Origin of the sequence: Nocardia sp. NPDC005746 (assembly GCF_040630785.1) — a bacterium.
Lineage (GTDB): Bacteria > Actinomycetota > Actinomycetes > Mycobacteriales > Mycobacteriaceae > Nocardia.
Genome location: NZ_JBEXYE010000025.1, coordinates 1 through 89719, shown reverse-complemented (window position 1 = coordinate 89719; position 89719 = coordinate 1). Strand labels below are relative to the sequence as shown.

The window sequence follows — 89719 nt, the reverse complement described above, 5'->3', positions numbered from 1 at the left end:
CACGGTCTCGTTGTCGGCGGCCAGTTCCGGCGGGGTCGCCACGGTCGCGGCGGTGCCGGACTCGGTGCAGCCGTAGCTGGTGGTCAGGCCCTGCAATGCGACGGGGAAGCGTTCACGCAGTCGCTGCACGAGCGATGGGGACGAAGGGGCGGAGTTGAGTGACAACGCCGCCAACGAGGACAGGTCATAGCGTGAAATGTCCACGCCCAGAATGCGACTGGCCAGCGTCGGTACGGCCGCCCAGTTGGTGACCTGCTCTGTCTCGACCAGCCGCAGCAGCGATTCGGCATCGTACTCGCCCGCGGTCGGGAAGATGATCGCGTCACCCGTGGTGAGGCGCGGGATCGCGATGTTATGCAGGCTGGCGATGTGGAACAGTGGCATGGTCGCCAGATGTCGGCGGCCGGCCGGGGAACCGTCCCAAGCCTGGCCGCGGAAGCCGGCGGCCAGCGCGTCGGTGAAGCGGTGGTAGTCGGCGACCGCGACGAGGTTGCGTTGGGTGTGCACCACGCCCTTGGGGCGGCCGGTGGTGCCGGAGGTGTAGAGGATGATCGCCGGATCGTCCTCGGCCACCTCGGCGGCCGGATTGCCTGGCTCGAATTCGGCGATCAGTGCGGGCAGGTCGACTTCCATGGTGAGCAAAGGGATTTCGGTGCCGGTCTCCGCCACGACCGCCGCGCGCTTGGCGTCGGCGATCACCACCTTCGGGGTGGAATGCGTTAAGCCGTACTCGATCTCGCGCGGCGCCCACCACGCGTTGTAGCCGACCGGGATCGCGCCCAACCGCTGGGCGGCCCAGAAGGTGACCACCCATTCGGGGGTGTTGGCGGCCAGGATGCCGATCCGGTCGCCCTTGCCGACGCCGTAGCGCTCGGCCAGCGCGGCGGCCAGCGCGCCGGCGGCGGCGTGGTGCTCGGCGAAGGTGTAGCGGGTGCGCGCGGACACGAGGTAGTCGAGTTCGCCGAGGTCACGGGAGGCCTCCAACAGCTCCAACAGTGATCCTCGGCGGTGCTTGAAGACCGGCTGCGGTGCACCCAGCACCTGCTCGACGGTTATTTCGAACGGACCTCCCGGGCCGGTCAGCTCTGCGGTCACCTGCGTGGCGAGCTTCTGGAGATCAACGGCGTTGGTCATGAATCAAATCCTCGAATCGGTAGTGCGTGCGTCATCCGAACGTCTTGTGGGGCACGCCGACGATCAGGCCACCGTCGATGACGTGCTCCGCGCCGGTCGTGTAGCTGGACTCGTCGCTCGCCAGGTACACGATGAGATTCGCGACCTCCTCGGCGGTGGCGGCACGGCCGAGCGGGATCTGCAGAAAGTCCTCGGGAATGCCCTCGGTCATCGGTGTGCGCACCATGCCGGGATGCACCGAATTGACGCGAATATTGTGCTGCGCCAGCTCCAGTGCGGCCGACTTGGTCAGACCGCGCACCGCGAACTTGGTGGCGGTGTAGCCGTGCAATCCGACGCTCCCACGCAGACCCTCCACCGAGGAAATGTTGATGATCGAACCGCCGCCGGCCGTCGTCATCGCCGTCGTCGCCGCCTGGATTCCGAAGAAGGTGCCGGTCAAGTTGATGTCGACGATCTGCCGCCAGGCCGCCGGGTCGAAGTCGGCAATGGTGTTGCCGTTGACGATTCCGGCATTGTTCACCAGGACGCTCAGCGAGCCGAACTCCTCGCCCGCCATGTCGACCGCCTGTTTCCACTGCTCGGCGTCGGTCACGTCGAGGTGAACGAAACGCGCCGCCGCACCCAACTCGGCCGCCAGCGCTTCACCTTCGGAATCCAGCAGATCGCCTATCACCACCCTGGCCCCGTGCTCGACCAGAGCACGCGCGTGCGCGGCGCCCATTCCGCGCGCGCCACCACTGATGAGGGCCACTTTGCCCGCCACACGCCTACTCATGCTCGATCCAGCCGTCGAGTGTTCTCTGTCATACGGGCAGTAAATCATGTCTTCAATCACTGTTTCAATCAGTGATTGAAATGATGATTGAAGCGTGGCCGATCCGACTACGCGGTCATGAGTCGACCGGTGCTGCGATCGCTGACCGCATGGGCGCGCGGGTCGCGACCGTGAAAATGTCCGAGCCGGGATGGGTGCGAGCGCCGCCGAACAGACTCGAGCGCAAGACATTTCACGATCTTCCGCGGGGGGCGACGGAATCGCGCGTACAGTAACTCGTTGATAGCTGTCTCGCGATGTCGACCGGAGGTGGATGCCTATGGGTTCGGCTCACGAGGGTCTGTCGCGTCGGGGGGTGCTGGCGGGTGGAGTGATGCTCGCGGCTGGGTCGTTGGCCGCGTGTTCGGACTCGTCTCGGTCGGAGGGGCAAACATCGACCCCGATCGCGTCGGCCTCGCCCGAGGCTCCGGCGCCGTCGACTCCCGCGGCGGCGTGGTCGCGACTGATGGCGGGAAACGGGCGCTGGGTCAAGGGCAATCTCGATCATCCCGACCGCGATCCGGATCGGCGAGAACTCCTTGCCATGAAGCAGAACCCGTACTGTGTCGTGTTGTCCTGCATCGATTCTCGGGTGCCCCCGGAACTGCTCTTCGATGTCGGTCTCGGCGATCTGTTCGTGCTGCGGACCGGTGCGCAGGTGATGGGGCCACTGGTGGAGGCGTCCGCCGAGTACGGGCCGCTCACCGGTGGCACGCCGTTGATCGTGGTGCTCGGGCACCAGCGGTGCGGTGCGGTCATCGCCGCGGAGGAGGCCTTGCGTACGGGCAAGGCGCTGCCGGGCAATCTGCAGGAGATAGCGCTCGCTTTGCGCCCGGCCTACGAGCAGGTGCGCGTCAGCGACCAGGATCGTCCCGATGCCATGGCGCGGGCCCAGGTGCGGCTGGTCGCTGATCGGTTGCGTGGCAACGCGGATCTGGCGCCGATGGTGGGAGAGGGCCGGATGGCGGTGGTGGGCGCCTACTACTCCCTCGATACCGGGGAGGTCGAGGTCCTGTCGGGCGCACCCTCCTGAGCGCATGCCGCGCGCGGGCTGGGCGGGTTCATGGGCACTGATCGTAGCCCTGGCCGCGCGAGATCAGAGCGATGGCGTCGCCCGCTCCGGCGGTGAAGCCGGCGTTCTCGTCCGGTGTCGCGGCCGCGGCGTCCGGGCTGGTGAGCCAGCTGGTCAGGAGTTCGTCGCCGGCCTGCTGCAACGACCATCGCGGGTCCCCGGCGTGGCTTCTGGCGGCCAGGGCGAGCACCGCGTGCATGCCGACGCATGCCGAGCGTCGTGCTCCAGCGGCGGCCGGGGACAGCGACGACCCCGGTGTGGTCGACAGGGGCTGGGTGGTCGTGGACACGATCGTGGTGCTCGGTTGGTCGGATGCGCTGCTGCTCGAGCCGCACCCGGTCAGAGCGAGTGCGGCGAGCACGGCCGTCACGCTCGCCGATATGGCTTTCACCGACATGATGTGTGGATCTCCCGCCGACTGCGAACGTGGTGTGTCCCATCATGATTCGGACGCGGGTTCCCGGGGCGGCTTTGGGGCGGTTCGGGGTCGGGCGCCGACACCAGGATGTGCTCGAGTTCAGGTCGGAGTGGCGGACCGGCGCGGGGCTATGCCCGCGATCGGGCGGATCGAGAGTGCTGCCCAGGGCAGTGGGATGGAGGCGAGCACCCGGCTCGACCACCGGAACCGGGTCGTGCCTAGGGTGAGCGAGGTACGGAGGGGGCAGGCGACCGTGTAGGAGGCTTGATGATTCCCGTTGCCGATACCGAGATTCTGATCCGGAGGCCGTGCGCGGAGGTCTTTCACGCGTTCGTCGATCCGGAGGTGACGTCCAGGTTCTGGTTCACGAAGAGCAGTGGGCCGGTGGTGGCGGGCGCGGAATTGACCTGGACCTGGGAGATGTACGGCGTCTCGAGTGAGGTGCGGGTGACCGAGGTGGTCGCGGATCAGCGGATCGTGTTCGATTGGAACGCAACCACGGTCGAGTTCGGGTTCGAGCCCTGGGGGGAGGGGATGACCCGGATGACGGTCAACGAGACCGGTGTGATGGGGACGGTCGAGGAGATGGTCGCTTACGCGGCGGACTCGACCGGGGGCTTCACCTGGATGTTGAGCGGGGCGAAAGCCTTGTTGGAGTTCGGGATCGAGCTGGGAACCGTCCGGGACGCGCATCCCGGAATGCTCCGGCCGGGCTGGTGATCCGAGGAGTGGATCACCGCCCGAGCGGGTGGAGCGAATCGAGTGGTCAGTACGCCGAGTCGACGTTGTCCATCGAGCCGTAGCGGGCTGCGGCGTAGTTGCAGGCCGCGGCGATGTTGGCGACCGGATCGTAGATGTCCCAGGAGGTGCCGTCGACGTGGTAGGCCTCGAAGGTCGGATCGATCACCTGGAGCAGGCCCTTGGACGGGATGCCCGCCGCGGCGTTGGAGTCCCAGAGGTTGATGGCGCCGGGGTCGCCGCCCGATTCGCGCATGACATTGCGGTGGATGCCCTCGTAGCTGCCGGGAATGCCGTGGGCGGCCATGATGCCCAGGGCTTCACGGATCCAGCCGTCGAGGTCGTTCGAGGCGGCGGTCGGCGTGATCTTCGTCGTGGCCGAGAGGTTGACGGCTGCGGGCAGGGTCCGCGCCGAAGCGTCCGGGACGAGTGCCGAGGCCTGGGCGGTTGCCACGATCGACAGCGATGCGGCGGCCAGGGCGCAAGCGGCGAGACGGCGGGCGGTCCGGGAAGGGGAACGGTGTCCGGTAGCCATGGTGGTTCTCCTGAGAATTTCGATGCCGTGCGGTCGCTCGGCGGTGAACACAGCGTCGGTCGGGGGAATACCTGCGCACGACGGTCGTTCTGCCGGGCATATACCTATTTCCGCCGCGCACGTGCGGGGGAGATAAGCTGATTGGTGCCCGCTGCTGGCGATTTGCGAGTTACCGATGGTCCAAGCCGATCCATTCGAAGTGCAGCGTGATGCCGGTTCCGACGTCGTCACGGAGCTGAGCGCTGCCGGATTCGAAGGCGCGCACGAGATCGGGCGCGGCGGACTCGGAATCGTCTACCGCTGCACGCAGGTCGCCGCCGAACGGGATGTGGCGGTCAAGGTTCTCACCGGTGACCTGGACGAGGACCGGGAACGGTTCTTCCGCGAGCAGCGCGCGCTGGGACGTCTCACCGGGCATCCGAACATCGTCAGCATGCTCGAGGTCGGCGAGACCGGCGGCGGCCGTCCCTACCTGGTCATGCCATATTTCCCGCGGGGATCGCTGGGCGAACGGCTCCACGTCGACGGCCCGCTGTCGCTGCCCGACGCCCTGCACATCGGGGTGCGGATCGCGGGGGCGCTCGAATCCGCGCATCGCGCCGGAGTCGTTCACCGCGATATCCGGCCCGCGAACATCCTGCTCACCGACTACGACGAGCCCGTGCTGACCGACTTCGGCATCGCCGACGTCGCCAATTCGCCGGACGTCACCGCGCCCGAAGTGCTCGACGGCCAGGCTCCCAGCCGCGGCTCGGACGTCTACGGACTGGGAGCCACCCTGCTCTGCGCGCTCACCCGCCGCGTCACCACCGAGCAGCCCGATGATGAGCACGCGACCCAGCCCGTGCGGATCGCCACCCCCGCGAATCCCGAACTCTGTGAGATCGGGATCCCCTGGGACGTCCGCGCGGTGCTCGAAGCGGCCATGTCGCGCGACCCGCGCGACCGTCCGACCGCGGCGGCCCTGGGCGACCAGCTGCGCCGGATACAGCTCGAACGCGGCTTCCCGGTCGACGACATGGCGGTGCGCGACGAGCCGGGCGCCGAATCCGAATCGCTCACAGGATCGGAAATGATCGCATCGCAGGGAGTTCCGCGTCTGCACAGTGACGGCTTGCACGACGGGACCGGCAATCTGCCGCTCGAACTGACCAGCTTCGTCGATCGCCGCACCCAGCTGTCGGAGGTCGTCAACCTGCTGGCCGGTTCCCGCCTGGTGACCCTGACCGGGATCGGCGGCGTCGGAAAGTCCAGGCTCGCACTGCGAGTCGCGCACAAGTCCCGGCAGAAGTTCCCGAACGGCGCGTGGCTGGTGGAGCTGGGGGAGTTGCACGACGACGCCCTGCTGCCCGATGTGGTGGCCGCCGTCCTCGGAATCCGAAGCCAGGGCGTCATATCCGTGCTCGACACCCTGGTGGAGGCGCTGGCGCCGCACGATCTGCTGCTGGTCCTCGACAATTGCGAGCATGTGATCGACGCGGCCGCCAAGCTGTCGGAGGCACTGCTGCGGGTCTGCCCGAACGTGCGCATCCTGGCCACCAGCCGTGAGGCCCTCGGCATCGGCGGTGAAGCCGTGTATCCGCTTCCGCCGCTGACCGTTCCCGAGTCGAGCAAGGAACGCGCGTCGGCGCACTCGCACGCCGTGGCGCTGTTCGTCGAGCGCGCCGCCGCGGCACTGCCGGGCTTCGAGATGACCGACGCGAATCAGCCCGCGATCGCCCAGATCTGTGCCCGCCTCGACGGCTTGCCGCTGGCGATCGAGCTGGCCGCCGCGCGCCTGCGCACCATGTCGGTCGAGCAGATCCGCACCCGCCTCAGCGACCGGTACGCCCTGCTGTCCCGCGGTGGCCGGGGAACCCCGAGGCGGCAGCAGACCCTGTGGTACTCCATCAACTGGAGTTACGACCTGTGCACCCCGGACGAGAAGCGGTTGTGGGCCTGCCTGTCGGTGTTCACCGGCGGCTTCGAACTCGACGCGGTCGAGCAGGTGTGTGCCGGTCACCTGCCCGAATACCAGGTTCTCGATACCCTGTCCGCGCTGGTCGACAAGTCCATCCTGGTCCGACAGGAAACCGACGGGGCGGTGCGCTTCCGGATGTTCGAGACCGTGCAGGAATTCGGGCGCGAGCAGGCCGAGGAATCCGGCCTGTACCCGGATCTGCATCGGCGCCACCGGGATTGGTGCGAGGGACTGGTCCGCGAGGCGAACGCCGAGATGATCGGCCCGCGTCAGCTCGACTGGGTCGCCCGGCTCGAACGGGAACTGCCGAATCTTCGAAAAGCCTTGGAGTACAGCCTGTCCGAGTCCACCGAAGGCGGGCTCGGGATGGTCACCGACCTGTACCTGTTCTGGGGTCTGCGTGGGCGGCTCCACGAAGGCTACCGCTGGTACGAGCGGGCCCTCGGCCACCCCGGCGGTCGCATCACCGATCGCGCCCGGGCACTGTTCGCCGCCGGCACGATCGTGGGTTTGACCGGTGACCTGGCGACCGCGAACAAACGATTCGACGAGCTCCGCATCCTCGCCGAACAGACCCCGGACCCGCTGGTCGCGGCCCTGGTCGACCACGTCGACGCCAATGCGGCGCTGGCCCGCGGCAATGTCGGCGAGTCCGACGCGGCCGCCCTGCTGACCGACGCGATCCGCAAGTACGAGGCATGCGGCGAACTCGGTATGCAAATCGACGCGCAACTGTCCCTCGGCTGGGCCTACGCCCTCGGCGGTGACGCCGCGCGGGCCGTCGCCTGCCACGAGAAGACGCTCGCCATGACGTCGAGCGCCGGCGAATCGATCTACCGGTCCTGGGCCTTGTTCGCCGCGGGCTTCGCGGTCTGGCGAGCCGGCGACGTCGACCGCGCCAAGCGTCTGCTGGAGGAGGGCGTCCGGCTGTCCGCCCTGATCACCGAGCCGCTGGTGGCCGCGGGCTGCCTGGAGACCCTGGCTTGGATCGCCGCCGATCGGAACGAGCCGCGCCGCGCGGCCGTCCTCATGGGCGCGGCCGACAAGCTGGGTCGTCTCGCCGGAACCGCGACCCTCATGGTCCGCGACCTGCTCACCTACCGCGCCGACTGCATGCGCGGCAGCCGCGAGGCGCTCGGCCCGCGCGCCTTCGACCGGGCCCGCCAGGAAGGCTCCGCCATGAGCCTCGACTCCGCCGTACGACTCGCGCTCGACGAACCGTCCCCGGCCGGCGAGACCGCCCCGCAGGTGCTGACCAAACGGGAACGCCAGGTCGCCGAGCTCGTCGCGGAAGGCCTGACGAACCGGGCGATCGCGTCCCGCCTGGTGATCTCCCAGCGCACCGCGCAGGGTCACGTCGAGCACATCCTGGTCAAACTGGGGTTCACCTCCCGCGCACAGATCGCCGCCTGGGTGGCGGAACAGTCCTGATCTCGTGGATGTCCGGAAATCCGGATACCGTGGTCTGGGTAAGACGCCTCGGAGTTTCACCCCGGAGTGACCGCCATGAGCGAGCCGAACGCGAACGCAACCGCGGTATTCGATCCGCTGGCCGATCGTGCCGCGAGTACTCTGCTGCGGCTCGTCGACGCGGTCGAGGAGTTCACGGCCGCATGGGAATCCGGTGGCCTGCCTCCCGATCTGGCGAAATTCGCGCTGACCGGTGACACCGCCCGCCGGGCCTCCCTGATCGCACTGGTCAAGGTGGATCTGAAATACCGATGGCTGCGCTACGAGCATCCGAAGCGGCTCGCCGAATATCGCGCCCGGTTTCCGGAACTGGCGTCGGGCCCGATGCCGCGGCAATTGCTCTACGAGGAGTTCCATATTCTGCGCCGCGCCGGCGTCCGGATCGATGTCGCCGAATACGCGCGGGACTATCCCGCGTACGCCGACCGGATCGACGCGATCCTGCGGCCGGACGACCCGTACGAGAGCACCCTCGTCGACCGGACCGGCCCGCCGGTCGCGGGTGAGGAACTCGAACCCGGCGACCGCATCGACGACTTCGATCTCCTACTGGAACTGGGCCGCGGCGCGTTCGCGAGAGTCTTTCTGGCACGGCAACTCTCGATGCAGCGACTCGTCGCGGTGAAGGTCTCCACCGACCACGGCACCGAACCGCAGACGCTGGCCCAGCTGGACCACGAATACATCGTGCGCGTCTACGACCAGCGGGTACTGCCGGACCGCGCGCTGAAACTCATGTATATGCAGTACCTGCCCGGCGGCACGCTGTCGGCGGTTCTGACCCGCGTTCGCGAGACCCCGCCGGAACAACGCGGCGGACAACTGCTGCTCGATGCCGCCGACGCGGCGCTGGAACAGAAGGGCGAGCTGCGAACCTCGGGCGCCCGGGTGCGCGACGAGATCGCCGCGTTGTCGTGGCCGGAGGTGGTGGCCTGGCTCGGCCGCAGGCTCGCCGAGGCCCTGGACTACGCCGAGGAGCGCGGTGTCCTGCATCGCGACCTCAAACCGGCGAATGTGCTGCTCACCGCCGATGGTGTCCCGAAACTGGCCGACTTCAATATCAGCGCCAGCGACCACGTCGCCGGCAGCAGCCCGGTCGCGTACTTCGGTGGTTCCCTGGCCTACATGTCGCCGGAGCATCTCGCGGCCAGCCACCCGGCTCTGTCCGGCACCGTCGAGAACCTGGACACGCGCAGCGACATCTATTCGCTGGGCATCGTGCTGTGGGAGCTGCTGACCGGGCGGCGGCCGTTTCCCACGCTCGAGGCGAAGGACTCACAGGCCGCGGTCGAGCAACTGCTCGAGGTGCGTCGCCGCTCGATCGCACCGGAATTCCTCGACGACCTCCCCGCGGACACTCCGCCCTCGCTGCGCCGCGTGCTGCTGACCTGCCTGGCGCCGGAACGGGAGGACCGCTGGGCCAATGGCGCGGAGTTGGCTCAGCAGTTCGAACTGTGCCTCGACCCCCGGGCCCGGGAGCTGGTGGACGCGCCACAGCGCCGGTGGCTGCCGACCGCACCACTGTGGGCGATCCCGATCCTCGCGCTGGCGATCGCCATACCGAACCTGATCGCGGTCGGATACAACTACTACTACAGCAGGACACTGATCGTCGGGAAGCTCACGCCGCAGGCCCGGCACACCTTCGAATACGTTGCGCTGGTGCTGTATCCGCTTGCCATCGTGGTCGCCGCGGTCCTGATTCTCTTCGCCGCGCGCCGCCTCGTCCTGGTTCTGGTCGGCCTGCGCATCGGCTGGGACTTCACCGATGAGACGCTCACCCGCGCCCGCATCGACGCGCTCCGGCTCGGCCCGCGGGTGGTGTGGATCGCCTTCGTGTTCTGGGTGCTCGGCGGAATCGTGTTCCCGGTCCTGCTGAACCTGATCGCCGGGGGCGTACCGTACGCCACCTACGTGCACTTCCTGCTGTCGGTCGTGGTGTGCGGCGCGATGGCCGTGTCGTATCCGTACTTCGGGCTCACCTGGTACGTGGTGCGGTGCCTGTACCCGGTGTTCCTGGAACACGGACGGTCCGACGCCGCCGATATCGACCACCTGCACCGGCTCGCCGGGCGCACCGGCTTCTATCTGACCGTGGCGGCCGCGGTGCCGCTGGTCGGCGTCACCGGGGTCACGTTCCTGCCCGGGGTGGATATCGAGTCCATCATCTGGGCGGTGCGGATCCTGTGCGTCGGCGGCATCCTCGGTTTCGTGCTCGCCTATCTGCTGTACGGCGTCATCGAGAAGGACCTCGAGGCGCTCGAACGGGTGGCGACGGCATCCGGTGTCGTCCTGACGACCCCGCACCTACCGAAACCCTTGCGTTCCAGCTCTGATCGGCGGTGATCGAACGACTCCGGGCCTCGCTATTCCTCAGAATCCCGTCCCGCGCAGGCACATGCGGTGGGAAGATGCGGACGTGGAGCAAACCGCCTCCGTGACAGTCGAGGTGCGCTCGTCCTCGACGCTGAAACCGCGTGATGCCTTCGAACAGTGGGAAGCACTGATGGCGGATGCCATCGTGCCCTCAGCGATATCGCCGCTACACGACGGGTGCTGGAACGGCAAGATCACCAGCACCCAGTTCGATCGAGTGTCGGTCGCGCTCATGCGAGCCAGCGCACAGCAGGTGAACCGGACGCAGCGGATGGTCTCGCGGTCGCAAGGGGAGTTCCTGCTCGCCAATATCGTGCTGGAAGGGACGAATTGGACAGAGCAGCAGGGGCGGACCGCGGAATCGGTGGCCGGGTCCATCGCCTTCTATGACAGCGCGCAGCCGCTGCTCAGCCGCACCACCGACAACGCGATGTCGACGCTGCTGCGCGCGCCGTTGCAGCCGGTGCTCGACTACGCCGGGCTGGCGCGCGACGAGTTGCCGTTCGCTGTGCCGATTCCCGCCGACGGGGCCATGGGCGTGGTCACCCGCTTCTTCCGCGACGTGGCCGAACTGACCAATGAGGAAGCCGAGCGCGCGAACCTCGCCTTCGACGGGCAAACCACCGGCATGCTGGCCTCGGCGCTGTTGCTCGCGGTCGGGAAAGCCTCACCGGCGCCCTCGGATTCGCTCTACACCCGCCAGCAGATGATGGCCTACCTACGAAAACGGTTCACCGATCCCGACCTCACCGTCGACGAGATCGCCAAGGCCTGCCTGGTGTCCCGGCGCACCCTGTTCCGCATGTGCGAAGGGCTCGGCGGCCCGGGCGCGCTGATTCGGCGCATGCGCATCGAGCACGCCCGGCGGCAGCTGCGGTCGGAGCCGACCCGTTCCCTCAACTCCATCGCAGCCGCCTCGGGTTTCGCCTCCGACCGGCACTTCTACCGCGCGTTCCAGCTCGAAACCGGTATGACGCCTGGCGAATTCCGCTCCCAGTACGCCTTCGACGCCTCCGGCGCCCGGCGCGAGAGCCGTCCGGCCGCGGACTAGGACAGCAGCTGCCCGTGTGCCAGCGCCTCGATCGGCGGGCTGGTGTAACGCGGTGCGCGGTAGTGGAAGTCGAAGTTCGCGCGCACGTACCGGCGGTAATCCTCCAGAGTGTGCAGGGTGTCGGTGCGGGCCTGCCCCGTGACGCCGAGCACGTCGAGTTCCTCGGCCAGTGCTTCCTCCATCCGGCCGATCCGTAGAATGCACTCGGTCAGCATCTCGTTGACCACGCGCAGGGCGTGAGTCCTGGTGCAGCCGAGGTGATATTCGGCCAGCAGCACCGCGTTGTAGGCGTAACCGACCGCCTCGTCCGCGGGCAGGGAATGCACGTCGTTGATCAACCCCATGTGCTCGGTGACCGCCGCGCGCAGGGTCTTCATGGCGGGCAGCTGCCGGACCGTGTCGGGTAGATCGATCCCGTAGGTGATCTCGCTCAGATCCAGCAGCATATAGATGGCGACCGAGATCTGCCGGTGGGTGCGGTATTCGTCGAGTTTCGGCAGGTCACGGGTGATGGTGCGGACGCTCTCGGTGTAGTAGCTCCACCACCACTCCACGATCTCGGCGCGCACCGCGCGTTGCCACTGCGGCGAGCGGCCGCGGCACAGTCTGCGCCACAGGTCCTGGAAGCCGGTCGCCAGCACACCGGATGGTGTGCCGTCGAGGTGAAAGCCCGTCTCCAGGCGTTGAATGGTGGCCAAACATCTTCGCGGGTCGGGCATTTCGATATCGAACTGGTCGTCCACGATAAACGCCCACGCCGTGAATTCGGCGAGCAGTGCGAGCGATTCGACGTCGGCGTCGGGGCACCACATCGAATACATCTCGACCGGGCGGGAACCCGCCACTCTGCGTCGGGACAACTCCTCGGGAACGAGATCCAGGTTGACCAGCCATTCCCACATCTTGGATTCGGCGGCTCTGGCTCTGGGATTGGTTCCTTCCGGCGGATACGGCATGTGGAAGTCGGGAAGGACGATTCGCTCGGAAACCATGGGGCACAGCTCCTTCGGTGAGCGCGAATCCGCGTGGCCTCATCCGCCGACCCTGGAGTGCGAGCCGGCTCCCCGCCATCCGATCACGCCCGATTCGTCTAGTATCGCCCACTTTCCCCTGGGGCACACCCCGATTGGGGGGGGGAATGGAAGAATCAGCACACCGGACGGTTCGCGCGTGGGAGAGGCGGCGATGGAGGAGTTCGATACCGAGGTGGCGGGGGACGGGCTTCCCAATGCGCCCACGTTCGGGTCGGTCTTACGACGGCTACGGGATGCGCGCGGCGTGTCGCGGGAGCGGCTGGCATTCAATTCGGGGGTCAGCGCCAGTTATGTGAATCACCTGGAGAAGGGCGAACGCGAGCGGCCCACCCGGGAAGTGGTGACGGCGTTGATGCGCTATCTCGATCGCCTGACGGCACTGGCCCCGGAGGAATTCCGGCAATTATCGGATCTGGCCGGACTCGGTCCCGTGGAGCAGCCCTCGACCGATGACCTGCGCGCCGATCTCGGGCGCGGAATTCCGCAGGCCCTGGCCTTGTACGAGCCGCACCTGGCCGCTTACGTCGACACCCGCCTGAACATCCTGATGTGGAACGACAGCTTCGCCGCGGGGTTCCCGGGACTGACCGAGGGCGGCAATCTGCTGCGCTGGATGCTCGATGATCCCCGCGCGCGGCACGCGCTGGTCGAATGGGAGCGGGAGCTCCGGATCTCGATCCAGTGGCTGCACGGCTATATCGCCCAGTACGGCGACACCGGCTGGTTCGACGACCTGTTGCAGGAGCTGGGCCGGTTCCCGCTGTTCCTGGAACTCTGGTCGGACACCACCGCCCGCTACGAGCGCGCCCGCCCGGTCATCTGGTTGCGCGACGGCGACGGTACGACGGTTCGGATCGTCGGGCAGCTGTTCACTGTCAACAGCACGGCCTATCCCGGGCGCATGCAGATCTTCATCGGGCTGCGGAGCCCGGGCGAGGGTCAGGCGTAGGACTCGCGGTGCCGGCAGTGGGATAGCAGGACCGATCCTCGTCCTGCTGCTCCTGGTCACGGCCGCACCGCGGCGCTGGATCGGGTTGCGGGAGAAGGTATTCCGCGCCTGGCGCGCCAGCCGGCCTGAAGGCCCGATCGGTCGTACCGGCCCGTGGCGGAGGGGATCGCGGGCCGGTACCGCACTGTCGTCACCGGAACGGCGGCGTCATCGCCGGTATGCCGGTACCGTCACCGGCCGAGGATCCGCCGAATCCAGCCGCCCTCGGCGGCCTGCTCGTGCCCCGCGCACCATTGATCGGCCGGAACCCGGGCGCGCACCTGGGCGATGTGCGCCCCGCATCCGGTCCAGGTGGTCTTGCCGCAGGTCCGGCACCGCGTCGCTCGACACATTCGAGAGTCCTCCGGGTTCTCAGGCGGGCGCTTCGCCGGATGCGATGGCGTCGGCGAATTCGCAGAACGCCTCGTAGGCGCGAGCGCCGTGGATCGTGGCCGGACCACCGTGCATCAGGAACGTCACGCCGATCGCCTCGGCGGCCTCCTGCTTGGTCGCCCCGGCCCGCGCGGCCGCCTGACCGTGCGAGGCGATGCACCCGTCGCAGCCCTCGACGACGCCGATGGCCAGCGCGATCAACTCCTTGGTCTTGCGATCCAGCGCGCCCGGCGCGAATGCCGCCTTGCTGAGCTCGCCGAAACCCTTGTACACCTCGGGAATCGCGCGCCGCAGCTCCCGGTGCAACGGCGACAGCTCGTTGAGCACGGCCTTTCCGTGCGGCGACGCCTGCGTGGTCTCGTGCGGTGCGGACATGCCTACTCCTTCGACTGCTTCATAGATACCCCACCGGGTATATCAACCACCGTAGCATACCCCAGGGGGTATCCTGGAGGGTGTGGTCACGGCCGGGCCCGGCAACACGAACCGGGCCGCGAACCCGATACCATCCACCCGAACCCATCCGATCGGCCCGAGGAGCACCCATGTGTCAACCGACCCCCTGCCAGACCTGCGGCAAGATCACCTGGGCAGGGTGTGGCGACCACATCGACCAGGTCAAGGCGGCCGTTCCGGCCGAGCAGTGGTGCGACGGCGAGCACGTCGCCAACTAGCCGGACGAGGGACTCTCACGAATCCGGTCGCCACGCGGCCGGCGCACAGGAAGGGTAGGAGCCATGCGGATCTACATCACCAGTGTTTTCGTGGACGACCAGCAGAAGGCGCTCGACTTCTACAGCGGGGTGCTCGGCTTCGAGAAGAAGCACGACATTCCGCTGGGCGCGGCCCGATGGCTGACCGTGGTGTCGCCGGAGGACCCGCAGGGGGCGGAATTGTTGCTCGAGCCCGACGGGCATCCGGCGGTGAAGCCGTACAAGGACGCGCTCGTCGGTGACGGAATTCCCGCGGCCTCCTTCCAGGTCGCGGATGTGCGGGCCGAATTCGAGCGATTGAGCGGGCTCGGGGTGAGGTTCACCCAGCAACCGGTGGAGGCGGGCCCGGTGACCACCGCGGTGTTCGACGACACCTGCGGCAATCTGATCCAGATCGTCACTCCGGCGTAGTCCGGACCTCGGCCGGGCCGAACAGGACGGCCTCCATGAGGCGAATCACCCACTGGCGCGGATAGATTCGCTCGTCGTCGCCGAAGACGCGGGCGTAGTCCACCACCAGGCCGAGGGCGGCGTGCACCAGGACGGCCGCCTCGGCGGGGGTGAGGCCGGGGCGGACGCGGGTGAGCAGGGCCGCCCATTCGGTGACCACCATGCGCTGCACCACGCGCAGGGTCGCGCGCTCGTCGTCGGGGACGTGGCCGAATTCGGCGAAGTACACGAAGAGCAGTTCGCGTTCGTCGAAGGCCCCGGCCACGTACATGTCGATGAGCTTGGCCAAAGCCTCCGCGGGGCCGGAGGATTCGGCCAGGGTGGGGGCGATGACGGCCGACATGCGGTCGGCGGCCCGGCGGAAGGCGGCCTCGAGCAGATCGCCCTTGCCGCGGTAGTAGCGGTAGACCGCGGAGGTGGAGGGCAGGCCCGCGGCGATCGCGATGTCCTCGACGCTGACATTCGGATAGCCGCGCTCGTAGAACAGCCGCACCGCCCGCGCCAGCAGTAGTTCATGTTTGAGCGAGAGCGGCGTCTCCACCGCGCGCGGGGCGGGGGGCGGCTGGGCGGGCTCGGGCAGGTCGGCGGCGATGATCGCCCAGCAGGCCGTATTCAGCAGGACGGCAAGGGTTTTGGAGGCGAGTACGACCCGGTGGTCGCCGAGGCAGCTCACCGTGCTGAAGACCCCGATGGCCCGCACCCGCAGTTCACGGGCGGACAGGCCGGGCCGGACCGCGTCGATGAGGGCGCTGAGGTCGGTGAGGGCGGTGCTGAAATGCTGGTCCACCGTGCGCTTGTCGGGGTCGTCGAGGTAGCGGTGCTCCCACCGGGCCAGCCCGACCGTCGTCCGGTTCACGATGGTCTCCGCGATGATGCCGTCGATCCCGTACCCGAGCCGCCGCCGCGCGGGCCAGCCCGCCGCCACCTCGGGCAGGCTCACCGCCGCCACCGTCACCTCGCCCAGCCGCAGCAGCTCACCCGCGAACAGCGCGTACTTGCTCGGATAGTGCCGGTACAGCGCGGTGGAGGTGATGCCGAGGCGGGCGGCGATGTCGTCCATGCTCACCCTGTGGTAGCCCTGCGCCGCGAATTCCGCGGCCGATACCGCCGCGATCTGGGCGCGCCGGTTCTTCGGCCGTCGCCGAACCGCCCGCGCACCCGGTTCGGGGGCGGGCGTCCTCGCCCGGTTCACGACTGCGGCTGTTGCGCCAGCGGCGAATTCACCTTGTTCACCAGCCACCGGTCGCCGGACCGTTGCAGCCGCATCACCATCGACAGCTGACCGGGGGCGGGCTTGCCCTGGGTGCCGAGGCTGGTGATGGTCTGGCCGATCACCACGATGGCCTCGGCGGAGTCGCGTTCGGTATTGCGGACCGCGCACTGCACGTCGGTGGCCTTGGACACGACCTGGCCCTGGGTGAGCACGTCGCGCAGATCCTTGCTGGTGGCGTCGAATTGCTTGCGCCACTCCCCGGTCGCGCCGTCGAGGACGCCGGTGAAGTAGGCGTCGAGGTTCTTGGCGTCGTAGGTGGCCAGTATCGGCGCGTACGCGCAGGCCGCGGCCCGGGCCTGTTCCTGGGCGGCGAGCAGATCCTTCTGTTCGGCATCGTGCCGGTAGAGCACGATGCTGGACCCGATCGACGCCGCCAGTGCGAACACCACCGCGGCGCAGGCGGCGATGCGGCCGCGCGGGCCCAGGGCGGGCAGCGAGGTCGTGCGCAGGCGTGACTTCCACGTGTGCCCGGTCGATTTCGGGGCGGCGGTGGCGGGTTCCGTGATCTCGACGGCCGCGGTGTCGGTCTTGTCGACATCGACGGGCGCGGCCGGGGTCGCCTCGGGGTCGGGGGTCTCGTCCGGGTGCTGCTCGATGATGTTGTCGCTCATGGGAAGTCTCCTAACGGGGGACAGGCTGGGACATTTCGTTGCCGGTGGCCCCCGGCGGTGTGGTGGCCCCGTTGTCGGGCACGTCGGGTCGCGGCGCGTTGGCCGACCCGCGGACCTGCAGGGCCGGATCGCTGGTGACGCAGTAGTTGTAGAGCCGCACCCGGTTGTCGGCCTGGATATCGGTCGGCACCACCGGGATGGTCTGGTAGTCGCAGCTGGGCCGGGGCCACGGATCGATCAGGGTGTTGTACGCGCCGTCGTGGGCGGGCACGCCGAGCGCCTGCGATCCGGCGCGCAGGGCGGGGAAGAGCGCGGCGATGGCGGGTGCGCGCAGCTTGGCGGCGCGGGTGACGGCCACGAAGTTGGTCACCAGATTCGTGATGGGGTCCTGGGTTTCGGAGATGAACCCGTTGAGGGTGGCCAGCTGGCCGGGCCCCTGCCGGAGCAGTGTGCGCAATTCCTGGTCGGCGGAGGCGAACTGGTCGAACAGCACGCTGCCCGCCTTGGTCAGGGTGCCCAGGTCGGGCTGCGCGTGCTGGGTGGTGCCCGCGATGACTTCGAGATTCTCGATCAGCTGCCGGGTCTGCGGCAGCAGGTCGGTGAGGCCCGCCATGGCCCGGCTCAGCCCGGAGATCATGTTGCGCAACCGATCCGGCCCGCCGGCGAGAGCTTTGTCCAGCTCGTCGACGATCACGGTGAGCCGATCCGGGTTCATGCCGCCGACCAGGTCCCCGAGATTGCTGAACACCGACTGGATCTGCACCGGCACGCTGGTGCGGGCCCGCTCGACGAGTGACCCGTCGTGCAGGTAGGGCCCGGTGTCGGAGTCGGGCCGGAAGTCGAGATACTGTTCCCCGGCCGCCGAGAGCCGCCCGACCGCCACGGTCCCGCCCAGCGGAATCCGGGCACTGTCGTCGATCTCGGCGACCGCGGCCACCCCGTCTCCGGCGACGCGCACGTCGCGGACCTTGCCGACCCGGCTGCCCCGGAACGTCACGTCATTGCCGGGCAGCAACCCGCCCGAGGACACCAGTTCCACGGTCACGTCGTAGGTGTGCGGAATCGGATCGAACCGCAGCACATAGCCGCCGATATAGCCCGACCCGAGGATCAGCACCACGATCAGACCGAGATTGGCGATGGCGATCCGGCGCTGTACCACCCAGTTCCACAGTGGCGGATTCATCGATCCCCTCCCTGTTCCGGCTGCGCGGGCTGGGTCTCGGGCTGACCCGGCTGCATGCCGGGCGGTCGCGGCGGGCTGGTGAGCCGCCCGAACACCTTCTCCAGTACCTGCGTCAGGCTGCCGATGAACTGCCCGGCGTCACCGAGTTCCGGCCACCGGCTACCGTGTGGATCGGTCAGCGCGCCGACGCTCAGGTACGACACCGTCGCCGCCACCGCGAGGGCGGGCCCGCGCAGGCTGGCCATCAGCGATGGATAGATGGCGTGCAGCCCGTCCAGTGTTCCGGTCAGCTGATCGCTCTGCGCGAAGCCGGACATCAGGGCCTGAATGCTGTTGAACAGCCCGACGAAATCGCCGCCGGTGGTGGTGGCGAAATCACCGAGAGCGTCGGTGGTGGTCGCTACCTTGGCCAGCAGGTCCACGATCTGCTGATTGTTCTCCGTCAGCAGCCCGATCAGCGCCGGGAAGGTGTCCGCGGCCGCGCCGAGTTGCTCCTTGCGCCGGGCCAACTCACCCGAGAGCGAGTTCATCCCGCCGAGGACGGAGTCGATATCGCCGGTGCGGGCGTTGAGCGCGCCGATGGCGGCGGTCATCTCGGTGATCAGATGCGAGAGTTCGGGCGCGCGTCCGCCGAACATGGAGTTCATCTCGCCGGTGATCTTGGCGGCCTGATTGATGCCGCCGCCGTTGAGCAGCAGCGAGATCGACATCATGAGCTGCTCCACCGAGGCGCCCGCCGCGGTGTGGTCGGTGCCGATGGTGTCGCCGTCGCGCAGTGGGTCTCCGGCGTCGGCGGCCGACGGCAGCGTCATGGCCACGAACATGTCGCCGAGCGGGGTGGCCTGGCGCAGTTCGACCGTCGTGCCGCGCGGCAGCCGGATGTCCTCGCGGATCAGCATGCGCACGTCGGCCAGGAAGTTGGTGGTCTCGATCTTCGTGACCACCCCGATATCGGTGCCGCCGATCTTGACGTGCGCGTGGTCGGGCAGGTTCAGCGCGTCGGCGAAGGACGCGTGCACGGTGTAACCGGGTGCGCCCAGACCGGGTTTGGGCATGGGGAGGCTGTCCACGGTGACCGCGCACCCGGTGGCGGTGAGCAGCGTGGCGGCGGTCAGGACACCGCCGAGAGCCGTTGTGCGTAGTGTCATTTCAGGTTCGTGATCCCCAGTAGTGCGGCGGTGATGCCGAAGTCGGGTCCGAAGTCGGCCACCTTGCCGGTGCGGCAGCCGTCCAGCCGCATCTGGATGCGCTCGCAGAAGGTCGACAGGATCTCGCCGTCGAGCACCGACTTGTCCAGCAGGCCGTGCAGCCGCAGCGCCTGATGTTCGGTGCTGGTGGCGTTGGCCAGGTTCTGGAACATGAGCGGTCCGACGTCCACGATCTCGGTGAGGCTGCGGGCATTGGCGCGCATCTGATCGGTGATGGCCACGAAGCGGGTCAGCGCCCCGGCCAGCTGATCCTTGTTCTGCCCCACCAGGGTCGCGGTATTGGTGACGAAGTCGTCGAGCTGGCGGAGCACCGCGTCGATGCCGGGGGCTTGCTCGCCCATCAGGTTCACCAGTTCGGTGAGCCGGCCGCTGAAGTCGCGCACCGTCTGATCGTTGGCGGCGATCACCTGGGTGATGTCATTGAGTTTGACGATGGTGTTGGAGATCTGGTCCTTGTTGGCGAAGGTCACTTCGAACGCGCCCGACAGCTGGTCCAGGGTCTGGCGCAGCTTGTCGCCATTGCCGTTGAGCAGCGGGAACAACACCCGGCTGGCCATCGGCCCGGTGGTGTTGTCACCTTTGAGCGCATCGCCGAGCTGGGAGAAGGTGGCCAGGATCCGATCCAGCTCGACCGGAACGCGGGTGCGCTGCAACGGAATATAGGCGCCGTCGGCAAGGGTCGGACCGTCACCGGTGTAGGCCGGAGCCAACTCCACGTGACGATTCGTGATCAACTGTGGATTCACCAGCGCCGCAATGGCATCCGCGGGAATCTTGACGTCCTCATCCAGCGACATGGTGACCTGGACGTAACTGCCCTTGGGCGTGACGGTTTCGACGGTCCCGATCGGAACCCCCAGCACCGCCACCTCATTGCCCGCGTACAGGCCCGCGACGCTCTCGAAATCCGCGGTGACCTTCATGCGCGCGCCCAGATACTCGGTGGGCAGCGAGCCGATCGAGTCGGGCAGCAGCCCGCACGCCGAGGTGAGCAGCAGCGCGCCGCACACCGCGGCCAGCCGGAATGGTCTGCGAAATTGCATCACTTGCACCCCTGCACGGCCTGCGCGAAGCACAACCAGTTGTCCGGGAACAGCCACGGCGCGTACACGTTTCCGTATGGCCCGTCGCCGAGCACATTGTTGAACTGCCGCAAGGTCACCGGCATGATCTGGTACAGCCGGGCCAGGTTGTCCTTGTTCTTGTCCAGGCCCTCCGACATGGTGTTCAGGTCGGTGATGAGCGGACCGAGTTGGTTGTTGTTCTCGAGCCCCATCTGCTGCAACAGCTTCGACAGCGAGGCCACATTGTCGAGCAGCTGCTCGAGCAGCGTGTGCCGCTTCTGGACCGCGCTGCCGATGGCCTCGCCGCGGGTCAGCAGCATGAGCACGCTGTTCTGGTTGTCCGAGGCCAGCTGCGAGACGGTGTCCATGCCCTTCAAGAGGGTGTCCACCTCGTCGCGGCGGTCATTGATCACCTTGGCGAGCGTGCCCACGCTGTCGAGCGCCTGCACGGTCAGCTCGGGGGAGTTGCCCATCTGCTGGTCCACCAGGTCCAGGGCATTGCGCAGCTTCTGCGGATCCAGCTTCTCGACGCGTTCGAAGGCGTTCTTGTACTGCGGATCCTGCACCACCTTGCCCAGGTTGTAGGGCACCGAGGTGTGGTCGAGCTTGATCCGGTCGCCGAGCAGGGTCCGTCCGCTGCCGGGGGTGAGCTCGACGTGCAGGCGGCCCAGGATGGTGGACATCTTGATGGCGGCGCGGGCATCGTCACCGAGCTTGATCTCGCGCCGCACCTTCATGTCCACCAGCACCTTGCCGTTGTCCAGCCTCACGGCGCCGACCTGACCGACCTCGATGCCGGAGACATCCACCGTCGCGCCCGGCCGCAACCCGGCGGCCTGGGCGAACTCGGCGTGAATGGTCTTGTCGCCCACGTGCGCCTGCTCGATCAGGGTGGACCCGGCCAGCAGCGCCACCACGAATCCCGACGCGAACAGACCCAGTCGCAGCGGCCGGTTGGCCAGGAAGCCCGGGTAGCGAAGCCGCCTCATCGGCACACCTCCGAATGTGATTGGCCGCCGATCTGGTTGAACAGGCCCGGTGGCAGCAGCACGCCCCACAAGGAGACGTCCAGGCTGCACAGGTACGCGTTGCCGTAGGCGCCGTAGCTGCTGAACCGCGCGACACCATTGAGGACGTCGGGCAGCTCGACGGCCGCTTTGTCCAGCGACGCGCCATTGAGCAGGAGCAACGCGACACCGGCACTGGCGTCGGTCTGCGCGCGGGCCGCGCCGGGCTTCACCTGGGCCAGGATGCCCACCAGTGAATCCGTCGCCGTCGCAACGCGTTCCACGGACGATTTCAGCGTGCCGCCCTGCGCGTACAGCGCATCGGTGAGCGCTCGCGCCTGGGTGATCAGGGTTTCGAGCTCATTGCTGCGGTGGGCCAGGCCGGAGATGACGCTGCTGAGATTGCCGACCACCTGGCCCAGGATCTCGTCGCGCTGCCCGAAGGTCCCGGCCAGCTGCGCGGCCTGCGTCACCAGGGCGCTCAACGAGACGCCATTGCCTTGCAACGCCTGGATCAGGGTCTCCGACAGCGAGTTCACCTGATCGGGTTGCAGCACGCTGAACAGCGGCTCGAAGCCCGACAGCAGGGACGAGACGTCGAAGGACGGCTCGGTCCGGTCGAGCGGGATCTGACCGCCCGCGGGCAGCGGTGCGCCCGCCTCCTTGCCCGGCAGCAACGCGATATAGCGTTGCCCGATCAGGTTCTGGTAGCGCACCAGCGCTTTCATCGAGGTCGTCGGATGCTGCTCGGCCCCGATGCGGAAGTCGACCCGGGCGCGGTAGCCATCGGTGAAATCGATCTTGTCGACCCGGCCGACCCGCACGCCCGCCATCCGGATGTCGTCGCCGACCCGCAGGCCCAGGACGTCGGAGAACACGGCGGAGTAGGAGTTGGTGGAGCCGGGCACCGAACGTTGCAGGGTGGACCACATCGTGTAGGTGAGCAGGACCGCGACAGCGGCGAACAGGCCGAAGCCCGCCAAGGCTTTTCCGGACTTCACGACACGCCTCCCGTCTCGGCCGGGACCAGGTCGCCGCCCGCGAGCAGAGGAGTCAGCAACAGCAGCTGAGCCGCGTCCGGCCGGTGGCCGACGATCGCGGCGACCGCGTCGCTGCCGCGCAATCCGGCCGGCTGAACGGCCGCGGGTGCGGGCTGGGTCGCGCTGGCCGGCGCCGTCAGCCCGGGAATCGCGGGCAGTCCCGGAATCGACGGAAGACCCGGAAGGGCAGGCAGACCCGGAATCGCGGGTGTGGCCGCCGGTGTCGGCGCGGGCCCGGCGGCATTGAGCCAGGTGGGCAGCTGCTGCTGGGGGAACTGTTGCGCCGGAGCGGTATCCGGCACCGTCGACCCACCGCAGCGCGGTCCCGCGAGCTCCCCGTAGTGCGGGCAGTCCGCCGCCGTGTACTGCTGGAACGGCGTGAACGACACGTCCATCCGCCACACCATCTGCTTCTTGGGCCCGAAGGTGAAGACGCCCTGCAACCGCTGCAGGGCGGTATTGAGATTGGCGATGGCGAACGGGATGGCCTGCGGGTCCTGGGCCAGGCTGCCGAAGAGCTGATTCAGGCCCGACACCAGGAACTTGCCGGAATCGGGATTACGGGCGAAGAGTCCGTTCACCGTGTCCACCGCGCTGCCCCCATTGGTCAGCAGACCGACCAGCGCCGCCCGCTGCTCGGTGAGGGTGCGCGCGGTGGTCACCGACTTGGCCAGGGTCCCCACCAGATCCGGGGCGGACTCGCTCAACGCGGTCGCCGCCCGGCCCAGATTGCCGAGCAGGTCGCCGACGCCCTCGATCCCGCGCACCTCGGTGACCCAGCGGTCGAGCCGCTCCACCGTGGACCCGGGGACCCGGGCCGACGGATCCAGCGCCGCCGCCAGCGTCGACAGCACCCGGCCCAGCTTCTCGGGCTGAATATTGTTCAGCACGGTGCGCAGCACATTGAGGGTGCTCTGCAATTGGACCGTCGCGGTGCTGGTGTCCTCCGGAATGGTCGCGCCCGCGCGCAGCGTGTCCTTGGTGGGTGTGGTGTCGACCAGTTCGACCGCGGTCACCCCGAAGATATTGTTCGGGATCACCCGCGCCGCCACATTCGCCGGAATCGTGTTCGCCACCACCGGTCTCAGTGCGATGGCGGCTTCCTGCCGCTCGCCCTTGGCCACCACGGTGACGTCCTCGACGCGGCCGACGATCATGCCGCGGAACTTCACGTCGGCGTGGGCGGGCAGCCCGTCGCCGGTGCTGGTGAGCGCCGCGGTGACCGGGACCTTGTCCTCGAAGCGGCCGTTGTAGCGCAGGGCCAGCAGATACAGCAGCAGCGCGACCGTGGTGAGCAGCGCGAGTCCGGCCAGCGTGAGGTGGCGGGCCGTGGGGCCCCGCCCGCTGGGATCGAGAATCATCGATACACCTATCCCGAGATGCGGAATCCGGGGTCGATGCCCCAGATCGCAAGGGTCAGAAAGAGATTGACGAAGACCATGACGACGATGACCATCTTGATGGCGCGTCCGGCCGCCACCCCGACGCCCTCGGGCCCGCCGGTGGCGACGAAGCCGTAGTAGCACTGGATGAACGTCGAGATCATCACGAACACCATGACCTTGAGCAGCGACCAGAACATGTCCGGTCCCAGCAGGAACTGGAAGAAATAGTGGTCGTAGGTGCCGGCGGTGGTACCACCCAGGATCAGCACCGACAGCTTGGTCGCCAGGTACGCCACCGCCAGGCCCACGCTGTAGAGCGGGACGATGGTCAGCGTCGAGGCGATCATGCGGGTGCTGATCAGGTATGGAAGCGGGCGGATGGCAATGGATTCCAGCGCGTCGATCTCCTCGGAGATGCGCATGGCGCCCAGCTGCGCGGTGAACCGGCACCCGGCTTGGATCGCGAACGCCAGGGTCGCGATGATCGGGGCCAGCTCGCGGGTGGTCGCGAAACCGGAGATCGCGCCGGTGAGCGGGCTCATGGTGAGCAGGTTCAACGCCGTGAACGACTCCATGCCGACGGTGATCCCGCCGAACCCGCACAGCGCCACCACCACGCCGATGGTGCCGCCGCCCACCACCAGTGAGCCGTTGCCCCAGCCGACGTCGGCGGTCAGGCGCAGCACCTCCTGGCGATAGTGCTCGAGCACGAACGGAATCGCGATCAGGGCCTGGAAGAAGGTGATGACCTGATGGCCCAGTCGCTGATTGGCCTGCACCGGCACCGACACCACGTTCGCGGCCAGGCGCACGGGTTTGAGCGCCGGGGGAGTGTAGGAACTGCCCATCTCACACCACCTTCGTCGGCAACAGCGTGTTGTAGAGCTGGGTGAGCGCGATATTGGTGGCGAACAGCATCAGCGCCGAGCTCACCACCGCCGAGTTCACCGCATTGGCCACCCCGCCCGGGCCGCCGTGCGCGTGCAGGCCGATATCGCAGGCGATCACCGCGGTGAGCAGCCCGAAGATGGCCGCCTTGAGCACCGCGACCACCAGGTCGTCGGCCACCGCGAAGGACGCGAACGAACCGATGAACGAGCCCGGCGTCCCCGACTGGGCGTAGACGTTGAACATGTAGGCCGTCGCGAAGCCCACGAACACGATGAAGCCGCACAGCAGCATGCTCACCAGCACCGCCGCCGCCAGTCGCGGCGCGACCAGCCGCCGCACCGGGTCGACGCCCATCACCATCATGGCGTCGATCTCCTCGCGGATCGTGCGCGAGCCCAGGTCGGCGGTGATGGCCGAGCCGACCGCGCCGGCGATCATGAGCGAGGTGACCAGCGGCGCGCCCTGGCGGATGATGCCGAGCCCGGCCACCGCGCCGATGAAGGTGGTCGCGCCGACCTGATTCACCAACGCGCCCACCTGGATCGACACCACCACCGCGATCGGGATGGCCACCAGCACCGTCGGCGCGGCCGACACGCTCGTCATGAACGCGCACTGTTTGATGAACTCGCGGTACGGGAACCGCCGCGACAGGATCGACACCACCAGCTGACGCAGCGCGTCCCGGCCCAGATCGACCTGTCGCCCCAGGGTTTCCAGGGACCGCTGCGGATGATCGCGCCACAACTGTCGGGCGCTCCGGCCGATCCGCTCCAGTTCGGAGGGTTCCGGTGCGCCGGAAGGTTTTTCGAGTGTCGTCATCAGGCCATGTCCTCGAGGTAGCGCTGCAACAGCATCAGCAGATACCCGGCCACCGAGAGACCGGCGGCCACGGTGCACAGCACGGCCACCCACAGGCCGGCGCGCAGAACGGGATTCACTCGCATACGCCCACCGAGAATCTTGATCCCGATTACCAGGATGTCGATGAGCCAGACCAGAACCATCATCTACGTCATGCACACATTCGAGAAGGTGAGCACCGGCCAGCACACGATCGATCCGAGGAACGAGATGATCACGTCGAGGCCGTGCAACTGCTTCAGATGTGCGGTGTGGGTGAGTGTCCACACCACCCCCACCAGCCCGTAGGGAATGGCCAGAATGATCAGCGTCCCGAGGAATTCGGACACCTTCATCTCGTAGCTCAGTATGCGATCCAACCGTTTCAGCATCTTGCGAACGTCCTCTCACGTCCCCGCCCCGCGCCTCTGTGCACGAGCTGCCGCAGCGACGTATGTTACTCACGATTCTCGAGAATGGAAGAGAATCGGGAGATCTTCTTCGGGGATGATATTGGGGAGATGCAACGTCTCACGCTGCGGTGATGCGGTAACACAGGTGGTACTAAGTTACTTTCTATTCCCCTCTTGAATCCGAGACCGCGCTGCGGAATCCTCGGTAACATAGCCCGCGCCCGATCGAAGGAGATCCATGACCATCGCGGCACCGCAGCCGGCCGGCGACGCCACCCTCACCCTCGAGCAGACCCGCATCCACATCCCCGGCGTGCACCGCGCCGACACCAAACGCCCGCCGAAACTCGAGGACGCGCTGGACTTCTGGCAGTTCTCCGGCGCGGCCGCCAATGTCGCCATGCAGATGGCGCGACCCGGCGTCGGGCACGGCGTGGCCGACAGCAAGGTGCACTCCGGGGCGCTCATGGTGCATCCGTGGAAACGGTTGCGCACCACCGCGTCCTACCTCGCGGTCGCCATCCTCGGCACGCCGGAGGAGAAGGTCGCCTTCCGGGAAGCGGTCAATGTCGCCCACCGCCAGGTGAAGTCCGAACCCGGGGCCGCTGTCCGCTACAACGCCTTCGACCGCGACCTGCAACTGTGGGTCGCGGCCTGCCTCTACATCGGCTTCGAGGACTCGTATCAGCTGCTCAACGGGAAGATGAATCCCGAACAGGCCGAGGCGTTCTACTCCACCTCCGCGCCCCTGGGCACCACCCTCCAGGTCACCGACGAGATGTGGCCCGGCACCCGCGCCGAATTCGACGAGTACTGGGTGCGCGCGTGCGAGCAGGTGGCGGCCGACGAGAAGATCCGCGCCTTCATCGACGACCTGCTACGCCTGCGCATGATCCACTGGAATCTGCGGGTGATCTTCGGCGGTCTGCTGCGCTTCCTCACCGTCGGCTACCTGCCCCCGTACTTCCGTGAGCAGCTCGGCGTGAGCTGGTCCGCCGCCGACCAGCGCCGCTTCGAGCACCTGTTCGTGTTCGTGGGCTTCGTGAACCGCTTCATTCCCCGCTTCATTCGCAACGCGGGCACCCGGAGCATGATGGCGAACGTGCGCCGTCGGCTGCGGGTGCACAAGGCGTTGATCTGATCGTCCGGCCGCTCAGGCGGTGACCGGCCGGGACAGGTCGTACACGGTGCTGGCGCCGACCGTGAGCGCGGTGAAGTGGGACTTCACCCAGGCCGAGATCTGGGAGCCGCTCGAATCGGCGTTGCCGCCCATGACCATTCCGCCGTCGATGAAGTAGCGAACCTGACCGGCGGACACGTAGGTCTGGAACCGCGCCAGGGTGGGGGAGTCGTCGCTACCGGTGAAACCACCGATCGCCATGACCGACTTGCCGGAATTCAGGGCAAGGCCCCCAGCCGAACCCGCCCCGACGGTCGCGGCCGCCCAGCGAGCGTCGCTGTGCTCGAGCAGGGCTACCAGCTCGGCATTGTTCGCCGATGCGAACATCGGGCCGTGCCCGTTGCCTGGCGCGCCGTCGCCGGTGCCGCCTTGCTGGACCGGAATGACGTCGGTCGGCCCGGTCGTGATCTCGCCGCTCGGGGCGGCCGGATCCCCTTCGGGCGCTGCGTCGCTCGGTGGTGTGAAGCGATCGCCGTCCTCGCCGGGAGCGCCGCAAGGGCCGAAACTCTGGGCGGCGGCGGGTCCGGACAGCGGATTGCCGCCGCTGTGTGGCTGGGCGGCGGTCGCGATCGCCCAGGCGCTCGCGCCGCCGAGTCCGAACAGCACGCCCGCCAGCGCCAGGACGGCGGCGTAGCGGCAGGATGCGCGGGAACCGGCAATAACGGGCAGCGCCACCAGGATCGAGCCGATCAGCACCGTCCAGCGCAGCCACGGCAGCCAGTCCGGGGTGCGGTTCAGCAGCACGAACGACCACGCCCCGGTGCCCGCCGCCATGAGGGCCAAGGTCGGGCGCGCCGCGGGATGGGCCGCGCGCGACCACAATTCGCGCACCGACAGCGCGACCAGCGCGCCGATCGCCGGGGCCAGGGCCACGGTGTAGTACGGGTGCACGATGCCGCCCATGAACGAGAAGGTCACCCCGGTGACCAGTAGCCAGCCGCCCCACAGGACGAACGCCGCCCGGGTGCGGTCGGTGCGCGGCGCACGGCGGGTGAGCCAGAGCCCCGCGGCCAGCCCGATCAGCGCGGCCGGAAGCAGCCACGAGATCTCGCCGCCCATCTCCGGATTGAAAAGCCGTGTGAGGCCTGAGGATCCGCTGAACCCGGCGAATCCGGACATGCCCTCGGGCGCGTCGACACCGCCGGGACTGTGGGAACCCATATTGCCGCTGCCGCCGAGGATGCGGCCCAGACCGTTGTAGCCGACCGCCAGCTGCCACAGGCTGTTGTCGGTCGAGCCACCGATGAACGGCCGCGAGTCCGCGGGCCACAACTCGACCAGCGCGATGTACCACCCCGCCGACACCACGACGGCGAGGCAGGCCAGGGCGAGGGACCGGACCCGCTGCCGCAGTGAGCTGTTCGCGGCGATCAGGAAAGCCAGACCGAGCCCGGGCAGGATCAAGAACGCCTGCATCATCTTGGTGAGGAAGCCGAACCCCACCGCCACACCCGCGAGCATCAGCCAGCCGGTCGGCGCGGACCACACCCGGTCGCCGGTGGCCTGAATGGCACGGACCGTGCAGTAGGCGGCCACGACGAGCAGCAGCACCAGTAACGCGTCCGGATTGTCGAAGCGGAAGATCAGCACCGCCACGGGTGTCAGGCCCGCGATCGCCCCGGCCAGCAGCCCGGCGCCCGGCCCGCTCAGCCGCCGCACGGTGGCCGCGAGCAGCCCGACCGACACGACGCCCATGAGAGCTTGCGGCAGCAGCACCGACCACTGGCTGAACCCGAGCAGCTTCCCGGACAGCCCCATCACCCACAGCGCCGCGGGCGGCTTGTCCACCGTGATGGCGTTCCCGGCGTCGAACGACCCGAACAGCAGCGCCTTCCAACTCCGCGACCCCGCCTGGGCGGCCGCCGAGTAGTACTCGTTGGCCCAGCCGGAGTTCGTCAGATCCCACAGATAGAGCACCGCCGTCACCGCGAGCAGCCCGATCAGACCCGGCCGCGCCCAGCGAGGCTGCCCGTCCGCCCCGAAAACCACCCGGGCGAGCCGTGTTTCACGCCGCCCGGCGTCGCCCTCGTCCGGTCGCTCCGCCGCGGCCGACTCCAGCCGCCACGCAGTCGATGTCATATCCCGTCCCTTCGCTCACCGCGACACCGTGATCGCGGCGCGGTCGTCGTGGTCGATCCTGTTCGCCGGGGCTCGGGGCGAATGGCGTGCGAATCTGGGAGTCCGCTGGGAACGCGGTATGGGCTCGCCGGGCCCGCTAGGCCGAGTGATGGTGCGTGGACACTCGTGCCTGCGAGGTGCGCGGACCGGGGGCTGGACTGCCACACGGATCCCCGCGCCGGTCAACGGCTGGAGCCAGACATCGTGGCTCGAGCGGTGGGCCCCGCATGGAGTCGCCGGTCGACCACAACCAAACGCCCGGCCGCCGGTCACCGCTCCGGTGCGGGCCGGGGTTCGCGGGGCCGGGATCGGTGCTGTGGGTCGGTGCCCGCCGCAATCGGCGCGCGGGCGGACGCGGCTTCTCGAGTTCGCCGGAGGTTCGGCGCCTACTGTCGGGGCGGTTCGCGCGGCGGCGCGGCGGAAGGGAGATCGGCGTGGGCCGTCGACGGGCTGTGTTTAGGTGGGTTCGTGCGTGATCGAGCGGTCGGCTCTCCGTCCGCCGGAGCCCATGCGGGGCCTCGTTTCCCCAGGCTGCGGCGGTGGACGCTGCGGGCCCGGCTGCTGGTGTCGGTGCTGGTGATCGCCACGGCGGGGCTGGCCGCGTTCGGGGTGCTCACCCAGGCGATGCTCGGCCGCTCCGAATTGGCGCGTATCGATGGACAGTTGAACGGGGTCGCGCGGGATCTGGCCACCGAGAGCCGTCCGCCCCCGCCCCCGCGGCCCGACGAACCGGTGAAGGGCCTGCCCTCGACCTTCCAGGTCCTGTTCTTCGACAGCACGGGCGCTCCGTCGGGGCAGATCGGCGTCGGTGGTGTCGAGTTGTCGTTGCCCGCGATGGACAAGGCGGCAGTCGCCGCGCGTGGCGACCGGATCTTCGAGGTGACCGACTCGCACGGGTCCCCTTGGCGGGTGCGGACGGTGGTGCAGCCGCCGAGCCGGATGCAGCCACTGGGGGCGACGGCGGCCGTGGTCATGCCGTTGGACGGCTACTACGCGACCGCTCGGGAATTGCGGACCATCGAAGTGGTCTCCGGCGTGGTGCTGGTGCTGGTGATGGCCGCCGTGGCGACCTGGGTGGTGCGGGTCGGGTTGCGGCCGCTCTCGCGGATCGAGCACACCGCCGAGGCCATCGCGGCCGGAGAGCTGGATCGGCGGGTCGAGCACACCGACGATCACACCGAGGTCGGGCGGCTGGGGGCCGCGTTCAATGTGATGCTCGAACGGTTGTCGACCAGCATGCGGCGGCTCGGGGAATCCGAGGCGCGGATGCGGCTGTTCGTGGCCGATGCCTCGCACGAACTGCGCACCCCGCTCACCTCGATCCGCGGGTACGCCGAGCTGTACCGGATGGGCGGCGCCGCGAATCCCGGCCAGGTCGCCACCATGATGCGACGCATCGAGGACGAGGCCGCGCGCATGGGACTGCTGGTCGAGGACCTGCTGCTACTCGCGCGGCTGGACGAGCAACGCCCGCTGGACCTGACCGACGTGAACCTGTCCGCCCTCGCCGGGGACATCGTGCGCGACGCGCTGGCCCGGCAGCCGGAACGCGTTGTGCGGCTGCGGCTTCCCGGCGGCGCCGTGCGCGTGGTGGGGGACGAGCATCGGCTGCGGCAGGTGCTGACCAACCTGGTCGGCAACGGGCTCGTGCACACACCCGCCACGGCCGAGATCGACATTCGGATCGCCACGGGCACCGTGCCGGACGCGGCCGGAGTGGTCGCCGCCGCCGGGGCCGATCTGCGGGCGGGTGGTCCGGCGGTGATCGCGGAGGTGTCCGACACCGGCCCCGGCATCCCCCTCGAACAGGCCGGACACGTCTTCGACCGCTTCTATCGGGTCGACGAATCCCGCTCGCGCGCAGGCGGTTCCGGGCTGGGACTGGCCATCGTGGCCGCCGTGCTGACCGCGCACGGCGCGCGGATCGAACTGCTCACCCGGCCCGGGGCGGGCACGCTCTTCCGCATGGTGTTCCCGCTCTCGGACCGGTCCGGACCCGAGGCCGCCGGTTCACAGGAAACGCCCAGCTGACGCCGAGCCTGCCCGGTGGGCCGGCCCCGAGGATGGCCCGTATGACACAGAGCGGCGCGAGTGCGCGCACGAATCCGGTGTGGGAGCGCCTAGGGTGACCATCGTGAGCGATCGCGCCGCGACCCCGGCGGCGACCGTGCTGGTCGTCGACGACGAGCCGTACATTCTCGACCTGCTCTGTTCCGCGCTGCGGCTGAGCGGGTTCGACGTCAGCTCCGCCGACAGCGGCCGGGGCGCGCTGGAAGCCGCGACCCGGCGGCCGCCCGACGTCATGATCCTCGACGTCATGCTGCCCGACCTCGACGGTTTCACCGTCGCCCGCAGGCTGCGCGCCGCGGGCAGCGAGGTGCCGGTGCTGTTCCTCACCGCCCGCGACGCCGTCGAGGACCGCATCGCCGGACTCAGCGCCGGCGGCGACGACTACGTGAGCAAACCGTTCAGCCTCGAGGAAGTCGTGCTGCGTCTGCACGCCATCCTGCGCCGCACCAGACCCGCCGACGACGAGGGGCCCGAGCGGCTGCGCTTCGCCGACCTGGAACTCGACGCCGACACTCACCGCGTGTTCCGGGGCGGCGAATTGATCTGGCTGTCCGCCACCGAATTCAAGCTGTTGCAGTACCTGATGCTCAACGCGGGCAAGGTGGTGAGCAAGCGGCAGATCCTCGACCGTGTGTGGCAGGCCGAGGAAGGGCGAGCCGACCGAGTGGTCGAAACGTTCGTCAGTCAGCTGCGGCGCAAGATCGATACCGACCATCCGCCACTGATTCACACGGTGCGCGGCGTCGGATACACGCTGCGCGACACTCCCTAGCGCATTGGCGCGCAACCACAACAGCAACGGCGCCGTGGCAGGAGTTTCCGCTCGAACTGCTCGACTCGCTACCTCGGGGATGGCCGGCTGTGCGCGACGCGCAGGAGGGATTCTTGGCACGCTCGCCCATTCTGACTGCCGCGGCGATCGGGTGGTCCGGACCCGAGATCCCGGAGCCGAGCCGTATCTGCGTCGCGAAGGACTTCGCCATCACGGCTTCTGGCCGCTGCACGCCCCGGTGGCGGAATCGAACAGGGAACGGCTGCAGTGCTTTTCGCCCGTCTCAGCTTCCCGGTCCGCCCGGGTTCACCGCCTTGCTCAGGGAACCCCTGCGCTCGCCGCTCGGGGCATCGATGCTCGCTCCCCCCCGGAATGCCGGACATGACGCCGCCGAATCGGATTCGGTGCGAACTCCCTTGTGGCACTGCAAAGATCTCGGATCGCCGCTCCGCATCGAACGCCTCGCGACCTCGACCGCCGTGCTCATGAGCGGTTCTCCCATGCCTCGAGATATCCCGCGAAAAGGGGATTGCCGGGCTCACCTCGGTGGGAGGATTGCTTGTGTGGACCATGCCGTTACCGGCGCCGTCGAGGTCTCGTCATCCTCGACCCTTTCGCCACGTCAGGCATTCGAACAATGGGAATCCCTGATGTCGGACGCGGTCGCGCCGACCGTCATCGAGCCCTTGCGCACCGGTCACTGGCACGGCCGCGTGGTATCGACCCAGTACGACGGAATCTCGGTGTCGCGCATGCAGGCCAGTGCGCAACGCGCCATGCGGACACCGAAGATGGTGGCGCGGACCGCTGGCGACTTCCTGCTCGTGAATATCGTTCTGAAAGGGACGAATTGGACCGAGCAGGGTGGCCGCACCGCCGAATCCAAGCCCGGCACCATCGCATTCTTCGACAGCGGCCTGCCGCTCGAGAGCCGCACCACCGACAATTGCCTGTCCACTCTGATCCGGGCCCCGATGCGACAGGTCCTCGAACACTCCGGCCTCACCCGTGAACAGCTGCCCACCGCCACCGCTGTCCCCGCTACCGGAGCCCTCGGCGTGGTCACCGGCTTCTTCCGCAATCTGGCCGAACTCCCCGCCGACGACATCGCCCGCGCGGTCACCGTATTCGGCGGTGACGCCGCCGGGATGATGGCCTCGGCCCTGCTGCTGTCCACCGGTACCGGCGCACCCGCCCCGTCGGATTCGCTCTACACCCGTCAGCAGGTTCTGGCCTACATCCGCAAGAACTTCACCAATCCGGACCTGACGGTCGACGAGATCGCCCACGCCTGCCTGCTCTCCCGCCGCACCCTCTACCGGGTGTGCGAGGGATTCGGTGAGCCGGGCGCGCTGATCCGCCGCACCCGAATCGCCCACGCCCGCCGCCTGATTCGCGCCGATCGCACCCGCTCGCTGGCCGCGGTCGCCGCCGCCTGCGGGTTCTCCAGCGACCGTCACTTCTACCGCGCCTTCCGCGAGGAGACCGGTCTGACCCCCGGCCAGTTCCGCGACCAGCTCGGCCCGGTGCGCTAGCCGCGGGCGTTGACGCCGCTCCTGGTCCGAGTGACGGGCCGGCGGACGCGCCAGGACCATGGCCGTCATCACACTGCCGGATTCGATGTGGTCGTTCACTCACCGTGAAGTCGTCGAGCGACCGGGTGCGCGACTGGCGGAGTACGGACTAATGACGATAGCGTGTGGCTATCAACAAGTCTCATGTCCGGTTCGGTGTTCAGCCCGGACGTTCTCAACAGCGATACGCTGGAATTTCGAGCGGAGGGAGTGAGCGTGAACGAGAATCCCGGCACCGCCCTGCCTTCCGGCGCCGACACGGAACCGGCTGTGCGGGGCGACGCGGTGGCACGTCTGATGGACGAGTTCGGACCGTCCGCGGACCGTGCCACGGTCGAGCGCATCCTCGACGGTTCGCTGGACCATCTCACGGCCATCGGGCTGCCGGCGGACCGGCTGCCCGGACTGGCCGAGCGGTTCGCCCGCGAGCGGCTCACCGCCCTGGCCCGTACCCGGGGGCACGGCGCCCCGACCGGGCCCACGGTCCTGTTCGTCTGCACCCAGAACGCCGGGCGCTCACAGATGGCGCTCGGCTTCTTCACCAGCATGGCCGGGCGGCAGGCCGCCGCGTGGTCGTGCGGATCGGCCCCGAGCGCGGCGATCCACCCGCTGGTGATCGCGGCCATGGCCGAACGCGGCGTGGACATCGCCGACGAATTCCCGAAGCCGTGGTCCGACGAACTGATGCGGGCCGCCGATGTGGTGATCGACATGGGTTGCGGTGACGACAACCCGATCATCGGCGGGCATCGGTTCGAGCAGTGGCCACTGCCCGATCCCGCCGGGGGTGGGATCGAGGAGATCCGCGCCATCCGCGACGACATCGAGCAGCGGGTGCGCCGACTCGTCGCCAACCTCGGGCTGGCGGCCTGAGTTCTCTCCGCCGGGTGTCGCGCGGGTTCTAGGACAGCTCCAGCGTCGCGGCCGTGAAGCGCCACAGGCGTTCCGCGGCCAGGTCGACCGCCGGCCGGGGGTGGGTGCGCAGTTGCCGGCCGATGCCGTGGCGTAGACCGCCGATCACGTACGCGCCCGCGCTGTCGGGGTCGAGATCGGCGGGGATCTCGCCGGTGGCCTGCCCACGCCGGATATTGGCGGCCGCGGCATCGCCGAGATTGCGGATGTAGAGGGCCTCGATCTCGGTGAGACCCGGATCGGGGGCGGCGCGATTGAGGAGCAGCGCCGCGAGCGGGTGGTCGAAGTGGTAGGCCACGAAACACTGTGTGCGGGCGCGTTCGCGGGTGGCCCAGTCGCCGTCGGGGAGGCGATCGTCGGCGATGGCCCGGCTCAGCCCTTCGTAGAAATCGTCCCAGATCGCTGCCAGCAGACCGACTTTCGAGCCGAAGTGGTGATAGAGCGCGCCGGTGCTCAGGCCGGTGCGGCGGGTCAGCGCGCTCAGCTCCAGCAGTCCGTTGGCGTGGACCAGTTCGTCGCGCGCGGCGTCGAGAAGTTGTTGACGTCCGATCGGTGCTCGTGCCACAGTCGGAGGATAACAGAACTCAGTTATGTAAAGGATGGCCCGATGAGCACGAAGGTGACCTCGCTACGGGATCTCGACGGTGATCTGGCCGGAACCTATCGGCGCACCGGCAGCAGCGGCGCGAGTGTGGACCCGGCGGTGGTCGACGCGGATCTGGCCGCGCTCGAGCGCGACGGCTACGTCATCCTGCCCGACCTGCTGACGGCGGCCGAACTGGACGAGATCCGGGAAAGCGTTGCGCCACTGCTGGATCGGAGCGGGCGCAACAACTTCGAAGGTCATTCCACCCAGCGCGTCTACAGCGTGCTGAACAAGACTCGATCCTGCGACCGCATCGCCGATCATCCACGCGTGCTGGCGCTGCTGGACCGGCTGTTCATGCCCAACTATCTGCTGTCCATGCTGCAGGTGATCAATATCCAACCCGGCGAAGCCGCGCAGATGCTGCACACCGACGACGGCTTCTACCCGCTGCCGCGGCCGCGAAAGGCGTTGGGGGCGGCGACCATCTGGGCCATCGACGACTTCACCGCCGACAATGGCGCCACCGATATGGTGCCGGGCAGCCACTTGTGGGGCGACGAACTCCCCGACGAATCCACGCCGCGGGAACCGATCGTGATGCGGGCCGGTAGCTGCGTATTCTTCGGTGGCACCCTGTGGCACGGCGGCGGCGCGAATCGGTCGGCGAATCCGCGGCTCGCGCTCACCGCGCAGTATTGCGAGCCGTGGCTGCGCCCGCAGGAGGCGTTCACCCTGTCGATGACCCGCGATACCGTGCGCGCGGTGTCCGAGGACATTCGCCGGATGCTCGGCTACAGCATTCACCCGCCCTTCATCGGGCAGGTCGACGGCATGCACCCCAAACGCCTGCTGGAGCCCGGCGCGCCGGCGCTGTAGCGGCTATTTCGCAAGCTCGTGAGCCAGTTGCACGGCGGCTTTCATATCCGGCGCGTACCCCACTCGCCATTGCAGGCGGTCGATCGGCGTCACCGACACCTTGTAGCGGTGTTCGTCCACCCGCTCGAATTTGACCGTGACCGATTCGCTCAGTGGGGCGGCCTGCGTAACCATTGCTTCTCTCCTCACCCTGCGCGGACGTCGGGGGCGGTGGAAACATATTCACGGCGTGGGAGCAGGCTGCTGCTTGCTCTCAATTAACTGTAAGAAATTCCACGCCGGGTGGATACGGACAAAGGTTACATTCTCGGCGCGACCGGAGAATGGTCGCGCCGAGCATGCCGCGCGTCCCGCGAGTGCCGCCGAGTGACGTCAGCCGTTGCGGCGACGGCGGGGCGCACCGCCCGTACGCGGGGATCCGGACCGCCCGCCCGCGGTGTCGGAAGCGCTCTGGCCGTGGTCCCGCTGACGGGCCGGCGCCGCGGCACGGCGATCCGACCGGGTGCGCGAGGCGGGCTTGCCGCCCGTCTCGCCGCCGCGGGAGCCGTGACCCGAGGCCCCGGGCGCACCCGAGGCCGTGCGCGGCTTGCCGGAGGCTCGCCCGCCGGTGCGCCCGCCGGGACGGCCGTCCTTGACGGTCTCGTGCTTGCGGTCGGCCGGACGGTCGCTGCGCACCTCGTCGCCGCGGCCACCGGACTTGCGCCGGCGCGGCGCGGCGGGCTTGTCGCCCACGGGGCGGGTGCGCTGACGGGGCTGACGCGGGCCGCGCGCGGGAGCCGCGGCCGCCTCGCCGCGGGCCGGGGCGGTATCGCCGCCGGAGACGGGAACCAGCGCGGCGACCTCGCCGACCAGCTCGCTCACCTGCGGGGATTCGGGCGTCACCGACTGCGGGGAGACGGTGATCTTGGCCTTGCGCATGAGCGCGGCGAGATCGCCGCGCTGATCGGGCAGCACCAGGGTGACGACGTCGCCGTCATTGCCCGCGCGCGCGGTGCGGCCGGACCGGTGCAGGTAGGCCTTGTGCTCGGCGGGCGGATCGACGTGCACGACCAGTTCCACGCCGTCCACGTGCACGCCGCGCGCGGCCACGTCGGTGGCGACCAGGACCTTGGCCGCGCCGGAGGCGAAGGCCGCCAGATTGCGGTCGCGGGCGGGCTGGGTCAGGTTGCCGTGCAGGTCCACGGCCGGGATGCCGGCCGTGGTGAGCTGACGGGCCAGCTTGCGGGCCTGATGCTTGGTGCGGGTGAACAGGATTCGCCGCTCCGTGCCGGACGCGAGGCGGTGCACGACCGCGCGCTTCGCATCGTTGGTAGGCACCTCGAACACATGGTGGGTCATGGCGGCCACCGGCGAATTCGCTTCGTCGACTTCGTGTTTCACCGCGTTGGGCAGGAAGCGCTGAACCAGCTTGTTGACGCCGTTGTCCAGGGTGGCCGAGAACAGCAGGCGCTGGCCGTCGCTCGGGGTGGCGGCCAGGATCCGGGTGACGCCGGGCAGGAAGCCCAGGTCGGCCATGTGGTCGGCCTCGTCGATGATGGTGATCTCGACATCGTCGAGGCTGATCAGGCCCTGTCGCATGAGGTCCTCGAGGCGGCCCGGGCAGGCGATGACGATGTCGACGCCCTTCTTCAGCGCCTGCACCTGCCGGTGCTGGGACACGCCACCGAAGATGGTGGTCACCGACATGCGGTACGCGGCGGCCAACGGCTCGAGGGTGGCCGCGATCTGGGTCGCCAACTCGCGGGTCGGCGCGAGAACCAGCCCGGCGGGGTGATTCGGCGCACACGGCTGCGGGTCCCGGCCCAGCATGTCGACCATCGGAATGGAGAACGCCAAGGTCTTTCCGCTGCCGGTCTTTCCGCGTCCGAGCACGTCGCGCCCGGCCAGGGTGTCGGGCAGGGTGTCGGCCTGGATCGGGAACGGCTCGGTGATGCCGGCACTGGTGAGGGCGCGGATCAGCGGCTCGTGCACACCGAGCGCGGCGAAGGAGGTGGGGGCGGAAGTCATCGGAGCTGCAGTGCCTTTCGGGCATCGGGGGCGTGCCCGAGCCGTGCGGCGGACATCGGGTCCGCGCCGGGGGCACAAGGTGGCGAGATTGCCAGTGGGCAAAATCGATCGCCGTAAGGAAAGCTAAGCCGCGCAGTGGGGGCTGCTTGGGAGTTGTAGCGATCTACGACGCTGGTGTGACGGTTCGCACCGGCACAGCCATGATCAACAACGTGTTCGCTGGAAGTCTACCCGGCCTCGAAATCGGTCCGGTACGCGGGGAGTGCGGGCAGCGGCGGCAGCGGTCGGGCGTGCAGCCAGGCGTCCCAGAGCGGTCGCAGTGACTGGTTGCTGTAATGCCCGGCCAGGTCGGTGAATTCGTCGGTGCCGACCGAGGCGTGCCGGTACCGCGCGGTCCAGGCGCGCAGCAGGTCGAAGAAGGCGGTGTCGCCCAGCTGCAGGCGCAGGGCGTGCAGGGTGAGCGCGCCGCGCTTGTAGACCCGGTCGTCGAACATGAACTCCGGGGTCGGGTCGGCGAGCAGGATGTCCTGCGGCAGCCGTGCCAGGTTGCGGTGCGCGGTGCGGGCCAGCTGATCGGCCGACGGGCCGCCCGCGGCCGCGGACCAGATCCATTCCGCGTAACAGGCGAAACCCTCGTGCAGCCAGATGTCGCGCCACTGCCGGATGGTGAGGCTGTTGCCGAACCACTGGTGCGCCAGTTCGTGCGCGACCAGTCGCTCCGAACCGCGTTGCCCGTCACAGTGATTCGCGCCGAACACCGAAATGCCCTGGGCCTCGATGGGAATCTCGAGGTCGTCGTCGGTGACCACCACCGTGTACGCCTCGAACGGGTAGGGCCCGAACAGTTCGGTGAAGACCTCCATCATGCGCGGCTGGCGTGCGAAGTCGTGCTCGAAGGGCAGGCGCAGCCGCGGCGGCAGCACCGCCTGCATGGGGACCGATCCGCGCGGCGCGTCGATCCGCTGTTTGCGGTAGTGGCCGATCTGGATGGTCGCCAGGTAGGTCGCCATGGGTTCGGGCTGGTCGTACACCCAGGTGGTCTGGCTGGCCTTGGTCTGCTTGCGCACCAGGGTGCCGTTGGCCTGCGCGTAGTACGGGGAATCGGTGGTGATCGAGATCCGGTAGCTGGCCTTGGAACTGGGGTGGTCGTCGCAGGGGAACCAGGAGGCCGCGCCATTGGGCTGGCTGGCCACCAGGGCCCCCTCGGTGAGCTCCTCCCAGCCGACCTCGCCCCACGGACCGCGCACCGGCGTGGGCGGGCCCGCGTACTGGACGGTGAGTACCAGCGCGCCGCCCGCCGGGACGCGCTGGCGCGGGGTGATCACCAATTTGCCACGCTGGTGGACGTATTTGGCGGGCTTGGCGCCGTTCACCAGCACCTTGGACACCGACAGCGCCTGGGACAGGTCCAGCGCGAAGCGATCTCGCGCGCCGGTGGTCACCGCGGTGATGTCGGCGCGCCCGGCGAGCCGGTTGCTCGAGACCTTGTAGACCAGTTCGAGGTCGTAGCGCGAGACCCGGTAGCCGCGATTCCCGTTCTGCGGCAGGTAATCGTCGATGGGTTCGTCGATCGGATTCACCATCAGCGGCTCCCGTCCGGCCAGGGTGCGATGGGGTTGCCCCACCAGCGGGTGGACGGCGGGACGCTGTCGCCCCGCATGACCAGCGAGGCGGGCCCGATGGTGGCGCCCGCGCCGATCACGCTGGCGGGCAGGGCGACACAGTGCGGGCCGAGGGTGGCGCCGGGGCCGAGGGTGACGGTGTCCATGGCCATGATGCGGTCGTGGAACAGATGGGTCTGCACCACGCAACCGCGTTCCACGGTCGCGCCGTCACCGAGTGTCACCAGGTCAGCCTCCGGAAGCCAATAGGACTCGCACCATACCCCGCGGCCTATTTTCGCGCCGAGTCCACGCAACCAGACATTGAGGACAGGCGTTCCGGTGGCGGCACGCGCGAACCACGGTGCGGCGACATGCTCGACGAAGGTGTCGGCCACCTCGTTGCGCCACACGAACGAGCTCCACAGCGGATGCTCCTCGGTGCCGATCCGGCCCACCAGCAGCCATTTCGCGATGACCGAGGACGCGCCCGCGACCGCGCCCGCGGTCAGCAGCACCAGGCCGCTGAGCAGGGCGGTGGGCAGGTGGCCGAGGGTCTGGGCCAGCCAGGCCAGGCCGAACAGCACGCCGAGCCCGATGGCGAAGGTCACCAGCACCGGGATCAACCGGCAGGTCTCCACCACCGCGCGGGCGATCCGCAGCCGCGTGGGCGGGTCGAAGGTGCGTGCGGTGTCGGCGGTTTCGGCGGCGCGGCGCAATCGGATGGGTGGGCTGCCCAGCCACGACGACCCCGCCTTCGCCTTCGACGGCGCGGCCGACAGCACGGCGACCAGGCCGTTCTTGGGGACGCGACGGCCCGGCGCGGTCATGCCGGAGTTGCCGAGGAAGGCCCGCTTGCCGACCTTGGCCTCACCGATCCGCAGCCAGCCGCCGCCCAATTCGTAACTGGCGACCATGGTGTCGTCGGCCAGGAACGCGCCGTCGGCGACCACGGTGAACTTCGGCAGTAGCAGCACGGTCGAAACCTCCACGCGCTTGCCGACCTTCGCGCCCAGCAGGCGCAGCCACACCGGGGTCAGCAGGCTGGCGTAGAGCGGGAACAGGAAGGTGCGCGCGGAATCCAGCAGGCGTTCGGTGGCCCACGCCTGCCAGCCCTGGCGGCTGCGCACCGGATGATGGCCCTCGGTGAGCCCGATGGCCAGCAGCCGCACCGACACGATCGTGACCGTCGCGTACACGCCCAGGACCAGCAGCATGGCGACCGGCAGCATGGCGAACGCGCGCCCGAAACCCGCTGTCAGCGTCTGGGTGTCGCGAATCCACCAGGCGATGAGCAGGCCGCCGCTGCCCAGCGCCAGGATCGGCACCGAGGCCAGCAGCATGGAGGTGATGCCGAAGATGGCCACCCAGTGCGAGGCGCGCGCGGGCGTGGCGTCGGGCCAGCGGTGCTGGGCCCGGCCGACTTTCACCGCGGGCGAGCCCGCCCACTCCTGTTCGGCCTTGACCTTGCCCGACACCGACGAGCCGGGCGCGATCTCGGCATTGCGGCCGATCCTGGTGCCGGGCAGCAGCATCGAGCGCGCCCCGACCACCGCGCCGGGCCCGATCTCGATCGGGCCGATGTGCACCACGTCGCCGTCGATCCAGTACCCGGCCAGGTCGACCTCGGGTTCGACGCTGCAGCCGTCGCCGAGCCGCAGCATGCCGGTGACCGGCGGCAGGGTGTGCAGGTCGACGCCCGTGCCCACGGTCGCGCCGAGCGCGCGGGCGAACGGCACCATCCACGGTGCGCCGGACAGGTTCTCCGCGCCGCTGGCCTCCGACAGCCGCACGGCCGTCCACAGTCGCAGGTGCACGAGACCACCGCGCGGGTAGGTGCCGGCCCCGACGCCGCGCAACAGCAGCCGGGACCCGGCGACGCACAGCGCCATCCGGCCGGGCGGGGAGATGAACAGGACGAACGCCGCCAGGGTCCACCACCACGACAGGTGCGGCAGCCACGGCAGCGAGCCCGACCAGGCGGCGATATTGCCGACCGTGGCCAGCCACGTCAGCCATTGCAGACCGGTGAGGGTGGTGAGCGGGATCGTGGCGAGCACCTGAAACAGCTGCGCGGACAGCGGCACCGGCCGGACCACGCGCTCCTCGACGGTCTCGGTCGGAGCGAAGCCGTCCAGGAAGGCGGCCAGCGCGCCCAGGCGCGGATGGTCGTAGAGGTCGGCCACCGCGATGCGCGGATGCCGCTCGCGCAGCGCCGCCACCAGCTGGGCCGCGGCGAGGGAGCCGCCGCCCAGATCGAAGAAGTCGGCGTCGGGATCGGTGACCTCGGCGCCCAGGATCGAATCCCACAGTCCGGCGACCCACTGCTGGGTCTCGGTGAGCCCGGCCTCGGGGGTGGCGGCGACCGCCTTGGGCAGCGGCCAGGGCAGGGCGTCGCGGTCGACCTTGCCGGAGGTGCGGGTGGGCAGTTCCCCCACGACGGCCAGGCGCGGCACCAGGGGGGCCGGAAGTTGTTCGGCCAGAATGGTTCTGGCGGCGGTCAGGTCGTAGTCGGCGTCGGGTCCGGTGAGGTAGCCGACCAGGATCTTGTTGCCCGCCTTGGTGGTCCGGATGGCGGCGGCCGCGCCGGTCACGCCCGGCAGGTGCTGCAGCGCGTTGTCGATCTCGCCGAGTTCGATGCGGCGGCCGCCGAGCTTGATCTGGTCGTCGGCGCGGCCCAGGAACACCAGTCCCTCGCGGTCGTTGCGGACCAGATCGCCGCTGCGGTAGGCGCGTTCCCAGCCCACCGATTCCAGCGGGGCGTACTTCTCGGCGTCCTTGGCGGGGTCGAGGTAGCGGGCCAGGCCGACGCCGCCGATCACCAGCTCACCGGATTCGCCCTCGCCCACGGGGTTTCCGGCGGCGTCGACGACGGTCAGGTCCCAGCCGTCGAGGGGCAGGCCGATGCGGATCGGGAACCCGCCGTCCAGCAGCGCCGCGCACGCCACCACGGTGGCCTCGGTGGGGCCGTAGGTGTTCCATACCTCGCGCTCGGAATCCTGGTTGCCCGCCAGTCGTTCGGCCAGCTCGGGCGGGACCGCCTCGCCGCCGAAGATGAGCAGGCGCACCGGTTCCAGGGCCTCGGCGGGCCAGGTGGCGGCCAGCGTCGGGACGGTCGAGACGATGCTGATCTCGCGGCGTACCAGCCACGGACCCAGGTCCGCGCCGGTGCGCACCAGTGCGCGCGGGGCCGGGACCAGGCAGGCGCCGTGCCGCCAGGCCAGCCACATCTCCTCGCAGGAGGCGTCGAAGGCGACCGACAGACCGGCCAGTACCCGGTCTCCGGGGCCGATGGGTTCGTGCTGGAGGAACAGGTTCGCTTCGGCGTCGACGAACGCGGCGGCGTTGCGATGGGTCACCGCAACGCCCTTGGGGGTGCCGGTGGATCCGGAGGTGAAGATGATCCAGGCGTCGTCGGCCGGGGTGGGGGCGGCCGGTCGGGTTCGCGGATCGCCGGATTCCCGTGCGACGCCGGTGGTTTCGATGCCGGCGGCGGTCACGATGGCCGACACCCGGGCCTCGCCGAACACCAGCCGGGCACGCTCGTCGGGATCATCGGCGTCGACCGGGACATAGGCCGCGCCCGCGTGCAGGACGGCCAGGATGGTGATGTAGAGCCCGCGCGTGCCCGACGGCATCCGGACCCCGACCCGGTCCCCGGCGCGCACGCCCGCGGCGGCCAGACGATCCACCTCGACGGCGATCTCCGCGAGCAGCTCCGCGTATCCGAGTTCCACCTCGCCGTCGTCGATGGCGGGTGCGTCGGGGTACGCCGCGGCGGTCGCGGCGAGAATGTCGACCAGGGTGCGGGCTCGCGGCGCGAGGGCGGCCCGCAACATCGGGTTCGCGTCTGTCTCGATATCGGCCTGCGGTCGCGGCATTACGTGCTGCCCACCTCTCATGGAACCATCCGGCGCTTCTGCGTTGGTTGTTTCATATGAGAGTTACCGACAGGCAAACTGTGGGGCGGCCATTGGCCCACGGTACCGGTAAGTCCTGGTTGTCCAGTGTTCGACCGGCGGTTATGCCGAGAATCGAGCGAAGAATCGCCAGATCACGTCGGCGGCGTCGAATTGGCGCGTGACTTTGCCGACAATGGCCTCGGGCAGGTACTGCTGACCACCCGGCCAGGTGTGACCGCCGCCGGTGACCGAGTAGAGCTGCACCGCGGATCCGTTCCGGCAGTCGGCGGACCGCAGCGTGACCGAGGTCCCGTCGTCGGTGCGCGGCGGCAGCTGGGTGGTGGTGACGCCGGAGCAGCCGTCGCGCTCGCGCCACCACTGCTGGGTCGCGTCGACCGACAGCACGGGGCTGGTGCCCGCGCCGTGCCGCCCCGAAGTGACCCGGACGACACCGCCGTCATAAGGGACGATCGGGTCGGCGGTGCCGTGGATCTCGAGCACCGGCAGGGGATGGGCGGGCGTGCAGTCGAATTCGTCCGTCTGGGGGAGCGGTCCCGCGACGGGGGCGATGGCGGCGAGCTTCCCCGACAGACGGCAGCCGAGCTGTTCGGTGAACATGCCGCCGTTGGACATCCCGGTGGCATAGACACGGGACGGGTCCACGCCGTCGCCGCCGACGAGCCGGTCGATCACCGCCGCAACGAAACCCACGTCGTCGATTCCGGCCGCGCCCGCCGTGGTGTCCGCGCCGCGGCCGTCGTTCCATGATTTCTGGTAGCCGTCGGGGTAGACGGCGATGAAGCCCTCGGTGTCGGAGAGCGTGTCGAAGCCGGAGGTCTCGGCCAGGTTCCGGGCGGTACCGCCCCCGCCGTGGAAGGCGAGGACCGCGGGCACCAGGCCCTGTGGGCGGTTGGCGGGGTAGTGGACGAGGTATTGCCGTTGCAGGCCGCCGAATTCGAGGGTGACCGTGGTGTCGGCCGCCGCGCGGGCCCGCGGATACGTGCAGCCCGCGGACAGGAACACGGCGGAGAGCAGGACCGCGGCGGCGATTCTCGGTGCGTACACGCCGTCGATGGTAGAGACGCGGCCTGAAGCTGAGCTGAAGCTTCGGGTCAGCTGTGAGGACGCAGGGCGGCCAGCGCGGCGTCGGCGACTTCGGCTGGCGGACGATTGATTTCGAGGGTGACCACCCGCTCGTCCGGATCGGGTGGCTCCAGGGTCTCGAGCTGCGAGGTCAGCAGGTCCGGTGGCATGAAATGGTCGGTGCGCGCGAGGAGGCGGGCGCGCAGTACCGCTCGGGCGCCCGTGAGGTGCACGAAGGTGAGGTCCGCGTCCGGGTGTCCGATGCGGCTGGCGCGCAGGATGTCCCGATAGGAGCGTTTCAGCGCCGAACAGGCGACGACTCCCGAACGGCCCGCCGCGAACTCCTCGGACATCCACTCCGCCACGGCCGCCAGCCACGGCCTCCGATCGGCATCGGTGAGCGGTTGACCGGCGGCCATCTTCGCGCAATTGGCGGGCGGGTGCAGGTCGTCGCCCTCCAGCAGATCCCAGTCCAGCGTCCGCGCCACGATGCTCGCCACAGTGGACTTGCCGGATCCCGCCACGCCCATCACCACCGCGATGTGTGGTCGCGCGGCGGCGGTCAATGGGCCTCCCGGATCGGTGCGGTGCTGGTCGCACCGACCATAGCCAGCGGAAATCCCGGCGCGCCCGCGCCCCGCCGCATCCGATCCGAACCGTTCCTCCCGCCGCCGATCGGTCCCGGTATTGTCTGCGGTGCAGGTGAATCGGGAGGATTGTTTGGCTGAGCAGCTCCGGCCGGGAGTGACCTTCGCCGGGTATCGGGTCGAGCGGCTCCTAGGCGTCGGCGGAATGGGTGAGGTGTACCTGGCCCACGACCGGGACCTGCCCCGATTCGTCGCCTTGAAGCTGCTCAACGTGGTGGCGGGGGACAGTGCCGAGACCCGGCAGCGATTCCTGCGCGAGGCCAATATCATTGCCCGGCTCGCCCATCCGAACATCGTCACCATCTACGCGCGCGGCGAGGAACAAGGGCGGCTGTGGCTGGCCATGGCCTACGTCGACGGCTCGGACCTGGAGGCCGAACTGCTGGCCGGCCCCCTGGAACCGCGCCGCGCCGCCGCCATCACCGCCGACGTGGCGCGCGCCCTCGACTACGCCCACGACGCCGGCGTGCTGCACCGCGACGTCAAACCCGCCAATATCCTGCTCACCGCGCAACCGCGAGAATGGGCGCTGCTCACCGACTTCGGCATCGCCGAGTCCAATCACGAGGTCCGCGGCATCACCGGGCGCGGCGAGGTGGTCGCGAGCTTCCAGTACACCGCGCCGGAACGCTTCAACGACGAGGCCCGCGTCGACCGCCGCGCCGACGTGTACTCACTGGGCTGCACGCTGTTCGAAATGCTCACCGGCACACCCCCGTACGCCGACACCGACCTACCCCGGCTGATCTACCGGCACGTCAAGGCCCCCGTGCCCGCGCCGCACGCGCTCAACCCGGCCCTGCCCGCCGCCCTGGACCCGATCCTGGCGCGCGCCATGGCGAAGAATCCCCGCCACCGCTACGCGACCTGCGCCGAACTGTCCGCGGCGGTGAGCGGCGTGCTCACCGAATCACGGTCGGCGCCGGCGGTTCCGCCGCCCAGGGCGAAGAACCCGCGCGACAAGAACCGGCACGCCGCCGTGCCGGAGTCGGAGCCCTGGGCGCGGTCGCGCACCCTGCTGGTGGTGCTCGCGGTCGTCGTGGCGGTGGGCGCCACGGCCGCCGCGGTCGGTTTGCTCTCGGCTCTGATGGAACCGAGTCCGAAGGATTCGTCCGCGCCCACGACCAGCCCGCGCACCTCGGCCCCCGCCCGCACGAGCACGGCCGCGGTGGCCACATCGGTCAGCCCGTCCGCCGCCGCGGCCGCCGACGGCTGCCAGACCCGCCGCACCCCCGACAGTGTCACCGGCACCGATCCGGGTGGCATCGCCAGCGGCCCCGACGCGATCCTGGCCTTCCAGTACGCCTATTACGTGCTCCGCTCCGGCTCGGTGGCAAGCCAATTCGTCGCGGGCGACGCCTCGAATGTGGCCAACCCGGCGACCATTCAGACCGGCATCGATTCGCTGCCGGTCGGCACCCGCTACTGCGTGCAGGTCGGCCGCATGACCCCCGGCGACGACGAGCACTGGGCGGTCAAGGTCATGCAGCAGCGGCCCGGGGAACTGCCGGACGCGTTCACCCAGACGGTCACCACCCGCACCGTCAGCGGCCGCACCCTGATCACCTCGATCGTCGAGGAATAGCGGCCCGGCCGAGGAGTCTCGGCGGCCGTTGGTGTTTCACAAAATCGGTAGGTGTGCTGCGGGGCTGCTAGTCTGCGATGCGGTGGCCCGATCGGGATGGCTCGGTGGGGCGCGGTGAAAGTTGTTCGTCGATAGGGAGTTTCGGTCGTGGACACGACAGGGTCGCGAGGCGGGTTCGCGGGGGTGCAGGGATGTCCGGTTCGCGGCGGAGCGGGTGTCGCGCCCGAGGAGCTCAGGATTCTGCTGGGCACACCGGAATTCGCGGCCGATCCGCACGCCGCCTACCGGGAGATGCGGCGACGCCACGGCTCCATGGTGCCCATCGAACTGTCCCCGGGTGTTCCGGCCACCCTGGTCGTGAACTATCGGACCGCCCTGCGAATCCTCAACGATCCGGAGCACTTTCCGGCCGACCCGCGCGTCTGGCAGGAGACCATCCCCGAGGACTCGCCGATTCGGCCCATGATGCAGTGGTACCCGAACGCGCTGCGTAACGCCGGCGCCGAGCATCTGCGTTATCGGCAGGCCTACTCCGCCGCCATCGACGGAATCGACTTGCACGCGGTGCATTCCACCGTCGTGGAGATCGCGGGCCCGCTGATCGCGGGGATCGCCGCCGAGGGCGGCGCCGACCTGGTGTCGAGTTACGCGCTGCCGCTGGTGTTCGAGGTGCTCAACCAGGTGGTGGGCTGCTCGGCCGATATCGGGCAGCGGGTGGCCACCGGCATGGCCGCGCTGTTCGACACCGTCAATGCCGCGTGGGGCATGCAGACCCTGGCCGAGGCGCTCATGGAGCTGATCGCGCTGCGTCGCGCCGAGCCCGGCGACGACGTCACCTCCCGCATGGCGCACCACCCGGCCGCGCTCAACGACGAGGAGATGCTGTACCAGCTGGTCAGCTTCTACGGCGCGGGTCTCGAGCCGATGCAGAATCTGATCGCCAACACACTGCTGCTCATGCTCACCGACGACCGCTTCGGCGGGGACATGCTGGGCGGCAGCCTCTCCACCCGCGACGCCCTCGACGAGGTCCTCTTCAACGACCCGCCGATGGCCAACTTCTCGATCAGCTACCCGCGTCAGCCGGTGCTCATCGACACCACCTGGCTGCCCGCCCACCAGCCGGTCCTGATCAGCCTCGCGGCCTGCAACAACGATCCCGAGATCGCGGGCGGCGACCGCACCGGGAACCGCTCGCACCTGGCCTGGGGCGCGGGCCCCCACGCCTGCCCCGCCCGCTCGGTGGCGTATCTGGTCGCCCAGACCGCGATCGACGAGCTGCTCGACGCGCTGCCCGACATCGTGCTGGCCGTCGGCAAAGACGAGATCTCCTGGCGTCCCGGCCCGTTCCACCGCGCCATGGTGGCACTGCCGGTCGAATTCCCGATCAGTCCCGCGCTGCGCGCGGTGTAGAAGGAGCTTTTCATGTCCCAGAGCCCGATCGTGCTGGATGTCACCGGCACCGATATCCAGGGCGAATCCGCCCGGATTCGCGAGCGAGGCCCGGTCGCGCTGGTCGAGCTGCCCGGCGGCGTCCAGGCGTGGTCGGTGACCGACCAGGAGGTGCTCAAGAGCCTGCTCGCCGACGAGCGCGTCTCCAAGGACCCGCGTCAGCACTGGGCGGCGTTCCGCAATGGCGAGATCACCGAGGCCTGGCCGCTGCTGCCCTGGGTCGCGGTGGAGAACATGTTCACCGCCTACGGCGCCGACCACCGCCGCCTGCGCAAGCTGGTCTCCCCGGCCTTCACCCACCGCCGCACCACCGCCATGCGCGAGCGCATCGAGGCCATCGTCGCCGAACTGCTCGACGAACTCGCCGAGCTCCCGGCCGGTTCGACCGCGGACTTGCGCTCGCTCTACGCCTACCCGGTCCCGATCCGCGTGATCAGCGGGCTCATGGGGGTGCCCGAGCACCTCGACGCCGCCATCCACAAGTGCGTGGACGGCTTCTTCGACGGGTCGCTGACCGCCGAGGAGGCCATGGCCAACTTCATGGAGATGTACGAGCGGGTCGGCGAGCTGGTCGCCTACCGCCGCGAGCACCCGGGCGACGACATCACCACCGCCATGATCGCCTCCCGCGACGAGGACGGCTCGCAGCTGGCCGACAAGGAACTCGTCGAGACGCTGATGCTGGTCATCAACGCGGGCCACGAGACCACGGTCAACCTGCTCGGCCAGGCCATCGTCGCGCTGCTGTCGCATCCGGAGCAGCTGGCCGCCGTCGTCGGTGAGCGGGCTTCCTGGAACGACGTCATCGAGGAGACCCTGCGCTACCAGGCGCCGGTCGCCCACCTGCCGCTGCGCTACGCGGTGGAGGACATCGAGGTCGGCGGCGTCGTGATCCCCAAGGGCGAGGCCATCCTCGCCTCCTACGCCGGGGCCAGCCGCGACCCGAAGATCCACGGCGAGACCGCGGACCAGTTCGACATCCAGCGCGACACCAAGGAGCAGCACGTCGCCTTCGGCCACGGCGCCCACCACTGCCTCGGCGCGCCGCTGGCCCGCCTGGAAGCCGCGATCGCGCTCCCGGCGCTGTTCGCGCGTTTCCCCAACCTCCGGCTGGCCACGCCCGCAACGGAATTGACCCCGATCGGCAGCTTCATCTCCAACGGCCACACCAGCCTGCCGGTGGTGCTGAACCCGGGCGAGTGACCCGCCGCTGATCGACCATCGCATCGCCCCGGTGACTTGCCGGGCGGTGCGATTCTCCCGGGAGCGGGGACCCGCGCGCTGGACCATGGAGACGCCCGGCCATACTGGCTGGGCGTCTTTTCCGAGTGTGTTCAGTGATTCAGGTCCCTCACCCAGGAGGCATGAATATCCATGGTCACCATCCGGAATCGGTACCGCTCCGCCCTGTCCGTCTCCGCGTTCGCGGCGCTGGGCGTGAGCCTGGTCTGTACCGCCGCCCCCGCTCTCGCCGCCAATTCGATCGCGGTCACCTCCGCCGCCGCGACCTCGATCGGGATCGACTACACCTGTGAGTCGTCAGCGGGGGTAGACAGCATTCAAGCCATGGTCGGCGATCCCAATGCCGACCGCCCGGCCGCCACGGGCACGCAGACGACGTTCAGTTGTGACGGGTCCCAGCACACGGCCACCGTGGCGCTCAGCCCGGCCGCGGGGGAGCCGGCCCTGGAAAAGGGTGCGCCCGTACAGGTTCGGGTAGCGCTGGTCGACCAGAGCCAGACCGTCGTCTCCGGCACGGCGAAACTACTGACTCTCGGGTAACCCGCCGAGTTCACTCGCGTCTCGGCAGCCGGTGCGCAAGCTGTTCGCTGCGTGCAACGATCCGGCAACCTGCCGTTCGATGGCGTGTGCCAGACTGTCCGCCGCGTGCCCGATGCGCAGTTTGTCGGGCCGTGGGCGGCTGCTGCCGCCGGAGAACATCCCCGCCCGGATTCGAACCCGGCGCGGCATGCGAGAACCAGGAAAACCCCGGACGTGCGATTCCGCTCGATCATGTGCAGTGCGGCGGTCATGGCGGCGACGGGATTGCTCGCGCTGACCTCGACGCCCTTCGATCTCGCGGCCAATGCCGAACCCGACGTGCTGCCCTTCTCGACCGGTAGTGGCGGGGAGGGCGCGCCGGACGGTTCGAGGATCGTGGCAACCCGCGTGATCGACGATCGGCACCTGCAGTTCACCGTGCATTCCGCGGCCATGAACATGGACTTCCCGGTGGACGTGCAGCGCCCGGCCGACACCTCCGTGCCGCGGCCGGTGCTCTACATGCTCAGCGGCGGCAGCGGCGGCAAGGGCGCGGCGTCGTGGGATCAGCGCACCAACGCCTTCGACTTCCTGGCCGACAAGAACGTGAACGTCGTGCAGCCGATCGGCGGCGCGGCGTCGTACTACACCGACTGGCGGCACCCGGATCCTCGGCTGGGCGTCATGAAGTGGACGACCTACCTCACCGAGGAACTGCCCCCGCTCATCGACGCCGCGCTCGGGACGAACGGCCTGAACGGGCTGGTGGGCGTGTCGATGTCCGGCACGTCGGTGCTGCAATTGCCGATCGTCAAACCCGGGCTGTACCGCTCGGTGGCGGCCTACAGTGGCTGCGCGCGGATCGCCGATCCGATCGGGGAGGCGTTCGTGCGGATCACGGTCGCCTTCGGTGGCGGCGACGCCATCAATATGTACGGGCCGTCGGGGGACCCGCAGTGGGCGGCCAACGATCCCTACCTGCACGCCGAGGGCCTGCGGGGCCTGGACCTGTACCTGTCCAGCGGCAACGGCATGCCGGGACCGCACGACAAGGTCCTGGACAAGCACTTCGCCGGGGCCGGGGACAATCTCGCGAACCAGATCCTGGTGGGCGGCATCCTCGAGGCGGCCACCGATCAGTGCACCCGCGCCATGGGCGACCGGCTCGAGGAGCTCGGCATCCCCGCCACCGTGAAACTGCACCCGTACGGCACCCACTCGTGGGGGTACTGGGACGACGAGCTGCCCGCGTCCTGGCCGGTGCTGGCGCACGGGCTCGGCCTGTAGCGGCTCAATCCTGTTCGGGCGGTAGGTTTTCCAGTGCCCAGCGGGCCCACTCGGCCTTCAGGGCGTTGGCGCGCGCCCCGTACTCCAGGGCCAGATGGCCGTAGCGGGACAGGTCGCGTTCGTTCCAGTCGATGCCCTGTTCGAGTTCGCGCAGGTTCGCGTGCTCGCGTTCGGCCCGCTCGGCGATATCGGTCAGATACGCGCGGGCCAGCGTGGGCGGGATGACGCCGAGGAAGAAGATCCGCAACAGCGTCTCATCGCGGTGCACCTCCTTCGGCGTCGTGGTGGTGAGCCAGGTGCGCAGATCCCCGAGCCCGGCGGCGGTGATCGTGTACTCCTTACGGCCGCGCGGGCCCTCATCGGTGACGGCGATGAGCTCGGCGTCGGCGAGTTTGGTGAGTTCGGTGTACATCTGGCTCTGCGTCGCGGGCCAGACATTGGCCAGCGACAGCTTGAAGGTTCGCAGCAGGTCGTAGCCGCTGGCGGGACCGTCCGACAGCAATCCGAGCAGGGCGTACCGGAGACTCATGGAATCAGCTTACATTCCACTCTTGACATGTCGGAACTGGAGCCTCAAAGTTGGACATGTCAGAACTGGAATGTCGCAGCCGTGAGCACCCCGCTGCTCGGGCAGAAGGTATCGATCATGACTACTCCTCCTCATCTCTCGGGCAACTACGCACCGGTCCCCGACGAGATCACCGCCTTCGAATTGCCCTGCACCGGAACGATTCCCGAGGACCTCAACGGCTGGTTCGTGCGTAACGGGCCCAACCCGCACGACGCCGCCTCCCCGCACTGGTTCTTCGGCGACGGCATGGTGCACGGCGTACGTCTCGAGGGCGGCCGCGCGGTGTCCTACCGCAATCGGTGGGTGCGGACCACCCGGTTCACAGACGGCGCGCAGGGCATCGACGCGCAGGGCAACCGCGACTACGCCGCGGGCGCGGCCAACACCCACATCGTCCGGCACGCGGGCCGCAGCTTCGCCCTCGTCGAATCCTCGTTCCCCTACGAACTGACCAGCGAGCTGGACACCGTGGGCCCCTACGACTTCGACGGCAAGCTCACCACCGCCATGACCGCGCACCCCAAGACCTGCGCGGTCACCGGGGAACTGCACTTCTTCGGCTACGACTTCCGCGAGCCCTACCTGACCTACCATCGCGCCGACGCCGCGGGCAATCTCGAACTCAGCCGCGCCATCGACGTCCCGGCCGCCACCATGCACCACGACTTCGCCCTCACCGCGAAGCATGTGCTGTTCCTGGATCTGCCGGTGGTGTTCGACATGCAGACCGCGACGTCCGGCGGGTCCATGCCGTTCCGGTGGAGCGACGACTATCAGGCGCGCATCGGGGTGCTGCGCCGCGACGACCCGCACGGCCCGGTGCGCTGGTTCGACATCGAACCCTGCTACGTCTTCCACACCCTCAACGCCCACGATGACGCGGGCCGGATCGTGCTGTACGCCATGCGCTATCCGAGCATGTGGCGCGACACCTCACAGGGCTTCGACACCGGCGCGAACCTGTGGCGCTGGACCCTCGATCTCGCCACCGGGGCTGTCCACGAGGAACGGATCGACGACCGGATCGCCGAATTCCCGCGCATCGACGACCGATTGGCGGGGCTCGACGCCCGCTACGGCCACGCCTCGGTCTCCAGCGGCGGCACCGGCGCGCTGCTGCGCTACGACCTGCACACGGGGTCGAGCACCGTCCACGACTTCGGTCCCGGCCGAGTGCCCGCCGAAGCCGCGTTCGCGGCGGCCGACGAAACCCCCGGCGGGGCGGGCTATCTCATGACCTACGTCTACGACGCCGCGGAAAACAGCAGTGACCTGGTCATTCTCGATGCCGACGACCTCGGTGGAGAGCCGATCGGCACCATCCACCTGCCGCGCCGCGTGCCGCACGGGTTCCACGGGAACTGGCTGCCCGACCTCTGATTCCTCGGTCGGACAGCCGTTCTCCGCCGTCAGTGCGCGCGGGGGAGCGTCACCGCGAGGGCGTCGACGGCGAAGCCGGTCGTGGTGACGCGGACCGCCGTGTCGGTGAAACGGCGGTCGCCCAGGGTGGTCCGGACGAACTGGCGGACCGCTTCGGGTTGTTCGGCGAGCGTGGCCAGGGTGGCCGCGGGGACCTCGATGGCGCCGTCGAAACCCCGTGGCTGATCGGTGATTCCGGCGGCCTGCACGGTCTGGCGGAGTCCGTCGACGGTGTGCAGGATCAGATCCAGCCGACTGCCGTCGGCGAACTCCAGCCGCAACGGCGTGGGCGAGACCGCGAGATCGAAGTTCTCGATCCGCGCTCCCACACCAGACGGGGTCTGGCCCGCATAGGTGTAGGGGGATACGGGCACGCTGTCGTCGACCGCATGGTCCGCGGGTGTGTTGTCCAGGATCTTGCCCGCCAATGGCTGATCGGTGGGGACGAAGTCCCAGCGCTCGGCGGTCAGCGTCTTCACCCAGTACCCGGTGCGCCCGTCGGCGACGCCCTCCACGCGCAGTTCGCGTGCGGCCGAGCCGATCCCGGTCTTGTGCACCGAGACACGGTCGGTGATCTGCCCGGGGATCTTGGGCTGCGCGGTCCACTCGGGCGCGGGCAGCTGGATCGCGGCGTAGTGGTCGTCGATGCGCTCCGAGAGCATGTCGGGCGCTTCGGGGCGGCCGCGCTGGTCCTCGTAGGAGTAGCGGAAGAAGACCTTGTCCGCGCCGGAGATGTCGAAGTCGTACAGGCGCGTGTAGAGGTCGCCGAAACGGTTCACCACCAGGGTGGTCGAGCCGCTGGTGGAGATGCCGACCGCCCGGAAACGGCCGCCGGCCGGGGTGGACATCTCGTAGCTGTGGTCCAGCGGCAGCCACGGGTCCACGTAGTGGATGCGATGGCCGTCGTCGGTGAGCGCGTACACGTGCGACGCCTTGGCCCCGCCCACCGTATGGTCGTTGCCCGCGATATCGCGCCAGACGTGGTCCTCGTTGGGGGAGAGCACCGACCAGGTCCACGCCGTCGTGCCCGCCGGCAGGGTGTTGCCCGGACCGGTCCACAGCGGCGAGCCGTAACGGCTGGACCAGTTCCAGTCCTTGGGGGCGCTGAGAATACGGTCCATGGTGAAGAAGCGGCCGTCGACATCGATGGCCATCAGCTCGTCGTCGTCGGCCGAGACCCCGGCGACGCGTCCCGCCAGGCAGCCCGGCAGCGGCAGCGTGCGCCAACCGCCCTGCGCGGCGGCCGGTTTGACGTAGATCGCGCCGTCGCGCGTGGCGAAGGACCAGCGGCGATTGAACGTCTCCGCGGTGCCGCGCAGCAGGACCCGATCCGGCAGGGCGACGGTGGCGGCGGGGAACGCGTCCAGGCCTGCGGTGGTTTCGTCCGCACCCGGCTCGGGGGTTCCTACGGTGCCGAGGAGATTGCAGGCGGGGGCGGCGGTGGCCGCCTGCTGCGGCACGGCGAGGGTGAACGCGAGTCCGGCGGCGGCCGCGAGCACGCCGTGGCGCAGGGACAGATCGGTCATCACAGCCACCCGAGGGCGCCGAAGGTCGCGATGGCGAGCGCGTCGACGCCCAGGATCGCGCCGACGGCGATGGCCTTGGCCCGCACGGTCGGCAGGTCGTACACGAAGAAGCAGGCCGCGAAGAACGGCACGTAGCCGACCAGCCAGATCAGGAACGGGAAGCCCGCGTGCCACCAGGACCAGTCCCAGGTCAGCACGCCCATCTTGTTGAGCAGCACCTCGACCCCGACCGCGGCCGCGGAGTTCAGCGCGATCAGCACCGGCCGGTTGGGCAGCCCGAGAATGCGAGTCTCCTTGGGCGGCAGCATCTTCGCCGCGGCGATGCCCATGATGGCGAACATGAAGCAGATTTCGATGTTCAACCCGATGAGAATCTGATAGGCCGTGGGCCCGGACGCAGCCCACACCGGCGCCCGCCCGGTGCCGTGGAAGACCAGCGAGTTCCAGATCTCGTTGAACAGGTCCATGCCCCACAGCGCCAGGCCCGCGAACAGCACGTTCCAGTTCCGCCGCTCGACCTCGGTGGCGTAGATATAGATGACGACCAGCAACAGTGGAATCACGTACCACTTGAATTGGCTGCTGTCCCGCAATAGCTCGAGCGCCACACGCGCGTGATCGGTCACCGCTGAACCCTCCCTCACCAATTGAGCTCAGCGAGTGTGTTACAAATCACCGGCGAATGTCAACCTGTAAGCCGGATTCGCTTCGGCCGTGCGGGCGCTCGGGGTGAAGGGTCGCGGTGGGCGCGGAACGGACCGCGGTACAGGGAGTGTGGCCGCGATCCGCTCCGGTCGGGGACCCGCCTCAGCTCGCCGGCTTCGGCGCCGTCATCGCCTGGTTGATGGTGGTGAAGTACTGTGCCGCGGCGAGGACGGCGGCCGGTGCGGTCACGAAGATCTGCCCGGCGACGGTGCCGAGGAAGCCGACGGCCGCCGCGCCCACGAGGCAGCCCGCGACCGCGCCCGGCAACGCGCCGAACATTGCGGTGAGCGCACCGGTGAGGGTGGCTCCGGTGGCGCCGCCGATGAGGCAGCCGACGGCCGCTCCGCCGAGGCCGCCCACCAGGGTGCCGACGGTGGCGCCCATGCTGATGGTGCTGGTCATGCGGCTCCACGCGGCCTGTTCGCGTTCATAGGCGTTCTTCCAGGGCGCCTGATCCTCGAAGGGAAGTGCCACCGGCCGATATTCGGCGTGCCGCAGGTCGAACCGGGGGGTGAGGGTCGCGGTGCGGTCGTGGATGTCCGCGTCGATGGGGAAGACGAAATCGTCCACCCGGAACGACAATTCCGTGCCGCCCAGCGTGCTGCCGTCGGGGGCGACGATCGTGAAGACGCCCTTGTCGGACACGAGTGATCCGGCGGAGGTCCGGATGACCGTACTGGTCTCTCCGACGGTCGCGGTGTAGTCGATCGCGCCGGAGCCGTCGGTCGGGGCGGCGGTCGCGGTGGCCGCGCCGATGCTCGCGACGGTCATGAGCAGTGCCGCGGACAGGGCGGCGGGACGGGCAGGGGAATACCCCATGTGACTGACCTCGAGTTTTCTCATCAGGTGTGGTGTGGCACGCCGGGTTGTGGTGATCGGCCTCGGCTCGCATGCGTATCGGCTCGGCCCGGCGCTGGGAGAGATTACGGGTTTACAGAGATAATGACAATCATTATCGTTAAGGCCCCCGTCAATCAGTTCCGAGGAGGCCGAGTGGGACATCTGCTGATGATCGAGAGTTGGGTCGGGTCGATGAGTACCCTGCTGCCGCAAGCGATCCGGGAGCGCGGGGACCGGTTCAGCTTCCTGACCCGCGACCTGCGGCACTATGTGCGAGCAGCGCCGGGCGCCGGGCATCCGCTGCTCGGCGCCGCGAATATCGTGACGGCCGAGACGAACTCCGAGGCGGCACTGCTGCCGTGGGTGCGGCGGTTGCACGAGGTCCTGGAGTTCGACGGCGTGCTGTCCTCCTGCGACTACTACCTGCCGGCGGTCGCGGCGGTCGCGGCCGAGCTGGGCCTGCCGGGGCCGAGCCGCGAGGCCGTGGCGGCGGCATGTGACAAAGCCCGAACCCGCCGGATCTGCGGCGCCGCAGGCGTTCCCGGGCCGGAATTCGCCGTGGCGGCCACCGCCGCCGCAGCGCTGGAGGCCGCGGAGCGGATCGGCTACCCGGTGGTGGTGAAGCCCGTCGACCTGTGCGGCGGAATGTTCGTGCGTCGCGTGGACGACGCCGCGCAGCTACGCGCGGCCCTCGGCGAGATCGCCGGATTCCCGGTGAACGCGCGCGGACAGCAGCGCGCCGCCGAGGCGCTGGTGGAGCAGCACCTCGAGGGACCCGAATTCAGTGTGGAGACCGTCACTTTCGACGGGCACACCACGGTCGTCGGCATCACCGACAAGCAGCTCACCGGCGCGCCATGGTTCATCGAAGCCGGACATATGTTCCCGGCGCTGCTGGAACCCGCCGCGGAATCGGCCATCGCCGATGTCGCACGCGCCGCGATCGCCGCTCTGGGACTGGACAATACGGTCGCGCACGTCGAGATCAAGCTGACGGCGAGCGGCCCTCGGCTGGTGGAGGTGAATCCGCGGCCGGCGGGCAATCGCATCACCGAGCTGGTGCGCCGGGTGACCGGTATCGACCTGGCCGCGGTGTGCGCGGATCTGGCGCTGGGCCGGGCGCCGGATCTGACCACCGCGCCGATCGGTGTCGGCAGCGCGGCGATCGCCTTCCTGGTGCCGCGGGAATCCGGCGTCCTCGAAGGCGTTTCCGGTGCCGAGCACTGGGAGCTGGACACCCGCATCGTGGACTACGACCTGGCCGCGCCCGGTACCCGGGTGCGGTCCGCGCAGAACAACAACGGCTACCTCGCGCACGTGATGGTCGCCGAGGAGAAGGCCGGGGTGGCCGGGGAGTCGGCGCGTGCGCTGATCGACGCGCTGCGGGTCTCCTACGCCGAGGCCGCGGTGGCCCGGTGACCGACAGCCCCCTCGCCCGGCCGATCACCCTGGACGAGTTGATCTCCTCGGTCCGTGCCGGCCGCATCGGTCCCGAGCCGGCCACCGTGACGGTGGCCGCCGCCTTCCTCACCCTGCACAGCACCCGCCACGTCGGCCGGAACCAGCGGTACCGCAATGAGATTCTCAGTATCCGGGTCGGCGCCGCCGTGGGTTCGTGCGCCTTCGAACCCGGTGACGGGTCCGATCATGTGACCGCCGTCGGCGAGTGCGTCGGTGCGAGCATCGCCGACCTGCTGGACCATCCGCTGCCCGCCGTGCGGATCGCCGCGCTGGACGCCTATCTGATGCACGCCCATCCGCATCCCGATGCCGGAGGCGTGCGCGGTGAGTCGGTTGTCGTGGCGGGGGAGTCCTCGTTGGCGAAATCGCGGACCCGGGCCGCCGGGGTGGTCGATCTGCTGCCCCGGGGTGTGCGCAGGGTCCTGGTGGTCGGTGTGGTGAATTCCCTGCTGGCGCAGCTGCGCGGCCGAGGCATCGGCTACATCCCCTGCGACCTGGCGGGCGGCGTCACCGAATGGGGTGAGCCGGTGCGCACCTCGGCCGGCGCGATCGACGAACCCTACGATGCCTTGCTGTCCACCGGAATGTGCCTGAGCAATGCGAGTTTCGATGAACTGCTGACACGGGCCCGGGCACGCGATGTGCCGATGGTGATGTTCGCGCAGACCGGCAGCGCGGTGCTGCCGTGGTTCCTGGGCGGGCCCGGGCTGACCGCGGTCGCCGCGGAGCCGTACCCGTTCTTCTCGCTCGACGGTGGTCCGAGCACCCATTTCCACTATCGCGGCGGGGAGTTCGCATGCGGCGCCTAGCAACACCCGCACAGGCCGGCCTGTTGCACCTGATCGGCGGAACGCCGATGGCGTGGATACCGGCGGGCGACGCCGGCGTCGGGTACCGGGCCAAGCTGGAATCGGCCGGAATCGGTGGTATGAAGGCCCGCGCGGCGATCTCGCTGCTGTCCGGTGCGGTCGCGCGGGGCGAGTTGGCGCCTGGTGCGCCGGTGGTCGAATCCACCAGCGGCACCTTGGGTATGGGGCTGGCCTTGGCCGCCCGCGCGCTCGGGCATCCGGTCGTACTGGTCGTCGACGACGAGCTGGAACCGGATATGCGTGCCCTGTTCACCGCCTACGGCGTACGGCTCGAGGTGGTCGAACGCCCGCATGCCGTGGGCGGCTGGCAGCGGGCGCGCCTGGATCGGCTGACCGAGGTGCTCGCGGCCACGCCCGGCGCGTATTGGCCCGACCAGTACGACAATCCGGACAACGCCGCCGGGTACGCCGCCATGGCACAGGAGATCATCGACCAGGTCGAGACCGTCGATGTCCTGGTGGCGACGGTGGGTTCGGGCGGCCACTGCGCCGGACTCACCCGGGTCCTGCGACAGCGCTGGCCCGGATTGCGCGTGATCGGGGTGGACTCGGTCGGCTCGCGGATCTTCGGCCAGCCCGCCCGGCACCGGGTCATGCGGGGCCTCGGCAGCAGCATCCTGCCCCGCAATGTGGTCTATTCGGACTACGACGAGGTGCATTGGGTCGGCCCGGTCGAGGCCGTCGCCTCCTGCCGAGCCGTGGCGGCGCGTTCCTGCGTGGCGGGTGGATGGAGTACCGGCGCGGCCGCGCTGGTGGCCGGATGGGCCGCCCGGCGTGAACCCGGAGCACATGTCGTGACCGTCTTCCCGGACGGGCCGCACCGCTACCTGCGCACCATCTATGACGACGAATGGTGTGTCGCGCGTGGGCTGCTGGGCGTCGCCGCGACCGATCCGGTCGAGATCGCGGCACCGGACGCGGTCGAGGTCGAGGGCTGGGCGCGGTGCGGCGTGGTTCGCGACCCGGCCGGGGCGGGGGCGCCGGTATGAGACTCGATTCTCGAGTGTCCCGGCTGCGGCTGGCCGAGCCGCTGCGGATCTCGCGCGCCGCGATGAGTGAGCGCGATGCGGTGTGGGTAAGGCTCTCGCACAACGGGATTCACGGCAGCGGGGAGGTGGTGACGAGCCCGCGGCTCGGACTGGACGTCCCGGCCATCGAGCGGGCGCTGGCCGTGGCCGTGGAATGGATGGGGGACGACCCGCATCCCGGCCGCCTGTCGAAGCGGTTGCCCGAACTCCGAATCCGATTGCGCAACGCCTTGCCGGTGGCCGCCGCTGTCGATTCCGCCGTCCACGACTGGTTGGCCGTCGCGGCCGGGGTCCCGCTGTGCGAACTGCTCGGCATGCCCGCCTGGGACCGGGTGCCGACGGCCTACACGATCGGCATCGTGCCGGCCCCGGACGCGGGCCGTACGGCAGCGCGCCTGGTCCGCGCGGGGTTCACCACGATCAAGGTCAAGCTGGGAGCCGCCGATCCGGCCGACGATATCGCGCGGGTGGCGGCGATCCGGGCCGCCGCTCCCGCGGCCGCGCTGCTGCTGGATCCCAATGGCGCGTGGGACACCGACACCGCGGTCGCCGTGCTCGGCCGTCTCGCCGAGTTCGGGATCGCCGCGGTGGAGCAACCGGTTCCGGCCGGGGCTCCGGACGAGCTGGCGTTGGTCGCGAAGTCCGTGCCGATACCGGTCATCGCCGACGAAGACGCCGGCACCCGCGCCGATCTCGACGCGCTACCCGGCGGAATCGGCGGCATCAACATCAAACTCGCCGAATGCGGCGGACTGGACGCGGCGCTGTCGATGATCGACTGGGCGGGTCGGCGCGGGGTGGCCGTCATGCTCGGCTGCCAGGCGTCGACCTCGCTGAGCATCGCCGCCGCGGCGCATCTGAGCGGTGCCGCGCGCTGGGTCGACCTGGACGGGCATCTGCTCATCACCGGCGATCCCTGGCAGGGGCTCGGCGGGGCGGACGGGCTACTGCTGCGGCCCGCGGGCCCAGGGCTCGGCGTCCAACCCGGCGGTGAACGATGAACACCCTCAGGCTCTTCCGGTCGTTTCCGCTGTCGGTTCGGCTGCTGCTGGTGAACCAGCTGGCCGGCAACACCGGCTTCTACATGCTCATGCCGTTCCTCGCGGGCTACCTGCTCACCGACGTGCGCCTGTCGGCGGCGGTGGTGGGCGTGGTGCTCGGCGTGCGGAATCTGAGCCAGCAGGGCCTGTTCCTGGTAGGCGGCGCGATCTCCGACCGGCTCGGCGCCCGCGGCGTGATCATCGTCGGCGCGGCGATCCGGGCCGTCGGATTCGCACTGTTCGCCGCCGGTGGGTCATTGGCGGTGGTGCTGGCGGCCTCGGTGCTGACCGGATTCGCCGGTGCGCTCTTCAATCCGGCCGTGCGCGCCTATATCGCCCGCGACGGCGCCGACCGCGCCGCCACGGCGTTCGCACTGTTCAACGTGTTCGGCAATGTGGGTTCGGCGGTCGGGCCGCTGGCCGGAACGGTGCTGGTGGCCATGGGATTCCGGCTCACCGCCGCGGTGGCGGCCGGAATCTTCGTGCTGCTCACCATCGCGCAACTGGTGTTCCTGCCCGCGCGCCCGGTGCCGCCCGCTGACCACGGGGTGCTGCACGATCTGCGAAATCTGGTCTCCCACCGCGCCTTCTGGGCTTTCGCGGCCGCCTCGGCGGGCATGTTCGCGCTGCAGAGTCAGAGCTATTTCATCCTGACCCTGCAGGCGCGGCGGGTCGCCGGTCCGCACGCCACCGGGGCGGTGGCGGCGCTGTTCCTGGTCGACACCGCCGTGATCCTGCTGCTGCAAGTGCGGATCACCCAGCGTTTCGCACGGGGGGAACGCGGACCCGCGATGGCCGCGGGGATGGCCGTCATGGGCCTCGCGTTCGTGATTCCGCCGCTGGCCGCGCCGCTCATCGACGGGGGCGGCGGCGGTGTCGTGGCCACGTCGCTGCGCATGGTCCCGATTCTCGCCGCGGTCGTGGTCCTCACGGTAGGCGCGATGATCGTGCAGCCCTTCGTCAACGAACTCGTCGCCGCGTTCGGCGGCGCCCGCCTGACCGGGACCTATTTCGGTGCCTTCTATCTCGTGTCCGGCGTGTGCACCGTCTGCTTGACGGCGCTGGTCGGTGCGGCGGTGGACCGGGGCGGCGGTCCGCTGGCGTGGTGGCCCGCCGGGCTCTGCGCGGGCACCGGGCTGCTGGCCGCCGTCGCGGTGAGCGCGCTCCACCACGGTCGGCTCCTTCCCGTGGCCGACATCGAAAAACCCAGTGAAACAGCGGTCTCCGTCGCCACGGCGGCGACCGCTCCCGACACCGAAAGCCGAGACCCACGATGACCTGCCCGACCGAAGGCCCGGTGCTCGCCACCGAGAATCTGCTGACCGACAATCCGGCGCTGTACGAACGCACCTTCCCCGACAGCGGCCACCGCAACGCCCGGTTCGTCCACGATCTGGTCACCGAATTCGGCACGCCGCCCGACAGCACGGCGATGCGGCTGCTGGACGTCGGTTCCGGCACCGGCCGCGACGCCGCGCGGCTGGCCGAACTGGGCTATGTCGTGACGGCCGTCGACATTTCGCCCCGCATGGTCGCCTATGCCCGGGCGAAGTATCCCGGTATCGCGTTCGAGGTCGGCGATGCGCGCCGGTCCGGCACCCGCGAGCCGATGGACGTGGTCACCTGCCTGGGCAGCACGCTGTTGCACCTGCACTCGAGCGCCGATGTGGCCGCAGCGCTCACCGGATTCGCCGACTGCCTGCGGCCGGGCGGACTGCTCGTGCTCGAAATGCGCAGCGGCGCCTTCCTGCTCACCGATCGCGGCCGCCGCGAGCTGCTCGACGAGGTGTCCGTCCGCGAGATCGAGTGGGAGGGGGTCGCCTACACCTCTCGTACCGTGCTGTCGGTGGACCTGTCCGCGCAGCTGTTGCGGCGGCGGCGCGAATGGACCTGGGTGGGAGGCGAACCCGTGGTCCAGCACACGGCGTGGCGGCTGCTGTTCCCCGAGGAGCTCCGATACCTGTTGCACACCAGCGGATTCGACGTCCTGGCCATGTTCGACGAGCCGGGTCCGCTCACCGAACCCGCCTGGCCGGGCGACGGCACCCGATCCGCCGCCCTGACCGGTGACCGTCTCCATGTGATCGCCCGCCGGAGCGAGCAGACGGGCACGCGGTGAGCACATCGATGCGCACCGGGGTGGGCAGCGCGTTCGGCAGTTGTGGCGAACTGCTGCAAGGCGTGACCGCCGGCGACGATCGCGACTTCCTGGTGACGCTGCCGATCCGGCAGGGCTCGGTCGCGGTGTTCGAGCCCGGCACGGGCGACGGTGAGATCGAGACGGTGCCGCCGCACAAGAGCAAAGCGCGCCGGCTGGCCGAACTCATGCTCGAACGGTCGGGTCACCGACAGCCGGGACGTCTGACGATCATCAGCGAACTTCCCGAGGGCAAAGGGCTGGCCAGCTCCACGGCCGACCTGGTCGCGGCGGCTCGCGCGATCGCCGACGCACAGGGCCGCGGTATCGCCGCCGCCGAGATCGAGGACCTGCTGCGCGGCATCGAACCCTCCGACGGCGTCATGTATCCCGGGTCGGTCGCCTTCTATCACCGCGAGGTGCGGCTGCTCGCCCGGCTGCCCGCGCTGCCGCCACTGACCATCGTCCTCGCCGACGAGGGCGGACAGCTCGACACGGTCGACTTCAACCGCCGCGCCAAACCCTTCACCGCGGCCGACAAGCGGGAATACACCCGGCTGCTCGGCGGTCTCACCGAGGCGTTGGCCCGGCGCGACCACCACCGCATCGGCGAGATCGCCACCCGCAGCGCGCTGATGAACTCGGTGCTGCGCGAACGCCCGCACCTGGACCTGGCGTGCCGGGCCGCGCGCGGTATGGGGGCGCTCGGGGTGGTGATCGCCCACAGCGGCACCGCCACCGGCATCCTGCTGGCCGACGACGATCCGGACTACCCAGGAAAACTGGCTGAAGCCCACCGGATCTCGGCGGAATACGGAACGGCGGTCAGCGTGCATCGCACCTGGCGTCCGCGCCCGCCGGACTGGCCGGGATCGGCGGGCCCGCTGGTCACGATGCGACCGCGGGCCGAATCCCGGCCGAGCGCGGCGGCGGAGCATGGCCGCGGCGCGCGGGCGGTGGTCCGGTGATCAGCGCGACCGACATCCGCGTCGAATTCGGCGGCGCGGTGGTGTTGTCCGGTGTGGAACTCACCGCCGAAACCGGTTCCACCGTCGGACTGATCGGCCCCAACGGCTCCGGCAAATCCACCTTGCTGCGGGTGATCCACCGCGCGCTCCGCCCTCGCACCGGCACCGTGCTGGTCGACGAGACCTCGGTGGACGCACTGCGCGGGCGAGCGCTGGCCGAACGCCTCGCGGTCGTCACCCAGGAAGCGCCCGCCGAGACGCCGATCACGGTGGCGGACATGGTCCTGCTGGGTCGCTCGCCCTGGGCCGGTGCGGTGCGGGGCTACGCCCGGACCGATCATGTCGCCGCGGCCGCGGCCCTGCATCGCGTCGGTGCGAGGCACCTCGCCGACCGCCCGTTCACCGCGCTGTCCGGCGGCGAACGCCAGCGCGTGCTCATCGCCCGCGCCCTGGCCCAGCAAGCCGACCACCTGCTCCTCGACGAGCCCACCAACCACCTCGACATCCGATATCAGCACGAATTGCTCAGCCTGCTAGGAGAACTCGCGATCACCACGGTCATCGTCCTGCACGATCTCAATCTCGCCGCCCGCTACTGCGACCGGCTGGTCCTGCTCGATCGCGGCCGCGTCGCCGCAACCGGAACCGTCGACGAGGTGCTGACGCCCGAGCTCCTCGAACCCGTCTACGGCGTCAGCGTTCAGCGCTCGACCGCCTTCGATTCCCCGCAACTGCTGTTCGGCCCACGCCGGCCACAGCCCGAGGCCATCGATCGGACCGGCGACCTGTCCGGCTCACCGGCTGGACGATCGGGTGAGCGGGTGGAACAGGGAGTGTCGCAATGACACTGATCCCCATCGCCACGAGCGAGGACCCGCCCGACGATCTCGGGCACGCCCGGCGCAGATGGGTGTCGATCGCGTGGCTCACCGCACTGATGACCGTATTGCTGGCCGTGATCGTCTGCGCGTGCGGGATCGGCCCGGTCGCGGTGCCGCCGCTCACCGTCGCCCGCATTGTCGGCCATCACGTAGCCGGAGTCCCGGCGGCATCGGAGTGGACGGCGGCACAGGACGCCATCGTGTGGCGGGTGCGCGTACCGCGCGTGCTGCTGGGCGCCTTGGTCGGCGCCGGGCTGGCGGTCAGCGGAGCGGTGCTGCAGACCGTGGTGCGCAATGTGCTGGCCGATCCGCACATCCTCGGTGTCACGTCGGGGGCGTCCACCGGGGCGGCGCTGTCGCTGCTGTTCGGAGTCACCGCCGGGGCCGGGATGCTGTCCGGCAGTGCGTTTCTCGGAGCGCTCGCCGCGACCGTGCTGCTGTTCGCGGTGGCACGCAGTCATGGACAGCTGACCTCGCTGCGACTGCTGCTCGGCGGGGTGACCATCGGGTATGTCTTCTCGGCGGCGACCAGCTTCCTCATCTTCGCGTCGGACTCGCCGGAAGGCGCTCGCGCGGTGCTGTTCTGGCTGCTGGGTTCGCTCGGGTCCGCGGCCTGGCCCGCGGTCGCGACGACGACGGCCGCGGTGAGCGGGTGCGTGGTGGCGCTGTTTCTCATGGCCACGCGATTGGACGCGCTGGCCGTCGGCGACGACACCGCGCGCACCCTGGGCTTCGCGCCGACCCGGTGGCGGGTGGCCGCCCTCGCGGTGGTGTCGCTGTGCGTCGGGGCGGTGGTCGCGGTCGCCGGGGCCATCGGGTTCGTCGGACTGATCGTGCCGCACACCGCGCGACTGCTCGCCGGCGGTGGCCATCGCCGGCTGATCCCCGCGTCCGCCCTGCTGGGCGCGGTCTTCCTGGTGGTCGCCGATGTGGTGGCCCGAACCGCGTTCTCGCCCAGGGAATTACCGCTCGGCATCGTCACGGCGGTCGTCGGCGCACCCCTCCTGCTCGTTCTCATTCGCCGTTTTCGCAACCCCGTTGCCTGAACCACGACACAAGGATTCATCGATCATGACCGTCTCCAACACGCTCGCGCGTGTCCTGCCCGCTGCCGTTGTCGCGGTGCTCGCACTGACCGGCTGCGGCGCGACCGCGCCCGAGAACGCGCAGTCCGCCGACGGGGCCTTCCCGCTCACCATCTCCAGTTGCGGCCGGGACGTGCGATTCGACCGCACCCCCGCCCGGGTGGTCACCGTGGGATCGGTGGCCGCCCCGCTCATCGCCGCCGCCGGCGCCGCCGACCGCGTCGTGACCCGAACCTTCGAAACCGCGCCCTTCCCCGGGGAATACGCCGCCGCGCTCGGTCACGCCGAAATGATCACGCCCACCGCGGATCTCGCCCGCGAACAGATCATCGCGCGGAATCCGGACGTGGTGGTGAGCTTCGAAGGCGCGGCCGTCAAACCGGAGGACCTGGCCTCGGCGGGCATCCCGCTGCTGGTCACCCGCGGCTACTGCAAGAACGCCGCCGGCGCCTACGACGACATCTTCGCCGATATCGAGCTGTACGGAAAGCTGTTCGGGACCGCGAAGCAAGCCGGCGACACCGTCGCCGACCTGCGCCGCCGCGTCGCCGCGGTCGCGGATCAGCACCGGCCCGGCAGCCCGGCCCGCCCCGCCGCCGCACTCATCCTCTCCCGGGACGGCTCCACCCTCAGCGCGTACGGCGCCACCAGCACCGTGCACACGCAAATGGGCACGCTGGGGCTCGAGAACATCTTCGGTGACGTGGCCAAACGCAATTTCGAGGCCAATACCGAGACCCTGATCGCCCGAAATCCCGACGTGATCATCCTGCTCACCCAAGGCGACCAAACCCCAGACTCGGTCCGGCGTGCCCTCCGTGACCGGCTGGAACTGGCCTCGCTCGACGCGATCCGCCACGACCGCGTCATCGCCGTCCCGTTCGGCTACACCGGCCCCGGCCCGGTCGCCGTCGAGGGCCTCGAGGTGCTGTCCGCCAAGCTCGGCGCCCTCCGATGAGCGACTACACCCTCCGCGCGGCACTGCCGCAGGATCTCCCCGGCGCCCGCAGCGTCATGCTCGACACCTTCTACCACGACCTCGGATACGGCTACCTGCCCGAGCATCACGACGATGTCGTCGACCCGGCCCGCGCCTACCTCTGCCATCCCCGCCAGCGCCTCTGGGTGGCGGTGCTCGGCGCGGAGGTGGTCGCCACCACCGCGATCCGGGCCAGGGGACCGCGCACGCCGCCGCATCCGGCGTGGCTGGCCGCACGCTACCCCGACCACAGCACGGCCCAGCTGTTCCGGGTCTACGTCCGGCCCGAGCACCGCCGCCACGGGCTGGCCACCGCATTGGTCGTGCGGGCGGTCGAGTTCGTACGCCGGACACCCGCGTATCAGCGGTTGTATCTGCACACCGACGCTAGCGTGCCCGGTGCGCTGGAATTCTGGAAATCACTCGGGACGGTCGTGCACGACGACCGCCAACCCGGGCGACGCTTCCAGACCGTGCACCTGGAGATCCCGTTGAATGAGTCAGAAGGCGGGATGGTCAGCGGCCGATCGGGCGGCGCGGAGTGAGCCCGCGGTCTCGTGAACCTCTCTCGTCACTTCAGCCCCGCCAGTGAGTGACGAATCACCGACGAAGGCCAACCTGTCATCCTGGTCGCGTCGGGGCGGCGGATGGCAGCGTCGGGGCGTAGGGTGCGACCGCATGGCAGCAGTCCCGTTCCGTCCGCTCCGCGAACTGGCGTTCGTTCTCGCTGCGGCCGTGGCGATTCCGATGCTCGCGACCCTCGCGTTCTCCGCCATCGGGCACCCCGAATGCGCCAGCATCCCGGAAGATGTGGGCCCGTGCGGCTACTGGGCTCGGGTGGCCTACTACGGGCCGTTCATCATGGTGTGGGGTGTGATCTTCTGCGGGGGATTCGGAGCAACGCTGTGGCTGATCGCGGTCGCGGCCCGCGGCGTCTTCCTGGCGGCCCGTCGCCGCCGTGAGCGCATCCGCGCAGGCCAGCACGCCTGACCATGCCCCTGACCTCGGGGTCCCGCCCGCTTGGGATAAAATCGGTGGTTCTTGTGTGTCGACGCGACGCACAATCGATCAGTTAACCATCGGCATCCGCTGCACCCGAGGAGACGCTTGTGATCACCGCGACCGACCTGGAGGTCCGGGCCGGAGTCCGCACCCTGCTGACGGCGCCGGGCTCGGCGCTGCGGGTGCAGGCCGGTGACCGGATCGGGCTGGTGGGCCGCAACGGTGCCGGCAAGACCACCACACTGCGCATTCTCGCCGGTGAAGGTGAACCCTACGCGGGCAAGGTCATTCGTTCGGGAGAACTGGGATATTTGCCCCAGGATCCGCGCGAGGGCAACCTCGACATGCTCGCCAAGGACCGGGTGCTCTCGGCGCGCGGCCTCGACACCCTGCTGCGGGAGATGGAGAAGCAGCAGGCGCTGATGGCCGAGGTCGCCGACGAGAAGGAACGCGACAAGGCGATCCGCAAGTACGGCCGCCTCGAGGAGCGTTTCTCGGCCCTGGGCGGTTACGTCGCCGAGAGCGAAGCCGCCCGCATCTGCCACAGCCTCGCCCTGCCCGACCGGGTGCTGAACCAGCAGCTGCGGACTCTCTCCGGTGGTCAGCGTCGTCGAATCGAGTTGGCGCGCATCCTGTTCAGCGCCTCCGACGGCAGCGGCGGCAAGTCCGACACCACGCTGCTGCTCGACGAGCCCACCAACCACCTCGACGCCGACTCCATCAACTGGCTGCGCGGGTTCCTGCAGAACCACGACGGCGGCCTCATCGTCATCTCCCACGATGTCGAACTGCTCGGCGACGTGGTGAACAAGGTGTGGTTCCTCGACGCCGTGCGCGGCGAGGCCGACATCTACAACATGGGCTGGAAGAAGTACCTCGACGCCCGCGCCACCGACGAACAGCGCCGCGTGCGCGAGCGCGCCAATGCCGAGAAGAAGGCCTCCGCGCTCAAGCAGCAGGCCGCCAAGCTCGGCGCCAAGGCGACGAAAGCCGCTGCGGCGCACCAGATGGTCAAGCGCGCCGAGCGCATGCTCAACGAGGTCGACGACATCCGCGTGGCCGACAAGGTGGCGCGGATCAAGTTCCCCGAGCCGGCCCCTTGCGGTAAGACGCCGCTGATGGCCACCAACCTGACCAAGCTGTACGGGTCCCTCGAGATCTTCACCGGGGTGAACCTGGCCATCGACAAGGGCAGCCGGGTGGTCATCCTGGGCCTCAACGGCGCCGGTAAGACCACCATGCTGCGGCTGCTCGCGGGCGTGGAGACCCTGACCGCGGGCCAGATCGACCCCGGTCGCGGCCTCAAAATCGGATATTTCGCCCAGGAACACGACACCCTGGACGACCAGGCCACGGTCTGGGAGAACATCCGTCACGCCGCCCCCGACGCGGGCGAGCAGGACCTGCGCGGTCTGCTGGGCGCGTTCATGTTCTCCGGGCCGCAGCTCGAGCAGCCCGCGGGCACGCTCTCCGGTGGTGAGAAGACCCGTCTCGCCCTGGCCGGTCTGGTGTCCTCGGCGGCGAATGTCCTTCTGCTGGACGAACCTACGAACAACCTCGACCCGGTCTCGCGTGAGCAGGTGCTCGACGCGCTGCGCAGTTACGCGGGCGCGGTGGTACTGGTGACCCACGACCCGGGCGCGGCCGAGGCGCTCAACCCCGAGCGTGTCATCATGCTGCCCGACGGCACCGAGGACCACTGGTCGCAGGATTACCTGGAACTGATCCAGCTGGCCTGAGCGCGCGCGTTCCGGGCCCGGAGAAACCGCCGTCCGCGCCCGGAAACTCGCTTCCCGCACCGAAAAACGCGTGTTCGCCAAAACTCGGTGATTCACATCACACCGTTTCGTTGATCACAGGCATCCGAGTCTCTACCCTGGAATAAGGCGCCCACGGCGACTCGGAGGAAGCCATGAGTGACAGGCCCGCACAGGGTAAAGCCGTATTGGGTAAAGGCACGCGCGTCACCGGGAAATCCCGCGATCGCTTGCAATCCCAGCTCAAGAAGCAGTACGAGGCCGGGGCCAGTATCCGGTCCCTAGCCAGGGAAACCGGGCGGTCGTACGGCTTCATTCACAACGTGCTCGTGGAGTCGCATGTGCAACTCCGCAGCCGGGGCGGTGCCAACCGCCGCAAGGCCGGCAAGCCCGTCAGCAAGTAGCGTCCCGTTCCGGGAACACGATCGCGGGGACTCGGCCGGTGAATGCCGGTCGGGGACTTGCGATCTCGCTCCGCTCGCGATGGCGTGCGGCCGCTACAGGGTCACGGTCCCGTCGCCGAGCACCAGCAGGTTCGCCAGGCTCCGGAAAATCGGCAGACCGGTCTTGATCTCGAGATAGGCGAACTGCCCCTGGGGATTCACCTCCAGGAAGTAGAACTCGCCATCGAGCCCCACTCGCAGGTCCAGCACGCCGAAAGCCAGTCCCAGCGCACCCATCAGCGTGGTCAGCGACTTGCTCACCGAGGCGGGCAGGCGATCGGCGGTGAACGCCACCGAGGTGTCCAGGCGCGAATCCACCCGTCCCACACCGGATTGCGAGTCGATGCGCACCACCCACTCGATGCCGTCCACCCACACGATGCGCAGGTCGCTCTCGGCCTGGATGTAGTCCTGGAAGATGGTGGGGGAGTTGCGGATCGTGGCGAGCCGGTCGAAATCGGCCGGGGTGAACAGGCGGGTCTCGGTGAACGCCCCGCGCCCGGTGCCGGTGCGCTTGTAAACCACTGGCCCGGGCCGGGATTCGATGAAGGCGCGCGCCTCGTCGGGATCATTGGTGACGAGGGTTTCCGGAATCGTGAATCCGGCCCGGGCGGCGGTCTCCAACTGCACGATCTTGCGTCCCGCGGTGCGGTCGGCCCCGGGGTCGTTGACCCACAGGGCCGGGATCGACCACAGCAGCCCCTGCAGGAAGCCGTCGCACTCCGCGCGGCGGTAGTCGTCGTCCTCGGCGCTCAGCCCGCCCGGCACCAGGGTGGGGTGCGGGCGCCGCCACCACACCGAGGTGACGTCGTCGAGTCCGAAAATGTGCGACAGGCTGCGGTAGGAGCCGTCCGCGCCGAGCCGGAAAGTGCCGTTCTCGCGCGGGAAGTCACGCATGTCGAGACGAATCGGATTATGCCCATGAAATTTGCGCAGCGTAGCGGCGAGGGCGTCGCCGTGGAGATCCTCGGCCTCGGTGACAATGAGGACCGAGCCCGTGGTGCGGGCGGCCATGCGTGGCCCCCGTCAGTCGAGGCTGTCGCAGGCGATGCCGTCGTCGCTGCCGTTGTGCGACCGGGTCTGGCAGCAGGTCATGGTGGCCCCGCCGACCCCAGGCCCCGCCGTCAGATCCAGTCCGCGGGCCCAGATCTCGGTCTGCCGGCGCAGCTCGTCGTCACCGCGCGCGGGACTCTGCTCCGGCGCCAGCGTCAGCGGACGATCGGTGACCTCGACGCGACGGCGCTGGGTGAAATCGGCAGTGGCGCCGGACCGTACCCGCACCAGGACCGGACGGCCCTCGCAACCGCTCTGCGCACTCGCAGCGTCCCACCGGGCGATGTCGAGCACATCCGCGCGATCCAGGGTCCAGGTGCCGTCGCCGACGCGCACGCTGATACTTCGCTCGGTGGCTGCGACAAGGTAGCCGGGTAGCGGTCGCGAGGTGGTGGCGAGGGTCGCCGATCCCGTTCGGTGCAGGGCGCCGGTCATGCGGAACTCCGATCTGCTCGGGATTTGCTGCGGGGCCGAGCGTGATCTGAATCATATCCCGCGACGGGTCGAATTCGGTCCGCATCGACAGATTTCAGCCTCCTCGGCAAACTCCGCCGGGGTTTCGGAAATCGCTCCCGCCGAAAGATTTTCGCTGAACAATCGGGGTGGGTGCGGACGGGCGTCGCGGGACTAGAGGCCCAGGGCGTCGGGCGAGTCGGCTACGGCCCGCAGTGCCGCACCGGGATCCGCAACCAGTTTGCGGGCCGCGAGGTCGAGAATGCCGGACACGGCGTCGATCTCCGCGGACACGGTGCCGTCGAGTTTCACAATGCGCTGGCGCATCCGGAAGATCTTGCCGCCGGTGAATTCGAACTCGCAGCTCACAGTCACCTCGTCGCCGAGATGCAGTTCCCGCTGGTACTTGATGGTCTGTTCCAGCACGACCGGGCCGATGCCCGCGGTCACCATCTTGTCCCCGGCGATGCCCGCGGCCTTCAGCAGCTCCCAGCGCGCGTGCTCGGCGTACTGGAGGTAGACCGCCTGATTGAGATGCCCGTTGATATCGAGCTCATAGCCGCGCACGGTGATGGGAACAGAGAATGCCATGCAAGGTCCAACCCGCGACGACCCGATGATCATTCCGCGTTTCGGGTGGCCTACGGCACATCCACCTCGGCGACTCCCGGGCTACCCGGTGGGCGGAATGCCCCGGCGGGTGTTGCGATCGGTTGCCGGTGAACCGCGCCGACGGGTCGGCGAATACGCGGCGCGGCAGGCGAACTCGCGTGTTCAGGCGCGGTTCGCGGTGCGCTCGGCCCACCACCGCGGAGCGTCGACGAAGTAGTTGTCGTACTCCTTCTGCGCCGCCTCGATGTCGGCCGGGGTGGTCTGCCCCAGCGCCAGCTGCTCCAGGAATCGGAAGTACCCGTGGCGCTCCACGCCCGGCATGAGGGCGATGAACAGGCGGGCCGAGGAGCCGGGGACCGCGCCGAAGGCGTGCGGCATGAACCGGGGGACCACCAGCGCCCCGCCCGCGCCGACGGTGACGATCTCGTCCCCGGCCATGACCTGGAGTTCGCCGTCCGCGACGAAGAACAGCTCGTCGGAGAGTGTGTGATAGTGCGGCGCGGCCCCGTCGGCGCCCTCGGCCAGCGTCACCTCGACGGTGCTGACCGACCCGCCCGCCTCCTCGGAGTCGATGAGCAGTCGCACCGAGGCGGGCTGCCCCGCGCCGATGATCTCGGAGTCCTCGGGGCAGCGGATGGCGGCGGGGCGGGAAGCGGCGTTCATGACAAGCTCCGAATCATTCGGTGATTGATAATTCGCTACCGAACTATATGGCATCGAATAGAGTGTTGTCCATGGGTGAGAACGCGACCGACGCCGTGGACACCATCGCGGCACAGTGGCGGCGGGAACGGCCGGACCTGGACGGCGAGGCCATGGAGATCATCGGCCGCCTGGGCAAACTGGCCGCGGTCGCGGGCGCGAAGGTCGAAACGGTGTTCACCGCACACGGATTGCAACGCGGCGAGTTCGATGTGCTTGCGGCGCTGCGCCGTTCGGGGGAGCCCTACGAGCTCAACCCCTCCGCCCTGGCCGACACCCTGATGATGTCGCGCGCGGGCATGACCGGCCGACTCGACCGCTTGGAGCAGGCCGGTCTGGTGCGCCGCATCGCCGACGCGGGGGACCGGCGCGCCATCAAGGTGGCGCTCACCGACCGCGGCCTGCACCTGATCGACATCGTGGTCACCGACCACTTCGAGAACGAGACCCGCATCCTGTCGGTGTTGAGCGCCGCGGATCGCAAGGAACTCGACCGCATCTCGCGGCTACTGCTCGCCGATCTCGAACGCGAGGACTGACGAGCACCCGGGGCGAATTCGCCCCGGGTGATCACGCCTTGCGGCGGATGGAGGCCTCGACCAGATCGAGCACGGCTTCGAGATTGTTGCCCGCGTGCCCGGAGGCGATGCGGGCGATGAGGCCGTCGAGGACGAGGTCCAGGTAACCGAGCAGCACCTCGGTGGGGACGTCGTCGCGCAGCGCGCCCGCGGCCTTGCGGCGCTCCAGGCGGGCCACGGTGGCGGCGGTGAGCTCCTCGGACCGCTCTTCCCAATTGGCCCGGAACTCCGGGTCGTTGCGCAGGCGGCGGGCGATTTCGAGGCGGGTGCCCAGCCAGTCGAAATCCTCGGGGCGGGCGAGCATGTCGCGCATCACCTGGATCAGACCCTGATTGGCGGCGACCTCGGCCATGCGGCCCGCGTCCTCCTGGGCCAGCGCCAGGAACAGCGCGTCCTTGTCCCGGAAGTGGTGGAAGATCGCGCCCCGCGACAGACCGGTCGCTTCTTCGAGACGACGCACGGTGGCGCCCTCGTAGCCGAACTCGGCGAAGCAACTGCGGGCTCCGTCGAGGATCTGGCTGCGCCGGGCGGCGAGGTGGTCGTCTGACACCTTGGGCACTGGACTCCTCCGAAACGTGTTGTGCGGGTTCTCCTTATCGATCTTGCGACCAAATCGGAGAACCCGCACGAGCGACGAGCGAAGCGACCCGGTGGGGGGTCGCGTGGCGGGCCCCGGAGCTGCGCTTTCACGCGATTCCGGTGCCCGCCACCACGACTCGGTTTCGAAACAGCCCTTCGAGAACCGAGCTACATCGCAGTGACTAGCCGCGAATCATGTTGCGCAGCACGAACTGCAGGATGCCGCCGTTGCGGTAGTAGTCCGCCTCACCGGGGGTGTCGATGCGGACGACCGCGTCGAAGACGACCTTCTCGCCGTTCTCCTTGGTGGCGGTGACCTTCATGGTCTTCGGAGTCACACCCTCGTTCAGCTTGGTGATGCCCTCGATGTCGAAGGTCTCGGTGCCGTCCAGGCCCAGCGACGCGGCCGACTGGCCGGCCGGGAACTGCAGCGGCACAACGCCCATGCCGATCAGGTTCGAGCGGTGGATGCGCTCGAACGACTCGGTGATGACGGCCTTGACGCCCAGCAGGCTGGTGCCCTTGGCGGCCCAGTCACGCGAGGAACCCGAGCCGTACTCCTTGCCGCCCAGCACGACCAGCGGGATGCCCGCGGCCTGGTAGTTCTGCGAAGCGTCGTAGATGAAGGCCTGCGGGCCACCCGGCTGGGTGAAGTCGCGGGTGTAACCACCCGAGACGTCGTCCAGCAGCTGGTTGCGCAGACGGATGTTGGCGAAGGTGCCGCGGATCATCACCTCGTGGTTACCACGACGCGAGCCCAGCGAGTTGTAGTCCTTGCGCTCGACGCCGTTGGCGTCCAGGTACTGCGCGGCCGGGGTGCCCGGCTTGATCGGACCGGCGGGGGAGATGTGGTCGGTGGTGACCGAGTCGCCCAGCAGCGCCAGCACGCGCGCGCCCGTGATGTCCTGGACCGGAGCCGGCTCCATCGACATGCCGTCGAAGTACGGGGCCTTGCGGACGTAGGTCGAGGCCTCGTCCCACGCGAAGGTGTCGCCCTCGGGGGTGTCCAGACCCTGCCAGCGCTGGTCGCCGTCGAAGACGGTGGCGTAGGACTTGGTGAACATGTCCCGGCTGATCGCCGACTTGATGGTGTCGTCGATCTCCTGCGGCGACGGCCAGATGTCCTTCAGGAAGACGTCGTTGCCGTTCTGGTCCTGGCCCAGGGCGTCGGTCTCGAAGTCGAAGTCCATGGTGCCCGCGAGCGCGTACGCGATGACCAGCGGCGGGGAGGCCAGGTAGTTCATCTTCACGTCGGGGGAGATGCGACCCTCGAAGTTACGGTTACCCGAGAGCACCGCGGTGACCGAGAGGTCGTTGTCGTTGATCGCCTTGGAGATCTCCTCCGGCAGCGGACCGGTGTTGCCGATGCAGGTGGTGCAGCCGAAGCCACCCACGTAGAAGCCCAGCTTCTCGAGGTACGGCCACAGGCCGGCCTTCTCGTAGTAGTCGGCGACGACCTGCGAGCCCGGGGCCATGTTGGTCTTGACCCACGGCTTGGAGGCCAGGCCCTTCTCGACCGCGTTGCGGGCCAGCAGGGCCGCGCCCAGCATGACCGACGGGTTCGAGGTGTTGGTGCAGGAGGTGATGCCCGCGACCACGACGGCGCCGTGATCCAGCACGAAGTCACCGCGCTCCGGGTCCGAGACCTTGACCGGCTTGGACGGACGGCCCGCGCTGCCGTTGGCGGCGGTCGGGACGGCGGTCTCGTCGGTGGCGGTGCCGGGGGCGACCGGATCGCTGGCCGGGAAGGACTCCTCGATGGCCTCGTCCAGCGCGGTGTGCGGAACCGGGTCGTTGGTGTAGGTGCGGATGTCCTTGCGGAACGCGTCCTTGCTGTCCGACAGCAGGATCCGGTCCTGCGGGCGCTTCGGGCCGGCGATGGACGGCACCACGGTGCCCAGGTCCAGCTCCAGGTACTCCGAGTACGCGGGCTCGTTGTCCGCGTCGTGCCACAGGCCCTGCTCCTTGGCGTAGGCCTCGACGAGCGCGAGCTGCTCATCGCTGCGGCCGGTCAGGCGCAGGTAGTTGATGGTCTCGGCGTCGATCGGGAAGATCGCGGCGGTGGAGCCGAACTCGGGGCTCATGTTGCCCAGGGTGGCGCGGTTGGCCAGCGGCACCTCGGCGACGCCCTTGCCGTAGAACTCGACGAACTTGCCGACCACACCGTGCTTGCGCAGCATGTCGGTGACGGTGAGCACCACGTCGGTGGCGGTGACGCCCGGCTTGATCTCACCGGTCAGCTTGAAGCCGACGACGCGCGGGATCAGCATGGAGACCGGCTGGCCCAGCATGGCGGCCTCGGCCTCGATGCCACCGACGCCCCAGCCCAGCACGCCCAGGCCGTTGACCATGGTGGTGTGCGAGTCGGTGCCGACACAGGTGTCGGGGTAGGCCTGGCCGTTGCGGACCATGACGGTGGGGGCCAGGTACTCGATGTTGACCTGGTGCACGATGCCGACGCCCGGCGGGACGACCTTGAAGTCGTCGAAGGCGCCCTGGCCCCAGCGCAGGAACTGGTAGCGCTCGCCGTTGCGCTGGTACTCCAGGTCGACGTTGCGCTCGAGGGCGTCGGCGGTGCCGAACACGTCGAGGATGACCGAGTGGTCGATGACCATGTCGGCGGGGGACAGCGGGTTGACCTTGTTCGGGTCGCCGCCGAGGGTGGTGACGGCCTCACGCATGGTGGCCAGGTCGACGATGCAGGGCACGCCGGTGAAGTCCTGCATGATCACGCGGGCCGGGGTGAACTGGATCTCGGTGTCGGGCTCGGCCGACGGATCCCAGGCCGCGAGGGCGCGGATCTGGTCGGCGGTGATGTTCGCGCCGTCCTCGGTGCGAAGCAGGTTCTCCGCGAGGACCTTCAGGGCGTAGGGCAGCTTCTCGGTGCCGGGCACGGCCGAGAGACGGAAGATCTCATACGAGTTGCTTCCGACCTCGAGGGTGCCCTTGGCGCCGAAGGTATCGATACTCGTCACGTTCAGCTCCACTCGTCTGTGAATGGGAGGGCCAGCGGCGGGGCTGTGCCGATGGCCTCGTCGAGGCGCGGGCCTCGTCCGTTTTCCGACATTAACAGTACGCTTGTCCTGTGAGCACATCGGGGGCGGGAAGACCGTGGCGCGGTGAGGCGATCTGACAAGCCGTCCCGTACCCTGCGTTCGTGACCGTCTCGCACCCCTCGGTTTTCACGCCCGTGAAGGCGGAACTACCGCCGAACACCGACTTGAATAAGATCATCGCCGATCTCGACGACAACCATGTCGCCGCCCCCGAAGGACGCGACCAGGAGGCCCTCGCGGCCATCGCCGCCGAAGCGCGCGATCAGGGCATCAAGCTCGATATCGTTGTGGTGCCGGGCAATCCGGGGATCGAGGCGAACCTGCGCGACCTGGCCAACGAGGTCGGCAAGATCGAGCACGGCACCGTGGTGGTCTTCAGTGACGACTGGGTCGGCACCTTCAGCGATCAGTTCACCCGCGGGCGGCTCGAGCGCGCCGAGGACGGGGCCAAGTACCGCGGATCCGAGCACACCGCCGATGCCGCATGGGTTTTCGTGGATCGGCTGCAGCAGCCGGAGGCGGTGTCCTGGACGGTGATCACGCTGGTGCTGCTGGGTCTGCTGGTCGCGGGGATCGGCGGGCTGTACGTCGTGAAGTCGCGGCGGGCTCCGGAGGGGGCGCAGCCGCCGACTCCGGTGGGCTAGGGGTTCCGCTGCCGACGGCGACGGGGTCGCCGGGTGGGGTTCGGGTTCGTCCCGGGCCCCTTTTTCATTGCCCGAATCCGGGTGCGCGGTAAAGCAAACCGCCCGGTTCGTACGCGACACGCCCGATCCGTGACGCGTGTCGTGTCATGTGACGCATGGTGATCATGTGGTCTACCTGCAAATATGTGGCTACTGGCGAATTACATATTTGTGATTGTGGCGTGGCTGTTCAGAGCGGTTCATGACATGTCGTACGGTTTCGCGATGGCACGGCTGGGACGGATGTGCCGAATGAGACTCCAGGGAGGTGCGATGCGACGACCGGCGAAGCGGCGCGGACGTCCAGCGCGAGTCGCTACGGAGTTGCTCGTAGCGGTCGTCGTGCTGGCCTGTGGCATGGCCTCCGGGCACGCGGTCCCACCCCCACCCCCCAATCCCAGCGACGGCGACCTCAATGCGGCCGGCGCCCAGGTCGACGCCGGTGTCGGCGAAGTCGGCGCGCTCATCAACCAGGTCGCCACCGCCGAACAGCAGCTGCAACAGCTCGACGACGCCATCGCCGTGCGCCGTGAAGCGGTGAACAAGGCCCTGGTGGATCTGCAGATCGCCCGCGACGCCGCCGATGCCGCCGCCCAGACCGTGGTGCAGTGCCAGCAGGAACTCACCGACGCGGGCGCGAGAGTCGATACCGCGCACGGCAATTTCGACAAGTACGTCGCGCAGGTCTACATGCGTCCCGGCTCCACCTCGCTGATCAGCTACATGGCCGCGCCGAGCCCCGAGATCGCGCTCAACCGCGCCCAGATCCTGACCATCGCCTCCAAGAACCAGCAGCAGGTCGTCGACGGCCTCCGGCACGCCCAGGTCGATCAGGCCAACAAGACCTCCGCCGCCAAACAGGCCCAGCAGGCCGCCGACGCGGCCGCTGCCGCCGCCGACGCCAAGAAGGCCGACGCGCAGAACGCTGTCACCACCGCCCAGGCCGAATTCAACCAGCAGAACAACGTCCGCAACGGCCTTGTCTCCCAGCGTGACTCGGCCCAGCAGCGTTTGGACTCCGCCCGCGCCAATGTGGCCGGCCTGCAGAACCAGCGCGACGCTTTCGTCGCCTGGGATCAGCAGCGCAAAGCCGAGGAAGCCGCCGCCCAGGCCGCCGCTCGCGCCGCCGCGGTCGCCGCCGCGGCTCGCGTGGCCGCCGACCGCGCCGCCGCCGACCGCGCCGCCCAGGTCGGCCAGAGCCACCGCCCGCACAAGGTCCAGGACTCCTCCCCGCCCCCGCGCCGCCCCCAGCCCAACCGTTCGGACACGCAGACCACCCGTCCCAGCGGCGGCTCCCGCTCCGAACTCATCGAAACCGTCGTCGACCGCGCCATGTCCCAGCTCGGCGTCGTCTACGCCTGGGGCGGCGGCGACGAGGACGGCCCCACCCTCGGCATCCGCGACGGCGGCACCGCCGACAGCTACGGCGACTACAACAAGACCGGCTTCGACTGCTCCGGCCTCATGATCTACGCCTTCGCCGGCGTGGGCGTCTCCCTCCCGCACTACTCCGGCTACCAATACACCATGGGCACAAGGGTTCCCGTCTCCGAACGAGCCCGCGGCGACATGCTCTTCTGGGGCGCCGGCGGCTCCCAGCACGTAGCCCTCTACATCGGCAACAACAAGATGGTCGAGGCTCCCCAATCCGGCGACGTCGTCAAGGTCTCCGCGGTCCGCGAAGACGGCATCATGCCCTACGCCGTCCGCATCATCTCCTGACCCGACGTGCCGCCGCCGGCGATCTCTGTCGTGGTCAGCTCATGCGATCCCCGGGTAGGGCCGGAAGTCCCTGCGCAGGACCTGACCCCGCACGATCACGATGTCGAATCCTGGGTCCGCGCGGCCGTCAGGGATGAATCGGAATGGTGTGCGGTGCGTGCAGTTTCAGAGCCTGTGCGATGGAATCCGTGAAGGCGCTGATGGCGGTCCAATCCCGTAGGTCGCCGTAGCGACCGCCGCCGAGCAGGCGGTAGAGGACACGTGCGCCGAGAGAGACGCCGGCAACCTGTACCTGACGGAGAAGGCCGGCGGGCAACCGTTCACCGCGGACGACGATCTCGCCGCCCGGGGCGGGACCGTCGAGGTCGCCGACGCCGAGCGCGCACCGGACCGGGCATCGACCAGACTGATCGCGGTGTGCACGATGGTGCGCAGTCTGATCCAAGTCCAGCCCCGATGTGACCGCCAGCATGGCTTCGACCAGGCCGTCCATGTGATCACGGGCGTCGATGATTTTCTCGACCCTGTCCTTGACCTCTACGTGCAATTCCCGGAGTCGCAGCTGGGAGAGAGTGCCGCGCACCGAACAGGAGCCGTGCTGGGGCTCAACGGTCACATCTTCTTCCTGTTGGCGGAGTCCGCGCACGATCCGTCCGTTACGGCCTGCCCCCGAGTCTATCCGGGGGCGTGGTGAGAGCCGATCACGGCGAGTCGCCGTGTGCGATCACCTCGCGGCCTGCACGGACAGTACGTGGTCCAGCAGCACGCGCCCACGGACGGTGAAGGTCCGGACGAGGATCATCGAAAACAGGTGGCCCCCTGAGTAAGTGGCGTGAGGATCAGGCCCTTCAGGGTGCGCGGCGGGCGCGAGTGCGAAGGCCCTCCTCAGGGGGCCTTTCGGCCCTATTTCCAGGCAGGGACGCCGTCGATCCTGTTCTAGTCATTGGTGATGCGTGTCGAGAGCGCAGGAGGGCGCGGCCGATGTTGCGGGTCTTGGAGGCTTGGTCGTCGGTGGACTACCCCGACGTCGTGCTGTTCGCCAGCGGCAAGGTGCCGGTACTCGAGGGTGAACTCGAGCCCGTCGCGGGGCAAGCCTTGGATCGGCACCTGTCGATGGCGAAGGACTGGCATCCCCACGACTATGTGCCTTGGGACGAGGGGCGTAACTTCCCGCTCTTGGGCGGAATCGATTGGGAGCCAGAACAATCTCAGCTGTTCGATGTCGCGAAGGCAGCCTTGGTGACCAACCTGCTCACCGAGGACAACCTGCCCTCCTACCATCGCGAGATCGCCGAGAACTTCTCCCGCGACGGCGCGTGGGGCACCTGGGTCGGGCGGTGGACCGCAGAGGAGGCGCGCCACAGCATTGTGCTGCGCGACCCTGATCATCGAGAACTTCCGCATGCCCGGCATGGGCATGCCCAACTTCCGCCGCAACGGCGTGCTGATGGCCAAACACGGCGTCTACGACCTGCGAATCCATCTCGAAGAAGTCCTTCAGCCTGTGCTACGGCAATGGAATCTCTTCGAGCGCAACGATTTCGGTCGGATCGGTGAACAAGCCCGGGATCGGCTCGTGGTGTTTCTCGAGAACCTCGAAAGGGTCCAGATTCCGCGTTTCGAAGAACAGCGCGACCGGGCCCTGGCGCGCGAGCGGGCGCGGGTCTGATCGAATCGCACTGGGTGACGGGTGTGCGCCCGCGCCCAGTGCGGACCCGTAGTCCGGGCGTTGGTGGTCGGTTTCCACACCGAGGGAGCGGTGCCAGGCGAAAACGCACGGAATAGCCGAAAGCCGGGTCCGGCGACAACCGGACCCGGCTTCGTGTACGTCGGCCTCGGGGCGGAGACTTTCTCCGCTGCGGTAACGGCGTGATTCGATCCGAGCCGACGTAGCTCTATCTTCCTTCTCGTCTTTCGGGGCAAAGTCCCACCGGCACGGCGCGGAAGCTGCCTGCCGCACCGGGGTGCGGATGGCCAGGGGGACAGCCGATCCGCACGTTCGGCATCAGGGTTAGCGTTGCTCCTCGGCGGTGCACCGCGTGCCCGGACAAATATGTGTCACAGTCGATTCGGAGGGTGTATTCGGCTTGCCGGCCGTGTCGAAGTCCGCGAGGTGGGACAAGCAGATCACTCCGGCGATCACTACGATCGCCGTCAGTACGACAATCAGCCCGTGGGGAAGGTGTGGTACATGGAAGGTCTGCGTCTGTTGTCGGCGGGTCATTTCGTTGCCACCAGTCCGGTTTCGGCGACCTCGTGCGCCTTGGCGCCCCAGCCCACGTGGGCTTCGGCGCGCATGCGATCGACCATGTGCGGGTAGTGCAGCTCGAAAGCCGGTCGCTCCGAACGGATTCGGGGCAGCTCATGGAAGTTGTGCCGCGGCGGCGGGCAGGAGGTCGCCCACTCCAGGGAGTTGCCGTAGCCCCACGGGTCGTCCACGGTCACGACCTCGCCGTAGCGGTAGGACTTGAAGACGTTCCAGATGAACGGCAGCATCGACGCGCCCAGGAGGAACGATCCGATGGTGGAAATGGTGTTGAGCGTGGTGAATCCGTCGCTGGGCAGGTAGTCGGCGTAGCGGCGGGGCATGCCCATGTTGCCGAGCCAGTGCTGGGCCAGGAAGGTCAGGTGGAAGCCGAGGAACGTGGTCCAGAAGTGCCACTTGGCAAGTCGCTCGTTCATCATGCGGCCGGTGATCTTGGGGAACCAGAAGTAGATGCCGGCGAAGGTGGCGAACACGACTGTGCCGAACAGCGTGTAGTGGAAGTGCGCGACCACGAAGTAGGTATCGGAGATGTGGAAGTCCAGTGGCGGGCTGGCCAGTAGGACACCGGTCAAGCCGCCGAAGAGGAAGGTCACCAGGAATCCGAGCGAGAACAGCATCGGCGATTCGAAGGTCAGCTGTCCCTTCCAGAGGGTGCCGATCCAGTTGAAGAACTTCACACCGGTCGGGACCGCGATGAGGAAGGTCATGAACGAGAAGTACGGCAGCAGCACCGCGCCGGTGGCGTACATGTGGTGCGCCCACACCGCGATCGACAGTGCGGCGATGCCGAGTGTCGCGTAGACCATGCCGGTGTAGCCGAAGATCGGTTTGCGGCTGAAGACCGGGAGGATCTCGGAGACGATGCCGAAGAACGGCAAGGCGATGACATACACCTCGGGGTGGCCGAAGTACCAGAACAAGTGCTGGAACAGCATCACACCGCCGCTGGCGGGATCGTAGATGTGCCCGCCCAGATGCCGGTCGTAGAACAGTGCCAGCGCCGCGGCGGTTAGCAGCGGGAACACCAGCAGGATAAGGAAACTCGCCACCACCACGTTCCAGGTGAAGATGGGGAGCCGGAACATGGTCATGCCGGGGCAGCGCAGGCAGACCACCGTCGTGAGCATGTTGACCGCACCGAGAATCGTGCCCAGGCCCGAGACGCCTACCCCGAGGATCCATAGATCCGCGCCGACGCCGGGGGAGTGGATGATGTCGGACAAGGGCACATAGGCGGTCCAGCCGAAGTCGGCCGCGCCGCCGGGCGTGATGAATCCGGCGGTCGCCATGGTCGCGCCGAATGCATAGAGCCAGTAGCTCAGGGCGTTCAATCGTGGGAAGGCGACGTCCGGTGCGCCGATCTGCAAGGGCAGCAGGATGTTCGCGAATCCGAAGATGATGGCGGTCGCGTAGAACAGCAGCATGATGGTGCCGTGCATGGTGAACAGTTGGTTGAACTGCTCGGGTGACAGGAACTGCATTCCGGGTCGCGCCAGTTCGGCGCGCATCAGCAACGCCATCAGGCCCGCGATCATGAAGAACGCCATCGAGGTCACCAGATACATGGTGCCGAGCACCTTGGGGTCGGTGGTCGTGATCAGCTTGTAGGCGAACGAGCCACGCTGTCCGCGTCGGGCTGGGTATGGGCGTGTAACTGCCACGGGTAGTTCAGGTTTCGGTGATACCGCGGTCACCAGCATCCTCCTTGCATACGTCTTATGGCTACCGCAAAGTAATCAACTACGCGCTGTCGGAGATAGGGTCGGAATTCGCCTCCTGACCTTCGCCAGTGGATCGGGGACTTTCGTCCCGAGCGGTGACGGCGATCGGCCCGGGACCCTTCCCATGCGCCTCCGCTATCGACGGGACAACGGATTACCGTGGTCCCACGGGCAGGGGCAGAATTCCTCTGCCGAGAGTCGGCGCACGGTCCGCAGGCTGGCGGGCATGGGTATGGGTGCGGCGGTTGGCCGTGGTCTATGCGACGGGGCAGGGGACGACGAAGGAAGTCGCCGAAGTCATCGGCAAGGGACTCGAATCCTCCGACACGGTGGTGGAGGTGGTGGCGATCGGTCACCGGGTGCCGGACCTGAGCGGGTTCGACACGGTGGTGCTGGGCAGTCCGGTGTATCACGAGGCGTTGCTGAAGTCCTTCGTCGTCTTCGCCTGTCAGCGGCTGGAACAGCTGGCGAAACCGGATGTGTGGCTTTTCGGCATCGGTATGGCTCCGGCGCTGACGGGTCCGGTCGGTCGACGAGTGGCGCGTGCGGTGCCGAAAGAGATTGCGATCGTGCGGGATGCGCTGGCGTACGCGGCTACCGGGCATTCGCGGGACGCTACGAGCGCGCCGGGCTCCCAATACGCGCCAGGCTGCGCTACTTCCTGTTGGGCGGACGGCGCTACGGCAACTTGCGGGACTGGAACGCCATCTCCTCGTGGGCCGCGGAGATCGCCGCGGATTCCGCGCGCCGGGCCGTGAACGTCTGACGCGCGGTGCCGCTGTTGTGCGATGCGGCGGCTTCCGGCCTGGACGAGATGACCGAGCATGCACATCGTCTCAGCGATGCTCTGCGGATCGGGTTCTGGAACACCACCCTCGGACTTGTTCTCACGGTGGCCATGATGGTGGTCCACGGCTCACTCACGGTCCTGGGACACGCTGCCGGCCCCGCGATCTCGGGCGTTTCCGGCCTGGGGCACTACAGTGACGCGATCCTGGCCACCACCTTGAAGCCGACCCGAGCTGTAAAGATTGTTCTCCTGCCATGGTTTCGAATCCTGCTGGTGGTCAGGGCTATTCAGCTCAGCCGAGGCTGATTCGGCCTCATCCCGGCCGCGGTGTGGGCACACTCGCGGCAGAGCATGCCGACACCGCGGACGAGCACAGGGCCGGGCCATCCGGTGATGGACTGGAAGGTCTTGACGCCGACCAGGACCACGGCGAGCCGCAGGTAGCCGCGCAGCGCGGGCCCGCGACCGCGAGGGGCCTACGCGTGGTAGGGGTGACCGCCCAGGGAGGCGGTGTAGGCCGCGACCGGGGGGCGAGCGATACGCAGGTTGGCCCGCTCGGACTCGGTCAGGGTGTGGCGGGCGCGAACTCGGCGCGCTGAGTCCCCGAGCACCGACAGCACGGTCAGCGGGGTACGGGGGAATGCGATGACGGCCATGATGAAACTCTTTTCGGAGAATCGGCCTACCACGGAATCTCCGAATGCCACCAGAATTCTCGAATACCCGTCGGCCCCTGATTCAGGGCACACGAAATCAAACGGTCGCCGAATCGGCCGACGAACGATAAGAGAAATCAGGAAGCGCTCAGTACGCGGCAAGCCGGGAACGACAATGGTTTTCGAACCGGACTCGGATACGGACTATCGCCGGAACTCAATTCGTCCCTCACCTCCTTGCCGCCAGGACGCACGCGCGCGTCGACCACACCAACCGGTGCCGCACCAAGCGAAGGGGAAACAACATCGCGACCAGCGACGTTGTGGGCACCCCTCTCGTCAGAGCTTCGGCACTGCACGACGTATCCCATTGTGCGGGAAGCCACTTCGGATCACCCCTTAATCCGGGGAGATCTGTCCTAACCCTGGGCGTCTCTCGACGTCGTCGGATCAGTGGCCTGTATTCGTACAGGAGCCTCGCCTAGCGAGGTGCAGACAGACCAATATTGAGCCCCGAAACGCCTCGAGTCAAATCTGGGCGCGGCTGTGACGGATGTCATTGCTGGAAATCAGATTCCGTGCACGCGTTTTCGCCCAGGTGTATTCGCGCGGAGGTGCGATACGGGCATACCGGGAGCCATGCCGGACATGTCGGTGAACTGGGCCGCCGAACACCACCGCGTGCACGCGCTGCTGGCGCACCCCCGACGACAACAGCGCTGGAACAGCATTATCGAGCCGGTCGCGCGACCTCATCCTCCGCCGCCATTTGCAGCGCCGAGACCGGTGAGGAGCTGGCGGCCGAGTGGATGCCGAGCCGTTCAAAGTGGTTCGGAAAGCCTTGCCATACTGGGTAATTGATGCCAAGGGTGCCCTGAGATTGGTGAGGCTGCCATTGCTGGCGGACGGGTCCGCCGGGCCCCTATTCTCTGCGATGTGCGTACGGATTCAGAGAAAGCTGCATTGGACAATAGCGGTTTGCACGCGTGGGAGCCGCACAGTGCGGGGTTATCGTCCCGGTTGAATTGGCTGCGGGCCGCGGTGCTCGGCGCCAACGACGGCATTGTGTCGGTATCCGGCATCGTTGTCGGCGTAGCGGCGGCGACCACCGAGACCGGACCTGTCGTCACCGCTGGTATCGCGGGTCTGGCCGCGGGTGCGGTGGCGATGGCCCTCGGTGAGTACGTTTCGGTCAGTTCGCAGCGTGACAGTGAGCAGGCGCTGCTGGCAAAAGAGCGTCGTGAACTGCTCGAGAGCCCGGAGGAGGAACTGGCCGAGCTTGCCGCCATCTATCGCAATAAGGGCCTGTCCCCGGCCACTGCGCAGACCGTCGCCGAAGAGCTGACCGCGCATGATGCCTTCGCCGCGCATGTCGACGCCGAATTGGGGATCGACCCGGATGAGCTGACCAACCCGCGGCATGCGGCGCTGGCGTCCGCAGTCGCATTCACCATGGGTGCTCTGCTTCCGCTGCTCGCGGTCATGCTGACACCGGCGTCGGTGCGAATCCCCGTCACGTTCGGCGCGGTCCTGCTCGCACTCGCGCTGACCGGGAACCTCAGCGCGTACCTGAGCGGGGCCGGCCATGCTCGCACGGTCGCCCGAATTGTCATCGGTGGCGCCCTGGCGATGGCCGTCACCTACGGCATCGGTCACCTCGCCGGGGTCGCGGGAATCTGATCGCGGGAGCCCGTATTCGGCAACCGAAGTCGCGGCACGGGCAGCGGCTCGACCCGCAGAAACCGGCACGGCCGCGACATGGATCGTGGCCGGGCGCTCCTCACGCTTCCGTTGACGGGCCGGCGGGAACGGATTCCCGCGTTGAGCGCAGATTCTCGGCGACCTCGGCCTCCCAGACCTCATTGGCCCTGGTCGTGTCGACTTCGAATTCGAAGCGCTGCACCGACTTCGGGTCGACGTCGGCGACGTCCACGTAGAACTGCTCGTACCAGCGGCGCAGCTGGTAGACCGGGCCGTCCTCGTCGCACAGCAGCGGGTTCTCGATCTTGGACTTGTGCTTCCAGATCTCCACGTCCTGCAGGAAGCCGGCGGCTATGCCCTCGGTCATCTTGGCGGCGAGCTGCCCCGCGGCCTCGTCCGGGAGGCCGCGGGGCTTTTCGATGCTGATGCCGTACTGCAGGACGAACGAGTCCTGGGTGACCGGGTAGTGGCAGTTGATCAGGACACTGCTCACCTCGAAGCCGCCGTAGCTGTTGAGCAGCGGATTGATCATGTAGGACGGACCGTAATACGAGGCCTGCGAGGTCAGCAGCGTCTCGCCTCCGTACTTGGCCCCGGCCAAGACATCGGGGCGGCCCTTGGTCTCCAGATACTGCGTGGCGACCTCGCCTTCGAAGACGTTCTTGAAGAAGGTCGGGAAGGCGTAGTGGATGTAGAAGAAGTGGGCCATGTCCACGATGTTGTCGATGATCTCACGGCAGTTGGAGCCCTCGATCAGGATCGAGTTCCAGATCCACGGCGTCCACGTGGGATTCAGCTCGGCGAGGGCGCGGCCGTCGGCGTCGATGTAGGCCCCCGGCGCGTGCGGGATGGTCACTCCGGGCGCGGGCGGGTTGCCCTCATGGTCATGCCAGACGAACAGCTGCCCGTTGCGTTCCATGGCGAGCCACGACCGGGTGCGGGCCAATGGGGGTATACGCCGCGCGTACGGAATGTCCTTGCACTTGCCGTCGCCACCCCAGCTCCAGTCGTGGAAAGGGCAGGCGACATTGTCGCCCTTGACCTTTCCCATGGAGAGGTCCCCTCCGAGGTGCCGGCAGTAGGCGTCGAGTACCTTCAGCTCACCCGTGCTGTCGGCCCAGACGACCAGCTTGCCGCCGAAGGCGTTGACCGCGTGCGGTTCACCGTCGCGGAAGGTTTCGGCGAGGCCGAGACAGTGCCAGCCTCGGGCGTACCGGTTCGGCATCGAGCCCACGTCGATTTCGCGGACTTTCCTGCCGCGGCCCTGGGGGATTGTCACCATCACTCACTCCTCGACACGGTGGAACCTGTTGCAGAACGGTGACAGCTTGAGGTATGTCGCGACCGCTGGGCAATGGTCAAAAGTCCATTCTTTAGGGCTTTTAATCCACTACCGCCACAGCACCCCATGCTCAATATTCACTAGAACTAGTTCTAGTTGTGTGGTGGTCGGGGTCGCCCGTCACCCGATAGTCAGGAGCATCCCGCGAGATGACCCAGGAAATCATCGGCCGCGTCGAGGCCTTGCTGCCGAGCCTGCGTGAACGCGCCCAGCAGACCGAGGACTTGCGGCGCATCCCCGACGAATCGATCAAGGACCTGCAGGAGACCGGGTTCTTCACCCTCGTGCAGCCCCGTCAATGGGGTGGCCGGGCAGCGGATCCGGTCGTCTTCTACGACACCGTCCGCAGGATCTCCGGTGCGTGCGGCTCGACCGGTTGGGTGGCCGGCATCCTCGGCATTCACAATTGGCATCTGGCCTTGTTCGACCAGCGTGCACAGCAGGATGTGTGGGGCGAGGACCCCAATGTCCGGGTGGCGTCCTCTTACGCGCCCATGGGGGCGGGCACGGTAGTCGAGGGCGGCTACCTCGTGAACGGTTCGTGGGCTTGGTCGTCGGGTTGTGATCACGCCGACTGGGTTTTCGTCGGTGGCCCGGTCATCAAGGACGGCAAGCCCGTCGACTTCGGCAGCTTCCTCATTCCCCGCGGTGACTACCGCATCGACGATGTGTGGAATGTGGTCGGCCTGCGTGGCACCGGGTCCAACACGGTCGTGGTCGAGAACGTCTTCGTTCCCGCGCACCGCTTCCTCAGCTTCAAGACGATGGGCGAGGCGAAAGCGCCCGGCCTGGAGCACAATACCGACCCGGTGTACCGGATGCCTTGGGGCACGATCCATCCCACCACGATCTCCAGTCCGATCGTCGGCATGGCATACGGGGCGTTGGATGCGCATATCGAGCATCAGGGCAAGCGTGTGCGTGCCGCCTACGCGGGGGAGCGGGCCAAGGACGATCCGTTCGGCAAGGTCCGGATTGCCGAAGCGGCCAGCGATATCGACGCCGCTTGGCGGCAGCTGTCGGGAAACGTGGCCGACGAGTACGCGTGCCTGGTCGCGGGGCGGGAGATTCCGTTCGCCCTGAGGGCCCGCGCTCGTCGCGATCAGGTGCGCGCCACCGGTCGCGCCGTTGCCTCCATCGATCGGCTCTTCGAGGCCGCGGGCGCGACCGCGCTGGAGAATGGCACAGTGCTGCAGCGGTTCTGGCGTGACGCGCACGCCGGGCGCGTGCATGCCGCCAACGACGCCGAGCGCGCCTACGTCATGTACGGCAACCACGCCTTCGGGCTGCCTACCGGCGACACGATGGTGTAGCGCGTGACGATGGTGCGATTCGATATCGAACGAGAGGGACGGCTATGAATATTAGAGCGCTCGGCTACGTGCGTATCGAGGCCACCGACATGGCGGCCTGGCGCGAGTACGGCCTCGAGGTGCTCGGCATGATGGAGGGCAGCGGGCTCAACCCCGACGCGCTCTACCTGCGCATGGACGACTTCGCGGCCCGCCTGGTGATCGTGCCCGGCGAGCAGGACCGCCTGCTGGTCTCCGGCTGGGAGGTCACCGACGCCAAGGGCCTGCAGGAGCTGCGCGAGAGCCTGGCCAAGGC

At 68.7% G+C, this 89719-nt stretch carries 81 protein-coding genes, 3 pseudogenes and 1 riboswitch; of the genes and pseudogenes, 43 read left to right on the top strand and 41 right to left on the bottom strand.

What is annotated here, in order from left to right:
- On the bottom strand, positions 1-1134 hold a 1134-nt coding region (locus ABZ412_RS32295), incomplete at its 3' end, for a class I adenylate-forming enzyme family protein (protein ID WP_357287908.1).
- A 31-nt stretch (positions 1135-1165) separates the two neighbouring features.
- Positions 1166-1912 (bottom strand): glucose 1-dehydrogenase, encoded by a 747-nt coding sequence (locus ABZ412_RS32290; RefSeq protein WP_357287905.1) that lies wholly within the window; start codon positions 1910-1912, stop codon positions 1166-1168.
- A 505-nt stretch (positions 1913-2417) separates the two neighbouring features.
- Between ABZ412_RS32290 and ABZ412_RS32285 the strand changes: the two genes are divergently transcribed.
- The gene (locus ABZ412_RS32285) at positions 2418-2984 is read left to right on the top strand and encodes a carbonic anhydrase (RefSeq protein ID WP_357287902.1); all 567 of its coding nucleotides are present in this window, start codon (positions 2418-2420) and stop codon (positions 2982-2984) included.
- A gap of 28 nt (positions 2985-3012) precedes the next feature.
- Here the strand turns inward: ABZ412_RS32285 and ABZ412_RS32280 are convergent, their stop codons facing one another.
- The gene (locus ABZ412_RS32280; protein WP_357287899.1) at positions 3013-3420 is read right to left on the bottom strand and encodes a hypothetical protein; all 408 of its coding nucleotides are present in this window, start codon (positions 3418-3420) and stop codon (positions 3013-3015) included.
- Between the two features lie 288 nt (positions 3421-3708).
- Between ABZ412_RS32280 and ABZ412_RS32275 the strand changes: the two genes are divergently transcribed.
- On the top strand, positions 3709-4161 hold the full coding sequence (locus tag ABZ412_RS32275) for an SRPBCC family protein (protein ID WP_357287896.1): 453 nt from the start codon (positions 3709-3711) through the stop codon (positions 4159-4161).
- A gap of 46 nt (positions 4162-4207) precedes the next feature.
- Here the strand turns inward: ABZ412_RS32275 and ABZ412_RS32270 are convergent, their stop codons facing one another.
- Positions 4208-4714, bottom strand: a complete 507-nt coding sequence (locus ABZ412_RS32270) for a transglycosylase SLT domain-containing protein (protein ID WP_357287893.1) — start codon at positions 4712-4714, stop codon at positions 4208-4210.
- A 199-nt stretch (positions 4715-4913) separates the two neighbouring features.
- On the opposite strand from ABZ412_RS32270, the gene ABZ412_RS32265 reads away from it, so the two are divergent.
- The 3 genes from ABZ412_RS32265 to ABZ412_RS32255 all read left to right on the top strand — a co-directional run bounded on the left by ABZ412_RS32265 (position 4914) and on the right by ABZ412_RS32255 (position 11571).
- A complete protein-coding gene (locus tag ABZ412_RS32265; protein WP_357287891.1) occupies positions 4914-8105 on the top strand; it encodes a protein kinase in 3192 nt (1063 codons plus the stop codon).
- Between the two features lie 75 nt (positions 8106-8180).
- Positions 8181-10490: a serine/threonine-protein kinase gene (locus ABZ412_RS32260; protein ID WP_357287888.1), complete on the top strand. Its 2310-nt coding sequence runs from the start codon at positions 8181-8183 to the stop codon at positions 10488-10490.
- A 73-nt stretch (positions 10491-10563) separates the two neighbouring features.
- Positions 10564-11571 (top strand): AraC family transcriptional regulator, encoded by a 1008-nt coding sequence (locus ABZ412_RS32255; RefSeq protein WP_357287886.1) that lies wholly within the window; start codon positions 10564-10566, stop codon positions 11569-11571.
- On the opposite strand, the gene ABZ412_RS32250 is transcribed toward ABZ412_RS32255, so the two are convergent.
- Positions 11568-12563 (bottom strand): hypothetical protein, encoded by a 996-nt coding sequence (locus tag ABZ412_RS32250; protein ID WP_357287883.1) that lies wholly within the window; start codon positions 12561-12563, stop codon positions 11568-11570. The two genes, ABZ412_RS32255 and ABZ412_RS32250, sit on opposite strands and share 4 nt — an antisense overlap.
- A gap of 193 nt (positions 12564-12756) precedes the next feature.
- Between ABZ412_RS32250 and ABZ412_RS32245 the strand changes: the two genes are divergently transcribed.
- Entirely contained in the window at positions 12757-13554 is a 798-nt protein-coding gene (locus ABZ412_RS32245; protein ID WP_357287880.1) for a helix-turn-helix domain-containing protein, read from the top strand.
- A 230-nt stretch (positions 13555-13784) separates the two neighbouring features.
- Here the strand turns inward: ABZ412_RS32245 and ABZ412_RS32240 are convergent, their stop codons facing one another.
- Both ABZ412_RS32240 and ABZ412_RS32235 read right to left on the bottom strand, forming a co-directional pair.
- Complete coding sequence (locus ABZ412_RS32240) at positions 13785-13946, bottom strand: hypothetical protein (protein ID WP_357287878.1); 162 nt, start codon at positions 13944-13946, stop codon at positions 13785-13787.
- A 19-nt stretch (positions 13947-13965) separates the two neighbouring features.
- Positions 13966-14361, bottom strand: coding sequence for a carboxymuconolactone decarboxylase family protein (locus ABZ412_RS32235; RefSeq protein ID WP_357287875.1), 396 nt, complete (start codon positions 14359-14361; stop codon positions 13966-13968).
- Positions 14362-14531: 170 nt separating this feature from the next.
- On the opposite strand from ABZ412_RS32235, the gene ABZ412_RS32230 reads away from it, so the two are divergent.
- Both ABZ412_RS32230 and ABZ412_RS32225 read left to right on the top strand, forming a co-directional pair.
- Positions 14532-14660, top strand: coding sequence for a hypothetical protein (locus tag ABZ412_RS32230; RefSeq protein WP_357287872.1), 129 nt, complete (start codon positions 14532-14534; stop codon positions 14658-14660).
- A 63-nt stretch (positions 14661-14723) separates the two neighbouring features.
- Entirely contained in the window at positions 14724-15110 is a 387-nt protein-coding gene (locus ABZ412_RS32225) for a VOC family protein (RefSeq protein WP_357287869.1), read from the top strand.
- Here ABZ412_RS32225 and ABZ412_RS32220 read toward each other — a convergent pair.
- Genes ABZ412_RS32220 through ABZ412_RS32165 form a run of 12 tightly spaced genes read right to left on the bottom strand, consistent with a single transcriptional unit; the run spans position 15097 to position 26049 of the window.
- Positions 15097-16341: a TetR/AcrR family transcriptional regulator gene (locus ABZ412_RS32220; RefSeq protein ID WP_357287867.1), complete on the bottom strand. Its 1245-nt coding sequence runs from the start codon at positions 16339-16341 to the stop codon at positions 15097-15099. The genes ABZ412_RS32225 and ABZ412_RS32220 overlap by 14 nt on opposite strands.
- A complete protein-coding gene (locus tag ABZ412_RS32215) occupies positions 16338-17033 on the bottom strand; it encodes a hypothetical protein (RefSeq protein WP_357287864.1) in 696 nt (231 codons plus the stop codon). Before ABZ412_RS32215 ends, ABZ412_RS32220 begins: the two co-directional genes overlap by 4 nt.
- Before the next feature lie 10 nt (positions 17034-17043).
- Positions 17044-18219 carry an MCE family protein gene (locus ABZ412_RS32210; RefSeq protein ID WP_357287861.1) on the bottom strand — a complete coding sequence of 392 codons (1176 nt, stop codon included), beginning with the start codon at positions 18217-18219 and terminating at the stop codon, positions 17044-17046.
- Positions 18216-19367 (bottom strand): MCE family protein, encoded by a 1152-nt coding sequence (locus tag ABZ412_RS32205; RefSeq protein WP_357287858.1) that lies wholly within the window; start codon positions 19365-19367, stop codon positions 18216-18218. The genes ABZ412_RS32210 and ABZ412_RS32205 overlap by 4 nt, the downstream gene beginning before the upstream one ends.
- Positions 19364-20470 carry an MCE family protein gene (locus tag ABZ412_RS32200; RefSeq protein ID WP_357287855.1) on the bottom strand — a complete coding sequence of 369 codons (1107 nt, stop codon included), beginning with the start codon at positions 20468-20470 and terminating at the stop codon, positions 19364-19366. Before ABZ412_RS32200 ends, ABZ412_RS32205 begins: the two co-directional genes overlap by 4 nt.
- Complete coding sequence (locus ABZ412_RS32195) at positions 20470-21480, bottom strand: MlaD family protein (protein ID WP_357287852.1); 1011 nt, start codon at positions 21478-21480, stop codon at positions 20470-20472. The genes ABZ412_RS32200 and ABZ412_RS32195 overlap by 1 nt, the downstream gene beginning before the upstream one ends.
- On the bottom strand, positions 21477-22499 hold the full coding sequence (locus ABZ412_RS32190) for an MlaD family protein (protein ID WP_357287849.1): 1023 nt from the start codon (positions 22497-22499) through the stop codon (positions 21477-21479). Before ABZ412_RS32190 ends, ABZ412_RS32195 begins: the two co-directional genes overlap by 4 nt.
- Positions 22496-23899: an MCE family protein gene (locus ABZ412_RS32185; RefSeq protein ID WP_357287847.1), complete on the bottom strand. Its 1404-nt coding sequence runs from the start codon at positions 23897-23899 to the stop codon at positions 22496-22498. Before ABZ412_RS32185 ends, ABZ412_RS32190 begins: the two co-directional genes overlap by 4 nt.
- Positions 23900-23907: 8 nt before the next feature.
- Positions 23908-24771 carry an ABC transporter permease gene (locus tag ABZ412_RS32180; protein WP_357287845.1) on the bottom strand — a complete coding sequence of 288 codons (864 nt, stop codon included), beginning with the start codon at positions 24769-24771 and terminating at the stop codon, positions 23908-23910.
- Position 24772: 1 nt separating this feature from the next.
- Positions 24773-25636 carry an ABC transporter permease gene (locus ABZ412_RS32175; protein ID WP_357287842.1) on the bottom strand — a complete coding sequence of 288 codons (864 nt, stop codon included), beginning with the start codon at positions 25634-25636 and terminating at the stop codon, positions 24773-24775.
- Positions 25636-25824 (bottom strand): hypothetical protein, encoded by a 189-nt coding sequence (locus ABZ412_RS32170; protein WP_357287839.1) that lies wholly within the window; start codon positions 25822-25824, stop codon positions 25636-25638. Before ABZ412_RS32170 ends, ABZ412_RS32175 begins: the two co-directional genes overlap by 1 nt.
- Positions 25825-26049 carry a hypothetical protein gene (locus tag ABZ412_RS32165; RefSeq protein WP_357287836.1) on the bottom strand — a complete coding sequence of 75 codons (225 nt, stop codon included), beginning with the start codon at positions 26047-26049 and terminating at the stop codon, positions 25825-25827.
- A gap of 259 nt (positions 26050-26308) precedes the next feature.
- On the opposite strand from ABZ412_RS32165, the gene ABZ412_RS32160 reads away from it, so the two are divergent.
- Complete coding sequence (locus tag ABZ412_RS32160; RefSeq protein WP_357287833.1) at positions 26309-27211, top strand: oxygenase MpaB family protein; 903 nt, start codon at positions 26309-26311, stop codon at positions 27209-27211.
- Positions 27212-27223: 12 nt separating this feature from the next.
- Here ABZ412_RS32160 and ABZ412_RS32155 read toward each other — a convergent pair whose 3' ends face one another.
- Positions 27224-29329, bottom strand: a complete 2106-nt coding sequence (locus ABZ412_RS32155) for a glycosyltransferase family 39 protein (protein ID WP_357287831.1) — start codon at positions 29327-29329, stop codon at positions 27224-27226.
- 507 nt (positions 29330-29836) lie between these two features.
- On the opposite strand from ABZ412_RS32155, the gene ABZ412_RS32150 reads away from it, so the two are divergent.
- The 4 genes from ABZ412_RS32150 (at position 29837) to ABZ412_RS32135 (ending at position 34657) form a co-directional block, all read left to right on the top strand.
- Positions 29837-31399, top strand: a complete 1563-nt coding sequence (locus tag ABZ412_RS32150) for a HAMP domain-containing sensor histidine kinase (RefSeq protein ID WP_357287828.1) — start codon at positions 29837-29839, stop codon at positions 31397-31399.
- Between the two features lie 103 nt (positions 31400-31502).
- Positions 31503-32210 carry a response regulator transcription factor gene (locus ABZ412_RS32145; RefSeq protein WP_357287826.1) on the top strand — a complete coding sequence of 236 codons (708 nt, stop codon included), beginning with the start codon at positions 31503-31505 and terminating at the stop codon, positions 32208-32210.
- A gap of 650 nt (positions 32211-32860) precedes the next feature.
- On the top strand, positions 32861-33745 hold the full coding sequence (locus ABZ412_RS32140; RefSeq protein WP_357287823.1) for an AraC family transcriptional regulator: 885 nt from the start codon (positions 32861-32863) through the stop codon (positions 33743-33745).
- A gap of 255 nt (positions 33746-34000) precedes the next feature.
- Positions 34001-34657, top strand: coding sequence for an arsenate reductase ArsC (locus tag ABZ412_RS32135; RefSeq protein ID WP_357287820.1), 657 nt, complete (start codon positions 34001-34003; stop codon positions 34655-34657).
- A 28-nt stretch (positions 34658-34685) separates the two neighbouring features.
- Here the strand turns inward: ABZ412_RS32135 and ABZ412_RS32130 are convergent, their stop codons facing one another.
- Positions 34686-35261 (bottom strand): TetR/AcrR family transcriptional regulator, encoded by a 576-nt coding sequence (locus ABZ412_RS32130; protein ID WP_357287817.1) that lies wholly within the window; start codon positions 35259-35261, stop codon positions 34686-34688.
- A gap of 42 nt (positions 35262-35303) precedes the next feature.
- Between ABZ412_RS32130 and ABZ412_RS32125 the strand changes: the two genes are divergently transcribed.
- On the top strand, positions 35304-36161 hold the full coding sequence (locus tag ABZ412_RS32125; protein ID WP_357287815.1) for a phytanoyl-CoA dioxygenase family protein: 858 nt from the start codon (positions 35304-35306) through the stop codon (positions 36159-36161).
- 3 nt (positions 36162-36164) lie between these two features.
- On the opposite strand, the gene ABZ412_RS32120 is transcribed toward ABZ412_RS32125, so the two are convergent.
- From ABZ412_RS32120 to ABZ412_RS32095, 6 genes are all read right to left on the bottom strand, one after another.
- Positions 36165-36335, bottom strand: a complete 171-nt coding sequence (locus ABZ412_RS32120; protein ID WP_357287812.1) for a hypothetical protein — start codon at positions 36333-36335, stop codon at positions 36165-36167.
- A gap of 198 nt (positions 36336-36533) precedes the next feature.
- Positions 36534-38168, bottom strand: coding sequence for a DEAD/DEAH box helicase (locus ABZ412_RS32115; RefSeq protein WP_357287809.1), 1635 nt, complete (start codon positions 38166-38168; stop codon positions 36534-36536).
- Positions 38169-38395: 227 nt separating this feature from the next.
- A complete protein-coding gene (locus tag ABZ412_RS32110; protein ID WP_357287806.1) occupies positions 38396-39751 on the bottom strand; it encodes a M1 family metallopeptidase in 1356 nt (451 codons plus the stop codon).
- A complete protein-coding gene (locus ABZ412_RS32105; protein WP_357287804.1) occupies positions 39751-43650 on the bottom strand; it encodes a Pls/PosA family non-ribosomal peptide synthetase in 3900 nt (1299 codons plus the stop codon). The genes ABZ412_RS32110 and ABZ412_RS32105 overlap by 1 nt, the downstream gene beginning before the upstream one ends.
- Positions 43651-43791: 141 nt before the next feature.
- Positions 43792-44736 (bottom strand): PHB depolymerase family esterase, encoded by a 945-nt coding sequence (locus ABZ412_RS32100; protein WP_357287801.1) that lies wholly within the window; start codon positions 44734-44736, stop codon positions 43792-43794.
- Between the two features lie 47 nt (positions 44737-44783).
- Positions 44784-45284, bottom strand: coding sequence for a gluconokinase (locus tag ABZ412_RS32095; RefSeq protein WP_357287912.1), 501 nt, complete (start codon positions 45282-45284; stop codon positions 44784-44786).
- Positions 45285-45474: 190 nt separating this feature from the next.
- Between ABZ412_RS32095 and ABZ412_RS32090 the strand changes: the two genes are divergently transcribed.
- The 5 genes from ABZ412_RS32090 to ABZ412_RS32070 all read left to right on the top strand — a co-directional run bounded on the left by ABZ412_RS32090 (position 45475) and on the right by ABZ412_RS32070 (position 51486).
- On the top strand, positions 45475-46986 hold the full coding sequence (locus tag ABZ412_RS32090) for a protein kinase (protein ID WP_357287799.1): 1512 nt from the start codon (positions 45475-45477) through the stop codon (positions 46984-46986).
- 147 nt (positions 46987-47133) lie between these two features.
- On the top strand, positions 47134-48399 hold the full coding sequence (locus ABZ412_RS32085) for a cytochrome P450 (protein WP_357287796.1): 1266 nt from the start codon (positions 47134-47136) through the stop codon (positions 48397-48399).
- A 12-nt stretch (positions 48400-48411) separates the two neighbouring features.
- Positions 48412-49641, top strand: coding sequence for a cytochrome P450 (locus tag ABZ412_RS32080; protein ID WP_357287793.1), 1230 nt, complete (start codon positions 48412-48414; stop codon positions 49639-49641).
- A 171-nt stretch (positions 49642-49812) separates the two neighbouring features.
- Positions 49813-50220 (top strand): hypothetical protein, encoded by a 408-nt coding sequence (locus tag ABZ412_RS32075; RefSeq protein WP_357287791.1) that lies wholly within the window; start codon positions 49813-49815, stop codon positions 50218-50220.
- Positions 50221-50433: 213 nt separating this feature from the next.
- Positions 50434-51486: an alpha/beta hydrolase family protein gene (locus tag ABZ412_RS32070; RefSeq protein ID WP_357287788.1), complete on the top strand. Its 1053-nt coding sequence runs from the start codon at positions 50434-50436 to the stop codon at positions 51484-51486.
- Between the two features lie 4 nt (positions 51487-51490).
- Here the strand turns inward: ABZ412_RS32070 and ABZ412_RS32065 are convergent, their stop codons facing one another.
- A complete protein-coding gene (locus ABZ412_RS32065) occupies positions 51491-52015 on the bottom strand; it encodes a helix-turn-helix transcriptional regulator (RefSeq protein WP_357287785.1) in 525 nt (174 codons plus the stop codon).
- A gap of 117 nt (positions 52016-52132) precedes the next feature.
- Here ABZ412_RS32065 and ABZ412_RS32060 point away from each other — a divergent pair, with 117 nt between their 5' ends.
- The gene (locus ABZ412_RS32060; protein WP_357287783.1) at positions 52133-53437 is read left to right on the top strand and encodes a carotenoid oxygenase family protein; all 1305 of its coding nucleotides are present in this window, start codon (positions 52133-52135) and stop codon (positions 53435-53437) included.
- Positions 53438-53466: 29 nt separating this feature from the next.
- On the opposite strand, the gene ABZ412_RS32055 is transcribed toward ABZ412_RS32060, so the two are convergent.
- The 3 genes from ABZ412_RS32055 to ABZ412_RS32045 all read right to left on the bottom strand — a co-directional run bounded on the left by ABZ412_RS32055 (position 53467) and on the right by ABZ412_RS32045 (position 56526).
- The gene (locus ABZ412_RS32055; protein ID WP_357287780.1) at positions 53467-55002 is read right to left on the bottom strand and encodes a hypothetical protein; all 1536 of its coding nucleotides are present in this window, start codon (positions 55000-55002) and stop codon (positions 53467-53469) included.
- Entirely contained in the window at positions 55002-55628 is a 627-nt protein-coding gene (locus tag ABZ412_RS32050) for a hypothetical protein (protein ID WP_357287778.1), read from the bottom strand. The genes ABZ412_RS32055 and ABZ412_RS32050 overlap by 1 nt, the downstream gene beginning before the upstream one ends.
- Positions 55629-55809: 181 nt before the next feature.
- Positions 55810-56526 carry a hypothetical protein gene (locus tag ABZ412_RS32045; RefSeq protein WP_357287776.1) on the bottom strand — a complete coding sequence of 239 codons (717 nt, stop codon included), beginning with the start codon at positions 56524-56526 and terminating at the stop codon, positions 55810-55812.
- Between the two features lie 213 nt (positions 56527-56739).
- Here ABZ412_RS32045 and ABZ412_RS32040 point away from each other — a divergent pair, with 213 nt between their 5' ends.
- From ABZ412_RS32040 to ABZ412_RS31975, 14 genes are all read left to right on the top strand, one after another.
- The gene (locus tag ABZ412_RS32040; protein ID WP_357287773.1) at positions 56740-57966 is read left to right on the top strand and encodes an ATP-grasp domain-containing protein; all 1227 of its coding nucleotides are present in this window, start codon (positions 56740-56742) and stop codon (positions 57964-57966) included.
- The gene (locus tag ABZ412_RS32035) at positions 57963-58817 is read left to right on the top strand and encodes a hypothetical protein (protein WP_357287771.1); all 855 of its coding nucleotides are present in this window, start codon (positions 57963-57965) and stop codon (positions 58815-58817) included. The genes ABZ412_RS32040 and ABZ412_RS32035 overlap by 4 nt, the downstream gene beginning before the upstream one ends.
- Complete coding sequence (locus ABZ412_RS32030) at positions 58805-59866, top strand: pyridoxal-phosphate dependent enzyme (protein WP_357287768.1); 1062 nt, start codon at positions 58805-58807, stop codon at positions 59864-59866. The genes ABZ412_RS32035 and ABZ412_RS32030 overlap by 13 nt, the downstream gene beginning before the upstream one ends.
- Complete coding sequence (locus ABZ412_RS32025; protein WP_357287765.1) at positions 59863-60906, top strand: enolase C-terminal domain-like protein; 1044 nt, start codon at positions 59863-59865, stop codon at positions 60904-60906. The genes ABZ412_RS32030 and ABZ412_RS32025 overlap by 4 nt, the downstream gene beginning before the upstream one ends.
- Entirely contained in the window at positions 60903-62222 is a 1320-nt protein-coding gene (locus tag ABZ412_RS32020; RefSeq protein ID WP_357287763.1) for an MFS transporter, read from the top strand. The genes ABZ412_RS32025 and ABZ412_RS32020 overlap by 4 nt, the downstream gene beginning before the upstream one ends.
- Positions 62219-63064: a class I SAM-dependent methyltransferase gene (locus tag ABZ412_RS32015; protein WP_357287760.1), complete on the top strand. Its 846-nt coding sequence runs from the start codon at positions 62219-62221 to the stop codon at positions 63062-63064. The genes ABZ412_RS32020 and ABZ412_RS32015 overlap by 4 nt, the downstream gene beginning before the upstream one ends.
- Positions 63061-64050 (top strand): hypothetical protein, encoded by a 990-nt coding sequence (locus ABZ412_RS32010; protein ID WP_357287757.1) that lies wholly within the window; start codon positions 63061-63063, stop codon positions 64048-64050. Before ABZ412_RS32015 ends, ABZ412_RS32010 begins: the two co-directional genes overlap by 4 nt.
- On the top strand, positions 64047-64895 hold the full coding sequence (locus ABZ412_RS32005; RefSeq protein ID WP_357287755.1) for an ABC transporter ATP-binding protein: 849 nt from the start codon (positions 64047-64049) through the stop codon (positions 64893-64895). The genes ABZ412_RS32010 and ABZ412_RS32005 overlap by 4 nt, the downstream gene beginning before the upstream one ends.
- Positions 64892-65977 (top strand): iron ABC transporter permease, encoded by a 1086-nt coding sequence (locus tag ABZ412_RS32000; protein WP_357287752.1) that lies wholly within the window; start codon positions 64892-64894, stop codon positions 65975-65977. Before ABZ412_RS32005 ends, ABZ412_RS32000 begins: the two co-directional genes overlap by 4 nt.
- 25 nt (positions 65978-66002) lie before the next feature.
- The gene (locus tag ABZ412_RS31995) at positions 66003-66974 is read left to right on the top strand and encodes an ABC transporter substrate-binding protein (RefSeq protein WP_357287749.1); all 972 of its coding nucleotides are present in this window, start codon (positions 66003-66005) and stop codon (positions 66972-66974) included.
- Entirely contained in the window at positions 66971-67540 is a 570-nt protein-coding gene (locus ABZ412_RS31990) for a GNAT family N-acetyltransferase (RefSeq protein WP_357287747.1), read from the top strand. Before ABZ412_RS31995 ends, ABZ412_RS31990 begins: the two co-directional genes overlap by 4 nt.
- A gap of 133 nt (positions 67541-67673) precedes the next feature.
- Positions 67674-67985: a hypothetical protein gene (locus ABZ412_RS31985; protein WP_357287744.1), complete on the top strand. Its 312-nt coding sequence runs from the start codon at positions 67674-67676 to the stop codon at positions 67983-67985.
- Between the two features lie 119 nt (positions 67986-68104).
- Entirely contained in the window at positions 68105-69736 is a 1632-nt protein-coding gene (locus tag ABZ412_RS31980; protein ID WP_357287741.1) for an ABC-F family ATP-binding cassette domain-containing protein, read from the top strand.
- Positions 69737-69909: 173 nt separating this feature from the next.
- On the top strand, positions 69910-70158 hold the full coding sequence (locus ABZ412_RS31975; RefSeq protein ID WP_357082573.1) for a helix-turn-helix domain-containing protein: 249 nt from the start codon (positions 69910-69912) through the stop codon (positions 70156-70158).
- 93 nt (positions 70159-70251) lie between these two features.
- On the opposite strand, the gene ABZ412_RS31970 is transcribed toward ABZ412_RS31975, so the two are convergent.
- The 4 genes from ABZ412_RS31970 to ABZ412_RS31955 all read right to left on the bottom strand — a co-directional run bounded on the left by ABZ412_RS31970 (position 70252) and on the right by ABZ412_RS31955 (position 72978).
- Positions 70252-71211, bottom strand: coding sequence for a hypothetical protein (locus ABZ412_RS31970; protein ID WP_357287738.1), 960 nt, complete (start codon positions 71209-71211; stop codon positions 70252-70254).
- A 12-nt stretch (positions 71212-71223) separates the two neighbouring features.
- The gene (locus tag ABZ412_RS31965; RefSeq protein WP_357287736.1) at positions 71224-71685 is read right to left on the bottom strand and encodes a hypothetical protein; all 462 of its coding nucleotides are present in this window, start codon (positions 71683-71685) and stop codon (positions 71224-71226) included.
- 192 nt (positions 71686-71877) lie between these two features.
- On the bottom strand, positions 71878-72294 hold the full coding sequence (locus tag ABZ412_RS31960) for an acyl-CoA thioesterase (RefSeq protein ID WP_357287733.1): 417 nt from the start codon (positions 72292-72294) through the stop codon (positions 71878-71880).
- Positions 72295-72477: 183 nt separating this feature from the next.
- Entirely contained in the window at positions 72478-72978 is a 501-nt protein-coding gene (locus ABZ412_RS31955) for a cupin domain-containing protein (protein WP_357287730.1), read from the bottom strand.
- Positions 72979-73049: 71 nt separating this feature from the next.
- Here ABZ412_RS31955 and ABZ412_RS31950 point away from each other — a divergent pair, with 71 nt between their 5' ends.
- On the top strand, positions 73050-73556 hold the full coding sequence (locus ABZ412_RS31950) for a MarR family transcriptional regulator (protein WP_357287727.1): 507 nt from the start codon (positions 73050-73052) through the stop codon (positions 73554-73556).
- A 31-nt stretch (positions 73557-73587) separates the two neighbouring features.
- On the opposite strand, the gene ABZ412_RS31945 is transcribed toward ABZ412_RS31950, so the two are convergent.
- Complete coding sequence (locus tag ABZ412_RS31945; protein ID WP_357082556.1) at positions 73588-74154, bottom strand: helix-turn-helix domain-containing protein; 567 nt, start codon at positions 74152-74154, stop codon at positions 73588-73590.
- 202 nt (positions 74155-74356) lie between these two features.
- Complete coding sequence (acnA, locus tag ABZ412_RS31940) at positions 74357-77149, bottom strand: aconitate hydratase AcnA (protein ID WP_357287724.1); 2793 nt, start codon at positions 77147-77149, stop codon at positions 74357-74359.
- A gap of 182 nt (positions 77150-77331) precedes the next feature.
- On the opposite strand from acnA, the gene ABZ412_RS31935 reads away from it, so the two are divergent.
- Complete coding sequence (locus ABZ412_RS31935; RefSeq protein WP_357287721.1) at positions 77332-77874, top strand: DUF6676 family protein; 543 nt, start codon at positions 77332-77334, stop codon at positions 77872-77874.
- Positions 77875-78186: 312 nt separating this feature from the next.
- Entirely contained in the window at positions 78187-79635 is a 1449-nt protein-coding gene (locus ABZ412_RS31930; RefSeq protein WP_357287719.1) for an NlpC/P60 family protein, read from the top strand.
- 381 nt (positions 79636-80016) lie between these two features.
- Here ABZ412_RS31930 and ABZ412_RS31925 read toward each other — a convergent pair.
- A pseudogene (locus tag ABZ412_RS31925) lies at positions 80017-80251 on the bottom strand (histidine kinase); the annotation flags it as partial.
- Positions 80252-80685: 434 nt separating this feature from the next.
- Between ABZ412_RS31925 and ABZ412_RS31920 the strand changes: the two are divergent.
- Positions 80686-81304: pseudogene (locus tag ABZ412_RS31920) on the top strand (acyl-ACP desaturase).
- Between the two features lie 551 nt (positions 81305-81855).
- On the opposite strand, the gene ctaD reads toward ABZ412_RS31920, so the two are convergent.
- Complete coding sequence (gene ctaD / locus ABZ412_RS31915) at positions 81856-83595, bottom strand: cytochrome c oxidase subunit I (RefSeq protein WP_213555951.1); 1740 nt, start codon at positions 83593-83595, stop codon at positions 81856-81858.
- Between the two features lie 278 nt (positions 83596-83873).
- Between ctaD and ABZ412_RS31910 the strand changes: the two genes are divergently transcribed.
- Together ABZ412_RS31910 and ABZ412_RS31905 are read left to right on the top strand one after the other, a co-directional pair.
- Positions 83874-84380, top strand: coding sequence for a flavodoxin domain-containing protein (locus ABZ412_RS31910; RefSeq protein WP_357287910.1), 507 nt, complete (start codon positions 83874-83876; stop codon positions 84378-84380).
- Positions 84381-84436: 56 nt separating this feature from the next.
- On the top strand, positions 84437-84718 hold the full coding sequence (locus tag ABZ412_RS31905) for a DUF2871 family protein (RefSeq protein ID WP_357287717.1): 282 nt from the start codon (positions 84437-84439) through the stop codon (positions 84716-84718).
- 170 nt (positions 84719-84888) lie between these two features.
- On the opposite strand, the gene ABZ412_RS31900 is transcribed toward ABZ412_RS31905, so the two are convergent.
- Complete coding sequence (locus ABZ412_RS31900; RefSeq protein WP_357287714.1) at positions 84889-85068, bottom strand: hypothetical protein; 180 nt, start codon at positions 85066-85068, stop codon at positions 84889-84891.
- A 324-nt stretch (positions 85069-85392) separates the two neighbouring features.
- Positions 85393-85564: riboswitch (M-box (ykoK) riboswitch) on the bottom strand.
- A gap of 467 nt (positions 85565-86031) precedes the next feature.
- On the opposite strand from ABZ412_RS31900, the gene ABZ412_RS31895 reads away from it, so the two are divergent.
- On the top strand, positions 86032-86748 hold the full coding sequence (locus tag ABZ412_RS31895; RefSeq protein WP_357287711.1) for a VIT family protein: 717 nt from the start codon (positions 86032-86034) through the stop codon (positions 86746-86748).
- A 100-nt stretch (positions 86749-86848) separates the two neighbouring features.
- Here ABZ412_RS31895 and ABZ412_RS31890 read toward each other — a convergent pair whose 3' ends face one another.
- Positions 86849-88051, bottom strand: coding sequence for a Rieske 2Fe-2S domain-containing protein (locus ABZ412_RS31890; RefSeq protein ID WP_357287709.1), 1203 nt, complete (start codon positions 88049-88051; stop codon positions 86849-86851).
- A 209-nt stretch (positions 88052-88260) separates the two neighbouring features.
- Here ABZ412_RS31890 and hsaA point away from each other — a divergent pair, with 209 nt between their 5' ends.
- Both hsaA and ABZ412_RS31880 read left to right on the top strand, forming a co-directional pair.
- The gene (gene hsaA, locus ABZ412_RS31885; protein ID WP_357287706.1) at positions 88261-89424 is read left to right on the top strand and encodes a 3-hydroxy-9,10-secoandrosta-1,3,5(10)-triene-9,17-dione monooxygenase oxygenase subunit; all 1164 of its coding nucleotides are present in this window, start codon (positions 88261-88263) and stop codon (positions 89422-89424) included.
- 44 nt (positions 89425-89468) lie between these two features.
- A pseudogene (locus ABZ412_RS31880) lies at positions 89469-89719 on the top strand (2,3-dihydroxybiphenyl 1,2-dioxygenase); the annotation flags it as partial.

Excerpts from the sequence above, each read along its gene's own strand:
- ABZ412_RS32290 (WP_357287905.1), bottom strand. The coding sequence starts at position 1,912 with ATGAGTAGGCGTGTGGCGGGCAAAGTGGCCCTCATCAGTGGTGGCGCG.
- ABZ412_RS32285 (WP_357287902.1), top strand. The coding sequence starts at position 2,418 with ATGGCGGGAAACGGGCGCTGGGTCAAGGGCAATCTCGATCATCCCGAC.
- ABZ412_RS32280 (WP_357287899.1), bottom strand. The coding sequence starts at position 3,420 with ATGTCGGTGAAAGCCATATCGGCGAGCGTGACGGCCGTGCTCGCCGCA.
- ABZ412_RS32275 (WP_357287896.1), top strand. The coding sequence starts at position 3,709 with ATGATTCCCGTTGCCGATACCGAGATTCTGATCCGGAGGCCGTGCGCG.
- ABZ412_RS32270 (WP_357287893.1), bottom strand. The coding sequence starts at position 4,714 with ATGGCTACCGGACACCGTTCCCCTTCCCGGACCGCCCGCCGTCTCGCC.
- ABZ412_RS32260 (WP_357287888.1), top strand. The coding sequence starts at position 8,181 with ATGAGCGAGCCGAACGCGAACGCAACCGCGGTATTCGATCCGCTGGCC.
- ABZ412_RS32250 (WP_357287883.1), bottom strand. The coding sequence starts at position 12,563 with ATGGTTTCCGAGCGAATCGTCCTTCCCGACTTCCACATGCCGTATCCG.
- ABZ412_RS32245 (WP_357287880.1), top strand. The coding sequence starts at position 12,757 with ATGGAGGAGTTCGATACCGAGGTGGCGGGGGACGGGCTTCCCAATGCG.
- ABZ412_RS32240 (WP_357287878.1), bottom strand. The coding sequence starts at position 13,946 with ATGTGTCGAGCGACGCGGTGCCGGACCTGCGGCAAGACCACCTGGACC.
- ABZ412_RS32235 (WP_357287875.1), bottom strand. The coding sequence starts at position 14,361 with ATGTCCGCACCGCACGAGACCACGCAGGCGTCGCCGCACGGAAAGGCC.
- ABZ412_RS32230 (WP_357287872.1), top strand. The coding sequence starts at position 14,532 with ATGTGTCAACCGACCCCCTGCCAGACCTGCGGCAAGATCACCTGGGCA.
- ABZ412_RS32225 (WP_357287869.1), top strand. The coding sequence starts at position 14,724 with ATGCGGATCTACATCACCAGTGTTTTCGTGGACGACCAGCAGAAGGCG.
- ABZ412_RS32215 (WP_357287864.1), bottom strand. The coding sequence starts at position 17,033 with ATGAGCGACAACATCATCGAGCAGCACCCGGACGAGACCCCCGACCCC.
- ABZ412_RS32210 (WP_357287861.1), bottom strand. The coding sequence starts at position 18,219 with ATGAATCCGCCACTGTGGAACTGGGTGGTACAGCGCCGGATCGCCATC.
- ABZ412_RS32205 (WP_357287858.1), bottom strand. The coding sequence starts at position 19,367 with ATGACACTACGCACAACGGCTCTCGGCGGTGTCCTGACCGCCGCCACG.
- ABZ412_RS32200 (WP_357287855.1), bottom strand. The coding sequence starts at position 20,470 with ATGCAATTTCGCAGACCATTCCGGCTGGCCGCGGTGTGCGGCGCGCTG.
- ABZ412_RS32195 (WP_357287852.1), bottom strand. The coding sequence starts at position 21,480 with ATGAGGCGGCTTCGCTACCCGGGCTTCCTGGCCAACCGGCCGCTGCGA.
- ABZ412_RS32185 (WP_357287847.1), bottom strand. The coding sequence starts at position 23,899 with ATGATTCTCGATCCCAGCGGGCGGGGCCCCACGGCCCGCCACCTCACG.
- ABZ412_RS32180 (WP_357287845.1), bottom strand. The coding sequence starts at position 24,771 with ATGGGCAGTTCCTACACTCCCCCGGCGCTCAAACCCGTGCGCCTGGCC.
- ABZ412_RS32175 (WP_357287842.1), bottom strand. The coding sequence starts at position 25,636 with ATGACGACACTCGAAAAACCTTCCGGCGCACCGGAACCCTCCGAACTG.
- ABZ412_RS32170 (WP_357287839.1), bottom strand. The coding sequence starts at position 25,824 with ATGATGGTTCTGGTCTGGCTCATCGACATCCTGGTAATCGGGATCAAG.
- ABZ412_RS32165 (WP_357287836.1), bottom strand. The coding sequence starts at position 26,049 with ATGCTGAAACGGTTGGATCGCATACTGAGCTACGAGATGAAGGTGTCC.
- ABZ412_RS32160 (WP_357287833.1), top strand. The coding sequence starts at position 26,309 with ATGACCATCGCGGCACCGCAGCCGGCCGGCGACGCCACCCTCACCCTC.
- ABZ412_RS32155 (WP_357287831.1), bottom strand. The coding sequence starts at position 29,329 with ATGACATCGACTGCGTGGCGGCTGGAGTCGGCCGCGGCGGAGCGACCG.
- ABZ412_RS32140 (WP_357287823.1), top strand. The coding sequence starts at position 32,861 with ATGTCGGACGCGGTCGCGCCGACCGTCATCGAGCCCTTGCGCACCGGT.
- ABZ412_RS32125 (WP_357287815.1), top strand. The coding sequence starts at position 35,304 with ATGAGCACGAAGGTGACCTCGCTACGGGATCTCGACGGTGATCTGGCC.
- ABZ412_RS32120 (WP_357287812.1), bottom strand. The coding sequence starts at position 36,335 with ATGGTTACGCAGGCCGCCCCACTGAGCGAATCGGTCACGGTCAAATTC.
- ABZ412_RS32115 (WP_357287809.1), bottom strand. The coding sequence starts at position 38,168 with ATGACTTCCGCCCCCACCTCCTTCGCCGCGCTCGGTGTGCACGAGCCG.
- ABZ412_RS32110 (WP_357287806.1), bottom strand. The coding sequence starts at position 39,751 with ATGGTGAATCCGATCGACGAACCCATCGACGATTACCTGCCGCAGAAC.
- ABZ412_RS32105 (WP_357287804.1), bottom strand. The coding sequence starts at position 43,650 with ATGCCGCGACCGCAGGCCGATATCGAGACAGACGCGAACCCGATGTTG.
- ABZ412_RS32095 (WP_357287912.1), bottom strand. The coding sequence starts at position 45,284 with ATGGGCGTGGCGGGATCCGGCAAGTCCACTGTGGCGAGCATCGTGGCG.
- ABZ412_RS32080 (WP_357287793.1), top strand. The coding sequence starts at position 48,412 with ATGTCCCAGAGCCCGATCGTGCTGGATGTCACCGGCACCGATATCCAG.
- ABZ412_RS32075 (WP_357287791.1), top strand. The coding sequence starts at position 49,813 with ATGGTCACCATCCGGAATCGGTACCGCTCCGCCCTGTCCGTCTCCGCG.
- ABZ412_RS32065 (WP_357287785.1), bottom strand. The coding sequence starts at position 52,015 with ATGAGTCTCCGGTACGCCCTGCTCGGATTGCTGTCGGACGGTCCCGCC.
- ABZ412_RS32060 (WP_357287783.1), top strand. The coding sequence starts at position 52,133 with ATGACTACTCCTCCTCATCTCTCGGGCAACTACGCACCGGTCCCCGAC.
- ABZ412_RS32055 (WP_357287780.1), bottom strand. The coding sequence starts at position 55,002 with ATGACCGATCTGTCCCTGCGCCACGGCGTGCTCGCGGCCGCCGCCGGA.
- ABZ412_RS32045 (WP_357287776.1), bottom strand. The coding sequence starts at position 56,526 with ATGGGGTATTCCCCTGCCCGTCCCGCCGCCCTGTCCGCGGCACTGCTC.
- ABZ412_RS32040 (WP_357287773.1), top strand. The coding sequence starts at position 56,740 with ATGAGTACCCTGCTGCCGCAAGCGATCCGGGAGCGCGGGGACCGGTTC.
- ABZ412_RS32030 (WP_357287768.1), top strand. The coding sequence starts at position 58,805 with ATGCGGCGCCTAGCAACACCCGCACAGGCCGGCCTGTTGCACCTGATC.
- ABZ412_RS32025 (WP_357287765.1), top strand. The coding sequence starts at position 59,863 with ATGAGACTCGATTCTCGAGTGTCCCGGCTGCGGCTGGCCGAGCCGCTG.
- ABZ412_RS32020 (WP_357287763.1), top strand. The coding sequence starts at position 60,903 with ATGAACACCCTCAGGCTCTTCCGGTCGTTTCCGCTGTCGGTTCGGCTG.
- ABZ412_RS32015 (WP_357287760.1), top strand. The coding sequence starts at position 62,219 with ATGACCTGCCCGACCGAAGGCCCGGTGCTCGCCACCGAGAATCTGCTG.
- ABZ412_RS32000 (WP_357287752.1), top strand. The coding sequence starts at position 64,892 with ATGACACTGATCCCCATCGCCACGAGCGAGGACCCGCCCGACGATCTC.
- ABZ412_RS31995 (WP_357287749.1), top strand. The coding sequence starts at position 66,003 with ATGACCGTCTCCAACACGCTCGCGCGTGTCCTGCCCGCTGCCGTTGTC.
- ABZ412_RS31990 (WP_357287747.1), top strand. The coding sequence starts at position 66,971 with ATGAGCGACTACACCCTCCGCGCGGCACTGCCGCAGGATCTCCCCGGC.
- ABZ412_RS31985 (WP_357287744.1), top strand. The coding sequence starts at position 67,674 with ATGGCAGCAGTCCCGTTCCGTCCGCTCCGCGAACTGGCGTTCGTTCTC.
- ABZ412_RS31975 (WP_357082573.1), top strand. The coding sequence starts at position 69,910 with ATGAGTGACAGGCCCGCACAGGGTAAAGCCGTATTGGGTAAAGGCACG.
- ABZ412_RS31970 (WP_357287738.1), bottom strand. The coding sequence starts at position 71,211 with ATGGCCGCCCGCACCACGGGCTCGGTCCTCATTGTCACCGAGGCCGAG.
- ABZ412_RS31965 (WP_357287736.1), bottom strand. The coding sequence starts at position 71,685 with ATGACCGGCGCCCTGCACCGAACGGGATCGGCGACCCTCGCCACCACC.
- ABZ412_RS31960 (WP_357287733.1), bottom strand. The coding sequence starts at position 72,294 with ATGGCATTCTCTGTTCCCATCACCGTGCGCGGCTATGAGCTCGATATC.
- ABZ412_RS31955 (WP_357287730.1), bottom strand. The coding sequence starts at position 72,978 with ATGAACGCCGCTTCCCGCCCCGCCGCCATCCGCTGCCCCGAGGACTCC.
- ABZ412_RS31950 (WP_357287727.1), top strand. The coding sequence starts at position 73,050 with ATGGGTGAGAACGCGACCGACGCCGTGGACACCATCGCGGCACAGTGG.
- ABZ412_RS31930 (WP_357287719.1), top strand. The coding sequence starts at position 78,187 with ATGCGACGACCGGCGAAGCGGCGCGGACGTCCAGCGCGAGTCGCTACG.
- ABZ412_RS31905 (WP_357287717.1), top strand. The coding sequence starts at position 84,437 with ATGACCGAGCATGCACATCGTCTCAGCGATGCTCTGCGGATCGGGTTC.
- ABZ412_RS31900 (WP_357287714.1), bottom strand. The coding sequence starts at position 85,068 with ATGGCCGTCATCGCATTCCCCCGTACCCCGCTGACCGTGCTGTCGGTG.
- ABZ412_RS31890 (WP_357287709.1), bottom strand. The coding sequence starts at position 88,051 with ATGGTGACAATCCCCCAGGGCCGCGGCAGGAAAGTCCGCGAAATCGAC.
- hsaA (WP_357287706.1), top strand. The coding sequence starts at position 88,261 with ATGACCCAGGAAATCATCGGCCGCGTCGAGGCCTTGCTGCCGAGCCTG.